94 protein-coding genes (2 of these 94 cut by a window edge) are annotated in these 115,343 nt (G+C 67.8%); 47 read left to right on the top strand and 47 right to left on the bottom strand.

Annotated elements, in window-relative coordinates:
- On the top strand, positions 1 to 234 hold the final stretch of the coding sequence (locus IBJ82_RS00725) for an MBL fold metallo-hydrolase (RefSeq protein ID WP_370585083.1). The gene continues 864 nt to the left of window position 1, outside the view; 234 of the gene's 1,098 nt are visible here — the last part of the coding sequence; the start codon falls outside the window, past its left edge; the stop codon is at positions 232 to 234.
- Positions 235 to 252: 18 nt separating this feature from the next.
- On the opposite strand, the gene IBJ82_RS00720 is transcribed toward IBJ82_RS00725, so the two are convergent.
- Both IBJ82_RS00720 and IBJ82_RS00715 read right to left on the bottom strand, forming a co-directional pair.
- Positions 253 to 1,827 carry a GMC family oxidoreductase gene (locus IBJ82_RS00720; protein WP_194824045.1) on the bottom strand — a complete coding sequence of 525 codons (1,575 nt, stop codon included), beginning with the start codon at positions 1,825 to 1,827 and terminating at the stop codon, positions 253 to 255.
- A 23-nt stretch (positions 1,828 to 1,850) separates the two neighbouring features.
- Positions 1,851 to 3,566 carry an aldehyde dehydrogenase family protein gene (locus IBJ82_RS00715; protein WP_194824044.1) on the bottom strand — a complete coding sequence of 572 codons (1,716 nt, stop codon included), beginning with the start codon at positions 3,564 to 3,566 and terminating at the stop codon, positions 1,851 to 1,853.
- 289 nt (positions 3,567 to 3,855) lie between these two features.
- Here IBJ82_RS00715 and IBJ82_RS00710 point away from each other — a divergent pair, with 289 nt between their 5' ends.
- From IBJ82_RS00710 to IBJ82_RS00685, 6 genes are all read left to right on the top strand, one after another.
- On the top strand, positions 3,856 to 5,046 hold the full coding sequence (locus tag IBJ82_RS00710; protein ID WP_194824043.1) for a PucR family transcriptional regulator: 1,191 nt from the start codon (positions 3,856 to 3,858) through the stop codon (positions 5,044 to 5,046).
- Between the two features lie 93 nt (positions 5,047 to 5,139).
- Positions 5,140 to 5,721, top strand: coding sequence for a dihydrofolate reductase family protein (locus IBJ82_RS00705; RefSeq protein WP_194824042.1), 582 nt, complete (start codon positions 5,140 to 5,142; stop codon positions 5,719 to 5,721).
- 45 nt (positions 5,722 to 5,766) lie between these two features.
- A complete protein-coding gene (locus IBJ82_RS00700) occupies positions 5,767 to 6,252 on the top strand; it encodes an Lrp/AsnC family transcriptional regulator (protein WP_194824041.1) in 486 nt (161 codons plus the stop codon).
- 156 nt (positions 6,253 to 6,408) lie between these two features.
- Positions 6,409 to 9,879, top strand: coding sequence for an indolepyruvate ferredoxin oxidoreductase family protein (locus tag IBJ82_RS00695; RefSeq protein WP_194824040.1), 3,471 nt, complete (start codon positions 6,409 to 6,411; stop codon positions 9,877 to 9,879).
- A gap of 95 nt (positions 9,880 to 9,974) precedes the next feature.
- Positions 9,975 to 11,054 carry a Glu/Leu/Phe/Val dehydrogenase gene (locus IBJ82_RS00690; protein ID WP_194824039.1) on the top strand — a complete coding sequence of 360 codons (1,080 nt, stop codon included), beginning with the start codon at positions 9,975 to 9,977 and terminating at the stop codon, positions 11,052 to 11,054.
- Positions 11,054 to 12,547 carry an APC family permease gene (locus IBJ82_RS00685; RefSeq protein WP_194824038.1) on the top strand — a complete coding sequence of 498 codons (1,494 nt, stop codon included), beginning with the start codon at positions 11,054 to 11,056 and terminating at the stop codon, positions 12,545 to 12,547. The genes IBJ82_RS00690 and IBJ82_RS00685 overlap by 1 nt, the downstream gene beginning before the upstream one ends.
- 78 nt (positions 12,548 to 12,625) lie before the next feature.
- Here IBJ82_RS00685 and IBJ82_RS00680 read toward each other — a convergent pair whose 3' ends face one another.
- The gene (locus tag IBJ82_RS00680) at positions 12,626 to 13,306 is read right to left on the bottom strand and encodes a TetR/AcrR family transcriptional regulator (RefSeq protein WP_194824037.1); all 681 of its coding nucleotides are present in this window, start codon (positions 13,304 to 13,306) and stop codon (positions 12,626 to 12,628) included.
- 85 nt (positions 13,307 to 13,391) lie between these two features.
- On the opposite strand from IBJ82_RS00680, the gene IBJ82_RS00675 reads away from it, so the two are divergent.
- Entirely contained in the window at positions 13,392 to 14,204 is an 813-nt protein-coding gene (locus IBJ82_RS00675) for a thioesterase family protein (RefSeq protein ID WP_370585082.1), read from the top strand.
- Positions 14,205 to 14,213: 9 nt separating this feature from the next.
- Here IBJ82_RS00675 and IBJ82_RS00670 read toward each other — a convergent pair whose 3' ends face one another.
- Both IBJ82_RS00670 and IBJ82_RS00665 read right to left on the bottom strand, forming a co-directional pair.
- Entirely contained in the window at positions 14,214 to 14,954 is a 741-nt protein-coding gene (locus IBJ82_RS00670) for a helix-turn-helix domain-containing protein (protein WP_194824035.1), read from the bottom strand.
- Positions 14,951 to 16,444, bottom strand: coding sequence for an APC family permease (locus IBJ82_RS00665; RefSeq protein ID WP_194824034.1), 1,494 nt, complete (start codon positions 16,442 to 16,444; stop codon positions 14,951 to 14,953). The genes IBJ82_RS00670 and IBJ82_RS00665 overlap by 4 nt, the downstream gene beginning before the upstream one ends.
- 236 nt (positions 16,445 to 16,680) lie before the next feature.
- On the opposite strand from IBJ82_RS00665, the gene IBJ82_RS00660 reads away from it, so the two are divergent.
- The 3 genes from IBJ82_RS00660 to IBJ82_RS00650 all read left to right on the top strand — a co-directional run bounded on the left by IBJ82_RS00660 (position 16,681) and on the right by IBJ82_RS00650 (position 19,917).
- Positions 16,681 to 18,246, top strand: a complete 1,566-nt coding sequence (locus IBJ82_RS00660) for an FAD-dependent oxidoreductase (protein WP_194825088.1) — start codon at positions 16,681 to 16,683, stop codon at positions 18,244 to 18,246.
- Positions 18,247 to 18,275: 29 nt separating this feature from the next.
- On the top strand, positions 18,276 to 18,920 hold the full coding sequence (locus tag IBJ82_RS00655; RefSeq protein ID WP_194824033.1) for a Rid family hydrolase: 645 nt from the start codon (positions 18,276 to 18,278) through the stop codon (positions 18,918 to 18,920).
- 145 nt (positions 18,921 to 19,065) lie between these two features.
- Entirely contained in the window at positions 19,066 to 19,917 is an 852-nt protein-coding gene (locus IBJ82_RS00650; protein ID WP_194824032.1) for a 3-hydroxybutyryl-CoA dehydrogenase, read from the top strand.
- Between the two features lie 54 nt (positions 19,918 to 19,971).
- Here the strand turns inward: IBJ82_RS00650 and IBJ82_RS00645 are convergent, their stop codons facing one another.
- The 4 genes from IBJ82_RS00645 to IBJ82_RS00630 form a co-directional block, all read right to left on the bottom strand.
- A complete protein-coding gene (locus tag IBJ82_RS00645) occupies positions 19,972 to 26,124 on the bottom strand; it encodes a non-ribosomal peptide synthetase (RefSeq protein ID WP_194824031.1) in 6,153 nt (2,050 codons plus the stop codon).
- Between the two features lie 379 nt (positions 26,125 to 26,503).
- A complete protein-coding gene (locus IBJ82_RS00640) occupies positions 26,504 to 27,415 on the bottom strand; it encodes a 1-acyl-sn-glycerol-3-phosphate acyltransferase (protein WP_228536379.1) in 912 nt (303 codons plus the stop codon).
- Positions 27,416 to 27,461: 46 nt separating this feature from the next.
- A complete protein-coding gene (locus tag IBJ82_RS00635) occupies positions 27,462 to 28,280 on the bottom strand; it encodes a GNAT family N-acetyltransferase (RefSeq protein ID WP_194824029.1) in 819 nt (272 codons plus the stop codon).
- A gap of 96 nt (positions 28,281 to 28,376) precedes the next feature.
- Positions 28,377 to 29,675 (bottom strand): amidohydrolase, encoded by a 1,299-nt coding sequence (locus tag IBJ82_RS00630; RefSeq protein WP_370585081.1) that lies wholly within the window; start codon positions 29,673 to 29,675, stop codon positions 28,377 to 28,379.
- Between the two features lie 136 nt (positions 29,676 to 29,811).
- Here IBJ82_RS00630 and IBJ82_RS00625 point away from each other — a divergent pair, with 136 nt between their 5' ends.
- The 5 genes from IBJ82_RS00625 to IBJ82_RS00610 all read left to right on the top strand — a co-directional run bounded on the left by IBJ82_RS00625 (position 29,812) and on the right by IBJ82_RS00610 (position 36,176).
- Positions 29,812 to 30,906 carry an Lrp/AsnC family transcriptional regulator gene (locus IBJ82_RS00625; RefSeq protein ID WP_194824028.1) on the top strand — a complete coding sequence of 365 codons (1,095 nt, stop codon included), beginning with the start codon at positions 29,812 to 29,814 and terminating at the stop codon, positions 30,904 to 30,906.
- A gap of 203 nt (positions 30,907 to 31,109) precedes the next feature.
- Positions 31,110 to 32,642 carry an ABC transporter substrate-binding protein gene (locus tag IBJ82_RS34420; RefSeq protein WP_228536378.1) on the top strand — a complete coding sequence of 511 codons (1,533 nt, stop codon included), beginning with the start codon at positions 31,110 to 31,112 and terminating at the stop codon, positions 32,640 to 32,642.
- Positions 32,639 to 33,580 (top strand): ABC transporter permease, encoded by a 942-nt coding sequence (locus IBJ82_RS00620; protein WP_370585080.1) that lies wholly within the window; start codon positions 32,639 to 32,641, stop codon positions 33,578 to 33,580. The genes IBJ82_RS34420 and IBJ82_RS00620 overlap by 4 nt, the downstream gene beginning before the upstream one ends.
- Positions 33,577 to 35,409, top strand: a complete 1,833-nt coding sequence (locus IBJ82_RS00615) for a dipeptide/oligopeptide/nickel ABC transporter permease/ATP-binding protein (RefSeq protein ID WP_194824026.1) — start codon at positions 33,577 to 33,579, stop codon at positions 35,407 to 35,409. The genes IBJ82_RS00620 and IBJ82_RS00615 overlap by 4 nt, the downstream gene beginning before the upstream one ends.
- Positions 35,406 to 36,176 carry an ABC transporter ATP-binding protein gene (locus IBJ82_RS00610; RefSeq protein WP_194824025.1) on the top strand — a complete coding sequence of 257 codons (771 nt, stop codon included), beginning with the start codon at positions 35,406 to 35,408 and terminating at the stop codon, positions 36,174 to 36,176. Before IBJ82_RS00615 ends, IBJ82_RS00610 begins: the two co-directional genes overlap by 4 nt.
- 105 nt (positions 36,177 to 36,281) lie before the next feature.
- Here the strand turns inward: IBJ82_RS00610 and IBJ82_RS00605 are convergent, their stop codons facing one another.
- Complete coding sequence (locus IBJ82_RS00605; protein ID WP_228536377.1) at positions 36,282 to 37,583, bottom strand: NAD(P)/FAD-dependent oxidoreductase; 1,302 nt, start codon at positions 37,581 to 37,583, stop codon at positions 36,282 to 36,284.
- Positions 37,584 to 37,728: 145 nt separating this feature from the next.
- On the opposite strand from IBJ82_RS00605, the gene IBJ82_RS00600 reads away from it, so the two are divergent.
- Positions 37,729 to 38,583: a LysR family transcriptional regulator gene (locus tag IBJ82_RS00600; protein ID WP_194824024.1), complete on the top strand. Its 855-nt coding sequence runs from the start codon at positions 37,729 to 37,731 to the stop codon at positions 38,581 to 38,583.
- 24 nt (positions 38,584 to 38,607) lie between these two features.
- Here the strand turns inward: IBJ82_RS00600 and IBJ82_RS00595 are convergent, their stop codons facing one another.
- The 6 genes from IBJ82_RS00595 to IBJ82_RS00570 all read right to left on the bottom strand — a co-directional run bounded on the left by IBJ82_RS00595 (position 38,608) and on the right by IBJ82_RS00570 (position 44,463).
- Positions 38,608 to 39,594 (bottom strand): aminoglycoside phosphotransferase family protein, encoded by a 987-nt coding sequence (locus IBJ82_RS00595; protein ID WP_228536376.1) that lies wholly within the window; start codon positions 39,592 to 39,594, stop codon positions 38,608 to 38,610.
- Between the two features lie 38 nt (positions 39,595 to 39,632).
- Positions 39,633 to 41,207, bottom strand: a complete 1,575-nt coding sequence (locus tag IBJ82_RS34415; protein ID WP_370585079.1) for a serine/threonine-protein kinase — start codon at positions 41,205 to 41,207, stop codon at positions 39,633 to 39,635.
- 361 nt (positions 41,208 to 41,568) lie between these two features.
- Entirely contained in the window at positions 41,569 to 41,799 is a 231-nt protein-coding gene (locus tag IBJ82_RS00585; protein ID WP_194824023.1) for a hypothetical protein, read from the bottom strand.
- Positions 41,800 to 41,932: 133 nt separating this feature from the next.
- Complete coding sequence (locus IBJ82_RS00580) at positions 41,933 to 42,583, bottom strand: Uma2 family endonuclease (RefSeq protein WP_228536375.1); 651 nt, start codon at positions 42,581 to 42,583, stop codon at positions 41,933 to 41,935.
- A gap of 100 nt (positions 42,584 to 42,683) precedes the next feature.
- Positions 42,684 to 43,640, bottom strand: a complete 957-nt coding sequence (locus IBJ82_RS00575; RefSeq protein ID WP_194824022.1) for an electron transfer flavoprotein subunit alpha/FixB family protein — start codon at positions 43,638 to 43,640, stop codon at positions 42,684 to 42,686.
- Between the two features lie 37 nt (positions 43,641 to 43,677).
- Entirely contained in the window at positions 43,678 to 44,463 is a 786-nt protein-coding gene (locus tag IBJ82_RS00570) for an electron transfer flavoprotein subunit beta/FixA family protein (RefSeq protein ID WP_194824021.1), read from the bottom strand.
- A 187-nt stretch (positions 44,464 to 44,650) separates the two neighbouring features.
- Between IBJ82_RS00570 and IBJ82_RS00565 the strand changes: the two genes are divergently transcribed.
- The 4 genes from IBJ82_RS00565 (at position 44,651) to IBJ82_RS00550 (ending at position 50,370) form a co-directional block, all read left to right on the top strand.
- On the top strand, positions 44,651 to 45,454 hold the full coding sequence (locus IBJ82_RS00565) for a bifunctional 2-polyprenyl-6-hydroxyphenol methylase/3-demethylubiquinol 3-O-methyltransferase UbiG (RefSeq protein ID WP_194824020.1): 804 nt from the start codon (positions 44,651 to 44,653) through the stop codon (positions 45,452 to 45,454).
- A complete protein-coding gene (locus tag IBJ82_RS00560) occupies positions 45,451 to 46,995 on the top strand; it encodes a glycoside hydrolase family 57 protein (RefSeq protein ID WP_194824019.1) in 1,545 nt (514 codons plus the stop codon). Before IBJ82_RS00565 ends, IBJ82_RS00560 begins: the two co-directional genes overlap by 4 nt.
- Positions 46,992 to 48,245 (top strand): glycosyltransferase family 4 protein, encoded by a 1,254-nt coding sequence (locus IBJ82_RS00555; RefSeq protein WP_194824018.1) that lies wholly within the window; start codon positions 46,992 to 46,994, stop codon positions 48,243 to 48,245. Before IBJ82_RS00560 ends, IBJ82_RS00555 begins: the two co-directional genes overlap by 4 nt.
- A gap of 175 nt (positions 48,246 to 48,420) precedes the next feature.
- Entirely contained in the window at positions 48,421 to 50,370 is a 1,950-nt protein-coding gene (locus IBJ82_RS00550) for a TerD family protein (protein WP_194824017.1), read from the top strand.
- 38 nt (positions 50,371 to 50,408) lie between these two features.
- On the opposite strand, the gene IBJ82_RS00545 is transcribed toward IBJ82_RS00550, so the two are convergent.
- Positions 50,409 to 51,719, bottom strand: a complete 1,311-nt coding sequence (locus IBJ82_RS00545) for a putative glycoside hydrolase (RefSeq protein WP_370585078.1) — start codon at positions 51,717 to 51,719, stop codon at positions 50,409 to 50,411.
- Between the two features lie 184 nt (positions 51,720 to 51,903).
- On the opposite strand from IBJ82_RS00545, the gene IBJ82_RS00540 reads away from it, so the two are divergent.
- Complete coding sequence (locus IBJ82_RS00540) at positions 51,904 to 52,896, top strand: polysaccharide deacetylase family protein (RefSeq protein WP_228536374.1); 993 nt, start codon at positions 51,904 to 51,906, stop codon at positions 52,894 to 52,896.
- Positions 52,897 to 52,907: 11 nt separating this feature from the next.
- On the opposite strand, the gene IBJ82_RS00535 is transcribed toward IBJ82_RS00540, so the two are convergent.
- A complete protein-coding gene (locus IBJ82_RS00535; protein ID WP_194824015.1) occupies positions 52,908 to 54,200 on the bottom strand; it encodes a PQQ-binding-like beta-propeller repeat protein in 1,293 nt (430 codons plus the stop codon).
- A 120-nt stretch (positions 54,201 to 54,320) separates the two neighbouring features.
- Here IBJ82_RS00535 and IBJ82_RS00530 point away from each other — a divergent pair, with 120 nt between their 5' ends.
- Both IBJ82_RS00530 and IBJ82_RS00525 read left to right on the top strand, forming a co-directional pair.
- Complete coding sequence (locus tag IBJ82_RS00530; protein ID WP_194824014.1) at positions 54,321 to 55,067, top strand: acyltransferase; 747 nt, start codon at positions 54,321 to 54,323, stop codon at positions 55,065 to 55,067.
- A gap of 65 nt (positions 55,068 to 55,132) precedes the next feature.
- Positions 55,133 to 55,669 (top strand): DUF1697 domain-containing protein, encoded by a 537-nt coding sequence (locus IBJ82_RS00525; RefSeq protein WP_194824013.1) that lies wholly within the window; start codon positions 55,133 to 55,135, stop codon positions 55,667 to 55,669.
- Here IBJ82_RS00525 and IBJ82_RS00520 read toward each other — a convergent pair whose 3' ends face one another.
- The 11 genes from IBJ82_RS00520 to ctaD all read right to left on the bottom strand — a co-directional run bounded on the left by IBJ82_RS00520 (position 55,670) and on the right by ctaD (position 65,504).
- Positions 55,670 to 55,876 carry a hypothetical protein gene (locus IBJ82_RS00520; protein ID WP_194824012.1) on the bottom strand — a complete coding sequence of 69 codons (207 nt, stop codon included), beginning with the start codon at positions 55,874 to 55,876 and terminating at the stop codon, positions 55,670 to 55,672. It lies immediately after the preceding gene.
- A gap of 67 nt (positions 55,877 to 55,943) precedes the next feature.
- A complete protein-coding gene (locus IBJ82_RS00515) occupies positions 55,944 to 57,122 on the bottom strand; it encodes a class I SAM-dependent methyltransferase (RefSeq protein ID WP_194824011.1) in 1,179 nt (392 codons plus the stop codon).
- Positions 57,123 to 58,100, bottom strand: a complete 978-nt coding sequence (locus tag IBJ82_RS00510; protein ID WP_194824010.1) for a class I SAM-dependent methyltransferase — start codon at positions 58,098 to 58,100, stop codon at positions 57,123 to 57,125.
- A gap of 107 nt (positions 58,101 to 58,207) precedes the next feature.
- Positions 58,208 to 58,984 (bottom strand): enoyl-CoA hydratase-related protein, encoded by a 777-nt coding sequence (locus IBJ82_RS00505; protein ID WP_194824009.1) that lies wholly within the window; start codon positions 58,982 to 58,984, stop codon positions 58,208 to 58,210.
- Positions 58,985 to 58,994: 10 nt separating this feature from the next.
- On the bottom strand, positions 58,995 to 59,801 hold the full coding sequence (locus tag IBJ82_RS00500) for an NUDIX domain-containing protein (protein ID WP_194824008.1): 807 nt from the start codon (positions 59,799 to 59,801) through the stop codon (positions 58,995 to 58,997).
- 135 nt (positions 59,802 to 59,936) lie between these two features.
- Positions 59,937 to 60,773 carry an ABC transporter ATP-binding protein gene (locus tag IBJ82_RS00495; RefSeq protein WP_056812283.1) on the bottom strand — a complete coding sequence of 279 codons (837 nt, stop codon included), beginning with the start codon at positions 60,771 to 60,773 and terminating at the stop codon, positions 59,937 to 59,939.
- Positions 60,774 to 60,791: 18 nt separating this feature from the next.
- Positions 60,792 to 60,950 (bottom strand): hypothetical protein, encoded by a 159-nt coding sequence (locus tag IBJ82_RS00490; protein WP_194824007.1) that lies wholly within the window; start codon positions 60,948 to 60,950, stop codon positions 60,792 to 60,794.
- A gap of 140 nt (positions 60,951 to 61,090) precedes the next feature.
- The gene (locus IBJ82_RS00485; protein ID WP_194824006.1) at positions 61,091 to 61,873 is read right to left on the bottom strand and encodes an aminoacyl-tRNA hydrolase; all 783 of its coding nucleotides are present in this window, start codon (positions 61,871 to 61,873) and stop codon (positions 61,091 to 61,093) included.
- A 72-nt stretch (positions 61,874 to 61,945) separates the two neighbouring features.
- Positions 61,946 to 62,371, bottom strand: coding sequence for a protease inhibitor I42 family protein (locus tag IBJ82_RS00480; protein ID WP_194824005.1), 426 nt, complete (start codon positions 62,369 to 62,371; stop codon positions 61,946 to 61,948).
- 79 nt (positions 62,372 to 62,450) lie between these two features.
- Positions 62,451 to 63,680 (bottom strand): phosphoserine phosphatase SerB, encoded by a 1,230-nt coding sequence (gene serB / locus IBJ82_RS00475; RefSeq protein WP_194825083.1) that lies wholly within the window; start codon positions 63,678 to 63,680, stop codon positions 62,451 to 62,453.
- An 81-nt stretch (positions 63,681 to 63,761) separates the two neighbouring features.
- Positions 63,762 to 65,504 carry a cytochrome c oxidase subunit I gene (ctaD, locus tag IBJ82_RS00470; RefSeq protein WP_194824004.1) on the bottom strand — a complete coding sequence of 581 codons (1,743 nt, stop codon included), beginning with the start codon at positions 65,502 to 65,504 and terminating at the stop codon, positions 63,762 to 63,764.
- A gap of 298 nt (positions 65,505 to 65,802) precedes the next feature.
- Here ctaD and IBJ82_RS00465 point away from each other — a divergent pair, with 298 nt between their 5' ends.
- The 9 genes from IBJ82_RS00465 (at position 65,803) to IBJ82_RS00425 (ending at position 86,255) form a co-directional block, all read left to right on the top strand.
- On the top strand, positions 65,803 to 66,606 hold the full coding sequence (locus IBJ82_RS00465) for a VOC family protein (protein WP_194824003.1): 804 nt from the start codon (positions 65,803 to 65,805) through the stop codon (positions 66,604 to 66,606).
- A gap of 145 nt (positions 66,607 to 66,751) precedes the next feature.
- Entirely contained in the window at positions 66,752 to 67,162 is a 411-nt protein-coding gene (locus tag IBJ82_RS00460; RefSeq protein ID WP_194824002.1) for an AMP-binding protein, read from the top strand.
- Positions 67,163 to 67,305: 143 nt separating this feature from the next.
- Positions 67,306 to 80,526: a non-ribosomal peptide synthetase gene (locus tag IBJ82_RS00455; protein ID WP_194824001.1), complete on the top strand. Its 13,221-nt coding sequence runs from the start codon at positions 67,306 to 67,308 to the stop codon at positions 80,524 to 80,526.
- Positions 80,523 to 81,533 (top strand): ATP-binding cassette domain-containing protein, encoded by a 1,011-nt coding sequence (locus IBJ82_RS00450; RefSeq protein ID WP_194824000.1) that lies wholly within the window; start codon positions 80,523 to 80,525, stop codon positions 81,531 to 81,533. Before IBJ82_RS00455 ends, IBJ82_RS00450 begins: the two co-directional genes overlap by 4 nt.
- Positions 81,530 to 82,348, top strand: a complete 819-nt coding sequence (locus tag IBJ82_RS00445) for an ABC transporter permease (RefSeq protein ID WP_194823999.1) — start codon at positions 81,530 to 81,532, stop codon at positions 82,346 to 82,348. Before IBJ82_RS00450 ends, IBJ82_RS00445 begins: the two co-directional genes overlap by 4 nt.
- A complete protein-coding gene (locus tag IBJ82_RS00440; protein ID WP_194823998.1) occupies positions 82,348 to 83,136 on the top strand; it encodes an ABC transporter permease in 789 nt (262 codons plus the stop codon). Before IBJ82_RS00445 ends, IBJ82_RS00440 begins: the two co-directional genes overlap by 1 nt.
- A 56-nt stretch (positions 83,137 to 83,192) precedes the next feature.
- Positions 83,193 to 84,278: an ABC transporter substrate-binding protein gene (locus IBJ82_RS00435; RefSeq protein ID WP_056812308.1), complete on the top strand. Its 1,086-nt coding sequence runs from the start codon at positions 83,193 to 83,195 to the stop codon at positions 84,276 to 84,278.
- An 89-nt stretch (positions 84,279 to 84,367) separates the two neighbouring features.
- Positions 84,368 to 85,258, top strand: coding sequence for a dioxygenase (locus tag IBJ82_RS00430; RefSeq protein ID WP_194823997.1), 891 nt, complete (start codon positions 84,368 to 84,370; stop codon positions 85,256 to 85,258).
- Positions 85,259 to 85,403: 145 nt separating this feature from the next.
- Positions 85,404 to 86,255 carry an alpha/beta fold hydrolase gene (locus tag IBJ82_RS00425; protein WP_194823996.1) on the top strand — a complete coding sequence of 284 codons (852 nt, stop codon included), beginning with the start codon at positions 85,404 to 85,406 and terminating at the stop codon, positions 86,253 to 86,255.
- Between the two features lie 83 nt (positions 86,256 to 86,338).
- Here IBJ82_RS00425 and IBJ82_RS00420 read toward each other — a convergent pair whose 3' ends face one another.
- Positions 86,339 to 87,016, bottom strand: coding sequence for a TetR/AcrR family transcriptional regulator (locus tag IBJ82_RS00420; protein ID WP_194823995.1), 678 nt, complete (start codon positions 87,014 to 87,016; stop codon positions 86,339 to 86,341).
- Positions 87,017 to 87,111: 95 nt separating this feature from the next.
- Between IBJ82_RS00420 and IBJ82_RS00415 the strand changes: the two genes are divergently transcribed.
- The gene (locus IBJ82_RS00415) at positions 87,112 to 88,404 is read left to right on the top strand and encodes a lipase family protein (protein WP_194823994.1); all 1,293 of its coding nucleotides are present in this window, start codon (positions 87,112 to 87,114) and stop codon (positions 88,402 to 88,404) included.
- 123 nt (positions 88,405 to 88,527) lie between these two features.
- Entirely contained in the window at positions 88,528 to 89,952 is a 1,425-nt protein-coding gene (locus IBJ82_RS00410; protein WP_370585077.1) for an AMP-binding protein, read from the top strand.
- A 92-nt stretch (positions 89,953 to 90,044) separates the two neighbouring features.
- On the opposite strand, the gene IBJ82_RS00405 is transcribed toward IBJ82_RS00410, so the two are convergent.
- Complete coding sequence (locus tag IBJ82_RS00405) at positions 90,045 to 91,202, bottom strand: epoxide hydrolase family protein (RefSeq protein WP_194823993.1); 1,158 nt, start codon at positions 91,200 to 91,202, stop codon at positions 90,045 to 90,047.
- 63 nt (positions 91,203 to 91,265) lie between these two features.
- Between IBJ82_RS00405 and IBJ82_RS00400 the strand changes: the two genes are divergently transcribed.
- Positions 91,266 to 92,222: a YafY family protein gene (locus IBJ82_RS00400; RefSeq protein ID WP_194823992.1), complete on the top strand. Its 957-nt coding sequence runs from the start codon at positions 91,266 to 91,268 to the stop codon at positions 92,220 to 92,222.
- Positions 92,223 to 92,269: 47 nt separating this feature from the next.
- On the opposite strand, the gene nrdF is transcribed toward IBJ82_RS00400, so the two are convergent.
- Complete coding sequence (gene nrdF / locus IBJ82_RS00395) at positions 92,270 to 93,232, bottom strand: class 1b ribonucleoside-diphosphate reductase subunit beta (protein WP_194823991.1); 963 nt, start codon at positions 93,230 to 93,232, stop codon at positions 92,270 to 92,272.
- Positions 93,233 to 93,612: 380 nt separating this feature from the next.
- Here nrdF and IBJ82_RS00390 point away from each other — a divergent pair, with 380 nt between their 5' ends.
- The 3 genes from IBJ82_RS00390 to IBJ82_RS00380 all read left to right on the top strand — a co-directional run bounded on the left by IBJ82_RS00390 (position 93,613) and on the right by IBJ82_RS00380 (position 96,419).
- Entirely contained in the window at positions 93,613 to 94,359 is a 747-nt protein-coding gene (locus IBJ82_RS00390; RefSeq protein ID WP_194823990.1) for a hypothetical protein, read from the top strand.
- Between the two features lie 20 nt (positions 94,360 to 94,379).
- Positions 94,380 to 95,324, top strand: a complete 945-nt coding sequence (locus tag IBJ82_RS00385; RefSeq protein ID WP_194823989.1) for a hypothetical protein — start codon at positions 94,380 to 94,382, stop codon at positions 95,322 to 95,324.
- Positions 95,325 to 95,438: 114 nt separating this feature from the next.
- Complete coding sequence (locus IBJ82_RS00380; protein ID WP_194823988.1) at positions 95,439 to 96,419, top strand: peptidase; 981 nt, start codon at positions 95,439 to 95,441, stop codon at positions 96,417 to 96,419.
- On the opposite strand, the gene mgtE is transcribed toward IBJ82_RS00380, so the two are convergent.
- Both mgtE and IBJ82_RS00370 read right to left on the bottom strand, forming a co-directional pair.
- Complete coding sequence (gene mgtE / locus IBJ82_RS00375) at positions 96,416 to 97,864, bottom strand: magnesium transporter (protein ID WP_228536371.1); 1,449 nt, start codon at positions 97,862 to 97,864, stop codon at positions 96,416 to 96,418. The genes IBJ82_RS00380 and mgtE overlap by 4 nt on opposite strands.
- 358 nt (positions 97,865 to 98,222) lie before the next feature.
- Positions 98,223 to 98,798: a TetR/AcrR family transcriptional regulator gene (locus IBJ82_RS00370; RefSeq protein WP_194823987.1), complete on the bottom strand. Its 576-nt coding sequence runs from the start codon at positions 98,796 to 98,798 to the stop codon at positions 98,223 to 98,225.
- A gap of 80 nt (positions 98,799 to 98,878) precedes the next feature.
- Between IBJ82_RS00370 and IBJ82_RS00365 the strand changes: the two genes are divergently transcribed.
- Positions 98,879 to 99,565 (top strand): DUF899 family protein, encoded by a 687-nt coding sequence (locus IBJ82_RS00365; protein ID WP_194823986.1) that lies wholly within the window; start codon positions 98,879 to 98,881, stop codon positions 99,563 to 99,565.
- Here the strand turns inward: IBJ82_RS00365 and IBJ82_RS00360 are convergent.
- Positions 99,544 to 100,071, bottom strand: coding sequence for a hypothetical protein (locus IBJ82_RS00360; RefSeq protein WP_194823985.1), 528 nt, complete (start codon positions 100,069 to 100,071; stop codon positions 99,544 to 99,546). The two genes, IBJ82_RS00365 and IBJ82_RS00360, sit on opposite strands and share 22 nt — an antisense overlap.
- Positions 100,072 to 100,254: 183 nt before the next feature.
- Between IBJ82_RS00360 and IBJ82_RS00355 the strand changes: the two genes are divergently transcribed.
- Positions 100,255 to 101,247, top strand: coding sequence for an LLM class F420-dependent oxidoreductase (locus IBJ82_RS00355; protein WP_194823984.1), 993 nt, complete (start codon positions 100,255 to 100,257; stop codon positions 101,245 to 101,247).
- A 33-nt stretch (positions 101,248 to 101,280) separates the two neighbouring features.
- Here the strand turns inward: IBJ82_RS00355 and IBJ82_RS00350 are convergent, their stop codons facing one another.
- The 3 genes from IBJ82_RS00350 to pnuC all read right to left on the bottom strand — a co-directional run bounded on the left by IBJ82_RS00350 (position 101,281) and on the right by pnuC (position 103,650).
- A complete protein-coding gene (locus tag IBJ82_RS00350; protein WP_194823983.1) occupies positions 101,281 to 101,775 on the bottom strand; it encodes a DUF3558 domain-containing protein in 495 nt (164 codons plus the stop codon).
- Positions 101,776 to 101,923: 148 nt separating this feature from the next.
- A complete protein-coding gene (locus tag IBJ82_RS00345; RefSeq protein ID WP_194823982.1) occupies positions 101,924 to 102,988 on the bottom strand; it encodes an AAA family ATPase in 1,065 nt (354 codons plus the stop codon).
- Positions 102,985 to 103,650 carry a nicotinamide riboside transporter PnuC gene (pnuC, locus tag IBJ82_RS00340; RefSeq protein ID WP_370585075.1) on the bottom strand — a complete coding sequence of 222 codons (666 nt, stop codon included), beginning with the start codon at positions 103,648 to 103,650 and terminating at the stop codon, positions 102,985 to 102,987. The genes IBJ82_RS00345 and pnuC overlap by 4 nt, the downstream gene beginning before the upstream one ends.
- A gap of 104 nt (positions 103,651 to 103,754) precedes the next feature.
- Between pnuC and IBJ82_RS00335 the strand changes: the two genes are divergently transcribed.
- Positions 103,755 to 104,201: a hypothetical protein gene (locus IBJ82_RS00335; protein WP_194823981.1), complete on the top strand. Its 447-nt coding sequence runs from the start codon at positions 103,755 to 103,757 to the stop codon at positions 104,199 to 104,201.
- Between the two features lie 50 nt (positions 104,202 to 104,251).
- Here the strand turns inward: IBJ82_RS00335 and nrdE are convergent, their stop codons facing one another.
- From nrdE to IBJ82_RS00315, 4 genes are all read right to left on the bottom strand, one after another.
- Positions 104,252 to 106,381: a class 1b ribonucleoside-diphosphate reductase subunit alpha gene (gene nrdE / locus IBJ82_RS00330; protein ID WP_194825080.1), complete on the bottom strand. Its 2,130-nt coding sequence runs from the start codon at positions 106,379 to 106,381 to the stop codon at positions 104,252 to 104,254.
- Positions 106,382 to 106,392: 11 nt separating this feature from the next.
- Positions 106,393 to 106,854, bottom strand: coding sequence for a class Ib ribonucleoside-diphosphate reductase assembly flavoprotein NrdI (gene nrdI, locus IBJ82_RS00325; RefSeq protein WP_056815784.1), 462 nt, complete (start codon positions 106,852 to 106,854; stop codon positions 106,393 to 106,395).
- A gap of 42 nt (positions 106,855 to 106,896) precedes the next feature.
- Complete coding sequence (gene nrdH, locus IBJ82_RS00320) at positions 106,897 to 107,130, bottom strand: glutaredoxin-like protein NrdH (RefSeq protein WP_194823980.1); 234 nt, start codon at positions 107,128 to 107,130, stop codon at positions 106,897 to 106,899.
- A 389-nt stretch (positions 107,131 to 107,519) separates the two neighbouring features.
- Positions 107,520 to 108,089, bottom strand: a complete 570-nt coding sequence (locus IBJ82_RS00315; protein ID WP_194823979.1) for an NAD(P)H-dependent oxidoreductase — start codon at positions 108,087 to 108,089, stop codon at positions 107,520 to 107,522.
- Between the two features lie 96 nt (positions 108,090 to 108,185).
- Between IBJ82_RS00315 and IBJ82_RS00310 the strand changes: the two genes are divergently transcribed.
- Together IBJ82_RS00310 and nadE are read left to right on the top strand one after the other, a co-directional pair.
- Entirely contained in the window at positions 108,186 to 108,833 is a 648-nt protein-coding gene (locus IBJ82_RS00310; RefSeq protein WP_370585074.1) for a TetR/AcrR family transcriptional regulator, read from the top strand.
- Between the two features lie 6 nt (positions 108,834 to 108,839).
- Positions 108,840 to 109,664 carry an ammonia-dependent NAD(+) synthetase gene (nadE, locus tag IBJ82_RS00305; protein WP_056812371.1) on the top strand — a complete coding sequence of 275 codons (825 nt, stop codon included), beginning with the start codon at positions 108,840 to 108,842 and terminating at the stop codon, positions 109,662 to 109,664.
- 28 nt (positions 109,665 to 109,692) lie between these two features.
- On the opposite strand, the gene IBJ82_RS00300 is transcribed toward nadE, so the two are convergent.
- The 3 genes from IBJ82_RS00300 to moaA are packed head-to-tail and all read right to left on the bottom strand — an operon-like array spanning position 109,693 to position 111,355.
- Positions 109,693 to 110,055: an iron chaperone gene (locus IBJ82_RS00300; protein ID WP_194823977.1), complete on the bottom strand. Its 363-nt coding sequence runs from the start codon at positions 110,053 to 110,055 to the stop codon at positions 109,693 to 109,695.
- Between the two features lie 6 nt (positions 110,056 to 110,061).
- Complete coding sequence (locus tag IBJ82_RS00295; RefSeq protein WP_062983935.1) at positions 110,062 to 110,304, bottom strand: MoaD/ThiS family protein; 243 nt, start codon at positions 110,302 to 110,304, stop codon at positions 110,062 to 110,064.
- On the bottom strand, positions 110,297 to 111,355 hold the full coding sequence (moaA, locus tag IBJ82_RS00290; RefSeq protein WP_194823976.1) for a GTP 3',8-cyclase MoaA: 1,059 nt from the start codon (positions 111,353 to 111,355) through the stop codon (positions 110,297 to 110,299). The genes IBJ82_RS00295 and moaA overlap by 8 nt, the downstream gene beginning before the upstream one ends.
- A 142-nt stretch (positions 111,356 to 111,497) precedes the next feature.
- Between moaA and glp the strand changes: the two genes are divergently transcribed.
- Genes glp through IBJ82_RS00275 form a run of 3 tightly spaced genes read left to right on the top strand, consistent with a single transcriptional unit; the run spans position 111,498 to position 114,206 of the window.
- Complete coding sequence (glp, locus tag IBJ82_RS00285; RefSeq protein WP_194823975.1) at positions 111,498 to 112,703, top strand: gephyrin-like molybdotransferase Glp; 1,206 nt, start codon at positions 111,498 to 111,500, stop codon at positions 112,701 to 112,703.
- Positions 112,700 to 113,782: a bifunctional molybdenum cofactor biosynthesis protein MoaC/MoaB gene (moaCB, locus tag IBJ82_RS00280; RefSeq protein ID WP_194823974.1), complete on the top strand. Its 1,083-nt coding sequence runs from the start codon at positions 112,700 to 112,702 to the stop codon at positions 113,780 to 113,782. Before glp ends, moaCB begins: the two co-directional genes overlap by 4 nt.
- Positions 113,775 to 114,206, top strand: a complete 432-nt coding sequence (locus tag IBJ82_RS00275; RefSeq protein WP_194823973.1) for a molybdenum cofactor biosynthesis protein MoaE — start codon at positions 113,775 to 113,777, stop codon at positions 114,204 to 114,206. The genes moaCB and IBJ82_RS00275 overlap by 8 nt, the downstream gene beginning before the upstream one ends.
- Before the next feature lie 3 nt (positions 114,207 to 114,209).
- On the opposite strand, the gene IBJ82_RS00270 is transcribed toward IBJ82_RS00275, so the two are convergent.
- Both IBJ82_RS00270 and IBJ82_RS35245 read right to left on the bottom strand, forming a co-directional pair.
- Positions 114,210 to 115,241, bottom strand: coding sequence for a GTP-binding protein (locus tag IBJ82_RS00270; RefSeq protein ID WP_194823972.1), 1,032 nt, complete (start codon positions 115,239 to 115,241; stop codon positions 114,210 to 114,212).
- Between the two features lie 77 nt (positions 115,242 to 115,318).
- Positions 115,319 to 115,343, bottom strand: the 3' end of a protein-coding gene (locus tag IBJ82_RS35245) for an N-acetylmuramoyl-L-alanine amidase (protein ID WP_194823971.1). 1,541 nt of this gene lie beyond the right edge of the window; the window shows 25 of its 1,566 coding nt (coding positions 1,542-1,566); its start codon lies off the right edge, out of view — the gene reads right to left on this strand; it ends in the stop codon at positions 115,319 to 115,321.

Genomic DNA, 115,343 nt, shown 5'->3' with positions numbered 1-115,343 from the left:
CCGCTCAACGGTTTACGCGATGTGCGCCAGTACATCGAGGCGATCAGACCGGCGATGTTCGTGCCCAGCCATCACGACAACTGGCTTCCCGGCTTCACCGCGCGTGGTGACACCTATCTGCACACCTTGCGCGGCGAACTGGAACGCATTCCCGCGCAGGGGCGCCCGACCTTGCGTTTCCTCTCCGATCCCGGCGACTACCTTCGACCGGACGCCCTGACGTTCACCCTCTGAGCGACGGCTGCGGCGGTTTCAGCGGATTAGATCGGCTGCCTTCTCACCGATGACCACCGAGGGGGCGTGGGTGTGGCCGCGAATGATGGTCGGCATCACCGAGGCGTCGGCCACGCGCAGACCATCGAGGCCGCGGACCTTCAGCTCGGGGGTGACGACGCTGGCGGCGTCGGTACCCATCCGACAAGTGCTGGTGGGGTGGTAAAGAGTTTGAGAGTGCCACGTCAGGGCCTCCTCGAGGGTTTCCGCGAGCGTCGGCTGCTCGCGTCTGGGCCGGAGGATTCCGCCGATTCGGGAGCCGAGTGGCTCGGCGGTCACGATGCGGTGGGCGATCCGCAGACCGGCGAGCAGCGCGGCGCGGTCGGCGCCGTCGGGGTCGGACAGGTACCTGGGGTCGATAAGCGCCTTGGCCATCGGGTCGGCGGAGGCCAGGGTCACCGTGCCGCGGCTGCGCGGCTGGAGCAGGATCGGACCCACCGCGATGCCGTGGCCGGGCGCGACGCCGATCCCTTCGTCGTAGAACGGTGCGGGCCCGAAGATGATCTCGAGATCCGGCAGTTCGAGTTCGGGCCTGCTGCGCACGAAGCCGTACGCCTCACCGACATTGGACGTGAGCATGCCCTGACGCCGGACGAGATAGTTGAGCAGCTCCAACGGCTTCTCCGCGGCGAACAGCGTGTCGGACTCGACGGCGAAGCCGAGCATCGAGATCAGGTGATCGGTGAGGTTGCGGCCGACCTCTGGCAGGTGGTGCACCATCGGAATGCCATGGCGACCGAGCTGTTCTCGATCACCGACACCGGAGAGCTGCAGCAGCTGCGGGCTGTTGATCGCCCCACCACACAACACCACCTCCTTACCGGCGCGCACGATCTGGGTGACGCCGTCCTTGCGGTATTCGACGCCGACAGCCCGGGTGCCCTCGAACAGGATCCGCGTCGCCTGCGCGCCGGTGAGCACCGTCAGATTCGAACGCTTGCGCGCCGGCTTCAGGTAGGCGTCCGCGGTGCTCCAGCGGGCGCCGCGCTTCTGGCTCACCATGGTTTGCGTGAAACCTTCCGGCTGCGGCAGATTCGCGCGCTCGCGCTTGAAACCGGCGTGCTCGGCCGCTGCGAGGAAGTCGTCGGTCCACTGGCGCGCGCTGCGCTGGTGCGAGATCCGCAGCGGTCCGGAGCGACCCTCGTCGGGTTCGGCGGCGTCCTCGACGGACTCGATGCGCCGGAAGTACTCGACCACGTTCGCGAACGACCAGTCCGGCCCGGCGGCGCGCGCCCACTCGTCGTAGTCGGCCGCGAAACCGCGAACCCACATCATCGCGTTCATCGACGAGGACCCACCGAGCATCTTGCCGCGCGGCCAGAAGATCTGGCGGTCGGCGAGTTCGGACTGCGGGGTGGTCAGGTAGTTCCAGTCGAGGTCGGTCTGGAACAGCTTGGAGAACGCCGCCGGAATGTGGACGGCCTGATTCTTGTCCTCGGGACCGGCTTCCAGGGCGATGACGCTGGTGGCCGAGCGCTCGCTGAGCCGTGCGGCGAGCACCGCGCCCGAGGAACCGGTGCCGACGACGACGTAGTCGGCGATGCTGTTGTTCATCTGATTCTCCAAGGAAGTCGGGCTCAGCCGCGCAGGGCGGAAGCGAAGATCTGGGGCAGGCGCAGCCAGCCGGGGTCGGCGCCGAACCCGGCGAGCAGCCTGCCCGTGCTCGCGGCGGTCTTGTTGCCCACGAACCACGGCGGCTTCGGTGAGATCGCGAGTTCGCCGCGCAGCAGCGACCGCGGCGCCGGACGGAACGGGCCGCGCACGACGGTGCGTTCCACCCGGTCGATCAGCCACGCGTTGTGGACGACGCCGATGCCGCTCTGCACGTCGTCGACGGTGTGGCCGGGGAACGCGCCCCACGACGCGGTCGGCGTCAGGTAGCCGACGCCGGTCCACGCGTTGATCGCCACCGTGCCGTAGCGCAGGTCCTCGATCATCTCGTCGAAGGCCGTACCGAGCTCGGAGATCGTGGCGGGCGCGGCGATCACGTTGACGCCGAGCGTGCCGACGAATGCCTCGTTCGCGGCGCGGGCCGCCGACATGGCGAATCTCGCGCCGATACCGGGCAATTCGACCACGCCGAGCACCGGCGCGAAGTATTCCTCGGCCAGCAGCGGCTCGACCGCGGACGGCGCGACCCCGGTGACCAGCAGCCGCTCACCGCTCGGTCCGAGCCGCTCGGCCCCGGGATAGGACTCGAAGGCCCGCGCCACGCGATCGTCGCTGCCCGGGTAGTACGCGCGGCGGGCGGGCGCCTTCGCGAGCGCGGCGCGCAGCGCGGCGAGGAATTGGTCCTTCTGCGCCCAGTCGGCGGAGATGATCAGGGCCTGGGCGGCGACGCAGTTGTAGCCGCCGTTGTGCAGTCGCTGGGTGGCGACGTGCTCGGCCTGGTAGCCGATGTCGGCCGCGCTCCATTCGCCCGGCAGCACGATCGTCGGTGACACGCCGCCGAGCTCGCTGGTGACCGGCTTGGTGAGCTTCGGTGTGCCCGCCAGCCTCCGCTCGGCCGCCTCGGCATCGGTGCCCCAGACGATCGCGTCGTGGGTGCGCGCGCTGCCGGTCATGTGCACGTGGTCGACGAGGTCGTTGTCGATCAGGTAGCCGCCCACCTCGGCACCGCCGGTGAGCAGCCGCACCGCGCCGAGCTCGATCAGCGGGGCCAGGATCTTGGTGAACACCGGCAGCATCGGATCGGTGATCGGGTTGAGCTTGAGCGCGACGACCCGGTTGTGCGCGATGAGCTCGTAGAGGACGTCCAGCGGCGCGATCGAGGTGATGTTGCCCGCGCCGAGCACCGCGCCGATCCCCTGTGTTCGGGTCGGATCCAATTGGGCCAGGCCGGCATTCGCTTTCGCGGCGGCACTGCTGACGCCGCGCTGCAACCACACCTCGGCGCTGAATCCGTTGAGCAGCAGCGCGTCGAACGGGCTCGCGGGCAGCACATCGACGGTGACCCGGTCGCCCGCGCTACCGAAAGAGGCGTTGTGGAGCGGACTTTCGCCGCGGCCAAGGACGTCGAGCGTCTTCGCCAGCGCGCCCAGTCCGGCGGCCATCACATACGGTCCCGAAATCCATTCCTCACCGACCAACGGAGAGGAGGCGTCGAGTCCCTTGATGCCGACGGCCGCGTCGACCCACTCCTGACCGTGCCGCCCGGTGAGCTCACGCACCCGATCCAGCAGGGCGCGCCGGTCGGGCAGCGAGGTGGCCGCCCACTTCTTCTCGCCTTCGACGAGTTCGGACAACGCGACATCAACCGCGGCACGGTCGGACTCTGCCTTCTTGGTGACCACTGACGATCCTCCACAACTGTTCGGTACGGTCCACGGCGCAGCGGACGGGATGCATCGATTCTCCCGCCGCGGACCCGGCTCGCACCATGTGCGCCCGTTGCGGATCGACCCCCACCTCAGTTGTGCGCGGGCACAACGACGACGTGATGTGGCTCATGTCGAGGTCCGCACAGTCTGACCATCGATCCCGATTACAAGCGGTGTCGACCACACTCGACGATTCACATGATGTGCCCGTGCACAAATCTATGGTGGCGTGAATCATGTCGTGTCACCTAGCATCGAGGGGGTGACCGCACCACCGCCGACCACCGCCGCGCCGACCCTCGAGCCGGCCGAACTGCTGCTCGACTCGGTCGAGCAGCTGGCCGAGGAGTTGGTGGGTCGCATCGCCGCCGCGGACCGTTCCTACGCCGATCCGGGACTGCTCACGGCCGAGGAACTCCAGCAGGCATGCCTGGACAACCTCACGGCGATGATCACCGCCCTGTCCGGAGCCGAGCCGACGCGGCTGCACGCCGCGCGGGCGGTCGGCCGGCTCAAGGCCGAGCGTGGGGTCCCGATCGCCGCGTTGCTGCACGCCTTCCGACTCGGCGGCCGATTGCTCTGGGAGGAACTCACAGCCCGGTCCACCGGTCCGGGAGATCCGCGCCTGCACGACCTCGCCACCACACTGTGGGAACTGATCGACACGTTCTCCGACGCGGCGGTCGAGGCCTATCGCGAGACCGAGATCATGCTCGCGCATGTCGACGCGCAATCCCAGAACCGTTTGGTCCGTACGCTTTTCGACGACCACTCCGACAATCCCGCGCACACCCTGACCGCGCTGCGCACATTGGGCCTGTCCGAGAACGGCACGTTCGCAGTCGTGTCGATCGAGACCACCGACCCCGGCGCCACCCTCCCCGCCAGCCTGGTCGGTGCGTTGCGAGATCTCGGCGCCAGATCCGTGTGGGATTCGCAGATCGACTCCCACACCGGGCTGCTGTCCTCGGCGACGCCCGCGGCGGTCGAACGGGCCGCCGTCGCGCTGGCCGAGCTCGTCGACGGGCGGATCGGCCTCAGTGCGGCCTTCACCAGCCCGACCGCCATTCCCGGCGCATTGACCGAAGCGCGCCTCGCCGCCCGCAGCGCCCGACCCGGCGCGCACACCGTCGTCCGGTTCGGGAGCGAGCCCGTGGCCCACCTGCTCGTCACGGTGCCCGAGGCGAGTCGGCGGGCCACGACCCAGATCCTCGGGCCCGTGCTTCGACTGCCCGCACCCGAACGCGACGATCTGATCGGGGCCCTCGACGCCTGGTATCAATGCCGCGGATCGACCGCCGCCGCCGCCGAACAGCTGCACTGTCACCGCAATACGGTGCGCTACCGCCTGCGCAAGATTCGCGACCTCACCGGGCGCGACACCGCCGACCCGGTGCAGTCGGCGGAGCTGCATCTGGCACTGCAAGCGGTCACCCTCCTCGGGCCGTCGTAACCCGATCGGGCGGGGAACGCGGCATCGGGCGATGAGTTTTCTCGGGTGAGCTCGTCTGCATCGATACAACCCACAGACGATCAGGAGAACCCGATGGCGACCACGTATACCTTCGATGTCTTTTCCAGCCTCGACGGCTTCGGCAGCTACAGCGGCAATGGTGACTGGGGTGGGTACTGGGGCAAGCAAGGCCCCGAATTGCTCGACCACCGCCTCGCCCAGTTCGAGGTGGAGCAGCGAATGATCTTCGGGCCCAACACCTATCGGGCGTTCGCGAGCATGCTCGCTTCGGGCGACGTGGACGAGGTTCGCGACCCCTGGGTCACCCGGATGCGCGATCTCCCGGCGACGGTGGTGTCGAACACCCTCGAGGGGCCGCTCGACTGGCCGGACGGAACCATCGCGCGCGGTGACGCGGTCGATGCCGTCGCCCGGCTCAAGGAGGAGTCCGCGGTGCCGTTGCGCTCCCACGGCAGTTTGTCGATGAACCGGGCGCTGATGGCCGCGGGGCTCGTCGACCGAGTCCAGGTGACGCTGTTCCCGGTGATCACCGGACAGACCGGTGACGACCCGATTTTCCGAGGCGCGGCCGACTTCGACCTCGAACTGCTCGAGCATCGCACGCTCGACGGCGACATCCAGGAACTCGTCTACCGGCCGACCCTGCACGGCTGAGTCCGGTGTGCGGTTCGCCGGTTCGTGGCATGTCAGAATGCGCCCATGACCATCAAGTTCGACGCACTCGATGCCGCGTTGCTGGCCGAACTGGCCCGTGATCCGCGGGCGCCGATCCTCGAGCTGGCGCAACGGCTCGGGGTCGCCCGCAATACCGTGCAGGCGCGGATGCGTCGGCTCGAAGCGTCTGGCGCCGTGCGGGGATATCCGCCCGATATCGATGTGCAGGCGATCGGGTTCGCGGTGCACGCGTTCCTCGGCATCGAACTCGACCAGAACAAGATGGATCCGATCATCGAGACGCTGCGCGGGTTCCCGCACGTGCTCGAGGTGCACGCCACCACCGGCCGCGCCGACCTGCTCGTCCGCATCGCGGCGCAATCCCAGCAGGACCTGCTGGAGATCATCCAGCGGGTCCACGCCATCGAGGGCGTGAAACACACCGAGACGATGCTCGCGCTGGCCACCCCGATCGGGTATCGGAGCCTGCCGCTGGTCGAACATCTGACGAACACCCGCGATGTGACGTAGCTCTCGCGACTCGAGCAGATTGACGCATTCGAGTCAGTGGCGTAGATCACTTTTGAGCAGTCTGATCAACTTTTCGGACGACTGTTGACATAGATCACCCATCACCGGCACATTTCGCTGCACCGATAGCAAGTTCCTTCGCGCAGTGAGGTGATCATGACCAGCGTCGTCTGTTCCACCGCCCGACCGCTGGCCGACCCGGCCGCACCCTACGACCTCGCCGATCGCTACCGCTCCGGCGCGGGCCCGGTGCTGCTGACCGGGGTCCAGGCCATCGCCCGACTGATGGTGGAACAGCACGTGCGCGATATCCGCGCCGGTCGCCGCGTCGCCACGTTCGTCTCCGGCTACCAGGGCAGCCCGCTGGGCGGGGTGGACAAGATGCTGCTCGGCATGCCGGAGGTGCTCACCGAGCACGACATCACCTTCGTCCCCGGATTCAACGAGGAGCTGGCGGCCACCTCGGTCTGGGGTAGCCAGGCCGAGCTGCCCGCCGGACGGCCGACCCACGACGGCGTGGTCGGCGTTTGGTACGGCAAGGGCCCCGGCGTCGACCGCGCGACCGATGCCATCCGGCACGCCAACATGTACGGCGTGAACCCACGCGGCGGCGTGCTGCTGCTGGTGGGCGACGATCCGGCCTCGAAGTCGTCGACCGTGCCCGCGGTGAGCGAACGCTCGCTGGCCGCCATGGGCGTGCCGGTGCTGTTCCCGCGCAATGCCGAGGAGATCATCACCCTGGGTATGCAGGGCATCGCGCTGTCGCGGGCGTCGGGCTGCGTGGTGGCGTTGAAGATCGTCGCCGATGTCGCCGACGGCGCCTGGACGGTCGACGCGGGCGTGGCCGATCTGCCCGTGACAGTGCCCGAAGTGCATTGGGAGGGAAAGCCTTTCGTCTACCGGCAGCGGCCGATGGCGGCGCCGACAGACAGCGTGCTCGCCGAGGCGGACCTGTACGGACCGCGCTGGGCGACGGTGCACGCCTACGGCGCGGCCAACGCTCTCGACGTGATCGAGGTGGACCCAGCCGAGGCGAAGGTGGGGATCGCGGCCACCGGCACCACCTTCGACGCCGTCCGCCAGGCACTGCTGGATCTGGGTGTCGACGACGCCACCCTGCACCAGGCCGGAATCCGGTTGCTGCGCATCGGCATGCCGTATCCGCTCGGCTCGGCCGCGCTCACCGAGTTCGCCCGCGGGCTGGAGCAACTGATCGTCGTCGAGGACAAGACCGCGTTCGTCGAAGCCCAGGTCCGCGAGATCCTCTACGGCACTCCGGACGCGCCGCGTGTGCTCGGCAAGCAGGACGAGCGCGGCGCGCGACTGATGCCGGTGGACGGCGAACTCACCGCGGGACGTCTGCTCGCCCCGCTGCGCCGGGTGCTGCGCGGGCGGGTCGAGCTGAAAAGGGCGGCGCCACCGGCACTTCCGCTCGAAGTCCTCTCCGCCAAGCGGACCCCCTACTTCTGCAGCGGGTGCCCGCACAACCGCTCCACCGCCATACCCGACGGCTCGATCGGCGGCGGCGGCATCGGCTGCCACACGCTGGTCACCATGTCCGGGCGCACCGACAGCGCGGTCACCGGGCTGACCCAGATGGGCGGTGAGGGCAGCCAGTGGATCGGGCAGGCGCCGTTCACCGACGTACCGCATCTGTTCCAGAACATCGGCGACGGCACCTTCTTCCATTCCGGTCAGCTGGCCGTGCAGGCGTGCGTGGCGGCCAAGGTGAACATCACCTACAAGCTGCTCTGGAACGAGGTCGTCGCGATGACCGGCGCCCAGGACGTGGAAGGCGGGATCACCGTCGCGCAGCTCACCCACAAGCTCACCACCGAGGGCGTCGGACAGATCATCATCTGCGCCGACGAGCCGAAGCGCCACCACAAGCGGGCACTGGCCAAGGGCACACTGCTGTGGCATCGCGACCGGCTCGACGAGGCCCAGCGGATGCTGCGCGAGATCGAGGGCGTCACCGTGCTGATCTACGACCAGCACTGCGCCGCCGATGCCCGCAGGCAGCGCAAACGCGGAACGCTGCCGGTCCGCAACACCAGGGTGGTGATCAACGAGGCCGTCTGTGAGGGCTGCGGCGACTGCGGCGCCAAGTCGAACTGCCTGTCCGTGCAGCCGGTCGAGACGGAATTCGGGCGCAAGACCCGCATCGATCAGACCTCGTGCAACACCGATTACAGCTGCCTGGACGGCGATTGCCCGTCGTTCGTGACGGTGGAAGTGGTGCCGGACAAGCGCAAGGCGCAGCGTCGCGAGACCGCGGAGCCGCCGGTAGTGGCCGATCCCGGCACGGGCGCGCCGACCCGTACGCAGAACGTGCTGATCGCCGGCATCGGCGGCACCGGCATCGTGACGGTGAACCAGGTGCTGGCCACCGCCGCCCTGCGCGCCGGATACGAGGTGGAGAGCCTGGACCAGATCGGCCTGAGCCAGAAGGCCGGTCCCGTGCTGTCGCACCTGCGGTTCTCCGCGACGGAATTGGAGCCTGCCAACCGGCTCACCCCGGGCAGCGCGGACTGTCTGCTCGCCGTCGACCTGCTCACCGCCACTGATCCGAAATACCTCCAGTACGGCGATGCGGCGAGCACCACGGCCGTGGCCTCGACGAGCCAGACCCCGACCGGCGACATGGTCTTCGACAAGTCGGTGGCCTACCCCGCGACGGAAACGCTGCTGGAACGCCTTGCCACGGTGACGAATTCGATCACTCACTTCGACGCGCTCGCGGCGGCGCTGACCCTGTTCGGGAACACCGCGGCGGCGAACTTCCTGATCGTCGGCGCGGCGGTGCAGACCGGCGGGCTGCGACTGCCCGTCGCGGCGATCGAGGAAGCCATCGGGATCAACGGTGTCGCGGTGGATGCCACGATCGCGGCGTTCCGGTGGGGGCGCGTGGCCGTCGCGGATCCGGCGGCGTTCGCTGCGGCAGTCGACCAGAAGCGCGCACGGCGAACTCCGGTAGTTCCCGCGGAACTCCTGGCACACACCAACTTCGACGGCGAAGTGCGTCGGCTCGTGGAACTGCGGGCGGCTCAGCTGATCGGCTACCAGAACACCGCAGTGGCCAAGCGCTACATCGAGACCGTCGAACTCGCCTGGTCTGCGGACCGGACCATCGGCGAGCGCACCGAGTTCAGCGAGGCGGTGGCACGTGGGCTGTACAAGTTCACCGCCTACAAGGACGAATACGAAGTGGCCCGACTGCTCGTCGATCCGGAGTTCCTCGACGAGGTGCAGGCGCAGGTGCCGGGCGGCGAGAAGCTCACCTACAAGCTGCATCCGCCGATGCTGCGCGCAATGGGCCGCAGCAAGAAGATCGGGCTCCGGCCGAAATCGCATGTCGCGCTGAAGGTTCTGGCCAAGGTCAGGTTCCTACGCGGTACGAAGCTCGATCCCTTCGGCTACGCCCACGTCCGCAAGGTCGAGCGGGAACTGCTGGCCCATTACACCGACATGGTGCGCCGACTGGCTGACGACCTGACCGCCGAGAACTACGACAGGGCCACCGCGGCCGCCGCGCTGACCGATCTGGTGCGCGGCTACGAGGACATCAAACTCGGCAACGTCGAGCTGTACCGCGCCGGACTGCGCGAGCTCGGCATCGAGTACTGACCGAAACGTCACACCGCCGCACACCCGCGGCATCACCAACACCGCCGTACCCGGGCACGACCCGTGGTGCGCGGAAACCGGAAAGGAAATCGACAGTGACCGTTGTGCACACCGAGGCAGGAGTCTTCGGCCGATCGCACGAGTTGAGCGCCCGCGCCCACGAGCAGGTCGTGTTCTGCGAGGACGACAGGTCCGGGCTGAAGGCGATCATCGCCATCCACTCGACCGCGCTCGGCCCCGCCCTCGGCGGTACCCGCTTCTACCCCTACGCCGACGAATCCGCCGCTTTGCAGGACGTCCTGCGACTGTCGTGGGGCATGACCTACAAGGCCGCGGCGGCGGGGGTGGATCTCGGTGGCGGCAAGGCGGTGATCATCGGCGATCCGGCCACCATGAAGAGCGAGGAACTGCTCGCCGCCTACGGACGCTTCGTCGAAACCCTCGGCGGGCGCTACATCACCGCCGGTGACGTAGGCACCAACACAGACGATCTGGACGTCATCGGCAGGCACACCCGCCATGTCACCGGCCGCAGCGTCGCCGCGGGGGGCAGCGGTGACAGCGCTCGACTGACCGCACTCGGCGTGTTCCACGCGATGCGATCCGGTGCCGAATTCGTGTGGGGCGCACCGACGCTGGCCGGTCGTACGGTCGGCGTCGAGGGCGTCGGCAAGGTCGGCCGCGAGCTCACCGCGCTGCTGCTCGCCGACGGCGCCGAGGTCTGCGTGACCGATGTGAACGAGGCGGCGCTGGCCCGCATCACCGACGAACTGCCTGCCGTGCGGCTGCTGTCGGCGGTGTCCACCGCACCGGTCGACGTGTACGCACCGTGCGCCATGGGCGCCACGCTCACCGCGGCCGGCGCCGCGACGATCGAGGCGAAGCTGATCTGCGGCGCGGCCAACAACCAACTCGCCACCCCCGAGGTCGAGCAGGCGCTCACCGAGCGCGGCATCATCTGGGTGCCCGATTTCGTCGCCAATGCCGGTGGCCTCATCCAGGTTGCCGGTGAACTGCGTGCCGCCGCGCCTGCCGAGGTCGAAGCCGAGGTCGCCGACATCTACCCGCGCTGCCGCGAGATCATCGCCGCCGCGGTCACCGAGGGCATCGGGACCGGCGCCGCCGCCAACCGATTCGCCGAGCGCCGTCTCGATGCCATTCCGAGGTCGCTCTGATGATGTCGAAGAGCGGACTGTTCCGCACCAAGTCCGTCGAACAGTCGATCCGCGACACCGACGATCCGGATGCCAAGCTGCGGAAGGATCTGACGGCCAAGGACCTGACGATCTTCGGTGTCGCGGTGGTGATCGGCGCGGGTATCTTCACCCTCACCGCACGCACCGCGGGCACGGTGGCGGGGCCCGCGGTGTCGCTGGCCTTCGTCTTCGCCGCGATCGCCTGCGGGCTCACGGCCCTGTGCTACGCGGAGTTCGCCTCGACCGTGCCGGTGGCGGGCAGCGCGTACACCTTCGCCTACGCCACCTTCGGTGAGGTGATCGCCTGGATCATCGGCTGGGATCTGATCCTGGAGTTCGCGCTGGCGGTATCGGTGGTCGCCAAGGGCTGGTCGCAATACCTGGGCGAAGTGCTCGGGTCGTCGGCGCCGGTGATCCACCTCGGATCGGTGACCTTCGACTGGGGCGCGGTGCTGATCATCGCGGTGGTCGGCGTGCTGCTGGCGACCGGGACCAAGTTGTCGTCGCGGGTCTCGGCCATCGCCGTCGCGATCAAACTGGGTGTGATCGCGCTGGTGCTGGTCGTCGGCGCGACGTACTTCAAGCCGTCGAACCTGACGCCCTACATCCCGCCCGCGCAACCGTCGGAGAAGGCCGAGGGTATGCATCAGTCGCTGTTCGCCTTCCTCACCGGATCCGGTGGCACCAGCTACGGCTGGTACGGACTGCTCGCCGCGGCCAGCCTGGTGTTCTTCGCCTTCATCGGCTTCGATGTGGTCGCCACCACCGCCGAGGAGACGCGCAACCCACAGCGCGACGTCCCGCGCGGCATCCTGGCCTCGCTGGCGATCGTGACGGTGCTCTACATCGCGGTCTCGGTGGTCCTCACCGGCATGGTGTCCTACACCGAACTCGCCGACGGCAACGCCACGCTCGCCACCGCCTTCGCCATCCAGGGCGCGACCTGGGTGAAGAACATCATCGCCATCGGCGCGCTGGCCGGGCTGTCGACCGTGGTGATGGTGATGTTCCTGGGCCAGACCCGGGTGCTGTTCGCCATGGCCCGCGACGGTCTGCTGCCCCGAGGTCTGGCCAAGACCGGTAAGAAGGGCACACCGGTTCGGCTGACCGTGCTCGTCGGCGTGGTCTGCGCGCTGCTGGCCGGATTCGTCGAGTTCGGCACGCTGGAGGAAATGGTCAATATCGGCACGCTGGTCGCGTTCGTGATGGTGTCGATCGGGGTGCTGGTGCTGCGCCGGACCCGTCCGGACCTACCGCGCGGATTCCGCGTCCCGTTCGTACCGGTGGTTCCCATCCTGGGCGCCCTGGCCTGCCTGTGGCTGATGGTCAACCTCTCGATCGAGACCTGGCTGCGCTTCGTGATCTGGATGGCACTCGGTGTCATCGTCTACTTCGCGTACGGTCGCAGGCACTCGATCCTCGGTCGCGGACAACCAGAACCCGCGGAGCCGGAGTTGACGCCGGTCAGATAACCGAAACCCACTGCACGCTCACCGGGGTCGGCGCTCCCACCGGATCGCCGACCCCCGAGTGTTCCGGAAACCGTTCGGTCAGAACGCGTTCCGGGCATCGATGTCGACCCGTCCGACCCGAGGGCTGATCGATTCGCGGCCCGCGATCGACGCGACATCACCGACGGTTGTCGCGACCGTGGTGCACCGCACCAGCATCTCGGGGATGCTCACCTCATCGATATGGCGTTGGTACCAGCTCACCAGTGCCGACAAAATGCCCAGCCACACGTCGGCGAGGATCTCGCGGTCGGTCGGATCCACCGGGCCCCGAGGACCGAGCAACGCCAAGGTTCCGTCCATCGCGAGTGCGCGGATCGACGCGCGATAGGTCAGCGCTGCCCGCCCGCCGGCCGTGGTCTCCAGCACCGTCGTGTCATGGAGCAGTTCCCAGTCGTATCGCCGGTCACGCAGTGATTCGAAGATGCATCGGAGGGTGTCGGAAGCCATGTATTCGGCCGGACTGGTGGCGAGCACTCCGGTGATCGCGGTGACCAGCACCTCACCAGCCTCTTGCACGCACCGCAGATGCAAGGCGTCCTTGCTGCCGAACAAGCTCAGGATCAACGCCTTGGAAATGTCGGTCTCCGCGGCGACAGCCTCCAACGACGTTCGCCGATATCCGTCGGTGCCGAAACGGAGCGTGGCCGCGGCCAGTATTCGTCGCTCCCGTTCCTGACGGGGCACCCCTTTGGTCCCCGAGCCGGTTGCCTGACGCACCGGCACAGCTTACAGTCGAGCCATTAATATGACCGTGTGGTCACATCGGTGGCGAGAACAAGAATTGATCGAAAGGCGCAACCCGGTGACGTATACGGTGCAACCGCAATCCAGCTATTTCGAACGGGTCGGTGCGCACAGCTTCGTACCGACGGTTCACGCGAGAGGGGCCTGGGCCGTCGATGAGCAGCACTTCAGCCCGCTCGGCGGGCTGCTGGTCCACGAGATCGAACGAGTGCGAGCCGACCAAGGACGAGCCGAGCTACTGATCAGCCGCTTGAGCTTCGATATCCTCGGCCGAAACACGTTCGAGCAGTTCGAAATTCACGTCGAGACCATCCGGCCGGGTCGAACGATCGAACTCGTCGAGGCGACGGTCACCATCGCGGGCCGTGCCACCGTGTCGGCGCGCGCCTGGCTGATGACGGCCCAGGACACCTGCGCCGTCGCGGGCGGAGAGCCGGACCGACTTCCCGCGCCGGAATCGCTGTCGCCGTGGCCGCTCAGTTCCGTGTGGCCCGGCGGATATGTCGCTTCACTCGAGACTCGGCCGGTCGGGATCCCCCAGCCCGGACGGACCACGGCGTGGCTGTCCACACCGCTCGATCTGGTCGCGGGCGAAAAGACCAGCGCCCTGGCATCGTATGTAGCCCTGGTCGACACGGCCAACGGCATCGCGGTCCGCCAAGAACCCACCAAATGGATGTTCCCCAACCTGGACCTGACCATTCACCTCTACCGTCAACCCGAGGCGGGGTGGACGGGCCTCGACACCAACGTCACCTTCGGCCACACCGGCCAAGGCATCACGAGCACCGTCTTGCACGACATCCGCGGTCCCGTGGGGCGTGCCGAGCAGATCCTCACCGTTCGACCACACCCTGACAACGAGAAGTAGCCCCCGATGTCACAGCGTCAGCTGGTCGGCGGCGGACGTGAGCAGGTCGATGAGGTCGCGGTCGTGCACAGGCAGGCGGCCGGTCTTGCCGATCGCGGCCAGGGCGCCGGTGATAGTGCCGTCGGCGGTGCGAATCGGGACGGCGACGGCGCTGCGGCCGAGGCGGCATTCGTTCACCTCGATGGCGACAGCGTCTGCGGCGACTCGGCGTAGATCCGCAGCGAGGTCCGCGGCATCGGTGATGGTGAAGGTGGTGACCTTGCGCAGGGTCGCCTCGGCAGCGAATTCGGGGTGCCGCACCATCAGTATCTTGCCGATCGCGGAGGCGTGCGGAAAGGCGACCAGCACCTTCTCACCACTCAGCTCGTGGTCAGGGTCCTTGTCGATCATCCTGATCCGACCGCCGACGAAGGAGGCGAGATGGATGCCGAAGCGCAGCTGGGCGCGCAGTTCACCGAGGACCCGGTGATTGCCCGGGGCAGGCTCGGGACCGGCCGACCCGGCGAGTTCGCGGGTACGGCGGCCGAGGGCGAAGCCGGACAGGTCCTCGATACGCACCAGGTAGCCGTCGGCGACAAGGAGATTCAGGAGGCGGTACGCGGTCGCGGGGGCGATGCCGGTCTGCGCGGCGATGTCTTTCGCGGTGGCCCCCGAGCCGAGTTGCGCCACCGCTTCGAGTAGGGCGAGGGCCTTCTGGACAGCCCTCGGCTCGTGCCCGGTCGGGCCGTCGCGGCGGGTCGTCGTCGTCACTGTTCGCCGCGGTCCGCCCCTACCAGGGCCATCGCGCCACGGGCGTTGACGGCGAACACCCCGGCGCCGGGCAGCACATCAGCGGATTCGGGACTGTCGAAAACGCCCATGGCCGTGAGGGTTCGGGGATGGGCGTCCCGGAGATATCGATACCAGGCGGCACCGACCAACAGCACCGCGAGCACCGTCGCGGGCGCGACCAGCACACCGTCGCTCGCATCCGACACCGTCAGACAGAGCAGCACCGCGGCGAGCACGCCGCTGCCGACCCACCCGGCGAAACGGTCGACCAGGCTCAGCTCGCGAATACGGCCGAGGAACAGCACAGCGCCCACCGCGACCAGGATGTAGGACAGCGCGAGCGCCGTGCGCAGGACGGTCTTGACCGCGGCGGGCACACCGTCGAGCGCGACGAAGCCCGAACCGACCGTCGCGACGATTCCGACGATCACCACCAACGCCACGTGCGGGGTCCGCATTCGCGTACCGACCCGGCTGAAAAGGCGCGGCAGCACACCCTCCACGCTCATCGAATACACCAATCGCGACGCCGCGTTCGACGAGGCCATCGACGATCCGAGCCACGAGCACGTCAGCGCCGCGTCGAGCAGGATCACCACGAGCAGACTCGACCCACTCGCCGTCCCGTGCAGATACGCGTTGACCACCGCTCCCGCATGTCCGGACCAGGCCGCCCACGAGGCGAAGATGAACAGTGCCCCGCACAGCACCGGGGTGAGCATGACGGTGCGGGTAACGGTGACCAGTGGACGCCGCGTTTCCGGTGCGAAGAAGGTGGCGCTCTCGAAGCCCGCGAGCGCGAACAGCGCCGACATCGTGATCGCCAGCACCGCGGGAACATTCGGTGCGGTCGGCGTGATCGCGACGGCGGGCCCCGATACCAGCATGAGGCCGATGATGAAGGCCAGCGAACATGCCTCGACCGCCAGAATCGCGATCGCGGCGAACCGCACGCCACGCACGAGCACCGCCCCGACCAGCACCGCGATGCCGAGGTAGACGGCCCCGATCTGCCAGCCGCGCACCGTGATTCCCAGTTGCGCCGCCAACGCGAGCGCGGTCTGCGACCCGTGATACATCGTCAAAGACGCACTGCCCAGATACTTCACGAGCATTCCGACACCACACGTCAGCGCCGCACGCGGTCCCGCACCATGGCTGACGAAGGTATACAGGCCGCCCGCCGCGGACAGACGCCGGGTGAACTGTGCGACGCAGAACGCGATCAGGGTGACGACCAGCGTGGCCACGATGATCGTCACCACCCCGGGCAGCAGCGTGTCGTGGGTGAGCATGGTGACCGGCAACAGCACCATCGATGCGGCGGGCGCGGTGGTGGCCACCGACTGACCGAGCAGCGCCACCCCGGACAGTTGTCTGCGCCCGAGCGCGCGCAACGGCGACACGGCAGGACGCTCGGGTTCTCCCGCCGCGAACGACCGCGCGACCGCGTCGGCCAATGCCGTCACCACACACCTCCCAGTTTGTCGGTGCGGGCGAGATTAACCAGAGCTGGTTTCGGGGGTATTGCGGGCGCGAGTCATCCGATGGACACCGAGCGAGAAAATGCCGACGCCGATCTCACTCACCGATCGGTGAACGTTTTCCACGGCGTAGCGGCACCGACCCACCCTCGACGGACGCTGTCGCAGAACGGATATCGCGGCGGACGGAGCTTCCCATGGCAGTCACCAGAAGATCATTCATGCACAGTCTCGGCATCACCGGTGGTGCCGGTCTCGCCTACGGCGCGATGTCGACCCTCGGCCTCGCGCCCGCGGCGGCGCAGGTGTCGTTCCGCTCGCCCGCCATGGGCGACCTCATCGGCAAGGCCGACGGTGGCGCGAAGGTGGCGATCCTCGGCGGCGGGCCCTCGGGGTTGTGCGCGGCCTACGAGCTGGGCAAAGCCGGCTACGACGTGACCGTGCTCGAAGCCAGGAAGCGAGCGGGCGGGCGGGTGTGGTCGGTGCGCAACGGCACCACCGAAACCGATCTCAACGGCGAGACCCAGAGTTGCACCTTCGCCGAAGGGCACTACTTCAACCTGGGTGCCACGCGGATCCCACAGAGCCACATCACCCTCGACTACTGTCGCGAACTCGGTGTCGAGATCCAGCCGTTCGGCAATCAGAACGCCAACACCCTCGTGAACTACCAGAGCGGCACCTCGATCTCCGGTCAGTCGGTGCAATACCGCGCAGCCAAGGCCGATATGTACGGCTACATGTCCGAGCTGCTGCAAAAGGCGGCGTCGCGTGGCGCACTCGACGACGTGCTCTCCGGCGCCGACAAGGAGGCGCTGTCGTCGTTCCTGCGCGATTTCGGTGACCTCTCCAGTGACGGCCGCTACCTCGGTTCGACCCGGCGCGGCTTCACCTCCGAACCCGGTGCGGGCCTGAACTTCGGCGAACAGCCGACGCCGTTCCCCTTGTCGGACACGATCCGCAGCGGCCTCGGCCGCAATTTCAGCTTCGAATTCGGCTACGACCAGGCCATGATGATGATGACCCCGGTCGGCGGCATGGACCGCATCTACACCGCCTTCCAGCGCGAAATCGGTAAGGAGCGCATCCATTTCGGCGCCGAGGTGTCGGCGATGAAGAACACCCCCGACGGTGTGCGGATCGAATACACCCAGGACGGCACGAACAAGTCCCTCGATGCCGACTACTGCATCTGCACGCTGCCGCCCAATCTCGTCGGTCGCCTCGCCAACAACCTGCCCGCCGACGTGCTCACCGCGCTGAAGACCGCGATCCCGGTGTCCTCCGGCAAGCTCGGCATCGAATACTCGCGCCGCTGGTGGGAGCTCGACGACCGGATCTACGGCGGCTCGAGCAATACCGACAAAGACATCGCGCAGATCATGTTCCCGTACGACCACTACAACGGCGACCGTGGCGTGGTGGTCGGCTACTACAACACCGGCAAACGTCATCAGGCCTTCGAATCGCTCACCCACCGGCAACGTCTGGCGAAGGCCGTCGACGAGGGCGCGGCGATTCACGGCGACAAGTACCGCCGCGACATCACCTCGTCGTTCTCCGGCAGCTGGCGGCGTACCAAGTACTCCGAGGGCGCGTGGGTCGGCTGGGCGGGCAGCAATTCCCACGGCGGTGAGGCCACCGCCGAGTACACCAAACTCCTCGCCCCCGTGGAGCGCATCTACTTCGCCGGCGACCACCTGTCCAACGCGATCGCCTGGCAGCACGGCGCCTTCACCTCCGCCCGCGATGTGGTGACCGCGCTGCACGCCCGCGTCGCCGCCTGAATTTCTCACCCCGACAAGGAGTATCGACCATGAAGACGACGATCACCCTGGCCGTGACGACCCTCGCGGCGCTCGCCCTCACCTCCTGTTCCGCCGACCCGGTCGAATCGAAGCCGACCGGTGCGCCGAGTACGTCGGTTCTCGAAGCGGGACAGGCGAATCCGATGATCGCCCAGGGGGTGACGATCGCCGCCGACGCCGCCGTCTACAAGACCAGCGGCCTCGGCCCCACCGCGACCAACAAGGCGGCCCCCACCGGCAGCCCCGAATCCTTCATCGACACCGTGCAATTCGCGAACGCGAAGCTGCCCGCCGGCGTCACCGTGACCGAAGCGCAGGGCATGTCGGTGCTTGCCAGAATTCAGGAGAATCTCGAAGCACAGGGCCTGACCCTGGACAACGTGATCACCATGCGTGTGTTCCTCGACAACGCCCCCGGCACCGACCGCGCCGACTATGCCGGCTGGAACCGCGCCTACCGTCAATTCTTCGCCAATACGAATCTCACCACCGGCGACACCGAGCTGGTCCCCCTCGGCATCGCGGCACCGGCCGCACCCCTGGTCCGCAACGCGGCACGGCCGAGCCGCTTCGCCCTGGAAGTAGCGAGTCTGCCGGTGGCGGGGTGGTTGGTCGAAGTCGAAGTCGACGCGGTGTACCCGGCGGGTAAGTGAGTCGGCGCTCCTGACGAATTCCCTGGTCAGGGTCGCGTCCGGCTCGTGCGATAGCTCACGTTCCGGCAGCCTGTGGCACTGAGTGCCAGCCCGGGTGAAATAATCCCCGGGACAGCCAGGGCAATGCGATGTTGGGAGTTCGGCAATGGAGTTGATCGGTGTAATCGGCGGCGGCACGATGGGTGCGGGTATCGCGGAGGTGTGCGCCAAGGCGGGCAGCTCGGTGCTCGTGCTCGAGACGAAGCCGGAGTTCGCCGAGGCGGCGCAGAACCGGATCGCCACCTCGATCGCCCGCGGCGTCGCCAAGGGCAAGATCACCCAGGACGAGGCCGACGCCGTGCTCGCGCGGGTGCGCGTCACCCTGGACATGGACGAGTTCGCCGATCGCGACCTGGTGATCGAGGCGGCGCCGGAGATCGAGGCGCTCAAGTACGAGATCTTCGGCAAGCTGGACAAGATCGTCAAGCCCGAGGGCATCCTGGCCACCAACACCTCCTCGATCCCCGTGATCAAGGTGGCGGGCGCGACCGAGCGGCCCGAGCGGGTCGTCGGTGTGCACTTCTTCAACCCCGTGCCGGTGATGCCGCTGGTCGAGATCATCTCGACCCTGGTGACCGCACCGAAAGCGGCCGCGGCCGTCACCGACTACGTGAAGAACACCCTCGGCAAGATGGCCGTGCAGGCCGGTGACCGCTCCGGGTTCATCGTCAACGCGCTGCTCATCCCCTACCTCTGTTCCGCGATTCGGATGCTCGAGTCGGGCTACGCCACCGCCGAGGACATCGACGCGGCGATGAAGGGCGGCTGTGGCTACCCGATGGGTCCGCTGACGCTGCTCGACACCGTCGGCCTCGACATCGCCCTCGCGGCGTCGGAGTCGCTGTACGCGGAGTTCGCCGAGCCGCACTACGCGCCGCCGGCACTGCTGCGCCGGATGGTGGACGCGGGCCGACTCGGCCGCAAGACCGGGCGTGGGTTCTACGACTACGCGAAGTGATGCGCTGTCCCGCAGGAGCTCGTGCTCCTGCGGGACGCCTCAGATGTCCTGGATTCAGGCCCGCGCCAGGTTCTCGGCATCGGGCGCCGGGAAGAAGCCGATGTCGATGTAGTGGTCGAAGTAGCGGGCGATGACCTCGGCGTCGACCGCGGGGAACTCGATCGGCAGGCCGCGGAAGGGCTCGACCGGGGCCGATTCCACCTCACTCAGCACCGCCACCGGGTTCGCCTTGGCGAGGGCGGCCGCGTAGTTGCCGCTCAGCGCGGAAGCCCGAGCCAGGATGGGGTCCGCGTCCGGGCGTTCGGCGGCGGTGGAGAGCTGAAGGCCGAATTCCATCGGGTCGATGAAGTCGAAACGGTAACCGCGGCTGCGGATTTCCTCGTAGACGACCTGCAGCGGCACCTGCGCACCAGCGGCCCGGAAGATATTGCCGATGGCCGCCGCCTGGCGGGATCGGCTGACGATCCCCGCCGCGACATGGTCGACCGGGGCCATCTCGATGGCGATCGCACGCACATCGACAGCCACCCCGAGCACCAGCATGGACCGCAACATCGTCCACCAGGCGTCTTCGGACGGGGCCACGCCCGTGCGGGAGTCGCCGGTGATCAGGCCGGGGCGGTAGACGGCGATGGGAACGCCACGCTCGATCGCGGTGTGCACGAGCTGCTCGGCGACCCACTTGGTCATCGCGTAACCGGGCAGACCGGCGGGCACACCGTTGGCCTGCGGTACCCCCGCCAGCACCGACAGGGTCGACACATAGTGGATCGGCTTGACCCGGGTGGTGGTGGCCAGGCGCAACACCTCGGTGGTGCCGCCGACATTGGCCGCCCGCATCCGCGCATACGGTTCGAGGTGGTTCACCAGCGCGCCGTTGTGATAGATCGCGTCGGCCCGTGCGGCGAGTTCGGCGAAGCGCAGCGGGTCCATGCCGAGGTTCGGTTGCGCGAGATCGCCTGGGACACCGACGATTCGGTCGACGTAGGGCGTCAGGTCGATGCGGTACTTCGCGGCGGTCGAGACGATGCGGTCCACCGCGCCCGCGTCGTCGGTGGCGCGGACCAGGCAGTGGATGGTCGCGGAGGTCTGATCCAGGAGTTCACGCAGGAGGAAACTGCCGAGGAATCCGGTGGCGCCGGTGAGCAGCAGGGTGGCCGGTTCGCCGACTCGCTGCGGTGCGCAGCCGGTGAGGTCGATCGACGGGTCGAGGATCGCGTCGACGGCCGGATCGGGCCCGGCGGCCGAGGCCGAGGACTCGTCGCGCAGGGCCAGCGCCAGATCGCTGACCAGCGGATAGCTGAACAGCAGGCGCAGCGGCACCTCGATGCCCAGTTGCTCGGCGAGGGTGGCGCGCACCCGGATCGCCGCGAGTGAGGTGCCACCGAGCACGAAGAAGTCGTCGTCGCGACCGACCCGTTCGAGGTCGAGAACCTCGGCGATCGCCGTCGCGACGATCTGCTCGTCGGCGGTGGCCGGTGCCTGGTATTCGCGGATCTCCACGGCGGGCGCGGGCAGTGCCTTGCGATCGAGCTTGCCGGTCGCACCGAGCGGGAACTCGTCGAGCACCAGCAGGCGGTGCGGAATCATGTACGGGGGCAACAGGGTTCGGATGGTCGCCAGCACCTCGGCGGTGTTCACCGCACCATCCAGGGGTGTCACGTAGCCGACCAGCTGCTCGTGGTGCACCGCCACCGCCGCACCCGCCACCGCCGGATGTGTGCGCAGCGCCGCCTCGATCTCACCGGGTTCGATGCGCAGGCCGTGCAGTTTGAGCTGAACGTCGGTGCGGCCCAGGTAGGTCAGGTCACCGGAGGGCAGTCTGCGCACCAGATCGCCGGTGCGGTACATGCGTTCGCCGAGGGGACCGTACGGGTCGGCGACGAATCGTTCCATCGTCTTGTCGGGGCTGCCGAGGTAGCCGCGGGCCAGTTGCGCACCGGCCAGATACAGCTCTCCGGGCGTGCCGACAGGGACAGGCCGCAGTCGCGCGTCGAGCACGTAGGCGCGGGAGTTCCAGTGCGGCAACCCGATCGGGACGATGCCATCGCCCACCTCGGTCACGTCGGCGCCGGTGATCGACACGGTGGCCTCGGTGGGGCCGTACAGGTTGTGCAGACGGCCCGCGGTGACAGCGGTGAAGCGTTCGATGGTGGCGTTCGGCAGTGCCTCACCGCCGACCCATACCGCGCGCACCGACCGCAGGGTGCCGCTAGGTGCGGAATCCAGGAGCATCTGGAGCACCGAGGGCACGATGGTGGTGCCGGTAACGCGGTGGCGAGCAATGAGTTCGGCGAGATAGGCCGGATCGGTCAGTCCCTGCGAGGCGGCCACGATCATGTGCGCGCCCGCGCGCAACGGGGTGGCGAAACCGATCATCGAGGCGTCGAAAGTGAACGGAATCGACTGCAGGACAGTGTCGGACTCCCCCACGCCGTATTCGCCGACCATGAACGCGGCCTGGTTGACGATCGCCGAATGCGGTACGCCGACGCCCTTCGGCTTGCCCGTCGAGCCGGACGTGAAGATCACATACGCCAGGTCGAGGGTGTGCAGCGGGCGCAGGCGGTCGGCATCGGTCAGCCAGGTGTCCGAGAAGGCCGACAGCGCGACCCGGTCCACCGACACGACCGGCAGGCCATCGGCTTCGATCGCGTCGGCGGTGGTGGTCAGCAGGCACACCGGCTGCGCGGCGGCGAGGATATCGGCGCGTCGTTCGGCGGGTGAATCGGGATCGAGCGGCACGTAGGCGCCGCCGGCCGCGAAGACCGCGTACATGGCCACGACGAGCTCGATCGACGGCCGAATCGCCACGCCCACAGTGCTTCCGGGGCCGACGCCGTCGGCGACGAGCAGCCGGGCCAGTTGGTTGACGCGCCGGGCCAGCTCGCCGTAGCTCAGCGTCACCTCGCCGAAGGTGACCGCGGGCGCGTCCGGACGATGCTGTGCACGGGTCCGGAATTCGTCGAGCAACGTCGAGTCCGCGACGGGCCGGAGTTCGCCCGAGGGCTCGGTCAGCTCGGCGGCCGTCAGCAGCGGCAGGTCGCCGACGGGCCGGTGCGGAGCGGCGACGGCCGCGGCGAGCAGCCCGGCCAGGCGGGTGCCGAGCGTCTCCATCGTCGAGGCGTCGAACAGGTCGGTGGCGTAGCGCCAGGAGCAGCGCAGACCGGCGGGCCCATCGCTGTCCTCGAGCGGAACGACGGTGAGCTGCAGGTCCACCGGCGCGGCCTCCTCGCCCAGATCGACCGCCGACACCGTCAACTCGGGCAGCTCGAGGCGGGTGGCGCCGAAGTTCTGGAACGACAGCGCCACCTGGTACAGCGGGTGATGGGCCTGGGTGCGCGGCGGATCCAGTTCGGCGACAAGCCGTTCGAAGGGCACATCGGCGTGGGCGAAGGCGGCCAGATCGATATCGCGGACCCGATCGAGCAGCGCCGCAAAGGATTCGGCGGCGTCGATGCGGGTGCGCAGGACGACGGTGTTGACGAACATGCCGACGAGATCGTCGAGCTCGGGTTCACCACGGCCCGCGACGGGAGCACCGACGGTGACGTCCTCGGTACCGGCGACCCGCGCCAGCAACACCGACAGCGCGGCACGCACCACCATGAACAGCGAGGCGTTGTGTTCGCGCGCAAGGGTTTCCAGTGCGGTGTGCACCTGCGCGGAAACGGCGAAGTCCTGTGCGGCACCGCGGGTGCCCGCGACCGGTGGACGCGGCCGGTCGGTGGGCAGCTCGAGCAGAGCAGGGGCACCGGCGAGGGCGGTACGCCAGAACCCGAGCTGCGCGGCCAGCAGTGAGCTGGAATCGTCTGCCGCGCCGAGCATTTCCTGCTGCCAGAGCGTGTAGTCGGCGTACTGCACAGGCAGCGGCTCCCAGCCCGGCGCGACGCCGCCGGCACGGGCGGCATAGGCGGTCATCAGATCGCGCGTCAGCGGGCCGAGTGAGAAGCCGTCGGTGGCGATGTGGTGCACCACGACCGCCAGCACGTGGTCGGTCGCGGAGAGCTGGAACACGGCCGCGCGCACGGGAACTCGATGGCACACATCGAACCCGCCGAAGGTCAGCCGGGCCAGTTCGCTCGGCAGGTCGGATTCCGCGATCGGGTCGACCACCACGTCGAGACCGGCCTGCGCCAGGGGCAGCACCTGCTGGAAGCCCGCGCCCTCGTGCTCGGGGTACACCGTGCGCAGCACCTCGTGCCGTTCGAGCACGTCGTCGAGCGCGGCGGTGAGCGCGCCGGTGTCGAGTCGGCCGGACAGGCGCAGCGCGACCGGGATGTTGTAGGCGCTGGATTCGGGATCCAGTCGCGCCAGGAACCACATGCGCTGCTGGGCGAGCGACAGCGGGACGTGCACACCACGTTCACGCCGGGTCAGCGGCACGCGCACGGACGATTCACCGACCAGCGCGTCGAGCGCGGTCGCCAGCTCCGCCACCGTGCCGTGTTCGAAAACGGTGCGGGCAGGCACTCGCACACCGACCGCGGCACCGAGGCGACCCGCCAGCTGGGTGGCGAGCAGTGAATTGCCACCGAGGGCGAAGAAATCGTCGCCGCGCCCGATCGGGTCCGCGCCGAGCAGCTCGGCGAAGACCGCCGCCACCGTGAGTTCGGTGGCGCCGCGCGGCGCGACGAACTCGCGCGCGACGAGTTCCGGCGCGGGCAGTGCCCGGTGATCGAGCTTGCCGACCGGCGTCAGCGGAACCTCGTCGAGCACCACGATCGCGGCGGGCACCGCGTGCTGGGGCAGGTGCTGCTCGGCCAGCCTGGTCAGCGCCGCCGTGTCGATGGTGGCGCCCGCGGCCGCGACGAGATAGGAGACGAGCGCGCTCTCACCGCTGGGCAGCGTTCGGATGAGGGTCGCCGAGAAGCGCACCGTGTCGTCGGCGGCGAACAGCGCGTCGATCTCGCCGAGTTCGATGCGGAAGCCTCGCAGTTTCACCTGCGCGTCGGTGCGGCCGAGGAATTTCAGGCCGACCCCGCCGGGCACCGGAACCCATTGCACCAGGTCACCGGTGCGATAGAGCCTGCCGCGACCGAGCGGGTCGGCCACGAAACGGCTCGCGGTGAGCCCAGCCCGGTCGTGATAGCCGCGGGCCAGACCTTCGCCCGCGAGGTAGAGCTCACCGGGCACACGGTCCGGAACCGGACGCAATCGGCCGTCGAGGACCAGTGCCGTCATTCCCGGGATCGTGTCGCCCATGGTGATCACGTCGTCGGCGGTCAGTCGATCACTCATCGCGCAGACGATGGTGGTCTCGGTCGGGCCGTACACATTGAAGAACGCGCGGCCGGGCGCCCACTGGGCGATCAATTCGGGCGGATAGGCCTCACCGCCGACGGCGAGTGCGGTCAGCTCCGGCAGGGCCGCCGCGTCGAGCCCGGCCAGGGCCGCGGGGGTGATGAAGGCGTGGGTCACGCGCTCGGCGCGCAGGAGTTCGGTCAGTTCGTCGCCGCCGTAGACATCGGGCGGCGCGATCACCATCGTCGCGCTCGCCCCGATGGCCAGGAGCATCTCCAGCATGCTGGCGTCGAAGCTGGGCGAGGCGAAGTGCAGGGTGCGTGAGTCGCCGGTGATACCGAAGCGGCGGACCTGCTCGGCGCACAGCCCGGCCAGGCCGGTGTGGGTCACCGCGACGCCCTTAGGCACGCCGGTCGAGCCGGAGGTGTAGATGATGTAGGCGAGATCGTCCGGGGAGAGCCTGCGCAGGCGTTCGTCCGCGCTCACGGGTTGGTCCGACATCGCGGCCGACTCGGCGTGGAACTCGTCGGAATCGAGGGAAAGCCACTGGATTCCCGCGTCGAGACGCGCCGCGTCCGCCGCCTTGGCCAACCCGAACCCGGCACCGGAATCAGCGAGCATGTGGGCGACTCGTTCGGCCGGGTAACGCGGATCGACCGGCACGAAGGTGGCCCCGGTCTTGGCCGCCGCCCACACCGCGACCACGGACTCGATCGAGCGGGTCAGCGCGAGAACGAAGCGGTCACCGGGCCCGAGGCCGCGCGCGATCAGCACCCTGGCCAGGCGCGAGGACCACTGGTCGAGTTCGGTGTAGGTGAGGGTTTGCCCGTCGAACCGCAGCGCGGGCGCTTCGGGGGCGCGCTCGACGGCGGCCAGCAGCAGCCGCGGCAGCGTGGACGACACCGGTGCACGGCGAACTCGGCGCGTGGCTCGTCGGCGGACGCCAGGAGCTTGCTCAGTCACCGGAAACGCTTCCCTTCACCATGGATCAACCATGCGATCGCACATCTCTAACGTCGCCTGGACTTTCGGCTACACGGGGGTATCGGAAAAATCCTGCGTGACGGTACCGCAAATATCTCATCAATTTTGTTGTGGTGGCAATTTGGTCGTTTCAACTCACAAAACCCAGGGTATAGCCGACTGGACAGTTTGTTACACAGCTCATACGCAGGTCATACGCAGGGCGAATGATCTTCGAGCGGACACGAGATTTTCACATTCCGCCGAAGCGCCGCCTCACCATGGACCTGCATATCCGTGACGATTCGTTCGCCACGAACGACAAAACCGGAGACCGCGCACGCGGCCTCCGGCAGTCGATGAATGCGACCGGAAATGGTTACCAGGCAGTAGCCCTTACCGGTCGGCGAACCTGCTCCTGCTCCGCCATCGAGGGGTCCTGCACGCGGGTGTTGCCCGCTTCGATCCACTGGGTGTCGGCCACACCGTGGCGAGAACGGTCGGTGCCGCGCACCGCCGTCTCGCAGCGCCGGGCCAGGTCCCGGCGGTCGAGTCCGGGATACTCGAGCGGCTCGAGCACGATCTCGACGACCATGCCCTTGCTGCGCAGCACTCGCTTCGCGGAATCGGCGAACGTATCGCTGCCCACGAAACCCGGTACGGTGCAGGGCATTCCGTCGCTGTTCAGGTAGCGCAGACGCACCGGCTGAACCGGGGTGGTGGTGTCGACGGCGGCCTGGAACATGGCGGGCCGCATCGAACCGTAGGCCCGGCCGCACCACGTCGTGCCCTCGGGGAACACCACGATCCGGTTACCGGAGACCAGCCGATCGGCCACCTGCGCGACCACGCCGGGCAGCTCACGCAGACGTGCCCGCTCGATCGGGATGACGCGGGTGAGCTTGGCCAGTTTGCCCAGCAGCGGCCATTCGACCATGTCGGCGCGGGCAACGAAGCTGACCGGCTGTACCGCGGCCAGCGCCACCACATCCGCCCAGCCGATGTGCCCGGCCACGATCATCACCGCGGTGCCGGTATCGGCAAAGCCCTCTGGCGAGGCTTGCTCGGGCGAACGGTTGTCGATGATGCGCAACCGCATTCCGAGGCAACTCAGCGCCGCCCTGGCGTAGCGACGCTGCACCTGTTCGCGGCGCGACTTGGGGGTGGCCACGGTCAACACCGGGAAGCTGAGCACCAGCCCGGCGATTCCGGCCAGGCGGGCGAACATCCTGGCGGTGCCGACCTCGTCGATCGGCTCGATGCAGCCGGACCCACAGGGGCTCGACGGCATCCACGAATGAGAGTGAGTTGCGAGCGGCGCGTCGAACACCATGGTTTTACTTCCCGTCGAAATTGGCGGCCGCGCTCTGCAGCCGCTCCAGATACCGGGTGTTGATGGTTTCCATGCCGAGCAGCGCGACGAAGTCGGCGACGGCGAAATCGGGATCGTGTGCCGGTTCGCCGCAGATCTCGGCGCCCAGGCGTAAGTAGCCGCGCAACAGCGGCGGCATCTTGGGACGACTCGGCGGAGTCATCTGGTCGAGCGAGAGTCCGTCGACGACCACCGGGTTGTACGGGTGCACGCGACGCTCGGGGTCGCAGGCGTGGCGGCCGAGCAGTTGGTCGCGCACGCCGCGCACGTTCACCCCGGCCGGATCGGTGGGCGAATCCTGCATCGGCACCGACACGCAGCCCATCACCCAGTCGTAGCCGGTGAGCTGGATGTAGTGCAGGATGCCCGCCCACATGAGGGTGAGCACCGAGCCGTTGCGGTGATCGGGCACCACACAGGCCCGGCCCATCTCCACGATCCGGTTGCCCGTGGGATCGAGCTGGGTCAGATCGAACTCGGTGGCGGTGTAGTACCCACCCGCCGCGTCGACCTTGTCCGGCGGCAGCATGCGGTAGCAGCCGACGAACTGTTCGGAGAACTCGTCCCGAACCAGCAGGTGGTCACAGTGCTCATCGAACTTGTCGGCATCGAGGCCGGCGCTGTTCTCCGGCATCTGGAACCCTGGTTCGGAGGCGAACACCTGGTAGCGCAGTCGCTGCGCGGCTTCCCGGTGCTCGGCATCAGACGCGACGACCAAGGAGTACCGAGATTTCCCCACCCCGGAGTCCGGCGCCGGGGCGGTCAACACGGACGAAATTGTCATACTGCTGATGAAGCCAGCCCGACCTGGCATCGGAGCGACACCTCAGTGTCGTGTCGATGCCAGGTTGGTGAACGAGATGGGGGTCACACCGGTCGTTCATTTCACCGCCGCGAAACGTTCGCCGATACCCAGTTCCGCCCGTACCGCAGTGCCCATCGCAGTGATCGCGGCGGGCAGTGTGACCGCGGGATCGGGAGCGAATCGCGACGAGTGATTGGCCGGGAAATGCGCCGGCAGGGTGCCTTCTGCCAGCATATACGCGGCATCTTCCGGACTGAATCGGTCGGCGCCGAAGCCGCCGATGTTCCAGAACACCGACGGACAGCCTGCCGCGGTGCCGAGGAGCCCGAAATCCTCGCTACCGGCGAGGGGATTGCGTAGCGGAAGCACGGCCAGCCCGGTCGAGGCGAGTTCGGCCATTACCCGCTCGGTGGCGCCCGGAGTGTTCACCGTCATCGGGAAGGGGTGGTAGAACTCGACCTCCGGCTCGATGGGGGCACTGAACGCGACAGCCTCGGCCGCGACGACCCGCCGGATCGCATCCATCATCTGCTCGCGAGAACGCTCGGAGAACGTGCGCAGAGTGAGCAGGAGTTCGGCGGTCTCGGCGATGATGTTCGGCCGCGTGCCCACGTGCAACGACCCCGCGGTGAGCACCGGGCTGGATCCGAGGGCTGCCTGTCGTGCGACCAGACTCTCCAAACGCAGCACCAGTGACGCGGCCATCGTCAGCGGATTCACGGCCAAGTGTGGGCTCGACCCGTGTCCGCCCTTGCCGGTGAGCCGCACCCGGACCGAATCCGACGCCGCCATCACGATGTCGCTGCGGGTGACGACGAGTCCCGCGGGCATCGGCCCGACGTGCTGGCCCAAACAGATGTCCGGACGCGGAAAGCGTTCGAGCAGACCGTCGTTCAGCATGCCGGCGGCGCCCGCGCCGGTTTCTTCCGCGGGCTGGAAGATCGCGACGACGGTCCCGGTCATGGTGTCGTCGGCGGCCAGTTCCGCACAGACGCCGAGCAATGCGGTGACGTGCACATCGTGTCCGCAGGCGTGCATGACCCCCGAGATGGTCGAGGCATAGTCGACGCCCGAGTCCTCCTGGACCGGCAGTGCGTCCATATCGGCACGCATCCAGACGACCGGGCCCGGCCCGCCCCGCAACACCCCGACCACGCCGGTGCCGCCGACTCGTTCGGTGACCTCCCAGCCGGGTAGCGCACGCAGCTGCTCGGCCACCAGGCTCGCGGTCGCGAATTCCACGCCCGACAGTTCCGGATGGGCGTGCAACTGCCGGTACAGCTGCTGCCATCGGTCCTCGGTAGGCGCTGCGGCGATCGAGTGACCGAGACCGGCGAGCAGGGATGGGGTGGGTGGCGTGCTGATGTTGTTCACGAAAGTGGTGTCCTTCGGATCTGTGGCGGTCGACGGCCGGGTGGTCGCTCGATGTGCGCGGCGGGCAACATCAAGGTGCCGACCGAGTCGCCAGGCCGATACGATTCGCCGGAACTCGCCACCGAAAGGTTCAACGATGCAGAATTCCGCCACCCTGGACGAACTCGACTACCAATTGGTGGCGGCACTGCAGGTGGCACCGCGGGCGCAGTGGCAGCAGATCGGGCGCGCGCTCGGCATCGACGGCTCCACCGCCGCACGCCGCTGGACGCGCCTGCAGAGCGCGGGGCTGGCCTGGCTCACCTGCTACCCGATCAGTATCGACGGCGTATCACCGTTACTCGCCATCATCGAAATCGACTGCGCGCCAGGACGATTACACGAGGTCTCGGCCGAACTCGCGCACGATGCGAATCTGGTGACCGTCGAACTCACCACGGGCGCGCGCGACCTCATGATCACCGCGGTGTTCTTCGACCACGCGTCCTTGGCCCGCTACATCACCTTCCGGCTCGGCACGCTCGACGGCGTGGTCACCACCCGCTCCCAGGTGGTGACCACCTCGTTCACCGAGGGCAGTCGCTGGCGACTCGATCGAGCCCGGATGGCCCACACCTCGTTACTCGCCCCGCCGCGCCGACGCGCACCCGGCTACGGCTCGATCCGTGCCGAGGACATCCCGCTCGTCACCGAACTCAGTCGCGACTGCCGCCAATCGGTCACCACGCTGGCCGAGCGCACCGAGATGAGCCCGACCACCGTGCGCAGGCGGATGGCGCGGCTCGAGCACGACAATGCCATCGCCTATCGCTGCGAGGTGGCCCGTTTCGTCTCCGGTTGGCCGCTCAGCGTCACCTTCTGGGCCGCCGCGCCACTCTCGCGCGTCCCGGAGATCGGCAACGCCGTCGCGGCGATGCGCGAGACCCGCATGTGCTACTCGCTGACCGGTCCACGCAACCTGATCTTCAATGTCTGGCTGCGCACGATGGCCGACATGCCCGCGTTCGAGGCGCGTCTCACCGACGCCATGCCGGAACTGACCATCGCTGATCGTTCGATGGCATTGTGGCCGTTGAAGATCGGCGCCACACTGCTCGACCCGGGCGGACGCTACCTGCGCCACATCCCGATCGGGCGCTGGGAAGACAGTGCGGCCTCTAGCGCCGAAGATGCCCTCGTCGATATTCTGCGCAGACGTTCCGCTTCGGTCGGCACCGCTGTCGCACAATAGAATTCGACGCACCATCGGTCGCACGGCGCCAGTCGGGCCCCAGCCGCGGTCCGAACCCGCCCCATGGCGAATATCCGCAGCATGTGGACTCCGAATGCCGATTCTCGGCACACCAAGGTTCGCTACGGCTGATAGTTGCGATAGACCGGGGCGCGGCAGCGGCACTGATTCCTTGATGTCACCTCACGCATCAAGGAGTTCGCATGAAACGTCCCCTCTTCGCCGCAGCGTGTGTCGCGGCGGTCGCGACGCTCGCCGCGTGCACGACATCACAGACCGGCTCGGCGGCATCCGACGCGACCGTGCGCCTGGCCCTGACCTCGGATCTGGGTAGCTTCGATCCCGCGCGGGCGGCCGGCTCCTCCGACTACGCCTTCGATCGCCTGCTCTACTCGACGCTGGTCGGCCTCGACGACAAGAACGTCGTCGTCCCACGCCTGGCCGCCAGCTGGGACGTCACCGCGACGCAGGCAACCTTCACCCTGAACAAGGGCCTGACCTGCTCCGACGGCGCCCCGCTCACCGCAGGCCAGATCGCGGCCTCACTGGACTACTTCCGCAAGACCGCCCCGGGCGCGGCGTACACGTTCGGCGCGGCCAACGCCGGAGACAAGACCACCATCACCGGCGACGACATCGCGGGCACCGTCTCGGTGCGCATGGCCACCCCGTGGTCGGAGCTGCTCCCCTCGCTGGGCCTGGTCAACGCGGGCATCATCTGCAAGCCCGGTCTGGACGACCCCACCGGCCTTGCGACCGGCTCGGTGCCGGGCGCGGGCACCGGTCCCTACGTCTTGACCGCGAGCGAACGCGGCTCCCGCTACACCGCGTCCCTGCGCGAGGGATTCGACGCGTTTCCCGCTTTCGCCGCCGACCGGTCCGGTCGCTCGCCCGCCACGATCGAGATCGGCATCGTCAAGAGTGAATCGGCCGCGGCCAATCTCCTGCAGACCGGTCAGCTCGACTTCGCCGGTTTCACCGGTCCCGACGGCTCCCGGCTGGAGCAAGGTTTCGACACCGCGACCGCGCCGATGGTCCGTAACTTCCTGTTCTTCAACCAGCGCGCGGGCAAGCCCGGTGCCGACGCGGAATTCCGCAAAGCCGTGGCGCGAGCCATGGACGCCAAGGCCTACGACAAGGTTCTCGGCGGCTCGGGAACGCTGCTGAAGAGCTATGTCGACAGCACCGCCAACGTCTGCGCCAACACCGACGACGCCCTGCTGACCCAGCACGACCTCGCCTCCGCCACCCGAGTCCTGACGGGCAAAAAGATCACGGTCACGGGCACCAACGCGATCGCCGACGGTGCGGGCAACACCTATGTCGCCGAGGCACTGCGCGCGGCCGGCGCCGAGGTGAAGCTGGTCAATGTCGACAACAACACCTGGGCGTCGTCGGTGTTGCCCGGCGGTGACTGGGACATCAATGTGATGGCTTCGCTGTCGACCACGCTGCTCACCGCGTCGAATCTGCTCACCGGTGCCGAACCGCCCCAGGGGCGCAACTACGGCGCGACGCACAACAACGCCTTCGACCAGGGTCTGCGCGCGGCCGTCGTCACCACCGACCAGACGGCCAAATGCACCGCCTGGCAGCAGGGGCAGGCGGGTCTGCTCAGCGCCGTCGACATCGTGCCGTTGTCTACGCTGAACGTGCGCTACGTGTTCAGCGAGGGCGTGCGGGCGCACATCCCCAACGGTCAGATCGACCTCAGCACCCTGCGGATCGGCTCGTGACAGGGTGGCTCGGCTTCGCGCTGCGCCGCGCGGCCGGACTCCTAGCAGTGGCGGTCGTGCTCGTAGTGGTCACCTTCGGCATGATCCAGCTCATCCCCGGTGACCCGGCCGAATCACTGGCCGGTCAGAACGCGACCGAGGCCGACATCGCCCGGATCCGGACCGAACTCGGGCTCGACCGCCCCGTGCTCACCCGCTTCTTCGACTATGTGTCGGGCCTGCCGCAGGGTGACCTCGGTCGTTCGTTCCAGACTCGGGAGGCGGTCTCGGACGTGATCGCGGCGCGGCTGCCCTTCACCGCGCAGCTGGCCGTGTTCTCGCTGGTCCTGGTCCTGGCGATCGCGCTGCCTCTCGGCATCGCGGTCGCCGCGCGGCACAGTCGACGCACCGACGGGGCCTTCACCCTGTCCACCGGATTGCTCGGTGCCGTACCGGAATACGTGGTCGGCACCGCGCTGGTGGTCGTCTTCGCGATCACGCTCGGGGTGCTGCCCGCGGGCGGCGCGCAGACCACCCAATCGTTGATCCTGCCCGTGCTGGCCATCAGCCTGCCCAGCATGTGCGTGATGGCACGGGTGGTGCGGCGCGAAGCCGGAACAGTGCTGGCTCAGGACTACATCCGCACCGCACGCGGCAGGCGGCTGCCCCCGCTGCGGCTGTACACCCGCCACGTGCTCCCCAATCTGCTCACCGCCGTCATGACCCTGAGCGGTCTGGTGCTCGCGTCGATGCTGGGTGGCACGGTGATCGTGGAAACAGTGTTCGCGTGGCCGGGGATCGGGCAGCGGGTGGTCGACGCGCTCCTGGTGCGCGACTACCCGGTGATTCAGGGCTGTGTGTTGGTCCTCGGTCTGCTGGCCGCGGTTCTCAACCTGCTGGTCGATATCGCGCTGGCGATCCTCGATCCGCGCTCGTCACTGGCCGGAGGTAACCGATGAAGACTCGTCCCCATCCCTCCCTTGTGGTCGGTGCGATCGGTTTCGCCGCCGTCGTACTCGTCGCCCTGATCGCGCCGCCACTGCTCGGCGACACCGCCGCCGCCATGTCATCGACCGTGCGGGCGGGGATCAGTGCCGAGCACTGGCTCGGCACCGATTCGCTCGGGCGTGATGTCTGGGCACGCACCCTGGTCGCGGCCCGGCTCACCCTGGTGCTGACCACCGTGGCGACAGCGCTGGCGGCGGCACTCGGTATCGCGATCGGCACCGCGGTCTGGGTGTCCGGGCCGCGGGTCCGCGAAATCGGACTGCGGATCATCGACATCATGGTCACCGCGCCGACGTTGATCATGGCGCTCGTGGTGGCGACCATTCTCGGCGCGGGACCGACAGCCTCGGTGATCGCCATCGTGCTCGGTGGTTCACCGTCGTTCGCGCGGCTCACCGCCAACCTCGCCGGATCGATCGCCGGCCGCGACTTCGTCTCTGCCGCAAAGCTACTCGGTGTCTCACCGGGGAGGGTGATGAGCAGGCACTTGCTACCGAATATCGCCGGGCCGCTGCTGGTGCTGCTGTCCTCCGCGTACGCGCAGGTACTGGTCGCCCTCTCGGGGCTGTCGTTCCTCGGTCTCGGTGTGCAGAACCCCCAATACGACTGGGGCTCGATGCTCAACGGTGGCCTGCGTTCGCTCTACACCACCCCGTCGGAGGCGCTCGGGCCCGCTGTCGCCATCACGGTGACGGGCGTGTTCGCCTCGCTCATCGGTGACGGTTTGGCCGCCACTCTCGATCCGCGCGAACGCGCGGAGCAACGGCGTGTGACGGCGGTTCCCAAACCGATCGCCCCACAGGCTCCCTCGCCCGATGCGTTGTTGACGATGACCGATCTCAGCATCGAGTTGGACAACGGCGTGCGTCTGGTCGATTCGGTTTCGCTACAGGTGGCGCCGGGTGAAATCGTCGGTCTCGTCGGCGAATCCGGCTCGGGCAAGTCACTCACGGCGATGGCGGTGGCGCGACTGCTGCCCGACGAACTGAGCATCAGGGCGGCCTGTCTCGATCTGGACGGACTCGACCTGACCGCCGCCGACAGTGATCCGGTGCGGTTGGCGACGGCGATCGGCATCGTCTACCAGGATCCGTCGGCGTCGTTCAATCCGGCGCAGCGCATCGGTAGTCAGCTCATCGAAGTGCTTCGCGTACACCGCAAGACGAGCCGCCGCGTTGCCATGGCTGCGGCGGCCGACGCGTTGCGGCGAGTGCATGTGCGCGAACCCGAGACCGTGCTCGGCCAGTACCCCCATCAGCTCTCGGGTGGGATGCGTCAGCGGGCGATGATCGCCGCGGCCGTGTTGCCCGATCCGCGGCTCATCATCGCCGACGAGGCGACCACGGCGCTGGATGTGACGGTGCAGGCGGAAGTGCTCGACCTGTTGCGCGAGATCAACGACCGTGGCACCGGCATGCTGTTCATCTCCCACGACATCGGCGTGGTCGGCACGCTGTGCCATCGCGTGGTCGTGATGTATGCGGGTCGCGTCGTCGAGGAGTTGACCGCCGAGGAACTGCGGGCCGGGCGGGCTCAGCATCCGTACACCCAGGCCTTGTTGGCGGCCAGCCCCACTCTCGACGGCAGCACGTCCAGCGGTAGGTTGGCGACCATTCCGGGTCGCCCGCCCGCCCCCGCGGACAGGCCGGCAGGTTGCGCGTTCGCGCCACGATGCCCGCTCGCGGTGCCACGGTGCGAAGCCGAGCTACCGCCCCGGATCGACGGTGTCGCCTGCCATGTCGTCAATTCCCTACTCGCACAGGAGGTTCCGGCGCGATGAGCGGTGGACTCGAAATCGTCGGACTCACTGTCTCGTACGGCTCCGCCCGGCGCGCGGTCACCGTGGTCGACAACGTGACACTTCGGGTGCCGACCGGCGAAACCCTGGGCTTGGTCGGCGAATCGGGGTCGGGCAAATCGACCATCGCCAAGGCGGTGGTCGGACTGTTGGCACCGAGTGCCGGACAGATCACCCTCGATGGGCAGTCGCTCACCGGGCAGCCGTCACGTCAGTTGCGGCGACGTGTGCAGTTGATTTCCCAGGATCCCTACGCCTCGCTGAACCCGCGCATGACCATCGGTGCCGCCATCGCCGAAGCCATCGATCCGGCCCGCGCCAACCCGCGCAGACACACCGAGGCTATCGGGCGCTGGCTGGAAACAGTGTCGCTCGATCCCGCTGTCGCCCAGCGCTATCCGCACGAATTCTCCGGCGGCCAGCGTCAGCGGATCGCGGTGGCGCGTGCCCTGGCGGTGGAGCCGGAGGTGATCATCGCCGACGAGATCACCTCCGCGCTGGATTGCTCGGTGCAGGCCGAGGTCCTCAATCTGTTGCTCGATCTGCGTGAACGTCTCGGATTGACGATGCTGTTCATCTCGCACGACCTGGCGGTGGTGCGGCATGTCAGTGATGCGGTGGCGGTGCTGCGCCACGGCAAGGTCGTCGAATCCGGCTCCTGCGCACAGATCTACGGGAATCCGGCACAGGCCTATACCCAGAAATTGCTCGCCAGCGTGCCCACGTTCGCGACGATCGCACCCGCTTGAGCCTCGCTGATTCGTCTACCCGACCCGGACCGCATCCCCGCAACAGCAACAACGACCCGTCACTATGGTGACGGGTCGTTGTTGTTTCGGTCAGGATCGGAGCGGTCAGACTGCGACGTGCTCGCGAGCTTCGGCCTTGTTCTCACGCACAGTGTCCGGTTCGGCGTCGATCTTCGCCTCGGTCACATCATCGAAACCGGGTCGCGCGGTCCCGATGAACGCGACCAGCCACCCCGCCACCGCCGCGAAGCGGTTGCGGAAGCCGACCAGGTACATCAGGTGCACGGCCAACCACATCGCCCAGGCGATGGTGCCCTTGAACGTGACGCGCTCGTTGAGTTTCACCACCGCGCTGAAGCGGCTGATCACGGCCATGCTGCCCTTGTCCCAGTAGACGAAGGGCGTGCCCGCGTCCTTCTTGCGACGGATGATGTCGGCGGCGTGGCGGCCTTCCTGCATGGCGACCGGCGACTGGCCGGGGTAGCCGTTGAGCGAGGTCATGTCGCCGATGGCGTAGATGTCGGCGTGGCCGCCGACGGTGAGGTCGGGGTTGATCAGGATGCGGCCCGCGCGGTCGGTCTCGGCGCCGGTGGCCTCGGCCAGCAGGGTCGCGAAGCCGCCGACCTGCACGCCCGCCGACCACACCACGGTCTCGGCGGCGATCCGGCGCTCCATGCCCTCCTTGTCCTTGACCGTCACCTTGCCCTCGTCGATATCGGTGACGAAGGTGCCGAGCAGCACCTCGACGCCACTGTCGGTGAGCGAGCGCTTCGCGTATTCCGAGAGCCCTCCACCGAAGGGCGGCAGCACCGCATCCGCACCCTCGACCAGAGTTACCGAAACCTGCTGGTGGAAGTGCCTTTTCGCGAGTTCCTTGATCTGGCCCGCCACCTCGACGCCGGTCGCGCCCGCACCGACCACCACGAAGCTGAGCAGCCGGTGCCTGGTCACCTCGTCGGCGTTCTCGGCCAGGGCGAACACGTGGGCGATCTGGTCGCGCAGGCGCTGAGCGTCGTCGATGGTCTTGAGCGAGTAAGTCTTCTCGGCGAAGTCGTCGCGGCCGAAGTAGCTCTGGCTGGCGCCGGTGGCGGCGATCAGCGAGGCGTAGGCGATCTGCCGGGGGCCGTCGGCGGTCTCGTAGGTGAGGACCGCGTTGTCGGCGTCGATGCCGGTGACCTTGCCGAGGCGGACGTCGATCTCGGGGTGGCGGCGCAGTACGTTCTTGATCGGCGGCGCGATCTCCTCGGGCGCGAGCACGCCGGTCGCCACCTGATAGAGCAGCGGCTGGAACAGGTGCTCGGGCGTGCTCGAGATCAGCACGACACCGATTCGTGACTTGGCCAGTTGCTTGGCTGCGGCCAGGCCTCCGAAGCCCGAGCCGACGATGACGACATCTGTGTGTTCCATGATCACTCGCTCCAAGATCGCGTTCCAGATCGGTAATAAATCCTTTCCTATGAGTAAACGCGATGCGGAACGAAGATGTTTCCACTGCCTGGGCGCATAATGGAGATGACTCTTATCTGTATAACTAATCAATGGGAGGTACCTGGTGGAACTTCGACAGTTGGCCTACTTCGTGGCCGTCTGCGAGGAGCTCAGTTTCAGCCGCGCGGCCAACCGCTGCTTCATCTCCCAGTCCGCGATCAGCCATCAGATCGCGAGACTGGAACGTGACCTCGGCGCACAACTGTTCGAGCGCACCACCCGCGCCGTGGTCCCCACCGACGCGACCCTGCGACTGCTGCCGCTGGCCAAGCAGATGCTGAGTCTGGAATCGGCGATCCGTGCTGCTGTGCGCACCACCGGACCGCGCATTCGCCTGGCCGCGAACATGTCTTTCGCCGCGCCGTCGCTGTCGGCGATCGCCACCGCGCGGGCCGCGCACCCCGACGCCGAGATCGAGTACGTGATCAAACCGTTCCGTCAGCGGATCACGGCGGTGTCCGATGGTGACTGCGATCTGGCGCTGATCCGCGGCAGTGTCGACCAGCCCGGTCTCGCGGTGGAACAGCTGTGGGTCGAGGACCTGGTGATCGCCATCTCGAGCAATCATCCACTGGCCGAACGCGGCGCGGTCACCCTCGCCGATCTGAGCCCCTATCCCCTGCTGCTCCCACCCGAGCAGGAACAGGTGTTGTTGCACACACTGATCCGCTCGGCCTTCGCCGACCTCCCGACCGGCCCCACCTTCGGCCCTCCGATCCCACCCGACCACACCGCCACGATGGAACTGCTCAACCGACCCGAATCCTGGACGATCCTCTACGAGGGACCCACGAAGGGTTTGCTCACCCTCGACCTCACCGACCACCGCCTGCGCATCCCGGTGTCGGCTGTCCTGCGCGAGGAGGCCCGGGAGAATCCGATCGTGCAAACCCTGCTGGATGCTCTGCACCGACAGTGAGCGAACCCGCGTGTTGTCGGCCGTTCAGGTCCGGTCGCCGGATCGCCACGGCTCGCCTGCGAGCGCCGTCGCGACCGCCAGGTGCAGCGGCAACGTTTCGTCGTCACCGTCCTCGACCGACCAGACGATCTCCTCGATAGCGCGCAGGAAGGCCCAGCCGCCCGCGCGGTCGACCGGGACGTCGAGGTGCCGCGCGGTGGCGACGACGACGGAACCCGCGTGCTCGGGGGTCGGGCTGGACTGAACCTGGATCATGATCAGGAAACCCGCGTCGAAGGCAGCTTCGCCGAGACAGGGTTTCGGATCGATCAGGAGCCACGGTTCGCGTTCGGCGGCAACGATATTGCCGAGGTGGGTGTCCCGATTGACGATCAGCAGTTCGTCGGTCGGCTCACTCAATTCGGCACACCAGTGCGCTATCCGCTCTCTCAGCAGCGATGAGATGTGTTCGGCCAGTGCGGGTTCCGGATCGGCCAGGCGCGCGCGGAGACCGGCCACGATATCGGCGGCCATGGGGAGTTCCGGAAAGCCGATGGGAACCGCGGTCGGGGGACGACGCAGGCGGCGATAGAGCCCGCAGGCGAACGCGACCTTGTCGGCGTTCTCCGGTCGACCCTCGAGGCTCGGGAACCCCGGCTGCGTGAGCAATTCCGTTCCCGGACGGGCCCATTCGAGCAGCAGCGCACCACTGTCCGGATCGAAATCGAGCAGCCGGACCGCACCGTCGCCGTCATAGCTGTGCAGGGCGGTGGCCTCGGCGAGGTTCTCCTCGTCGACCATCGGCACCTTCAACACCACCCACGCGCCGTCCTCACGCCGCGCGGCCGCCACGTAGGCATGGGTTCCACCGCCGAACGGCGCGGAGAACTCCGTCAGCCCCCACTCAGCGGCCAGGTCCGCCACGACACCGGGCAACTCGTCGATCCATCGTGCCCCGGCAGCCCCGAACACCGCGCGAACCGTGTCCTCGACCGAGGACGGCAACACCACCGGCATACGCCCCAATGACATCAACCCACCCTACTGACCACCGCGCACGCCGCTCCCCGTCATCGCCAGCGACTTTCGCGCACCGCCTTGCGATAACGGATCCAGCGCCCGGTCGACGATGACGCAGCGAAGCCGACCAACGCCGCCGCGAGGACGAACACCGCGGCGGCGGCCGCGGTCGCGGCATAGACCTCGCCGATTGCGGACCCGATGACCCCGAAGAGGGCGAAGAGCCCGACGAGCACCGCCGAGATGATCGACATGACACGACCGGCGGTGCGCGCGCAGAGCAGCAGGACGGCACCACTTCCGGTGAACGCGACAACGACCGTGAGAATCGCGATCGCCATGAAGGATCCGCTCGGATCCTTGCCCTTGTCGATCTCCTCGAGCGTCTCGGTGATGCCGTAGATAAGGAAGGCGGCGATCGACAGACTGAACAGCAGTGTCACGATGCCGACGAAGAACGCGGTGGCTTTCGACGGCTCCGGGCCGCCGACCGGCGCCTGGTACCACTGATTGCCCGCTGCCATCGGGTACATCCGCGGATCACCCACCGGCGCACCGTATTCCGCACGCGCCCAGCCCGGTTGCAGGTGCCCACCGGAGCCCTGCGCCTGCGGGCTGTGTTGCTGCACCTGCGCACCGGGGCCATGCGCCGAGAGGGCGGGCTGCTGCGGATGTCCGCCCGAGCCGTGCCACTGTTGGGCGGGATCGGTCCACGGTCGCTGCGCGTGTTCATCGGATCCTGGGACCTGTTGCGCGGGGTCGGTCCAGGGCTGACGCACGGTCGCGACATGCCTGCCCTCGAGGGCATCCCGGATCGCATCGGTGAATTCCGTTGCGCTGCCGAACCGCTCGTCACGCCGCTTGGCCATCGCGCGGGCGATGACGCCGTCGACCGCGGGTGGCAGATCGGTGCGGACCGCGGTGAGTCGCGGCACCGGGTGCGACAGATGTCCCGCGACCACCTGGCCGGGGTTGGTCGCGGTGTAGGGCGGATGCCCGGCGTACATCGCGAACAGGGTGCAGGCCAGCGAGTACTGGTCGCTGCGGTGGTCGACGACCTCGCCGGAGAGTTGTTCGGGTGAGGCGTAGGCGAGGGTGGCGGTGAAGGTGCCGGTGGCCGTGAGCTGGGTATCGGCGGTGGCGACCCGGGCGATACCGAAATCGGTGAGTACCGCGCGGATCTCCCGGCCGTGTTCGGCGTCGGCGATCAGGATGTTGCCCGGCTTGACGTCACGGTGCAGCACTCCGTGCCGGTTCGCGTAATCGAGTGCCGATGCCGTCTCGCCGATCAGGCGCGCGGTGACCCCCGGCTCGTGCGCACGCGCATCCCAGGTCGCGGCATCGGTTCCGCGAATGAACTGCATCGCGATCCACAGATACCCCTCGTCGCGCCCACGGTCGTACACCCCCACGATGCTCGGATGATCCAGCTGCGCAACAACATCGGCCTCCCGCTCGAACCGCCGCTGCAATTCCTGATCGGCAGAGAACGCCCGATTCAACAATTTCAGCGCGACACTGCGCGGCAACCGAGGATGCTCGGCCAGATAAACCGTCCCCATCCCCCCTCGCCCGAGCACCCGTTCCAAGCGATATCCAGCGAAGCCCGCCCCCGAATCCAACACACCATGCACGCTACCGGCCTCGGACGAGGCCCACCGAAGTACCTACATCTGTGACGATCTCCCCAGACCGCGCCAACTACAGGGATCGCGACCCACGTCGGGCCAAGCACTTCGGCGGCAGAACTCAACGGCTGGATCTACGCAATAGCCGCTGCCGAGGTCGCTCCCGATTCCGCAGAGCAGGAACGACAGCAAGCGCGCCATGAACAGCCCGAGCACTCCACCCACCTGTACGGCATCGATCACCGCACTGCCGGTGCATCCCCGCTCCGCGCCACACCGCCCGCCATGGGCCGCGCGTTTCCGCCGAAACCCGAAGACAGTCGGTCACTTCCCGCCGCTGCGGGTCGCTGTCGCGATGCTAGCCCGTACACCGCGGCGCGCCGCTCAGCGAGGGCAGCAGCGTACACCGGAGGATTAACGCGAGGTTGGCATCGATCGTGTCGAAGCTGGTGCTCCCGATGGCGGCGGATCCAGTTCCGAGCGAGCCCGATACAACCCGGGCTTCCGCTGGCGACTGGGCCGACGCGATCTCGGCACCGACGGTCGATGACATAGCCGCCAGCACACCCACGATCATCAGACGCTTCATGAAACTCCTCCGCGACTTTGGCAGAGTCGATCGACGCTGCTCGATACCGAGAATCTAAAACAAATATGATTCAGATACTGCGGATCGCCTGACCCGAACTCGGGGCACGCAGATCGGCGGGCGGGAGCCGCTGTCAGAAAGCCAGCGCAGCCCAGGGGATTTCGATCGAGAAGGGGTATGGGAAGGAGATACCCGCGCCGGATACGGGGACCCACTCGCCCGCCAGTAGATAGTTCGCGTTGCGGAGCGGGCGTACGCCGGGTGGGAGTTCGGCGTGACCGACCTCGAGGATGTATACGCGAAGGGCTCCGATACCGGTCAGATCCGGCGTCAGGTCGACTTCCCAATACGACGGGATTCCAGCACCCGCGTAGCGAGACTTCTTGGCTTCCATTTCGCCAGGTGTGTTGGACGGTGACAGCACCTCACCCACCAGCACGGTGTCGGAGGCGCGCACGTCGGCGCCCGGCGGCAGACAGCGATGCACGAGGAAGTCAGGAGTGACGAAATCAGATTTCCCTGTGTGCCCGAAGAAGACGTTCGTCTCGATGTTTCCCCGCCAGCATCGTTCGGGATGCACGGATCTATCGGCGCCCGCACAACGCCTGAGCTCCTGCGCTAGTACCAGCAAAGCCAGCTGGTGCTCGCCCGGTGCGCGTCGGAGCCACACGACTCGCCCATCCCACAACTCGATCCGGTCGGCGATCTCCTCGGGCAGCCGCTCCAAGTCTTCCCACGTCATGAATTCGGGCAGGTCAGGACGCTCGACATCGGGCAGGGACATAGCGCCATGATAGTCGGAGAAACGGCAACGGCCCGCGAAACCGTTCTGCGCGGACGCAGGAACAGGTGTCGCGGGCCGGGGTCGACTCAACCGGTGGCGATCAGCCCTTGTGGGACTTGACGGCCTCGGTCAGCTGCGGGGAGACGTTGAACAGGTCGCCCACGATGCCGTAGTCGGCGATCTCGAAGATGGGTGCTTCCTCGTCCTTGTTGACAGCGACGATGGTCTTCGAGGTCTGCATGCCGGCGCGGTGCTGGATGGCGCCGGAGATGCCGAGTGCGATGTAGAGCTGGGGGGAGACCGTCTTGCCGGTCTGACCCACCTGGAACTGACCCGGGTAGTAGCCCGAGTCGACGGCCGCACGCGAGGCGCCGACAGCGGCACCCAGCGAGTCGGCCAGCGCCTCGACGACCGAGAAGTTCTCGGCGGAACCGACGCCGCGGCCACCGGAGACAACGATGTTCGCCTCGGCGAGATCGGGGCGGTCGCCACCGACGATCGGGTCACGCGAGACGACCTTCACGACGCCGTCTTCCTGTGCCGGAACCTCGACGACGACCTGCTCGCCCGCGCCGGCCTGCGGAGCCGACTCGATGGCGCCCGGACGGATCGAGATCACCGGCACGTCGCCGGTGGCCTTGGCCTCCACGGTGAACGCGCCACCGAAGATGGAGTGCACGGCAGTGCCGTCGGCGTTGACGCCGATGACGTCGACGAGCAGACCGGAGCCGATGCGCGCGGCAAGGCGGCCCGACACCTCCTTGCCCTCGGCGGAAGCGGCGACCAGCACGGCGGCGGGCGCGGCGGAATCGACCAGGCCGGCCAGGACGTCGACCTTCGGGGTGACCAGGAAGCCCTCGATATCGTCGGACTCGGCGACATAGATCTTCTCGGCGCCACCGGCGGCCAGCGCGGCGGCCAGCTTGTCGGCGGTACCGGCGGGGCCGGTCACGACGGCAGCGGGCTCGCCCAGCGCACGGGCGGCGGTGAGCAGTTCGGTGCTGACCTTCTTCACGGCACCGTCGGCGTGCTCGATGAGCACAAGTACTTCAGCCATTAGTTCTTTCTCCTTAGAAGTCTCGGACGGCGCCGGATCAGATGATCTTCTGACCGATGAGGTAGGACGCGATCTTGTTGCCGCCCTCGCCCTCGTCCGCGATCTTCTCGCCCGCGGTGCGAGCCGGCTTCGGGGTGGCACCGGTGACCTTGGTGCCCGCGTTGGCGACACCGACGGTCTCCGGGTCGACGCCCAGGTCGGCCAGGGTGAAGACCAGAACTTCCTTCTTCTTCGCGGCCATGATGCCCTTGAAGGAGGGGAAGCGGGGCTCGTTGATCTTCTCGGTGACCGAGACGATCGCAGGCAGGGACGCCTCGAGCTTGAAGACACCCTCGTCGGTCTCCCGCTCGCCGGTGATCTTGTCGCCGTCGACGGTGAGCTTGCGCAGGTGCGTCAGCTGCGGGATGCCGATGTACTCCGCGATGATCGCGGGCACGGCACCTGCGCGGCCGTCGGTGGCCTCGTTACCGGCGATGACCAACTCGACGCCCTCGACCTGGCCGAGAGCGGCGGCCAGCACGTAGGCGGTCTGCACGGCGTCGGAGCCGTGGATGGCCGGGTCGTTGATGTGGATGGCCTTGTCGGCGCCCATGGACAGCGCCTTGCGGATGGCCTCGTTGGCGCGGTCGGGTCCGGCGGCCAGCACAGTGACCTCACCGCCCTGGGCCTCCTTGATCAACAGCGCTTCCTCGACGGCGCGCTCGTTGATCTCGTCGAGGACCGCGTCGGCGGCTTCGCGATCGAGGGTGTAGTCACCATCGGTCAGCTTGCGCTCGGACCAGGTGTCGGGGACCTGCTTGATGAGTACGACGATGTTCGGCATCGGTCTTCGTCGACCTCCTTCTGGGGACACGTGAGTGGTGGGGCCGCACGAGCTCAGCCGTACGTCCGTGTGAGATATCTAGCTCAGATCGGAACACTACCCTACGCTAAGTTACCCGTGGGTAACCTATCCGCGCAAGAGGTCCCTGACTCCTGCGTGAACCGGCGGTACCAGTAACCTCGGACCAATGAGCGAGGCTGTGATCCCTGCCGCACCCGTGGCCGCAACACATGAACCACTGCCGTTGACCGGCGAGCGGACGGTGCCCGGCATCGCCGAGGAGAACTACTGGTTCCGTCGGCACGAGATCGCCTACGCCCGGCTGCTCGACCGCTGCACCGACAAGATCGTGCTCGAGGCGGGCTCGGGCGAGGGCTACGGCGCCGACATGATCGCGGGCGTGGCCCAGCGTGTCACCGGTCTGGACTACGACGAGAGTGCCGTCGCGCACGTCCGCGCGCGCTACCCGCGCGTGGAGATGATCCAGGGCAACCTGGCCGCGCTGCCCCTCGACGACGAATCCGTCGACGTCGTGGTGAATTTCCAAGTCATCGAACACCTCTGGGACCAGGGACAGTTCCTGCGCGAATGCCTGCGCGTGCTGCGCCCCGGCGGCGTGCTGCTGATCAGCACCCCGAATCGGATCACCTTCTCCCCCGGTCGCGACACCCCGCTCAACCCGTTTCACACCCGCGAACTCAGCGCCGCCGAGCTGACCGAACTGCTCGTCGAGGCCGGGTTCACCGTCTCCGAGATGCTGGGCGTGCACCACGGCGCGAGCCTGAAAGCCCTGGACGCCAAGCACGGTGGGTCGTTCATCGACGCCCAGATCGAGCGAGCGCTGGCCGGTGAGCCGTGGCCCGCCGACCTCACCGCCGACGTCGCCGCTGTCACCATCGACGATTTCGACCTGCGTGAAGGCGATATCGACGCCAGCCTCGATCTGGTCGCGATCGCCGAAAAGGCAGAGGCCGGGCAGGCAAGAAATTGACCGATTCCCGCTCCGCCGTGCCGGGCCAGTTCACGCTGGTCCTGCACTCCCACTTGCCCTGGCTCGCCCATCACGGGCGCTGGCCGGTCGGCGAGGAATGGCTCTACCAGTCCTGGGCCGCGTCCTATCTGCCGCTGGTTCGGGCACTGAAAAACCTTGCCGCCGAAGGGCGTTCGCACCTGCTCAGCCTCGGCATCACGCCGGTACTCGCCGCGCAGCTCGACGATCCGCACTGCCTCGCGGGCATGCACCACTGGCTGGGCAACTGGCAGTTGCGTGCCGACGAGGCGTCGATGTCGGGCAACGTGGCGCTGGGTCGTCACGAACATCGGCTCGCCGCGACAGCTCTGGCCGATTTCGAACAGAACTGGAAGCACGGCGGTTCGCCGGTGTGGCGTTCGCTGATCGACGCCGACGCGATCGAACTGCTCGGTGGACCCCTCGCGCACCCGTTCCAGCCGCTGCTCGACCCTCGCCTACGCCAGTTCCAGCTCACCGAGGGCCTGGCCGACGCGCGACTGCGCTGGGGCACCACGCCGACGGGCATCTGGGCACCGGAATGCGGCTACACCCCCGGCATGGAACGCGGTTACGACGCCGCGGGCATCACCCACTTCATGGTCGACGGTCCGTCGCTGCGCGGTGACACCTCGCTCGGCAGGCCGGTGCGCGATTCCGAGGTCCTCGCCTTCGGGCGCGACCTGGCCGTGAGCTACCGGGTCTGGTCGCCGAAACAGGGCTACCCCGGCCAGAGCGCCTACCGCGATTTCCATCACTACGACCACGCGACCGGGCTCAAACCCTCACGCGTCACCGGCAAGACCGTCGACGGTCCTGACAAGGCCCCTTACGATCCCGAGCTGGCGGCCGAAGCGGTCACCCGCGACGTCGCCGACTTCGTCGAGACCGTCCGCGCGCGGCTGATCGAGGAGTCCGCGCGGATCGGCAGGCCCGCCCTCGTGGTGGCCGCGTTCGACACCGAACTGTTCGGGCACTGGTGGCACGAGGGGCCGCAGTGGCTGGAGCAGGTCCTGCGCGCGCTGCCCCAAGCGGGCGTGAAGGTGGGCACCCTCGCCGACGCCCGCGAGAACGGCTTCGTCGGCGAACCCGTGCAGCTCAACGACTCCTCGTGGGGTTCCGGTAAGGACTGGCGGGTGTGGGCGGGCGACCAGGTGGCCGACCTCGTCGAGCTCAACGCCGACATCGTTCGCCTGGCACTGGACACCCTCGACAAGGTGCGTCGTGCCGGGTCCCTGCGCGACCCGGTCGCCGATCAGTTGCTGCGCGAGGCGATTCTCACCGTGTCCAGCGACTGGGCGTTCATGGTCAGCAAGGACTCCGCCGCCGGGTACGCCCGCGATCGGGCGCACGAACACGCGCACGCCGTCCGCGAGCTCGCCGAGGCGATCGGCGCCGGACAGTTCGCCAAAGCGACCCGTCTCGCGGCAGGATGGGCGATGGCCGACGGATTCTTCCCTGGTCTGGACGCGCGGCGGTTGCCGACCGCTGTCCCGTCGGCCGCCGTTGAAGGATCCGCATGAAGATTTTGATGGTGTCGTGGGAGTACCCGCCGGTTGTGGTCGGTGGGCTCGGTCGGCATGTGCATCACCTGGCCGTCGAGCTGGCCGCGGCCGGTCACGAGGTCGTCGTCCTGGCACGCCGGCCGACGGGCACCGACTCGGTCACCCACCCCACGCACTCCTACATCGCCGACGGCGTGCTCGTCGTCGCGGTGGCCGAGGACCCGCCGTGTTTCGACTTCGGCGAGGACATGCTCGCCTGGACGCTGGCGATGGGGCACGCGATGGTGCGTGCCGGGGTGGCACTGGGCAAGCCCGGTGTGGGCGAGGGCTGGATGCCCGATGTGGTGCACGCGCACGACTGGCTCGTCGCGCACCCGTCGATCACGCTCGCCGAGTACTACGACGTGCCGCTCGTTTCGACGATCCACGCCACCGAGGCCGGGCGGCACAGCGGCTGGGTATCGGGCCGGGTCAACAAGCAGGTCCACTCGGTCGAGTGGTGGCTGACCAACGAATCCGATCAGCTCATCACCTGCTCGACCTCCATGCAGGACGAGGTCGAGCGCCTCTACGGTCCCGAGCTTCCCCCGATCACGGTGATCCGCAACGGTATCGACGTCGGCTCGTGGACCTTCCGTCCCCGCGCGCCACGCTCCGGTCCGCCGCGACTGCTCTACGTCGGCCGCCTCGAGTACGAGAAGGGCGTGCAGGACGCGATCGCCGCGCTCCCCCGCATCCGCCGCGCCCACCCCGGCACCACCCTCACCATCGCCGGCATCGGCACCCAGTTCGAGTGGCTGCGTGAACGCGCCCGCGTGCACCGCGTCGCCCGCGCCGTCCACTTCGTCGGCAGCCTCGGCCACGAAGAACTCCTGGGCTGGCTGCACGGCGCCGACGCCATCGTCCTGCCCAGCCGCTACGAACCCTTCGGCATCGTCGCCCTCGAAGCCGCCGCCGCGGGCGTCCCGCTGATCGCCTCCACCGCGGGCGGCCTCGGCGAAGCCGTGATCGACGGCGTCACCGGCGCCTCCTTCGCCCCCGCCGACATCGACGGCCTGGTAGACGCCACCCGCGCCGTCCTCGACGACCCGGCCACCGCCCAGGCCCGCGCCCGCACGGCCCGCGAACGCCTCACCGCCGACTTCGCCTGGGACGTAGTAGCCGCCGAAACCGCCCAGGTCTACTCCGCCGCCAAACGCCGAGTCCGCACCTCCCTCGGCCGCCCCGACATCGTGGAACGCCCACTCCCGGAACGAGATCCGAAGTAGACCCTCTTACCATTCACCAGACGCTTCAAACGTGATCTGTGTAACACAGTAGGTTTCACCGCCGACAACCCTCGGCACGCACGGAATCGCGGTGTGCGGCAAGGGGGGTCAGCGAGTGGGTCGGCTGCATCAGCCTTGCGACTGACTGCCGACCATCGAAGGGTGAACCGCCACTGTGACGTCTCCGCTGCTGTCCAAGGGCCAGAACATTCCGCTTCCCGAGGATGTCGACCGCATCGACATCGTGATCGGCTGGCCGGAACCCGAGCTCGAGGTCGACGCCTCCGCGCTGCTACTCGGCGCCGATCGGCGCGTGGGATCCGATGCTGATTTCGTCTTCTACAACCAGACCGAATCATCCGACGGCTCAGTGCGTTTCCTCGGGACGAGCGCGACCGAGGAAGGAAAACAGGCCAGGATCTCGATCGAGCTGTCGGCGGTTCCCGCACACGTACACACCATCGCGCTGGCGGGCAGCGTCGGCGAGGGCACCTTCGGGGCGCTGGGCAAACTCGCGTTCCACGTCATGGATCCCGCCGGGCACTCGCTGGCCGAATATCTCACCGCCGACGCGGATACAGAGTCGGCGTTCGTGTTCGGCGAGGTATATCGACGGGAGGGCAGCTGGAAGGTGCGCGCCGTCGGGCAGGGATGGGATTCGGGATTGTGCGGGCTCGCCACCGATTTCGGTGTCGCGGTCGAGAACCCCGAACCTGCGGCCGTCGAGACAGCGGAGCCGGAAGTCATTGCTCCCGAGTCGCGGGCGGTTCAGGCACCGCCTCGTGGCGTGGTGACCACCAGGCGCGTGGTGCGCAAAACCAAACCGATCGAATTCCGGCAGGCCGAATCCGACGCCTGGCAACCCGCTCGCTTGTTCTCGGTCATCGGGGTGGGAGCGGGTGAGGAACAGGAGCGGCGCACCACCTCCGCGCTCATCGCCACCATGCAGGCCGTACGGCCTTTCGCCCGCGCTATCTGTGCCCGGATGGGCGCGCCCGCAGGAGCTTTCGAGGGCTATTTCGAAGTGCAATACGAAGCGGGCGACACCAAGGTCATCCCGGATGCGGTGCTGAAGGTGAGTCGCGGCGCCAAGCAGTGGACCGGTCTGCTGGAAGTGAAGACGGGCAACGGCAAGCTTCGGCGTGATCAGTTGGAGAGTTACCTCGATGTCGCGCGGCGGAAGAAGTACGACGCCGTGGTCAGCCTGTCCAACGACATCCCCGCCGGGCCGGGCGAACTGCCTGTCCAAGTGGACCGCCGCAAGCTGACGAAGGTCGCACTGCGCCATCTGTCGTGGGCCGAGGTGGCCCACGAGGCGCGCATGCTCGCCACCCACGGTGGCATCGACGACGCACTGCAAGCGTGGATTCTCGCCGAGTTCCTGCGCTTCCTCGACCATCCCCGTTCGGGCGCAGCCGAGTTCGTCGACATGGGCAGGCACTGGGTCACCGTCCGTGATGCCGTCACCCAGGGCACCCTGCGGGCGGGGGACGCGAAAGCTCTGACGGTCGCCGACACGTGGGTATCGCTGGGCAGGCACCTCGCGTTGCGACTCACGGCCGAGCTCGGCGTCGAGGTCAAGCATGTTCTCGCCCGCAAGTTCCAGTCCGATCCGGCGGCGCGCGCCGCCGCCGTCGCCGAGCGGCTGGCCACCGACGGCTCGTTCGAAGCTGTCCTACGCATCCCCGAAACCGCCGGTGACCTCACCGTCATCGCTGATGTGCGGACCAACAAGGTCCGCTGCCGCACCACTATCGCCGCACCCGACGAAGGCACCCAGGCTCGGCGCGTGTCCTGGCTGACCAAGCAGCTCACCGACGCATCGGGCCGCGTCCAGGTCGAAGCCGTCTTCGCCGAACGTGGCAACGAAACCTGCGAATTCCTCGACACCGTCCGCACCACCCCCAAGTCACTCATCGACGGCCGCACCAGCCCGATCGTCTCGTTCACCCTCGAACAGACCTTTCCGATGGGCAGCAAGCGCTCCGGCACCGCAGCCAGCTTCATCGCCAGCGTCACCACGGCCACCGATGCCTTCTACGGATCGGTGGTACAGCCTCTGCGCGAGTGGGTTCCCGCGGCCCCCAAACAGGCCGACGTCACTGCGACGGAGCCGATCGAGTAGTTCGACGACCGCTCAGCGGATTTGCGATCCTGGGCCGTTCACCTGTGGGGCGGCTCAGGGAGGGTGGAGGCGAGGCCGCCGCCGTGGTAGCGGGTGGCGGCGTTCCAGAGGAAGAAGCTGTCGATGCCCGCGTCTCGGGTGGCGTCGATCTGGGCTCGGAGTTCGGCGTCGCCGTAGGTGACGCCGAGGCTGAAGTCTTGGAGCCAGGGGGCTATTTTCGCGCCGGTGCCCGCGGTGGCCGCTCGGAAGTCTTGCAGTGAGCGGAAGACGATGTCGTAGGGCTGGGCGTTCGGGTTCGCGACGCCGTACTCGCCGGGGCCCCAATGCGAGGGGTAGATCATGGGTGCCACGAAGTCGACGCTGCGCGACATCAGGGGGATGTCCTGGGCGATCTCGTCGGGGCGGGTGGAGGCGATTCCGTAGACCGCGGCGCTCAGGTGTGCGCCCGCCAGGTGCACCGGATAGCGGCTCTCGGCGAGGAAGTCCGCGACCGCGGTGGCGGGCGTGGTGGCGAGTCCGGCGAAATTCATGCTGGTCAGGCTGCCGTCCGGGCGGCGGACGTAGTCGTACATGATGCCGTCGAAGCCGAGCTGTGCGGCTTCCACCGCGAGAGCGATGTTGTATTGCCGTACTTCGGGATTGGCGAAATTGGTGAAGGCGACCGGGCCGTAGTGGCTGGAATAGGGCTGACCGGACGGATTCTGGACGACCCAGTCGGGCCGTCCGTTGTGCCAGGCCCAGCTCGCGAGAGTCGGATCACGGAAGGCGACGATGCGGCCGACCACCTGTAGACCCATGTCGTGCAATTGCCGGAGGGCGGCCGGGGCATCGTAAATCGCTGCGGTGGCGCCCGATTCGCCGGCCAGCGGCACCTGGGAGGCGTAGCCGACCACGCCGTCCTCGTCTTTGATATCGAGCTGCACGGTATCGATACGGCCTTCGCGGGCGAGGTCGAGGACAGCTTCGCGCAGGCCCTCATGCGACCAGGCGTGCGCGGTGACGTGCACCGCGCGCATCCTCGGCAGCGTGCTCTGCGTAACCAGGGTGCTCGCGGCCTGATTGCCCTGGGCGTCCACCGCGACGACCTCGAAAGCCGGGGCCCATCGCACCGAGAGCTCGAATGTCCCGTCGGCGGCGGGGACCACCGAATCCGGTCCGATGGATATACGCACCGCGTCGACGGCGGTGCCGCGCACCACGACCGGCGCGCGATAGGAGCTCACGGGCTCGGGCGGCGCCATCCGGAGCGTCGGCGGCACGGTGTCCGCGGACGGCAACTCGGCCGATCTACTCAGTGCGAATCCGGCCACCAGAGAGACGACCAGCGCCGCGAGGCCGACACCGATCACGGGGGCCATCCATCGCCGTCGATCGGCCGATCGGAGCTGCAATCCCAACGTCAACACCGCCTTCCAAAAACATTGACGCGCCAACTATTTCGCAGTTCCGACATGGTGTACTCGGTATCGATAGATCGACTGTAATCCGTCGCCGCGGCGTAATATCGCATTGATGATGGGCGGTTCGAACACAATGTTGTGGCTCGCGTCGGCGGTAACGCTGGCCGCCGCACTCACGGCCTGTGCCGCGGTGGACAACGAAGCGGTGTCGGCGGGTCAACCGGCCGCGCCGGTGACGACAGCGAAACCCGCACCACCGAATCCGGCCGAGATCGCCGCCAACGAACTCGGATTCGTTCCGGTGCTGATGTATCACCAGATCGCACCGAACCCGGCAGGCGAATACGACCAGACCCCGGCGGAGTTCCGCGACGAACTGGAACGGCTGTACCGCGAGAACTATCGCCCGGTGACCGCCGCGCAATACATCGCAGGCGACCTCGACCTGCCCGCCGGTACGCACCCGGTGGTGCTCACCTTCGACGATTCCACCAGCAGCCAAGTCAGTTTCACCGACTCCGGCGCGGTGGCACCGGACAGTGCCGCAGGCATCCTCGCCGAATTCGGCGCCCGCTACCCGGACTTCCGGCCGGTGGCCACCTTCTACGTCAACAACGACCCCTTCGGCGCCGACCCGCGCGCGCTGCCGTGGCTGATCGCCAACGGCCACGAAATAGGCGCGCACACCGCCGATCACGCTAATCTCGCGAGCCTGGACGCCGACAATGTACAACGCGAACTCGTGCAGAACGTGCGCGCGGTGACCACGGCCGCTCCGGGCGTCACCGTGCGCACCATGGCGCTCCCGCTCGGCGTCTTTCCCCGCGATCACGCACTGGCCACCGCGGGCACCTGGGACGGCACCCCCTACCGCTTCGACGCCGTGATGCTGGTGGGCTCCAACCCCGCCCCGGCCCCGTTCGGCGCGGTCGACCCCGGCGCGGTGCCGCGCATCCGATCGGGCCGGGGTGCGGTCCCGTTCGATTCGGTCTATTGGCTGGACTGGCTCGCCGCGAACCCGGACCAGCGCTACACCGCCGACGGCGACCCCGCGCGCATCTCCTTCACCCGGCAGCGCGCGACGGAACTCGACGTGCGCTGGCAGGACCGAGCCAACCCGTACTGAGATGAACCCGGTCAGGCGTCCGGTGTGAAGGCGAAGATCTCGCCGAGGCGGGTGGCGACGACGACTTCGCCTTCGGGGCCGATGGAGGTACCCGTGGTGGTGCCGGTGGCCGCCGGAAGTGGGTCGGAGTCGACGGTGTTGCCGGTGGCGGTGTCGAAGGTGATGAGATTCAGACCCGCGCCGATGGCGGCGACGGTGTAGCCGATGTCGCCCGCGGTCTGCGCCGGGGTGCCGCGGAGGGTGAGGTCCTTGCGCTCCCAGACGATCTCGGCTTTGTCACCGTTGTCGCGCAGTGCGGTCAGGTAACCGTCGTCGCCCGCCGGGATGATCAGATCGCCTGCGACGGAGATGCCACCGCGGGGCGCCCACGGCAGGGGCTGAACCCAGCGGGTGGCGCCGTCGGCGGTGTCGAGGGCGATCAGGCGCTTGCTGTTGTCGCCGATGTAGACGGTGTCGCCGTCGGCGGACAGGGTCGGGCTGGTCGCGCTGCCACCGGTGAGGATCTCGGCGCTCCACTCCTGGGTCACGGTGCCGTCGCCGTAGCGCAGCGCGCGCAGGGCGGCGGCCTGCTTGCCCGGCTCCCAGACGGTGACGAAGAAACGGCCGGTCGACGGGTCGACGGCGGTGGTATTCGCGACGGCACAGCGGGGGCCGCCGACCTGGCAGTCGTCGAGGCCGTCGCCGGAGGCGGGGCGGGTGAGGCCGGGGTATTTCAGGAAGTCGGGTTCGCCGAGCAACTGCACCGTCGGCACCTCGCGACCGCCGGTCTGACGGCTGAGCACGTCGACCTGGCCGGACTGGGTCACCGTCAGCAGCTTGCCGTCGCCGGTGAACTGGATGGCCACCGGGACGCCCGCGACGGGGGTGCGCCACCGCGGCTGGCCGAGGTAGTTGAACGAATTCACCGCGCCGTCGTCACCGACGTAGACATTGCTGACCCCGTCGAGCACCGTCGGGGCTTCGATCGTCGACGGTCCGAGCGGGTTGCAGAAGCGTTTGCGGCCGGTGAGCATCTGGAAGGAGAAGATCGCGCAGTTGCCGGTGCTCGTGGTGACGAACATCTGGCCGTCGGCGCCGATCGTCAACGGCTGGGCGATCGGGCCACCCACCGGACGTGACCAGCTCAGCGACACCGAGTCCGCACCCGACACCGGACTGCTGCTCGCATTGCCGCCGTCGTGATGCGTTGCGGGCCAACCCTTTCCGGCACCGACGGTGATGTCGTCCACATCCGTACCGCACCCGGCCAGCGCCACCACACCGGCGGCAGCGAGCGAGGCAACGACGCGAGTCCGAGTTCGCACCTGCTGATCTCCCTGTGTAATGGGGTATGGCACGGTAAGTGTGCCCTGCGAAAGTACTCTGTGTACCCGACGACCGAATCCCCGGGGCAGGCCCGGCGGATCATGACGGGAGAGTAGTTCGTGACGAGCATGTGGGGCGCGCCGCTGAGCGCGCGCTGGCGTGGATCACGCCGCCGCGATCCGCAGCAGGCCCGATTTCTGACCAGGGATTCGCTGCGCTGGGTGCTCGCCAACCGCGCCTACACGCCCTGGTACCTGGTGCGTTATTACCGCCTTGCCAAGTTCCGCCTGGCCAACCCGCATATCGTGCTGCGCGGAATGGTCTTCCTCGGCCGCAATGTGGAGATCCACGCGACCCCGGACTTCGCGCGCATGGAGATCGGCCGCTGGGTGCACATCGGCGACGGCAACGCCCTGCGCTGCCACGAGGGCTCGCTGCGCATCGGCGATAAGGTGGTGTTCGGCAAGGACAACGTCGTCAACACCTACCTCGACATCGAGATCGGTGAGTCGACCCTGGTCGCCGACTGGTGCTACATCTGCGACTTCGACCATCGCATGGACGACATCAACATGCCCATCAAGGACCAGGGCATCGTGAAGAGCCCCGTGCGCATCGGTCCCGACACCTGGATCGCGGCCAAGGTGACCGTCCTGCGCGATACCAGGGTGGGGCGAGGGTGTGTGCTCGGCGCGCACGCGGTGGTGCGTGGGGACGTCCCCGACTTCAGCATCGCCGTCGGCGCTCCCGCCAAGGTCGTGAAGAACCGCAAGGTCGCCTGGGATGCGAGCGCCGAGGAGCGCGAGGCCTTCATGGCTGCGCTGGCCGATATCGAGCGCAAGAAGAACGCCGCGACCAAGACCTAAGCATTTCGCGGACACGGGCGCCGGAAGCGAAGTGTCTGTCGGTGGGGGTCGGTACGGTCAGCACCGTGGAGAGTTATGCGGCGTTGCTGCGGGGGATCATGCCGACCAACCCGAACATGCGCAACGAGAAATTGCGCGGGGTGTTCGAGGGGCTGGGCTTCGAGAAGGTCGCCTCGGTGCTGACGAGCGGCAATGTCGTCTTCCGCACCGCTGACGACCCCGCCGACCTGGAAGACCGCATTCAGCAGGCACTCAACGCCGAACTCGGTATCCCCGGCGGCACCATCATCCGCAGCCATCCCGAACTGCGCGCGCTCCTCGACCGCGACCCCTTCGAGGGCCTCACTCACGAACGCGGCTCCTACCTCACCGTCACCTTCTTCAAAGCGAAAATGCGCGAAGCCGACACCAAAGCCTTCGACGACGCATTCACCCGCGTGATCGGTTACGACCGCAAAGCCCGCGCCTTCCTCACCGTCATCGACAACAGCACCGGCAAGACCCCCGACTTCATGGCCCGCCTCGAGAAGACCTACGGCAAGGACATCACCACCCGCACCTGGCTCACGGTGCAGCGGGTAGTGAAGAAGATGGAAGCCTGATCAGTCGGCGAAGGCGAGCCCACGAGCTGTCAGTTCCGCACCGAGGATGCGGATGGATTTCGGCCCGACGCCGTGGATGGCGAGCAGGTGTTTCGCACTGACCTGGGTGAGCTGTGCGTAGCTGGTATAGCCGTGCGCGGCCAGCTCTCGCGTCGCTACCTTGCCGATCCCCCGGGGGAATTCTGTCTCGGCCACCGCATCCGCCATCGTGCGCACCTTTCGTGTCCGGCTGTCTCTGACGACAGACTAGGCGCGGGCACCGACACGTGAGCTGTCAGCGGGTGGGCGCGACTGCTCGGCAGAGGAAGACGACGCCGGCGCGGCCGATTCGGGTGATCACCAGGGTGTACGGCGTCGAGCCCCGCTGCTTGAGCTTCTTGCGCAGGGCATCGGGGTCGACGTCCACGCCGCGGATGAGGATTTCCAGGGAACCGCAATCTCGGCGGGCGAGTTCCTGCCGCAGGGTCTTCTCACGGAGTTCGAAGCGGCCTTCGATACGAAAGCCGCGCATGCCCGTGGGGACCGTGTCGCCGGTGAGGTAGGCGATCTGTGGGTCGAGTTGCCAGAGGCCGTGTTTCGCGGCGTAGTGGCGAACCAGGCCGGCGCGGACGACAGCACCGTCGGGGTCGATGATCCACTCGCCGGGAGCCCGATCGGGGATGTCGTCGGGGGCGGCATCGGTGAGAGTTGTCGCGCCGCCACGGGAGTCCAGGACGGTGGCGCGGCGGGTGACGCCGGGCTCGGTGAGGCCAGGTGACCAGAGGCAGGCTTCGCGCACGGCGCCGTCGAGGGAGACGACCTCCACTTCGCCTTCCCAGCCGAGGCGGTCGAAATCCAGACCGGGGGCGGACTTCACCGCGATATCGCGGCCCGCGTACGCGGCGAGCAGATCCGGCAGCGGGGGTTGGAGCTTCGCGGGATCGTAGGTACGGCGACCGTCTGCTCGACGAGCCGGATCGGCGATGATCACGGTGTCACGAGTAGTCGGGACGAGGGCATCGGCCTTGGCCAACACGATGTTTCGACCGACGGCGCCGAGATTATGGGCGGCCATCGCCAAGCGGACATCGTCGAGATCGCTGCCGACCACCGCCGGACAGAGCGCCGCCAGCTCGGACAGTTCCGCACCGATCGAGCAGGTCACGTCGTGGACCGCGCGACCGGCCAATCGAGCGGCCCGATGCCGGGCCACCAGCGCGGGTGTCGCCTGTTGCAGCGAGTCGTCGGTGAACAACCACTCGCCCGCCGCGGGCAGCTTCACCACGGCCTTGCGACGCAATCGCACGGTCTCGATCAGCGCGGGCGCCGAGTCATCGTGCGAACGACGCACCTGCTCGATATCGCGCAGGTGCGTCGCGGGGGTCAGCTCCAGCCGGTCGACCTCGGCGAGCGCGGCACGGCCTGCCGCACTGCCGAGATAGGCGACGTCGTCGCGGCCGAAGCGGTAGCCCACCTACTTCTGCGCCGCGTCCGGCTTCACGCCGGTGATCATCGCGTTGTAGAAGAACTCGCGCGGCACGACCTTGCGCAGCACGTTCTCGTCCAGCCAGCTCAGGCCGAGCCACGCGCGGTACTGCGCCAGGCGGTACGGCATGGTCAGCTTCTCGTCGGGGACGGCGGCCTCGAAGGTGCGCACCGGCCAGCCCCACAGGGCGGCGGCGAGTTCCTCGGTGGTGGCCTTCACATCGACGGCACCCGCGGACTTCGCCTTCTTCTCGAGATCGCTCGGGTCGAAGGTGTGCAGGTCGACGACGGCCTCGAGCGCGGCGGCGCGGGAGGACTCGTCCAGCTCGGTCTGCGGACGACGCCAGCCGGACAGGAACGGCAGCTTGGTGATCTCGGTGGTCACCTTCCAGGTGGCCTGGCCGAGGCGACGGGCGTAGATGTTGCCGATGGTGGTCGGCTCACCGGCGAACACGAAGCGTCCGCCCGGCTTGAGCACGCGCAGGCACTCCTTGAGCGCCAGCTCCACGTCGGGGATGTGGTGCAGCACGGCGTGGCCGCAGACCAGATCGAAGGTGTCGTCGTCGTACGGGATGGTCTCGGCGTCGGCGACGCGGCCGTCGACATCCAGACCGAGGTGCTCGGCGTTGCGCAGCGCGACCTTGACCATGCCGGGCGAGAGGTCGGTGACCGAACCGCTCTTGGCGACACCGCCCTGCATCAGGTTGAGGAGGAAGAATCCGGTGCCACAGCCCAGCTCGAGCGCGCGCTCGTACGGCAGTGGAGCCGGACCGACGGCGAGGTCGAACCGGCCGCGCGCATACGCGATACAGCGTTCGTCATAGGAGATCGACCACTTGTCGTCGTAGGTCTCCGCTTCCCAGTCGTGGTACAGGACCTGGGCGAGTTTGGTGTCTTTGCGCGCTGCTTCGACCTGGGCCGCGGTGGCGTGGGGGTTCGGCGCCGGGTCGTCGGGATGGACCGTCATAGAGGCCAGCCTAATATGTGTGTCTCGGCACGCCGCTGCTGGGACGAGGGACGGCCGTTTCACTCGTCCGGTCGGCGCGGAACGGGTAGTAACTTATCGGTGGGTTGCTACTTTCCGGTGAAGGTAGCGCTGTTCGGACCGTCGGCCGCGAACGTGCGGGTGCCGAGGCGGGCGTCGTCGGTGTCGAACAGGGCAGACCACTCGGTGACGGCGGTGGAGTGGCCGTGCGGCCCGGATTCGAAGACCGCCTTGGCGGCAGCGAGAGCGCGCGGGGCGGCGGTGACGAACTGGGCGGCCCAGGCGCGGGCGGCGGTGAGAACGTCGTCGGGGGCCACGACCTCGTCGACCAGCCCGAGCTTCGCGGCTTCCTCGGCGTCGACGAAACGGCCGGTGTAGACGATGTCCTTGGCGCGGCTGGCGCCGATGAGCAGGGAGAGTCTGCGGATGCCGGAGAGCGGGATCAGGCCGGCTTTGATCTGCGGAAGACCCAGTTTCACGTTGTCGCCGATGATCCGGTGGTCGGCGCCGAGCGCGAGTTCGAGGCCGGCGCCGAGGCAGTAGCCGGTGATCGCGGCGACCGTCGGCTGCGGAACCCGCGAGAGACAACCGAGCGCGGCCTGGAGATCGGCGGCCATGGCAGCGGCCTGACCGGCGTCGAGTGCGGCCAGCTCCGACATCTCGTCGCCCGCGCTGAACACCCGCTCGTCGCCGTAGACGATCAGGGCAGAGACCCCCGGATGCTGGGCCACCGTGGCGGCCGCGGCCGCCACCTCACGGGCCAGCTGGGCGTCGACGAGGTTCAGGGGCGGACGATCGATGCGCAGCAGCGCGACGCCACGGGTGGTCGGCTCGGCGGGCAGCTCGAGGGTCACGAATTCGGCCATGGGCCACAACCTACCGGCCGCCGAGTGCACCCAACTGCGGCAGATCGTCGAAATACCGTTCGCTGTCGGGGAAGTCCGACAGGGGACGACCGCCCGCTCCCGGCGAGTACTTCGGCATGATCGGCTCGATGACACGGTCGGCGGCCAGCACGGCCGCGGTGTCGGCGAACCCGCACAGCGCGTCGAGCTGCGACCACGTCGGTGGCATCAGCACGTGTTCGCCCTCGCGCCAGCTCGCCAGAGCGTCCTGCGGGGTCCGCCAGATCACCTGGGATGCCTCGGAGGTGGCGCCGTCGGCGATCTGGCCCTGCGGGAGCACCGCGACGAAGAAGCGGGTGTCGTAGCGGCGGGGTTCGGCCTCGGGAGTGATCCAGTTCGACCACGGGCGCAGCAGATCGGCGCGCAACACCAAGCCCTCGCTCGCGAGGAAATCGGCGAGCGACAGTTCGCGGCGCTCGAGCTTGCCCCGCGCCTCGCGATAGCGCGCCGAGTCGTCGACGACAGTGTCCGCGGTCGGACCGGCGAGCAGCACGCCGCATTCCTCGAACGTTTCCCGCACGGCTGCGGCGACGAGTGCCTGCGCGCTCTGTTCTTCGGTGGCGAAACGCTTCGCCCACCAGGCCGGTTCGGGGCCCGTCCAGGCGATATCGGCTATCCCGTCGGCAGCGTCGACACCACCGCCGGGGAACACTGTCACCCCCGCGGCGAACGCCATCGCCTTGACCCGACGCTGCAGGAACACCTCGATACCGGCCTCGCCGTCCCGCACCAGCATCACGGTCGACGCATCCCGCGCGGGGACCCCGGACTCACTCATACCGTTCCTCTCCACCACCGAACCGACTGCTCGGCTGCCGACACCGCGGCCTCCCGGCCGCAATCGGCTACCTCCTGCGAACGCAGCCGACCTCTCAGCACCCTAACGCCTGCTTGGTCGACGGCGCGTCAGCGGTCAGTTCCGGCGCCGATGCCCGCCCGAACGGCGAGCCCGCCGCGCGAACCACCGACCGTCGATCCGGTCGAGGGCGATCGACTGGCTGAAGGCTCTGCTCAGATTCTCGGCGGTCACCACGTCGCCCAAGAGCCCTTGGCCGACCACCTCGCCCTCCTTGAGGAGCAGCGCATGGGTGAAGCCGGGCGGGATCTCCTCGACGTGATGGGTCACCAACACCATCGCGGGCGCGTCGGGGTCGGCGGCGAGATCGCCGAGGCGCTCGACGAGTTCCTCACGCCCACCCAGGTCGAGGCCCGCGGCCGGTTCGTCGAGCAGCAGCAGTTCCGGATCGGTCATCAGCGCGCGGGCAATCAGCACCCGCTTGCGTTCACCTTCGGACAGAGTGCCGTAGGTGCGGTCGGAAAGATGTTCGGCGCCCAGGGTTTCCAGCATGTCGACGGCACGTTCGGTATCGATGTCCTCGTAGCGCTCGCGCCAGCGGCCGAGCACCGCGTAGCCGGCCGAGACCACGAGGTCGCTGACCTTCTCGTCCACCGGGATCCGGCTGGCCACCGCCGCCGAGGACAACCCGATGCGCGGTCGCAATTCGCTGACGTCGACGCGACCGAGCGTCTCCCCCAACAGATTCGCGTTACCGGAGGTCGGGTGGAGTTCGGCGGCGGCCATTCTCAACAGCGAGGTCTTGCCCGCGCCGTTCGGGCCGAGCACCACCCAGCGTTCGTCGAGCTCTACTTGCCAAGAGACAGGGCCGACCAGGGTTCGGCCCGAGCGGCGGATGGTCACGTCGGAGAAGTCGATGAGCAAATCGGGATCGGGTTGCGACACGCGCTCCATCTTGGCCCACGCGGGCTCTCAGCGCAGCGACCGGCCCGTACGAGATTCGTCGATCCTGGTCGCCGACGGGTCATTCGCGTTGCGAAGTTCGCTACGCAACATCCGCGCGACGACAAAAGAGACAGGCACCGACAGCGCGACCCAGACGATCAGGATCACCACAATTGTCGTCATCATCGCGGAACCTCCCTGTACCTCGACGTGCCTGGCTGTCCGTTACGTATACCCCCGGGACACCGGCGCCACACCGCGTTGTCGCGGCGAGTCGCGAAAACAGCGACGTAACTGCCGGATTCGCCTCATTCCTATCGATGCGATCACTCCCGCGGCGGCACCGCGATCACCGTCATCGAGCCCGGCGCCACCTCGGTGAAACCGGCGTCGCGCACCGCCACCGCACGACCCGCCGCCACCTCGGCCACCAAGCCCGCCCACTGCTGTTCGTCCGCGTCGCGCACAGCGCACCGGAACCCGCGCCCTGCCCACGCGGCCGCCGCGTCCACCGACAGCGCGCCCGCCAGCAACATGCTCGCATGCCCGACCTGCGCGGCCGCCTTGCCCACCGACATCTCCAACGCCGCGTTCACCCACAGCACCGGCACCGTCGGATCCACCGGGCCCGGCTCGTCATGGTCGAGATCGGTTCCGCCGATCTGGAGTCTGCGGACGCGCTGATCGATCTCCCCGACCGGGCCGGGGACGAACGCACGAGCCTGCGCGCCGTCCACATCGACAGTCACCCCGTCGACGTCGCCCGCGGCCGCCCACTGGGCGCCACGCGCGCGCCGGGCGACCTTCCTGATCCGCGACCGCTTCCACGCGAGATACCGCGGCTCCCACTCCCCACCGGGCCCCGACCGTGGGTCGAGGCACACCGCGACGGCCGCGGCGGCGGCGGCTTCCAGCAGTGCGCTGCGGGCGGGCGGATCGATCTTGGGAATGTGCAACACCATCTGCATCGCCTGCACCATCGCCGGGTCGTCGGGGTCGCCGGTGCCACCGTAGCCCTGCGCCAATTCCGCGTGCCGAGCGGCGAATTCGGCCGCCTCGTCGCGGACCGGGGCCTCGGCCTGCTCCTCGGTTTCCAACCCATTACCCATGCCACAACACCCGTTCGATCGACACCAGTCCGCGCGCCAGCCTAATCGCGCGGGCGCGTGGCCTCACCGTGTTCAGCTCACCCGGACATCCACCATGAAGGTCTGCTCGGGGCCGATCGATGGTTCGCTGGACGGCCCGTACGTGAACTGCAGCGCGGTCACACCCCGCTGGATCGCCCGGAACGGCCACACCGTGGCGTTGCCCTCACTGGTCGGCCCACCGTCGGCGATCAGGATGCCCTTCTCGGCATTGATCATGCCCCACTCGCCGGTCGACGCGGGATCCCGCGGCAGACGCACCAGCAGGCGCTGGCCCACCGTGGCCACGACCGTGCTGCCGTTGGCGGTCAGCTCGATCGTCAGCGGATCGACCGCGGACTGCGGAACGGCGGTCGGCTGGAGGGTGACGTCATAGGGTTCGGTCTCGTCGCCACCACATCCGGCGGTCAATCCGCCGAGACCCGCCAGGGCGACCAGGACGAGAAATGACCTGCGCACAACAACCTCCCGGTGACGAGCGGTGACGACGTGCCTGTGCGGTCACTCTACGTCGGTGAGGTCGCGATTCCGCGTGACGCTACCGGCCGAGCAGTGGAACCCGTCGTACGCCACCGTCACGCGCGTCGGCCGCTTCCACCTCGTCGCGGGTGACGCCGAGGATGAACAGCACCGCGTCCAGGTACGGATGCGACAGCGCCGTATCAGCCACCTCGCGCAGCGCGGGCTTGGCGTTGAAGGCCACGCCGAGCCCGGCCGCGTTGAGCATGTCGATGTCGTTGGCGCCGTCACCGACCGCGACGGTCTGCTCCATCGGCACCCCCGCCTCGGCGGCGAACTTGCGCAGCGCGGTCGCCTTGAACGCCCGGTCGACGATCTCGCCGACGACCCGCCCAGTGAGCTTGCCGTCGATGATCTCCAGGGTGTTGGCCTGCACGAAATCGAGTTCCAGCTCGTGCGCGAGCGGCTCGATCACCTGCCGGAAGCCACCGGAGACCACGCCGCAGCGGAAGCCGAGCCTGCGCAGGGTGCGAATCGTGGTGCGCGCGCCCGGGGTGAGCTCGATCCGGTCGGCGACCTCCTCGATCACCGACTCGTCGAGACCCTCGAGGGTGGCCACTCGCTGACGCAGCGATTCGGCGAAGTCGAGCTCGCCGCGCATCGCGGCCTCGGTGACCTCGCGGACCTGGTCCTCCACGCCGGCGTGCGCGGCCAGCATCTCGATCACTTCGCCCGTGATCAGGGTGGAGTCGACGTCGAACACGATGAGGCGCTTGGCCCGGCGGGCCAACCCCGCCCGTTCCACCGCGATGTCGACCCGTTCGGCGACCGCGACCTCGGCCAGTGCGGTGCGCAGCCGCGCGTCGCCTTCGTCGCTGGTGTCGGTCGCGGTGACCATCAGTTCCATCCCGGTCACCGGGTAGTCGGCGATGCCACGGATGGAGTCGATATTGGCGCCGCCGGTGGCCAGTTCCCGCGAGATCGCGCTGAAGGCCTTCGCGGTGACCGGGGCGCCGAGCACCACGACCGCGTGGGTCGGCATCGGCGGCTTGCCGATCTGCGCGTCCACGGACACGTCGACCTGCATGCCGACGGTGTTCATCGCCTCTTCGAGTTCGTCCTGCAACGCCTCGGGGTCGTTGGGGCACGACACCAGCACCCCGAGGGTGAGCCGTCCCCTGATGACCACCTGCTCCACGTCCAGCAAGCTCACCCGGTGCCGGGACAACGTCGCCAGCAGCACCGAGGTGACGCCAGGTCGGTCGGGGCCGGTGACGGTCACGAGAACTGTGGTGTCGGCCAAGTCGATCTGCTCCGTTCGATTACCCACAAAAAGAGTGTGCACCCGCTGGTCACCCAGCAGGTGCACACCCTGTCGTTCGGTGGTGTCCTACTTCTTCGCGAGCGCGCCTTCGGACACGTGCGTGCTGTGCTTACCCGAGCCCCAGCCCACGTGCGCCTCGGCCTTCATACGGTCGACCATGTGCGGGTAGTGCAGTTCGAACGCGGGACGCTCGGACCGGATCCGCGGCAGCTCGTAGAAGTTGTGGCGCGGCGGCGGGCAGGTGGTGGCCCACTCGAGGGAGTTGCCGTAGCCCCACGGGTCGTCGACCGTGACGACCTCGCCGTAGCGGTAGCTCTTGAAGACGTTCCAGATGAACGGCAGCATCGACGAGCCCAGGATGAACGCACCGATCGTGGAGATCGTGTTCAGCGTGGTGAAACCGTCGGACGGCAGGTAGTCGGCGTAGCGACGCGGCATGCCCTCGGCGCCCAGCCAGTGCTGGACCAGGAAGGTGGTGTGGAAGCCGACGAAGGTGGTCCAGAAGTGCCACTTGCCCAGACGCTCGTCCATCATGCGACCGGTGATCTTCGGGAACCAGAAGTAGATACCCGCGAAGGTCGCGAACACGATGGTGCCGAAGAGCACGTAGTGGAAGTGCGCGACGACGAAGTACGAGTCGGTGACGTGGAAGTCCAGCGGCGGCGAGGCCAGGATGACGCCCGACAGACCACCGAAGAGGAAGGTCACCAGGAAGCCGATCGACCACAGCATCGGTGTCTCGAACGTCAACTGACCGCGCCACATGGTGCCGATCCAGTTGAAGAACTTCACACCGGTCGGGACCGCGATGAGGAAGGTCATGAAGGAGAAGTACGGCAGCAGCACCGCGCCGGTGGCGTACATGTGGTGCGCCCACACCGCGATCGACAGCGCCGCGATACCCAGCGTCGCGTAGACCAGCGTGGTGTAACCGAAGATCGGCTTACGGCTGAACACCGGGAAGATCTCCGACACGATGCCGAAGAACGGCAGCGCGATGATGTAGACCTCGGGGTGGCCGAAGAACCAGAACAGGTGCTGGTAGAGCAGGATGCCGCCGGTGGCCGGGTCGTAGATGTGACCACCCAGGTGGCGGTCGTAGGCCAGACCGAACAGCGCCGCGGTGAGCAGCGGGAACGCGAGCAGCACCAGCACGGAGGTGACCGCGATGTTCCAGGTGAAGATCGGCATGCGGAACATGGTCATACCGGGTGCGCGCAGGCAGACCACGGTGGTGAGCATGTTGACGCCACCGAGGATGGTGCCCAGACCCGAGACGGCCAGACCCAGGATCCACAGGTCGGTGCCGACACCGGGCGAGTGCAGGATGTCGGTCAGCGGCACGTAGGCCGTCCAGCCGAAGTCCGCCGCGCCGCCGGGGGTCACGAAGCCCGCGGTCGCCATCGAGGCGCCGAACAGGTACAGCCAGTAGCTGAACGCGTTCAGTCGCGGGAAGGCGACGTCGGGAGCGCCGATCTGCAGCGGCAGGACGATGTTGGCGAAGCCGAACACGATCGCCGTCGCGTAGAACAGCAGCATGATCGTGCCGTGCATGGTGAACAGCTGGTTGAACTGTTCGGGCGAGAGGAACTGCAGACCCGGACGTGCGAGCTCACCACGCATGAGCAGCGCCATGAGGCCGCCGATCATGAAGAAGCTGATCGCCGTCACCAAGTACATGGTGCCGAGCACCTTGGGGTCGGTGGTGGTGACCGCCTTGTAGAGGAACGAGCCCTTCGGCCCGGTCCGGGCCGGATACGGTCGAGTCGCTTCCAACTGAGGGACTGGCCTGGGCTCTACCGCAGTCACTGATCCTCCTGAAGATGCCTGTACGTCACTCGCAGCGTCGGCCGCGCCTGAAAGGACGGACAGCAGCAGACATGCGTTGGAGTGAATCGTAAACCGTGCTGCCGCAGCATTCCGCGCGGGTCCTACTCTGTGTCGTATTCGGCGCGCCGTAGTTCGCGATCCCGATCTTCCTCCGCAGGTCGCGTGGGTGCAATGGTTGTCGGCGATGACTTTTCGGCGGTCGGCGCGTCATGATCGATGCCGACACACGAACGTGCCAGCGTCTCTATCGCGCTCCCCCTTCAGCCGAGGAGAAGTCATGTCGTTGACCCCGAAACCCGGTGATCCCACCTGGGTCGATCTCTACACCACCGATCTCGACCGCGCGATCGCCTTCTACAGCGAACTGTTCGGTTGGACCGCCGATCGCGGCGGCGAGGAATTCGGCGGCTACACAACCTTGCGCAAGGACGGTCGGGCGGTGGCGGGTGCGATGGGCCGCCACGACGATCCCGGCGACCCGTATCCCGACCGCTGGACCGTCTATCTGAACTCCCCCGATGCGCTGGCGACGACGGCGAAGACGAGCGCGGCGGGCGGCAATGTGATCGTCGAGCCGATGGCGGTCGCCGATCTCGGATCGATGGCGGTGCTCGCCGATGTCGGCGGCATCGGTGTCGGGGTCTGGCAGGCCGACACCTTCGCCGGCTTCGAAGCGGTCGGCATCGTCGCCGACGGCACCTGGACCGACCACGTCGGCGTCCCGTCCTGGTTCGAGCTGATGACCCGCGCCTACGACGAGTCCCTGGTCTTCTACCGCGACGTCTTCGGCTGGCGCGACACCCTGACGATCGCCGACACCGCGGACTTCCGCTACACCACCATTCACGCCGTCCCGCCCATGGGCGGCGGCGTCCTCGACGCGGGCGGCCACCTCGCCGAGGGCATCCCCGGCTCGTGGACGGTCTATTTCGGCGCCGACGACGTCGACAAGTCCGCCGAACAAGCGGTGGCCCTCGGCGGCACCGTCGCCTTCGCACCCATGAACACCCCCTACGGCCGCCTCGCCGGCCTGATCGACCCCACCGGCGCGCATTTCAGCATCGGCGGAAACGCCCGCTGACCGAGGTTCGACCCCCTAGGGGTGGTAATCGATCCCCCTTGGAGTCGGCGCACCAACGCTGGGGTTGCTGTCGGGTTCCCCTCTCGAGGACGAGATTAGAGGTGTAGCAAAAAACACCCGCCGACAAGCCTTCAAGGGGAATCCGATGAGCACCGTGGTCACCGCACCCGCCGACAACGTCATCCAGATGCGTCGCCGTTCCGACGCGCCGATCGTCGCGGGGCAGCTCGCCGACGCCGATCTGGATCGTTGGGCGAACCGCCTGGCCCGCGTGCTGCTCGGTCGCGGTGCCGAGGCGGGCGACCGGATCGCCGTCGCGGTCGATCCCCGGATCGAGGCGGTCGTCGCCGAGGCCGCGGTGCGCAAGATCGGTGCGATCCCGGTGTCGCCGACCAACGGTGCCGCGACCGGTTTCGGGATCACCACCAAGGCGAATCGGGCCCAGTTCGCCGACAACGGCAACTGGCTGGTGCTCGACGATCGCTCGACCCTGCAGCGCTATCTGGTCAGTTCCGACGCGCCGCTGGCGGCCACCGAACTGGCCGCAGTCTCCTGAACCCATTCCGATGTGGTCCGCGCTGGTTCAGAATGAACATAGAGCGCAGTACGCAACGGCGAGTACTACCACCCAGGTAGCTACGCGACGGTCGGGACACATCGTGAACACCGAGCTCGAGACATGAGAACGCAGGTTCGCTCATGATCGCACCAGAAGGCCCTTTTCCGCTGTCCGCCGCCCAGCGCGGCATCTGGTTCGCCCAGCACATCGCGGGCGATACGCCCATCTCCATCGCCCAATACGTCGAACTGGCCGGCGAGATCGACCACACGCTGCTCACCGAGGCGGTCCGGCAGACCGGCCGTGAGTTCGGCACCGGCTACCTGCGACTGGTCGACGTCGACGGCCAGCCGCATCAGATCGTCGACCTGTCCCTCGACGACGAGATCGCCCGAGTGGATCTGCGCGACCGTCCCGACCCGGAAGCCGCCGCGCACACCTGGATGCGGGCCGAGTACACCGCACCCCTGAACGTGATGCGCGACCGATTGGTCCGCCTCGCCATGCTGCGGGTCGCCGAGGACCGCTGGTTCTGGTACGCGCGCATGCACCACATCGTGTTGGACGGGATGGGCGCGCTCGCTCTCGTCCAGCGCACCGGCGAGCTCTACAACGCCGCCTTCGACGGCCGCGAGCCGCCACCGACCAAGGCCGAGCCGTTGCAGAAGATCGTCGAGGCCGATCTGGCCTACCGGACCTCGACCCGCTTCGCGACCGACCGCGAGTACTGGCGCGATCACCTGGCCGAACTGGCCGATCCGGTCACCCTCGCCGGCCGTGACGCCGAGGTCGACGGCCACCCCAACCGGGTCTCGGGCGCCCTGCCCGCGGAGACGACCGCCCTGCTGGATTCCGTTGCCGCCTCGGTGAACTCGGGCGTCGCGCCCACGGTGGTCGCCGCGTTCGGCGCCTATCTCGCCGCGATGACCGGCGCGCCGGAGGTGGTCTTGAGCCTGCCGGTGTCCGCGCGGACCTCGGCGACCCTGCGCCGTTCGGGCGGCATGCTCGCCAATGTCGTCCCGCTGCGGGTCACCCTCGATCCCACGACGACCGTCGGCGCGGTGATCCTGGCTGTCCAGGCCGAACTGACCGGCGCGTTGCGACGTCAGCGCTATCGCCAGGAAGACATCGTCCGTGATCTCGGCTGGGCGATGGACGAGGCGACGTCGTTCGGTCCTGCCGTGAATCTGATGATGGTGGACACCAGGATCGCGCTCGGCCCGGTGGTCGGACGGCTCAATGTGCTCACCTCGGGCCTGATCGACGACCTGTTCGTCAACCTGTACCCCGGTGTGGGCGGCGAGAGCACCCACATCGATCTCCAAGGCAACGGAAACCTCTACAGCGACGCCGAGCTGGCGGCTCACCACGATCGCTTCCTGATGTTCCTGCACCGGTTCCTCGTCGCCGGCCCCGATGCCCCACTGTCGACGGTGCCGGTCCTCTCGGCCGCCGAGCAGGCGGCCTCGGTGCCCGCGTATGGTCCGGCCGGGGTCGAGCCGAAGACCCTGCCCGAGATCCTCGCCGCGGGCGCCGCGATCGATCCGGACGCGGCGGCCCTTCGCTGGGGTACCGACGACACACTGAGCTACCGCGAGGTCGACGACTACACGAATCGGCTGGCCCGCCTGCTGATCGCCGCGGGCGCAGGCCCCGAACACGGTGTCGCACTGTCTATTCCACGCTCCGCGGAATCGGTGCTCGCCACGATCGCGGTGGCCAAGACGGGCGCGCCGTTCGTCCCGATCGATCCGACCTATCCCGATGACCGGATCGAGCACATGATCGACGACAGCGGCGTCGTCACCGGCTTGACTGTCACCCGGGTACGTAAGTCCTTGCCCGACAAGGTCGATTGGCTCGCCCTCGACGCCGAAACCACTGTCGCGAACCTCGCCGCACAGGACGCCGCACCGATCACCGATGCCGAGCGAACCGCCGCGATCGGGCTCGATCAGGTCGCCTACATCATCTACACCTCCGGGTCGACCGGACTGCCCAAGGGCGTCCTGGTCTCCCACCGCGGCCTGGCGAATCTCGCCGCGAGTTCGGGGGCCGGATTCGGCGTCGACGCCGACTCGGTCGTCGCCCACGCGGTGTCGCCGAGCTTCGATATCTCCGTCGAGGAGATCCTGGTGACCCTGGCCGCCGGTGCCACCCTCGCGGTGGTTCCGCCGTCGGCGTACGCGGGTGAGGACATGGCGCAGGTGTTGCGCACGCATCGCGTCACCCATCTCAATGTCACCCCGGCCGTGGTCGGTTCCCTCGACCCGGCGACCCTGCCCGATCTGCGCACGATCGTCGTCGGCGGCGACGCCTGTCCGCCGGAGCTGGTGTCGAAATGGGCCGGGCGCGCGCTGATCAACGGCTACGGACCCACCGAAACCACCGTCACCACCACCCTGACCGAACCGCTGGTCCCCGGCGCCCCGGTGACGATCGGCAGTCTCGTGCGCGGCGTGTCGGGCCTGGTGCTCGACTCCTGGCTGCGACCGGTCCCCGCGGGCACCGTGGGCGAGCTGTACCTCGCCGGGCCGGGCGTCGCGCGTGGCTACCACCGGCGCAGCGGCTTGACCGCGAGCCGGTTCGTCGCGAATCCGCACGCGCCCGGCGAGCGGATGTATCGCACCGGCGATCTGGTGCGGTGGACCGACCGCGACACACGATTCACCCTGGAGTACCAGGGCCGCAGCGACTTCCAGGTGAAGGTGCGCGGCTACCGGATCGAGCTGGGCGAGATCGATGCCGCGTTGCAGCGGCTTCCCGAGATCGATTTCGCGATCACCCTCGGCGTCGAGACCGCCACCGGCGCGACCGCGCTCGTCTCCTACGTCACGACCGAGCCGGGCACCGAGGTCCATCCCGAAGCGGTGAAAGCCGCTGTCGGTGAACGTCTTCCGGCCTACATGGTGCCCGCCGTGGTGATGGTTCTCGACGAGGTTCCGCTCACCCCACTCGGCAAGGTGGACCGAAAGGCTTTGCCCGCACCGGATTTCAGTGCCCGCACCGTCACGAGCCGCGCGCCGTCCACGCCGCGCGAGCAAACTCTGGCAGCCCTGTTCGCCGAAGTGCTCGGACTCGACACCGTCGGGGTCGACGAGAGCTTCTTCGCCCTCGGTGGCGACAGCATCGTTTCCATCCAGCTGGTCTCGCGCGCGAAGGCCGCCGGTATCTCGTTCAGCGCCCGCGATGTCTTCGAACGCAAGACGGTCGCCGCACTGGCCGCGGTCGCGGACGACACCGAGGTCGTCGTGGTGGACGAACTGCCCGGTGGCGGTGTCGGTGCGGTGGAGCTCACCCCGATCGTGCACGCGATGGTCGAGCACGGCGATACCTGGGGTCGCTACGGACAGGCCGTGCTCATCGGGCTGCCCGCCGACTTCGACCGCCCGCGGCTCGCCGCGGCGCTACAGGTCCTGCTCGAACACCACGATCTGCTCCGTTCGTCGCTGCGCCGAACCCCGGACGGCTGGGAATGGCTTGTCGCCGAACGTGGTTCGGTCGACGCCGCGACGTTGATCGACGTGGTCCGAGCCGACACCGACGACGCGGTCGACCGCGCCCTACAGGATGCCGCGGATCGCCTCGATCCCACCGCCGGCGCCGTTGCCCGGTTCGTCATGATCGAACGCGCCGACGCCGACCCGCTGTGCTGGCTGGTCCTGCACCACCTGGTCACCGATGGCGTCTCGTGGCGAATCCTGCTGCCGGACTTGGCCACCGCGGCCTTCGGCGGCGCACTCGACCCCGTCGGCACCTCCTTCCGCCGCTGGGCGCACGGCCAGGTCGAGAACGCCACCTCGCGACTCGACGAACTGCCGAACTGGCAGCGAATCCTGGCCACACCCGATCCGTCCTTCGCCACGGACTCGCCGCCTGCCACCTTCGATCCGGCCGTCGACGTGGTCACCACCATGGCGCAATGGCAGACAACGGTGCCCGCCGACCTCGCGCACACCGTTCTGCACGCGGTACCCGAGCAATTCCATTGCGGCGCGGACGAAGTACTCCTCGCGGCGCTCGTCATGGCCGTGTGCCGGTGGCGCGAACGCACCGGCGCCCTGCTGACGCTGGAGGGCCACGGCCGCAGTGAATCCCTGCTGCCCGGCGCCGATGTCGCACGCACCGTCGGCTGGTTCACCAGCGTGTATCCGGTCGCGCTCGACCTGACCGAGATCGATCTCGGCGACGCGTTCGCCGGTGGACGCGCGGCGGGTTCGGCGATCAAGGCGACCAAGGAGCAACTGCGGTCGGTCCCTGATCGCGGTGTCGGCTTCGGCCTGCTGCGCTATCTGGACGACGAGACCGCCGCGGCGCTGGCGGACGCGCCGACACCGCAGCTGAGCTTCAACTATCTCGGCAGGGCGGTGACCGGCAGCGATCCCTGGGTACCGCAACGCTTCGCCGCGACCAACGACGACCGCGCTCCGCTGGCCGCTGTCGTCGATATCAACGCGGTGCTCACCGATGCCGGCTTGGAAGTCACCTGGGCCTACGCGAGCAGGCTGCTCGACGAGGCCGAGGTGCGCGAGTTGGCCGAGCTGTGGTCGCAGGCCCTGCGCGCGCTGGTGACCCACGCCGAATCCGGCGACGCGGGTGGCCGCACCCCCTCGGACTTCGAGCTCGTCACAATCGATCAACCACAGATCGAACGCTGGGAGCACTCCTACCCGAAACTCACCGATGTCTGGCCGCTCTCGCCGCTGCAGTACGGCCTGCTCTTCCACGCGCTCTACGACTCCGACACCGCCGACGGTTACACGGTCCAATCGCTGCTCACCCTGGCGGGCACGGTCGACGCCACCCGGCTGCGCGGCGCGGCACAGGCGCTGATCGATCGGCACGAGAATCTGCGCGTGGCCTTCGTCGAGACCGACGACGGCCCCCGCCAACTGGTCCTGTCCGCGGCCGAGATCCGCTGGCACGACATCGATCTCACCGAGATCGCCGACGACGAGCAGCGAGCGCGCGAACTCGACCGGGTGATCGAACTCGACGCGCTGACCCGCTTCGACCTGACCGGTCCCCCGCTGCTGCGCTTCACGCTGATCAGGACCGCCCCGGAGAACTTCCGGCTCGTCATGACCAATCACCATCTCGTGCTCGACGGTTGGTCGACACCGCTGCTGGTTCGGGAACTGCTCACCCTGTACGTCACCGCGGGCGACGCGTCGATGTTGCCGCCCGCCCGGTCCTACCGCGAATTCCTGTCCTGGCTCGAAGAACAGGACGCCCAAGCCTCGCTCGACGCGTGGAAACAGGCCCTGTCCGGGATCGACACACCGACCCGAGCCGTCCCCACGCTCGCCGGGATCGAGTCGACCGAGACCGGGATGCTCTCGCACGATCTGTCCGCGGCCACGGTCGCGGTGCTCGAGTCCGCTGCCAGGGAAGCGGGCGCGACCGTGAACACCCTGGTCCAGGCCGGTTGGTCGATGCTGCTGGCCATGCTCACCGGCCGCACCGATGTGGTGTTCGGCGCCACGGTGTCCGGTCGGCCGCCGGAGCTGCCCGGTGTCGAGGACATGGTCGGGCTGTTCATCAATACCGTGCCCGTGCGGGTGACGCTGGATCCGTCGGAGAAGGTTTCCGACCTGCTCGCCCGCGTGCAGGCCGAACAGGCGCGGCTCATGGACCATCAGCACGTCGGCCTCGCCGCCATCCACCGCGCCGTCGGTCTGGCCGAATTGTTCGACACCCTCACCGTTTTCGAGTCCTACCCCATTGATCGCGAGGCGTTGTCCCAAGCCCTGGATATCGCGGGCATGCGAGTGCTCGACATCGAGGGCACCGACGCGACGCCGTACCCGTTGAACCTCATGGTGATTCCGCTGCGCGGCGAGGCCGGCGCGGGCGATGCCCTGCGCATCACGGTGAAGTTCATGGCCGATCAGCTGGAACACACTGCGGCACAGACACTCCTGGACCGCTTCATCCGACTCCTCGCGCAACTCGCCGAGAACCCGCATGCGATGGTGTCGCAGCTGCGGAACTGCAGCGATGCCGAAACGGCCGCACTCGCACCGGTTCACGGCCCACCGCCGCTGCCGATGCGCACACTGGCCGACGTCCTCACGGCGGGCGCGCGCATCGATCCCGAGGCGATCGCGGTCAGCGCGGGTGAGCTGCGGATGAGCTACGGCGAACTCGACGCCTGGTCCAATCGGTTCGCCCGGGTGCTGCTCCGTCGCGGGATCGGCCCCGAGGTGTTCGTGGTACTCGCGCTGACCCGGTCGCTGGAATCGGTGGTGGCCGTGTGGGCGCTGGCCAAGACCGGTGCGGCTTTCGTTCCGCTGGATCCGAGCTACCCGGTGGAGCGGATCGAGCACATGCTCACCGATTCGAAGGCCCCGATCGGCGTCACAGTGACGGCCACCGGCGACGACCTGCCAGGGTCCATCGACTGGCTGCTGCTCGACGACCTGAACACCATGCGCCGCGCCATGCTGGTCTCCGACGCGCCGATCACCGATGACGAACGCGGCGGCCCTGTCGATATCGACCACACCGCCTACCTGATCTACACCTCCGGTTCCACCGGAAAGCCCAAGGCGGTGTTGCTCAGCCACCGCGGTATCGCGAATCTCGTCACCGCCCAGCGGGAGACCTTGGCACTCGACCCGTCGGCTAGCGCGTTGCAGGTCGCCTCCCCCAGTTTCGACGCCTCCGTCTTCGAAATGCTGACCGCGCACGCGGCAGGTGGACGCCTGGTCGTGTCGCCGCCGGAGGTCTACGGCGGCACCGAACTAGAGACGCTGCTGCGCACCGAGCGGGTCACCCACGCGGTGATCACCCCGTCGGCGCTGGCAACGATGGAGCCCACCGATCTCACCGATCTGCGGGTGCTGTCGGTGGCAGGCGAGGCGGCCACCCCCGAGCTCATCGAGAAGTGGGCCGCGGGCAGGCGGATGGTGAACCTGTACGGCCCCACCGAGTTCAGCATCTGGGCGACCGGCCCCGCCGAGTTGGTCGCGGGCGAGCCGGTGACCATCGGCGGACCGATTCGCGGTGCGGCGCTGGTAGTGCTGGACAGCTGGTTGCGGCCGGTGCCGATCGGCATCGCGGGCGAGCTGTATCTGGCCGGTCCCGCGCTGGCGCGTGGCTACTTCAACCGGTTCGAGATGACCGCGAGCCGGTTCGTCGCCAACCCCTTCGGCAGCGCCGGGGAACGCATGTACCGGACCGGTGACATGGTGCGCTGGGTCACGGGCGAGAACGCCGCGCTCACCCTGGAATACTTGGGCCGCAGCGACTTCCAGGTCAAGATTCGCGGCCTGCGGATCGAACTCGGGGAGATCGACGCGGTGCTCTCGCGCGTCGACGAGGTGGACTACGCGGTGACGATCGGGCGCGAAGGACCGGCGGGCGCCACCGTGCTCGTGTCCTACGTGCTTCCTGTGCCGAATGTCGAACTCGACACCGAGCGACTGCGCGCACAGGTGGCGGCGGAACTGCCCGGGTACATGGTGCCCGCCTATGTCGTTGTGCTGGAAGACATCCTGCTCACACCTGTCGGCAAGCTGGACCGCAAAGCCCTTCCGATACCGGACTTCTCGGTGACGCAGCAGTCCTATCTCGCGCCGCGCACGCCGATCGAACAGGCTGTCGCCGAGGTGTTCGCGGAGGTCCTCGGCAGCGAGCGGGTGAGCGTCGACCAGTCCTTCTTCGAGCTGGGCGGCAACTCGCTGAGCGCGACAAAGGTGGTGGCCCGGGTCAATTCGGCACTCGGGTCCAGCATCGCCCTGCGTGATCTGTTCGACGCACCGAGCGTTGCCCAGTTGTCCTCGCGGGTCGTCCCGGCCGCCGAAGGCAGCGCGGGTCGCCCGGCCCTCGCCCCGCGTCCGCGGCCCGACCGCATCCCGCTGTCCCCCGCGCAGCAGCGCATGTGGGTGCTCAACCAGCTCGACCCGGAGTCGTCGGCCTACAACATCGCGATCGCCCTTCGCCTCACCGGATCCCTGGACGTGGAGGCCATGCGCCGCGCACTCGCCGACGTGGTCGAACGCCAGGAAAGTCTGCGCACGCGCTACCCCGCCGACGACGAAGGCCCACGCCAGGTCGTCGTCGGCATCGACGGTTCCACCCCCGCGATGCCATTGATCGGTACCGAAGACGGTGCGCCACTGCGGGATCGGATCAACGAACTGGCGGGAACCGGATTCGATCTCACCCGTGAGCCCCCGTTGCGGGTAGGCCTGTACCGCCTCGACGCTGCGAACTCCGCCAGCTCTACCAACGGCTCCCCCGCCGCCGAGCAGCATGTCGTCGTCCTCGTGGTGCACCACATCAGCGCGGACGGCGCGTCGATGGCGCCGTTGGCGGCCGACCTGGTGGCCGCGTACTCGGCGCGGGTGTCGGGCGCGGCACCCAGCCGACCTCCACTCGCCGTGCAGTACGCCGACTTCGCCCTGTGGCATCGCGAACTGCTCGGCACCGGCACGGAAGCAGACTCTGTCGCCGCACAGCAGATCCAGTATTGGCGTGAGAACCTCGCCGACGCCCCGGATGCCCTGGAACTGCCCAGCGATCGCCCCCGCCCCGCGGTGCAGTCGATGCGCAGCGACGATATCGACTTCACCGTCGACGAACAGACCCATCGCGCGTTGATCGACTTCGCCGCCGCGAACAACGTCAGCGTGTTCATGGTGGTCCACGCCGCACTCGCGGTCCTGCTGGCCCGACTCGGCGGCACCGGCGATGTCGTCATCGGCACCCCGATCGCGGGTCGCGGCGAAGCCGCCCTCGACGACCTCGTCGGCATGTTCGTGAACACCCTTGCCCTGCGCACGCCGGTCGACCCCGGCACCGGCTTCCGGCAGCTGCTGGCGACGGTTCGCTCCACCGACCTCGACGCCTTCGCCCACGCCGACCTGCCGTTCGAGCAGCTCGTCGGGGCGCTCGACCCCACCCGATCGACCGCCCACCACCCGCTGTTCCAGGTATCGCTGTCGCTGCAGAACTTCATCGAGCCGGTGCTCGAACTGCCCGGACTCCGCTTCGAAGTCGAGGACTTCGACCGCCGCTCCTCGGCCTTCGACCTCACCCTCGACCTGCGCGAACGGTTCGGCGAAACAGGCCCCGCAGGCATCGACGGCGTCCTGACCTACGCAACGGACCTGTTCGACGCGAGCACGGTCACCGCGTTCGCGACCCGATGGCGGCAGGTCCTGTCCACCGTCCTCGCCGATATCGACATCCGCCTCACCGATATCGACATCCTCGCCGAAGCCGAACGCGCGGAGCTGATTCCGGTCCGCGGTCCCGCCACCGCGGGAACGACCACCTTGGCCGAGCTCCTCACCACAACCGCCACCACCTTCCCCGACCGGCCCGCGCTGGTCACCGACACCACCGCGCGGATATCCGGCACGACCACCTACCGCGCGTTGCACGCGCGGTCGAACCAGCTGGCCAGGCTGCTGATCGAGGCGGGGGCCCATACCGAAACCGTGGTAGCGCTGGGCCTGCCCCGCTGCGCCGAACTGCACACCGGCATCTGGGCAGCGGCGAAGGTGGGCGCTGCCTTCCTGCCGGTCGACCCGAAGCATCCGGCGGACCGTATCGACCACATGCTCACCGATTCCGGCGCCCAGGTCGGGATCACCCTCGCCGAGTACCGACCACAGCTCTCCGACGCCACCCGCTGGTTGATCCTCGACGACGCCGAGTTCGCCGCGCGCCTGGACGCCACCGAGGACGCCGACCTCACCGCCGAGGAACTGCCGGTCCCGATCAGGGTCGAGAACCCGGCCTGGATGATCTACACCTCCGGCTCCACCGGCACCCCCAAGGGCGTCACCGTCACCCATCGCGGCCTGGCCGACCTGGTCGCCTCCCAGCGCGCCGACCTCACCCTCGACGAACACGCCCGGGTATTGCAGGTCGCCTCACCGAGTTTCGACGCGTCGATCTTCGAGGCGCTCATGGCTTTCGGCGGCGGCGGGGCCTCGGTGATCGCCCCACCGGAGGTCTTCGGCGGCGCACCGCTGGCGGAACTGATCGCCGCCGAGTCGGTCACCCACATGGTGATCACGCCGTCGGCACTGGCCACCATCGATCCCGCCGAGGTGTCGAGCCTTCGGGTCCTCGCGGTCGCGGGTGAGGCGGTCGGCCCCGATCTGGTCGCCCGCTGGTGCGGCGGCGCAGGCGGGCGCACGATGGTCAACCTGTACGGCCCGACCGAATACACCATCTGGGCAACAGGATCCGAGCCGCTGTCGGCCACCGAACCGGTCACCATCGGCGCTCCTGTTCGCGGTGCGGCGGTACTGGTCCTCGACGACCGACTGCGCCCCGTACCGGTCGGCGTCGCGGGCGAGCTGTACCTCACGGGCACCGCCCTCGCGCGGTGCTACCACGCCCGGCCGAGCCTGACCGCGGCGCGATTCGTCGCCGACCCGTTCGGCGGCTCCGGTGAACTCCTGTATCGCACAGGCGATCTGGTGCGGTGGATGCGCACGCCCGCCGGATTGGCACTGGAATACCTCGGTCGCACCGACTTCCAGGTAAAGGTACGCGGCCAACGCATCGAACTCGGCGAGATCGACGCGGTGCTCGGCGCCATCGACGGCGTCGATCTCGCTGTGACACTGGGCGTTCCAGGTCCGACCGGTTCCACCGCCCTCGCCGCCTACCTGGTGCGGATGCCCGACGCCGAGCTCGATATCGCGCACATCCGTGCCACGGCGGCCGACGCCCTGCCCGCCTATATGCTCCCCGCCGCCTTTGTGGTCCTGGACGAGATCCCCATCAACGCGGTCGGCAAGCTCGATCGAAAAGCACTGCCGGAACCGGTGTTCGTCACCGACGACACCGCGTACCGCGCACCGGAGACACCGACCGAACTGGTGCTGGCCGAGGTCTTCGCCGAACTGCTCGGCCGCGCGCAGGTCGGCATCGACGACTCCTTCTTTGCCCTCGGCGGCGACAGCATCCTCGCCATCCAGCTGGTCACCCAGGCGAAGCTGCGCGGGGTCCACTGCACACCGCTGCAGGTGTTCGAACATCGCACGGTCGCGGCGCTGGGCGCGGCCGTCGATGCCGCCGAGACGTTCGAGGCACTCGAGGAACTGCCCGGCGGCGGTATCGGCGACCTGCCACTCACCCCGATCGTCCGATACATGATCGAACGCGGCGGCGATTTCGACCGGTTCGCCCAAACCGCGGTCTTGGAACTGCCGGTCGGCATCGACCGCGCGCAACTCGTCACCACCCTTACCGCCGCGATCGACCGACACGACATGCTGCGAGCACGCCTGTGGGCAGACGATGACGGGTGGCGGCTGCGCGTGGCCGACCCCGGCTCGGTCGACGTCGACGCACTCGTGCACCGCACGGCCTTCGACGCCACCGACTCGATCGACCTGCGCGAATACGCGCAGACCGAACTCGACTCCGCGATGAACCGCCTGAATCCCGCCGACGGTGTCGTACTCCAATTCGTCTGGCTCGATCCAGTCGGCGACGCCGGTACGCACACCCGGCCCGGACGCCTGATCGTCGTCGCACACCACCTCGCGATCGACAGCGTGTCCTGGCGAATTCTGGTGCAGGACTTGATCGCCGCCTGGGCCCAGGTGGCAGCGGGCACCACCCCGGCGCTGCCCGAGATCGGCACCTCGATGCGGCGCTGGTCGCATGCGCTGACCGAGCAGGCCCATTCCGAGGGGCGGCTGGCCGAACTCGAGTACTGGCAACGGGTGGTGAACGGCCCCGACCCGCTGCTCGGCGCCCGCCACCTCGATCCGGCCACCGATCAGGGGCAGACGGTCCGCCGCCTCGATATCGAGGTCGACGAGAACACCACCACAGCGCTGCTCACCACCCTGCCCCGCCTGTTCCACGGCAGCGTCACCGACGCGCTGTTCGCCACCCTGGCTCTGGCGCTGGTGCGATGGCGTGCGCGCAGAGGCGTGGACGAGCCCTCGGCGCTGCTGCGCCTGGAAGGCCATGGCAGGCAGGAGGAAGTCGTGCCCGGCGCCGACCTGTCACGGACCATCGGCTGGTTCACGAACCTGTACCCGGTGCGGCTCGATCTCGCCGACATCGACGTCGAGGACGCCCTGTCCGGCGGACCCGCCATGGGCACGGCCATCCGCCGAGCCAAGCACGACCTCGCCGCGGTTCCGGACAAGGGCATCGGATTCGGGCTGCTGCGCTATCTGAATCCCGAAACAGCCGAACAACTCCCGACGCGACTGCCCGGTCAGATCTGCGTGAACTATCTCGGCAGGCACACCTCGGTCGACACACCCGCCGGCCTGGAGGGCTTGGGCTGGCTACCCACCGACGCGCTCGGCGATCTCGAGGCGGCCGAGCATCCAGAGGTACCGATCATGTCGGCGATCGATATCAACGCGATGGTGGTCGGCGACCGCCTCCAGGCCGACTTCGGTTACGCGGCTCAACTTTTGGCCCGCGAAGATGTCGCCGAACTCGCGAGTCTGTGGGTCGAGGCACTCGACGCGGCAGCACATTTCGCCGAAACCCCCGCTGCCCAGGCCGCTTCGGCCGACGAAGCCGCCGCCATGACCGCGCACACGGCGGCGGTCGCGGAACCGGGCCCGACCGGTCTCGGCCTCGATGTGCTGCTTCCGATCCGCCCCGACGGGGATCGACCCGCACTGTTCTGCGTCCACTCCTCCTCCGGAATGTCGTGGAGCTACCTGGGATTGGCCGAACAGCTACGGCCGGGGCGACCGATCTACGGCCTCCAGGCCCCCGATCTCAGCGGTCGCGAACCGTCGGCACGCTCGATCGAGGAATTCGCCCAGCGCTACGTCCGCGAGATCCGCGCGGTGCAGCCGAGCGGCCCCTATCACCTGCTCGGCTGGTCGTTCGGCGGTCTCATCGCCCAGGCGATGGCGGTGCAACTGTCCGCCGCGGGCGAGCAGGTGGGAGTCGTCGCACTCCTGGACACCGACACCGCCGATATCGACGGCGACACCATCGAGCGATTGTCGGCGGGCGCGTTCATCAACAGCTTCGGCGCCATCTTCGGCATCGACGACGTCCCCGCCGACTCGAGCGCCGAGGAGGCGGCCGAGCTCATCACCGCCCGACTCGGCGGGGTCGAACTCGTCGACGCCGCGACGATCGAGCGAATGGCGGGCTCCTACAACGCCTCCGCAGGCACGCGGACCGGATATCAGCGGCCGATCTACCACGGTGACGTCGTCTATTTCAGCGCCACGGTGGACCCCGCCGAATGGATGGGGCCCGACGGTTGGCGGCCCTACGTCACCGGCGACATCACCAACCACGACGTCGATGTGACCCACGACGAACTGACCAATCCCTATGCACTGTCGGTCATCTCGCCACTACTCGACGACCACTTGGAAGCAGGAGACCGGATATGAGCGTCGAACACACTCTCGTGCAGAGCAACCCGCGCACCGGCGGTGTCGTGGTCGAAGGGATCGAGAAGTCCTTCGGCGACGTCCACGCCCTACGCGGTGTCGATTTCGAGGCCGCCCCCGGTGAGGTGCTCGGCATCCTCGGTCCCAACGGCGCGGGCAAGACGACCATGGTGAACATCCTGTCCACCCTCGTCACCCCCGATCGCGGCCGGGCGGTGGTGGCCGGACACGATGTCGTCGACGACCCGGCCGCGGTACGCAAACGCATCATGCTGACCGGGCAGTACGCCGCGCTCGACGACATGCTCAGCGGCTACGAGAACCTGGTCATGTTCGGCAGGCTGATGGGGCTGCGCAAACCGGCGGCGCAGGCCAGAGCCAGAGAACTGCTCGGCGAATTCGACCTGGAGAAGGCCGCGAACCGGCGCGTCGGCACCTATTCCGGCGGCATGCGCCGCCGCATCGACATCGCCTGCGGGCTGGTGGTGCGGCCCGATGTCGTCTTCCTCGACGAGCCGACCACCGGACTCGACCCCCGCAGCAGGCAGGGCGTCTGGGACCTGGTGCGCGGCTTCAAGACCGCGGGTATCACCACCCTGCTCACCACCCAGTATCTGGAGGAAGCCGATGCGCTCAGCGATCAGATCATCGTGATCGATCACGGCGTGGTGATCGCCTCCGGCACCGCGGACGAGCTGAAACATCGCACCGGCGGCAGCTACTGCGAGATCGTGCCGCTGGATCTGGAAGGGTTGCCGACCATCGTCGCCGCGCTCGGCTCGCTGCTTCCCGCCGAGAACCTGGCCGCGCTCACTCCTGAATCGGACCGCATCACCATCCCCGCGCCCGACGGTGCCAAAACACTCGCCGAGGCACTGCGCCGACTCGACAACGCCTCGGTCGAACTCGTCGACATCGCCCTGCGCAGGCCCTCGCTCGACGATGTGTTCCTGCAGCTCACCGGTCACCTGGCCTCGAACGAGGACGAATCGAAGGCCACGGCATGACCGCCGCCACCTGGAACACCTCCGCGCGCGCGACACCGGAGACGGTGCAGCAGTGGTGGGTCCTGAGCACCCGACTGATCGTGCCCTCGATCAAATCCGGCGAGTTCCTCGCCTCGGTACTCGCCCCCGCGGCCTTCACGGCCAGCTTCTACATCCCGCTGAAAACTGTGATGACGTTCTCCGGCAACGGTTTCAGCAGCTACGCCCAGTACATGATGCCGCTGGTGATCCTGCAGGCCGCCGCGTTCACCGCCATCTCGGCGGCGTTCCGTTCGGCCACCGATTCCGTGGCCGGCCTCAACCGCCGCTTCGGCGCGATGCCGCTGCGCCCGCTGGTTCCGGTCGCGGCGCGAATGTCGGCCAACCTGTTCCGGCTGCTCATCTCGTTGGCCGCGGGGATCGCCGCGGGCTATGTGATCGGTTTCCGGTTCCGACTCGACGCCATGCACACTCTCGGATATCTGGCGTTCTCGGTCCTCATCGGACTCGCGTTCACCCTCGGCGCGGATGTGATCGGCACGCTGTCCAAGAGCCCCGAAGCCACCTCGCAGGCGCTGCTGCTACCCCCGTTGATCTTCGGCATGCTCTCGACCGGTCTCGCCCCGGCCAGCCAGTTCCCGGAGTGGATCCAGTGGTTTGTCCGCAATCAACCGGTCTCCCAGTTCGCGATCGTGTTGCGCGCGCTAGCCGGTGACACCTTGGGCAACGCCGGGACGGTGACCTGGTCGCTGGTGACCCCGTCGCTGCTCTGGCTTGCCGCGATGCTGGCGATCTGCACGCCGGTAGCCATCCGGCTGAGTTCCAGGAGGGCCTGATGGCAGAACAACTCGAGACCTCGGCGGTGTCGCTGCTGCGGCACACGTTGATCCAGACCGAACGGCTGCTGGTGCGCTGGGCACGCAACCCGGTCACGCTGCTGGAGACCCTGTTCATCCCGTGCCTGCTGCTGCTGATGCTCGACATCGTGGTGGGCGGTCAGATCCAGAAGTTCACCGGCGACGATGCCCTCTACGGCTCGGTGCCGATGGTCGCCCTGGTCGGCGCGCTGTCCGGGGCCGTCGCCAGTGGCGTGCTGCTCGGCCGGGAACGCGACGCCGGCCTGCTGGCCAAATTCTGGGTGCTGCCCGTGCATCGCGCCTCCGGCCTGATCTCGCGCATCCTCGCCGAGGGCTGCCGCATCCTGCTCGGCACCGTGACGGTGCTGATCGTCGGCTACCTGCTCGGCTTCCGTTTCCACCACGGTCCACTGGCCGCCTTGGTATTCCTGGCGATCCCCGTGGTGTTCGGACTCGCCTTCGCCACCATGGTCACCGCCGTCGCCGTCTACAGCGCGAAGGCCTCACTGGTCGAGGGCATCACGATCCTCGCCTCGCTGATGATGTTCTTCAGCACCGGATTCGTGCCGCTCGTCGCCTTCCCGACCTGGATTCAGCCGGTGGTCGCCAACCAGCCGATGTCGGTCGCCGTCGACGCCATGCGCGGCCTGTCCGACACCGGTCCCATCGCCCGACCGCTACTGCTCACCCTCGCTTGGTCCGGCGCCGCCCTCCTGTTGTTCGCCGTGCCCGCGGCCATCGGCTTCCGGCGCGCGAGCCGCCGGTAGTTCGGCCCGCGAACCCGCGGCACTCGCACCCGGAGCAACGCAGTACCCTCGTGCGCATGCCGGTGAGCGCCCGAGACCGCACCCGATTGAGTCGCACCGCCGAGGCTGTCCGCTCGCGCGGTGTCGTCGCGGCTGCCGCGTTGCTGTGTGCCGCACTGCTCGCCACGGGTTGCGCGGACAAGCACGACGACGCGAGCACGATCATCCGCACCACCACCAATATCGCGGGTGCGGGGGTGGTCGGCACCGATCGCGACACCGCGACCGCGTGCCCGTTGCCGAGCGCACCCGATGCGGGCTCCGGCGCGACCCGCACGGTCACCCACACCGCCGGGGTATCGCAGGTTCCCGCCGACCCGAAGCGCATCGTCGTCCTCACCACCTCGGCACTCGACGCGGCCTGCGCGCTGGGCCTGTGGGAGCGGGTCGCGGGCGCGGTCACCCTCGACGGCGATCGTTCGCAGCCGATGTACCTGGGCTACGGCGTGGTGAAGGTGCCGAGCGTCGGCCCGATCGGTCAGCCCGATCCGGCACGGATCGCCGAACTGAAGCCCGACCTGATCCTCGGCGACGTCGCCCCGGCCGCCGGCGGTTACGAGGCGCTGAGCAAGATCGCCCCCACCGTCCTGATCGGCGCCGGCGGTAGCTGGCAGTCCGATTTCGCCGCCTACTCCGCGGGCATGAACCGCGACGACGCCGCCGACACCGCCCTGCGGAACTACCTCACCGAGGCCCACGACCTCGGCCCCGCACTGAACGCGACCCAGTCCCAGGCCTCGGTGCTGCGCTTCACCGCCGACGCCACCCAGGTCCAGGGCTCGGAAACCTTTGCCGCCCAAGTCCTTTCCGATGTCGGGGTGCAACGACCGACCGCCCAGCGCGGCCGGTCCTTCGACATCACCGAAGCCGACCTCGCCACCAAGGCCGAAGGCGACGTCATCTACGTGATGTTCGACGGCCCCGACGGCGAGGAGCACGGCGAACAGGTCCTGCGCTCGACTCCCTTCGAGGAACTCAGCGCCTCCACCGACAAGCGCGTCTTCGCGGTGGACAACAACGTCTGGCACACGACAGGTCTCACCGCGGCCCGCGCGGTCCTCACCGACCTCCGCAACAGCCTCAACGGCTACGTCACCGATTGACTCCCAGCTAACTCCCAGCGTGTTCGCAGTCGCGGCGCAGTCCACGTACCTAGCGTGGTCGACGACACGACAGCGGCGAAGGAGCAGCGATGGGTGAGCACGATCTGGGACTCGGGCACGATCTCCGAGTGATGTCACGTCGGCGGGCGTTGAGTTTTCTCGGCGTCGCCGGGGTTGCGGCAGCGGCGGCGGGCTGCGCGACCTCGACCGACAGCACTGGCTCGAGCTCGGCCGAGTCCACCACCTCCGCGTCGGCGGAGACTCCCGCGGCGGCGCCGCAGGAAACAGCGGGCCCCTATCCCGGTGACGGTTCCAACGGACCCAATGTCCTGATCGAATCCGGCGTGGTCCGCTCCGACATCACCACCAGCTTCGGCGCGTATTCCGGTACCGCCCAGGGTGTTCCGATGACGCTCACCCTGAACCTGCGCGACCTCGTGAAGAACGCGGCAGGCACCGGAATGGCGGTGTACGTGTGGCATTGCGACCGCGAGGGCCGCTATTCCCTCTACACCGAGGGCGCCACCGAACAGAACTACCTGCGCGGCGTCCAAGTCGCCGACGACAACGGCACCGTACGGTTCACCTCAATCTTCCCCGCCTGCTATGCCGGCCGCTGGCCCCACATCCACTTCGAGGTCTACGACTCCCTTTCCACCGCGGTCGCAGGCGACAACGCCCGTCTCACCTCCCAGATCGCCCTCCCCCAGAACGCGTGCACCGCGGTCTTCGACGCCGACCCCGCCTACGTGAACAGCACCCGCAACCTGTCCGGCGTCACCCTGTCCTCCGATGGCGTCTTCGGCGACGGCTGGGACGCCGAACTGGCCACCGTCACCGGCACACCCACCACCACCATGTCCGTCTCACTCACCGTCGGCGTAGCGGCGAAATCCCAGAACACCCAGTCCGACAACGGTGCTCCACCCTCGGGCGGAGCACCGGGTGGCCCACCTCCCGGCGGCCCCGCACCACGCTGAAGAGCCCGCGGGCCGCGAAACCACATTTCCTCGGTGCGCAGTGTCCAGTCGGCGGGATTCACGCCGCCCCGCACTGCGGTCGAACTACCCTGAGACGACTGCCATACCTCTGGGGGAACGTCGGAGGTAGCCGACGACTGAGTAAGTGAGTTCGATCATGCATGTGCACCGCGAGCGCACCGATATCCATTTCACCGATACCGGCGCGGGTCAGCCGGTTGTGCTTTCCCACGGGTTCCTGATGGACGGAACCATGTTCGATCGAACCCGAGAAACGTTTGTGGAGAACGGATTTCGGGTCATCACCGTCGACGCCCGCAGTTTCGGCCACACCGAGGCCGACGTCACGAAGCCCTTCACCTATTGGGATCTCGCCGACGATATAGCCGCCGTCCTCGACCACCTCACCATCGCGGGCCCGGTCACTCTGGGCGGCATGAGCCAGGGCGGCTACACCGCCCTCCGCTTCGCGCTGCGCTACCCGAATCGCACCCGAGCCCTGATCCTTGCCTCGACTACCGCCGCGGCCGATACCCCGGAGCAATCCGCTCGATACCGCTCCATGGCCAGCGCTTGGACTGATCCCCGCGTCCCCCTGGAGCCGCAAGCCCGCGGACTCGCTCCGCTCCTCATCGGCGGCACCACCGACGATCAGGAACACTGGATCCACCGCTGGCTCAGCGATCCACACCGCGTACGCACCGCCGCGGCATGGGAAACACTCGCGACCCGTGACGAGATCACCCACCGACTCGCTGAAATACGCTGCCCAGCATTGGTTTTGCGTGGACACGCGGATCAGGCCGGGGGCACCGCAGACGATGCGTCAACGTTGGCCGAACTCCTTCCCGGCGCGGCAGGCTTCTCCTCGGTGATCGCCGGAACGAGCGCCGGCCACGGCATCTGGTGGACCCACCCCCAACCGGTCGCCCGGTGCGCCCTCTCATTCCTCCACAGCCTGAATGCTGCGAACCAATCGAGAACGTCAGCTCGATGAACGCAGCCGCGGCCCTCCCGAATCCTGTCGATCCACCGCTCGGTATTGCCGAGGAGTCGTGGCTTGCCCTCAGGACTGCACCCTCAGCGCCCCGAACGGTCCGCGGCGGCAGCCAATCCCAGGTGCACGATTTCGATGAAAGCCGTGAGATCTCTGATCAGCACGTCGATGTCACCTGCCGCACCGGCGTCGGTGTGGAGCCAGTCGGCGACCGTTTCGAACAGGCCGCCGATCGCGGAGACGGCCAGCGCGTGCAGGTCGACGCCGATACCTTCGGGGGGAACGAATCCGTATTCGCGCCACAGGGTTTCGAGGAACTGGGCGGCCCAGCGGCGGTTGGCTCGGCGCTGCTGTTCGACTTTTGCCGAAATGCCGCTGGCCTCACCGAAAGTCACCCTCGCCACGCGGGGGTCGTCGACCATCGAGTGGGCGAAGGCGCCGATGACGGCGGCGACCACGTCGTCGCGGGCGCCCGAGGAGGCCGACAGCGCGTCGGCGACCCTGTCCTGTGAACGTTCGCTCTGCTGCTGCAGCAGCGCCAGGTAGCAGTCTTCTTTGCTGTCGAAGAGCTCGTAGAAGGCCTTGTTGCCGACGAAGGCGGTCTGGCAGATCTGCTCGATCGCGGTGTTGACGTAACCGTCGGCGGCGATCAGGTCGAAGGCGGCGGCCAGGATCTGTTCACGCCTGCGCGCACGGCGCTGCTCGGCGTCCAGGCCCTGGATGCGCCGGGAGCGGACTTGGCTCTTGTCGGTCGACGTCACGCAGCTCAGCCTACAGATTGCCACATATAAACAAGAACTCTTGTTCTTAACAAGGCACCGTGCTGTAATCAGGAGCACCTATCGAAGGAGATGCCATGCAGCGCAGCACGGCCACCTGCCGGTCGCCCCGGCTCCCACGGCTCGGCGCCCGAGCCCTGCCTCTGCTCGCGATAACAGCGCTGGTGGCAGCGGGGCCCGCGGGCGCCGAGGATTTCGAACTGCCCCCACTGCCGAACGAGGCGCAGGTGTATCCGGCGGTCGTGCCGATCCCCACACCGCAGCACGACCCCTGGTACGCCGATCCGGCCGATCTCACCGGCTACGCCAACGGCGAGGTGATCCGCAGCCGGGTCGTGCAGACCCATGTGCTCGGCATCCCGGCCCCGGTACACACCACGCAACTGCTGCTGCGCACCTCCGACGTGCACGACAACCCGATCGCGACCGCGACCACCGTGCTGGTACCGGGCATCCCGTGGCTGGGCCCCGGTGCGCGCCCGCTGATTTCGTATCAGGAGGCGATCGACAGCCTCGGCCAGCAGTGCAATCCGTCCTACACCCTGCGCGCGGGAATCCAGAAGGAGGTGGCCATCATGGCCCAGTTCCTTTCCGCGGGCGCCGCGGTGGTGACCACCGATTTCGACGGTAAAGAAGACACGATCATGTCGCCCAGCGAGGGCCGGATGGTGCTCGACGGCATCCGCGCGGCCAAGCGCGGCGGGCTCGGGCTCGAGGCCGCACCGGTGGGGTTGTGGGGCTATTCCGGTGGCGGCAATGCGTCCGCGTCGGCTGCCGAGCAACGCCGCCACTACGCTCCCGAACTCGAGATCAAGGGCAGCGTGCAGGGCGGCATCCCGGGCGACAAAGTCGCGATCGCACCGTTCGCGATCTCGGGCCAACAGCCGCAGGCCAACTTCACCGGCTGGCTGGCTGTGCTCGGACTGGCCCGCGAATACCCCGAGTTCGAGCGACAACTGCAGCAGTACCTGACTCCGGAAGGCCGCCGGGTGGCCGATGACCTGCGGGAACGCTGTCTCTACACCTCCGTGGCAACCACCCTGCTCCGCCCGATGGCGCAGTATCTGACCGACCCCGACGCCGCACTGGCCGCCGCGCTACCCGCCCTGTCGGCCGCGAGTTTCGGCGCACCGGAGAACACCCCCGATATCCCGCTGCTGATGTGGCATTCGACCACCGACCAGCTGTTGCCCGCCGAACTGGCGATCGACAAGATCGCCGCCGACTACTGCGCGCGCGGCGTGAACATGCGGATGATCCGAGTGCCGTTCTCGGAGCACATCAGCGCCGAGATCGTCCCCGAACTGGGCACTGTCGCCTGGTTGCTCGCGGTCGCCGCGGGCGCCGACCCGGGGCCGCGAGTATGTTGAGCGCCGCCACGACCTCGATACGCCAGGTCCGCGCCTTGGCGAGGGCCGGGATCATCGATCCGCGAAACCCCGCACAGATCCTGCGCACCGCCCGCACCATGCGCGCGTTCGGCCCGATCGCCGGTGGGATCCGATCCTCGGCACGGCGCACACCCGACCGAATCGCGCTGGTCTGCGGGGACGCAGCGGATCACCTACCGCGAGCTGGACCAACGCACCGACGCGCTCGCCGCCACCTGGCACGCCGACGGCCTCGGCGCGGACGACACGGTCGGCGTACTCTGCCCCGATGGGGTGCGACTCGTCGAATGCATGGCTGCCACAGCGAAACTCGGCGCTCGGCTGGTGTTGCTCAATACCGGATTCGGTGCGGCACAGCTGCGTGACGTACTGGAACGCGAAGGCGTCAGGGCCCTCGTGCTCGACCCAGCCCTGTCCGCGATCGCCGAAAATCTCCCGGCGCGGATCCGACTGCTGGACAACACGATTCGCCCCACCGCAGCACCGCTACGTCCGCCCGCACAGCAGGGCGGCTTCGTCCTGCTCACCGGCGGGACGACGGGCACACCAAAGGGCGCACCGCGACGAGTGGAATCGCCCTTGGCCGCAGCGCAATTCGTGGACCGCGTGCCCTTGCGACGCGGGCAGACAGTGCTGCTGTGCGCACCGCTGTTCCACGGCACCGCGCTGTCCCAGTTCATCCTCTCGCTGAATCTGGGATCGACGATCGTGCTGCACGGCCGGTTCGACGCCGCCCGCGCGCTCGTTCAGATCGCCGAGCATCGCGCCGACATGGTCGTGCTGGTGCCCACCATGCTGCGTCGCATCCTCGATCTGGACCCAGAAGTGTTGTCCGCCAACGACACCAGCTCCCTACGGATCGTGTTCACCGCCGGGGCGGCGTTGCCCTCGTCGTTGGGCACCAGGGCGATCGAGACCTTCGGCCCGGTCATCTACAACTTCTACGGTTGCACCGAAACCGGCACAGCCACCATCGCCACCCCACAGGACTGGATCGCCGCCCCCGGCACCGTCGGCAAAGCACCGGTCGGGATCATCGTCGCGCTCTACGACACCGACGGCACCCGGATCAGCGAGCCCGGCGCGGTCGGCACCGTCTATGTGGGCAACACCATCGCCTTCGACGGCTACTCCGGCGGCGGGTCCAAGCAGATCCGTGGCGGCTTGATGAGCACCGGCGATCTCGGTCACTTCGATTCCGGCGGAAGGCTTTTCATCGACGGGCGCGATGACGACATGATCGTCTCCGGTGGGGAGAACGTCTTCCCCGGCGAGATCGAGGACCTGCTCTACCGGCACCCGTCGATCACCGAAGCGGCCGTGATCGGTGTGCCCGACGAGGAATTCGGCCAGCGGCTCGCCGCGTTCGTTGTCGCCGCAGGCGAGCTGGACGCCGACAACGTCCGCACCTACGTGAAAACCCACCTCGCCCGTTTCAAAGCCCCACGCGATGTGTTGTTCGTCGACGAACTACCACGCACCCCGACCGGCAAGATCGACCGCCGCGGCCTGGCCGCGCTGGGCTGACCGAACTCGGCGGCGCCGACGAGGGGTCGGCGCCGCCCACTCCGCCGAGAAGCCGCGCCGACCCGTCGCTGCGGGCGCCCTGGGATCGCTGACTAGCGCAGTCCGCGGAAGAACGCGCGGATGTCGTCGACCAGCAGGTCCGGCGCTTCCATCGCCGCGAAGTGGCCACCGCGGTCGAACTCCGACCAGTGCACGATGTCGGTGTCCGCGTCGGCGAAGCGCCGGATCGCGATGTCCTCGGCGAAGACCGCGACGCCGGTGGGCGTGGTGAGCGGTGTGGTCTCCCAGGAGCGGACGTGGGTGGCCTCGTAGTACAGCGCGGCCGACGAACCCGCGGTGCCGGTGAGCCAGTAGAGCATCACGTTGGTCAGGAGTCGATCCCGATCCACGGCGTCCTCCGGCAGGCCGGCGGCAGGGAACGTCCACTCCTTGAACTTCTCCACGATCCACGCGAGCTGGCCGATCGGGGAATCGTGCAGGCCGTAGGCCACGGTCTGCGGGCGTGACGCCTGAATCTGGAAGTAGCCGTTGCCCTCGCTCTTGAACCGCGCGAGGCGATCGAGCCGGGCCAGCTCGGAGGCGGTCATCGTCGCCTTCTCCTCGTCGGAGACCGGACCGAACGGGATGAACCCGAAGGTCGCGGCGTTGATGTGCACGCCGATCACCTTGTCACCACCCGCGCGTCCCACTTCGGGCGTGACGAACGCACCCCAGTCACCGCCCTGCGCACCGTAGCTGTCGTAGCCGAGCCTGCTCATCAACTCGACCCACGCCTTGCCGATGCGGGCCGGATTCCAGCCCTCCTCGGTGACCGGTCCGGAGAAGCCGAAGCCGGGCAACGACGGGATCACCAGGTGGAAGGCGTCGGCCGGATCGCCGCCGTAGGCCGCGGGGTCGGTGAGCGGGCCGATCACATCGAGGAATTCGACGACCGAACCCGGCCAGCCGTGCGTCAGGATCAGCGGCGTGGCATCGGGATTCGCCGATCGTACGTGCAGGAAGTGGATGCGCTGGCCGTCGATCTCGGTGGTGAACTGCGCGAACTTGTTCAGCTCCGCCTCGGCAGCGCGCCAGTCGTAGGAGGTCCGCCAGTATTCGGCCAACTCGCGCAGATACGCGAGCGGCACACCGCGACTCCACTCGGCGCCCGGCTGCTCGGCGGGCCAGCGGGCGTCGGTCAGCCGGGCCTGGAGGTAGTCCAGTTCGGACTGCGGGATCTCGATCTGGAACGGGGTGATCTCGTTGCTCATAAGAACAACACTATGAGCACAAGCGGACACCTTCTGTCCTATAGAACTGGCAGAGTCGAATTCGTGAAAGAAACTTCGGCGCGGCTACTTCGGCTGCTCGCACTGCTGCAAACCCGGCGCGAGTGGTCCGGCGACGAGCTCGCCGCGCGCCTGGATGTCAGCACTCGCACGGTGCGCCGCGATGTCGACAAACTGCGCGCGCTGGACTACCCGGTGCGCGCGGTGAAGGGCATCGACGGCGGCTATCACCTCGAGGCGGGCGCGCGGTTGCCGCCGTTGCAGCTCGACGACGAGGAGGCCGTCGCTATGGCGATCGCCCTGCGCACTGCCTCGATCAGCGGGGTGAGCGGCATCGGCGAGACCGCGCTCAGCGCGCTGGTCAAACTCGAGCAGGTGCTGCCTGCCCGATTGCGGCATCGCGTGCACGCCATGCAGGTCTCGACCGTCCAGACCCCCGGCCGGTCCCGCGTCGATGTCGATCCGGCGGTGTTGTCCGCCATCGCGGCCGCGTGCCGCGACCGTCAACGCCTGCGCTTCGACTATCGCAGCGGTGGCCGCGAATCCCGGCGCGAGACCGAACCGCACGAACTCGTCACCTGGGGCCCGCGCTGGTATCTCGTCGCCTGGGATATCGACCGCGACGACTGGCGCACTTTCCGCGTGGACCGGATGCAGCCCAAAATTCCGGTGGGCCCACGCTTTTCGCCGCGCGAGATCCCCGGTGGCGACGCCGCGGCGCACGTGGCGAAAGGTGTCGCCCAGCTGTGGCCCTACCGCGCCGTTGTGCGACTACACGTGCCCGCCGACTCCGAACTGGCCCGCTCCGCGGCCACCTACGGCACCGTCGAACCGATCGACGCCGACACCTGCCGCCTGGAGATCGGCGCCGACAACCCGCGCGGCCTGACCTTCCTGCTCGGCGCCCTGGACACCGATTTCGAGATCGAACACGGCCCCGAACTGGTCGAGCACCTGCGCCTGATCGCCGCGCGATTCACCCGCGCGACCACCCCGGAATAGCAGAACGGCGGCGGAAAACGCTCCGCCGCCGTTCTGGTCGAGTTCGCTCAGAACTCCCAGTCCGCGTCCTCGGTGTTGATCGCCTTGCCGATGACGTAGCTTGAGCCAGAGCCGGAGAAGAAGTCGTGGTTCTCGTCGGCGTTGGGCGACAGGGCCGACAGGATGGCCGGGTTCACCTCGCACTCATCCTTCGGGAACAGGCCCTCGTAGCCGAGGTTCATCAGCGCCTTGTTGGCGTTGTAGCGCAGGAACTTCTTGACGTCCTCGGTGAGGCCGACCTCGTCGTAGAGGTCCTGGGTGTAGTCGACCTCGTTGTCGTAGAGCTCGAAGAGCAGCTCGAAGGTGTAGTTCTTCAGCTCGTCGCGCTCGGCCTGGGAGACCAGCTCCAGGCCCTTCTGGTACTTGTAGCCGATGTAGTACCCGTGCACGGCCTCGTCGCGAATGATCAGGCGGATCATGTCGGCGGTGTTGGTGAGCTTGGCCCGCGAGGACCAGTGCATCGGCAGGTAGAAGCCGGAGTAGAACAGGAAGCTCTCCAGCAGCGTGGAGGCGACCTTGCGCTTGAGGGGGTCGTCACCGTTGTAGTAGCCGAGGACGATCTCGGCCTTGCGCTGCAGGTTGCGGTTCTCCTCCGACCAGCGGAACGCTTCGTCGATCTCCTTGGTGGAGCAAAGGGTGGAGAAGATCGAGCTGTAGCTCTTGGCGTGCACCGACTCCATGAACGCGATGTTGGTGTACACCGCCTGCTCGTGCGGGGTGATCGCGTCGGGGATCAGCGAGACCGCGCCGACGGTGCCCTGGATGGTGTCGAGCAGCGTCAGGCCGGTGAAGACCCGCATGGTGAGCTGCTTCTCGTCAGGGGTGAGGGTGTTCCAGGACGGGATGTCGTTGGACACCGGGACCTTCTCGGGCAACCAGAAGTTGCCGGTCAGCCGATCCCAGACCTCGGCATCCTTCTCATCGGGCACCCGATTCCAATTGATGGCCGACGCCCGATCGATGAGCTTCATTCCGCCTCCACACCTTTCCGCCAGACCTGTTGACCCGCACCCGCCGCCGTGCGCGAAGCCCTTCACCCACGAACACTACTCGTAGTGGGTGACAACCTCGGGGAGCACTACAGCTTGTGTTGCGGCGCGCAGAACTCGACCCGACCGGCCGAACACCCACACCACACACGCGGCCCCCATTGTGCGGCACGATCGCGATCTCACCACCATCGCATCGCCAGTGATTCGCCACATGTGTGCCGACTCCCACTTCGCCGGTGAGCGCCGCCACTGCCCGGCACGCCCGGGCCCGGTGCGGGTGCGGGGCGCCAATTCCGGCACACTGGCATTCGAAGCGGGTCTGTAGGAGCGGGAGCTGTCTCGCGCGAGGGGGATTTCCGATGCGATTGCGTCAACTGGTGGTCGTCACCGCCGCCGTCATGCTCGGACTGACGGCCTGCCAGGCAGATCCGCCCCAGACCAAGCGGGTTGTCGAGCCCGCGCCGACCACGACATTGCCACCGGTCGACGCGTCGTATTGGTCGACCGTCCCGCAGACCGACGAGCAGCGGGCCGCGGTGTCGGCGCGTGCGCGACTGATCGACGTGTGCGCGCTCGTTCCCCGCGCGGAACTCGTCGTTCTCGGCGAGGTTCGCAACGTCGACAACGACGAAACCGATTCCTGCCGAGTCGAATTGGGCCCGAAGGGCAGCGTCGAGAAGCTGAGCTGGGCGTCGATGGTCGTCTTCGGTGATGCCCCGCAACCGGGGGCGACCGTGCAGCAACTCGGCGACGTGGCGTTGTCGGTGCTGCCCGATGACCAGGGAACCGGTACGACGGAGAAATCCTGCACGTTCGGCGTGCCGGTGCTGACATCGTGCGGGTTCACCTACCGCGGCGACGATGTCGTCGTCAGCTTCGAGAACCGTGAGAGTCCGACGCTCAGCAAGACCACCGAGCAGATGCCGGACGGCCGTACTGCCCACGTAGTCGACGGCACGAGCTACACCGTGGTGGTCGGCCCCGAATTCGCAGTCGAGACCGGCTATTTCGGCCTGTCCGCACCGGCGGTCAATGTCTTCGCCGACACTCCTGACGTCGCAGAAGATGTGATGCGGCACGTTCTCACACTCTTTCCCGCCACCTGAACCGGACAAGGAGAACCCCTGTGCGACAGCTCATCCTGCTCTCCGCCGCAGTGCTGACGATGGTCGCCTGCGGGAGCGAACCCGCACCGGACTCCATGCCCAAGGGTGGCTTCTGGTCCACCGCAGCGGTTTCCGATCAGGAGAAGATCGCGACACTGCGCAAGGTCAGGGCGATCGATGTGTGCGCCTTGCTCCCCCGCGCGGCACTGGGCACCCTCGGCACCGTGCGCGATATCGAGAACGTGCATCCGAATCAGTGCCGACTCAGCATCGCCGTACCCGGTCATCTCACCGGCATCGACGCGACCTGGAGCACCGGGGTGATGTTCGAGGGTGAGCCGAGCATGGACGGGCCGGTCGACGAGGAGTCCATGGGGGACGTGCGGGTGCTGTTCAACGACGAGCCCGCTGCATCGGCTGATCCACAGGTGCGCGGGGCTTGCCAGGCATGGGCGCGGTTCGTGGCGGGGGCCGATCTGTCGTTCAGCGTGCGGGCGCCACAGGACGCTTGCACGTCGGCGAGGACGCTGGTGCGGATCGCGTTGACCGAGTGGCGCAAGGAGCCCGCGCAGGGTTCCTCGCCGGATTCGGACCGGGCGGTGGTCACCGGGGCCGATCCGTGCGCGGTCGCGCCGCTGCTCGGTGTCCGGGTGCCGGTGGCCGATCAGGGTGTCACCACGTGCAAGGTGAGCGTCGACGGTCGCGATGCGATCGTCACCTACGACTACAACGAGGAACGCTCGATCATCGACGACACTCCGGCCTTCACGGTGGGCGCTCGCCAGGTGTACCGATTCGACACGGCCCAGGCCGACATGGCGTCGCTGTCGGCCGTCGTCGGCCCCGGCCTCGCGCCAGGGCCGACCGACGCGCTGCTCGGTCGGCGCGTGCCGACCGTGTCGGTCACGGCCCATTCGTCGATCGCGGAGAAGGTCATGCGCGAAACCCTGCCGCTGGTGCGCTGACGACAACGTTCTGAGAACGACCCGGCACGATGTTTGCGCGAGGGTTGCCGTCGCGGGCAGACTCGATGGTCGGGCGCGAGTCCGGGCCCGGATCTGTCGAGGACAGGGGTACCGATGTATCGCAGGATGGCGCTGGCCGCTGCCGCGTTGCTCGTGTGCGCCGCATGCGGGAGTGACGACGCGGGCAAACCCCCCGACTACGGCGAACTGCCGCCGCCGCCCGCACCGGTGATTCCCGCCCAGCCCCCCGAGTTCTGGTCGAAGGTCCCCCAGGATCCGAACCAGCGCGCCGAGGTAGCCCAGGCGACCCGCCAGGTCGACGTCTGCGCGCTGCTACCGCGCGACGTCCTGGCAAAGCTCGGCGAGGTCAAGAGCGTGACCGTCGGATTGGATTCGTGCCGGGCCGTTCTCGGCAGCGACAAGGCCGGCGAGGGCTCGACGCTGACCTGGCACGCCACCCTGCTGAGCAGTGTGTCCACGAGCGGCCGAGGCTTCATGAGGCAGATCGGCGATGCGACCGTCCGCACGGTTCCCGATCGCGAGACCGGCGAACCACGCGCCTGCGGGGCGACCGCCCAGTTCCCGTCCAGCGCGGCCTTCTACCTCGGCCTTTCCACCCCGGGCAAGAACCCCTGCGTCGTCGCCGACGAACTGATGCCCGGCATGATCGACCGCTGGCGGCAATCGCCGCCACAGGGCACCTCCCCCGACACCACACCGACCGTGCTGCTCGGCGCCGATCCCTGCACGGTCCGAGGCAAACTGGCCGGCGCCGTTCCCGACGACGAACAGCGACTCACCCAGTGCCTGTTCAACTATCGCGGCGAGAAGATCACCGTGAGCTACGAGTACCGCGTGCCCGAATATCTGGCCGCCAACAGCACCGAGGACCGTATCGACGGCCGCACGGTGCACCGCTCGGTCTCGGTGTACGACAGCTCGATCCCGATCTACACCGCGGCTGTGGGCCCGGAACTGCCCGCCGAATCCACCGCGTTCGGCAGGCGTATTCCGGTTGTCGAGGTGGTCGCCGCCACCGACGACGTCGCCAAGGACGTCATGGCACAGGCGCTCACACTCTTCCCTCAGCGCTAGATTCCCAGCACCAGTTTCGCGGTGGTGAAGTAGATGATCAGCCCGGTCGCATCGACCAGCGTGGTCACCATCGGCGCCGACACGACCGCGGGGTCGATACGGAACTTCTTGGCCAGCAACGGCATCGTGCCACCGATGGTCGCCGCCCAGCCGCAGATGACCACCAGGGTGATGGCCACGACGATGGCGATCTTCGGCCCGACGAACACCGTGCCGATCAGCAGGCCCGCGGCGGCCAGCATGGTGCCGAGCACCAGCCCGACCCGGCATTCGCGCCAGATCACCTTGAACAGATCCGAGACGCGCACCTCGCCGACCGCCAGCGCGCGCACGCACGCCGTCGCCGCTTGCGCACCGGCATTGCCGCCCGCACCGATCAGCAGCGGAATGAACAGCGCCAGACTCGCGGCCTGTTCGAGGGTCGAGGCGAACATGTCGGTGACACTCACGGTCAGCGTGGCCGCGAACAGCAGCAGCGTCAGCCACAGCGCCCGGTAGCGCGCCAGCTGGAACACCTTGGCGGCCATGTAGTGGCCTTCCCACGGCGCCGAACCGGCCTGCTTGGCGACGTCCTCACTGTCGGCGGCCTCCAACACCTCCATCGCGTCGTCGATGGTGAGCAGCCCGACCACTCGATCCTCACTGTCGACGACCACCAGGTTGATGAGGTTGGTGGAACTCATCAGCCGGGCGGCCTTCTCCGCGGCATCGGTGGCCCGCACGAACGGCGGCTCGGTGACGACGAGTTCGGACACCATCGCATCCGGGGAGTGCAGCACCAGCTCGCGCAGTTCGACGATGCCGGTGAGACGACGGCCGCGATCGACCACGGGCAGCGTGTACACCGTTTCGGCGTTGCCGCCCTTGGCGCGCACACAGCCCAGCGCCTGCGCGACGGTCAGATTGTCCGGCAGCGCAACGACTTCCGGCGTCATGTACAGCCCGACCGAGCCCTCGGGGTAGCCGAGCAGCGTGGCCGTCATCCGGCGCTCGCGCGGGCTCAGCCCGGCGAGCACCTTCTTGGCGACCTTGGCGGGTGCTTCGTGCAGCATGCGGGCGCGGTCGTCGGGGTCCATCGCCTCGACGAGATCGCGAAAGCTCTTCTCGCGCAGTCCCTGCAGGATCTGCTGCTGGTCGACCGGCTCGAGCTCTTCGAACACACTGAGCGCGCGCTCCTTGTCGAGCAACCGGAACACGACACCGGCCTGTACGGCGTCCATGCGCGCCAGCGCGTCGGCGATGACGTGCGGCGGACGGTTGTCGAGCCAGTCGAGGCCGCTACAGACCCGGTGGGTCTCGACGATGTCGCGCACCGACTCGGACAGGATTTCGAGCGCCTCGGTGACCGCATGATCTTCAACGCCCATGCGGCGCGGCGAAATCACCTCGGGCACAACGGTTTCGGTGGGTACATGACGGGCAGTAACGAGATCGACATTCGACATGATCGAGTCCTCTGGCGTTGACAGCGCACACGCCTGCGGCACAGCTACAGGATGTGCGAGAAGTGGAACGAGTGACGGTGGTTCACACCGCGGGGCGTCCACCGCCGAGGCCGACACGCACAGACCGGACCGAACAGGTCAGGATGTGTGGTGCAAGGACGAAGGGGCGACGCCGCGCGGCCTTCGACTGGGAGGTTCGTTGCACATCGCAACCCCACCTCCTCGCAGTCGCCGCGGGTGATCTCTCCGCGAATCGCTTGGAGCACCCACACGGGCACACCCTTCCGCCCATGAGAATACATGCGGGCCCCACTTGTTTCACCTTGAGCTTGCGTACCACTGGTCACAGTGACACCGATCACACCGCCGGCGGCAGCCCCGCGATGACGGTGTCGACGGCCTGTTCGGCGAGCGGCCACAGCTCGGCGCGGTCCAGGTGCCGCAACGGCCCGCGCAACGCCAGTTCCGCGAATCCGTGCACGGTGGACCAGCAGCTCCAGGTCGCACCGGGGCGCGCCACGGGGGCGAGGTCACCGACGTGCACCATCATGTCGAGCGAGTCGGCGAGGGCGAGGTAGGCGGGCGAGTCGACCACCGACTCCGGCGAGATGTCACCGGCGCCGAAGAACGCGACCGCGAACCAGCCCGGCTCGAGTAGCGCGAAGCCGATATAGCCGAGCCCGACCGCGCGCAGGCTCGCACGCGGCGCCGTCCGGCTACGGTCCATGCCCTCGGCCATCCTGGACTCGATCGCGGCCGATACCGCGCGCAGCAGCGCTTGCCGGTCGGGAAAGTGCCGGTAGGCGGCATTCGGTGTGACGCCGACCCGGCGGGTGACTTCGCGGATCGTCAGCGCGTCGGGGCCGCCGGATCGGGTGAGCTCCAGTCCGGCCTCGATTAATGCCGCCGCGAGGTCACCGTGGTGATAGGCCAACCCTTGAACTCCCTTTCGATGAAGTATACGGTGTGAACATATCAAATGTGCACGCCGTACACATTGAAGGGTGGCCCACCATGACCGCACTGCCCACGATCGTCGATCACGACGCCTGGCAGGCCGAACTCGATCAGCTCAGGATTCGGGAGAAGGCCGCCACGCGCGAACTCGACGCCGTCGCCGCCCAGCGCCGCCGCATGCCCGCCGTCCGGCTGCCCGACTACACACTGAAAGCCGAAGACGGCAGCGATGTTTCACTCGCCGAGGTCTTCGACGGACACTCCCAGCTGATCACCTATCACCACATGTGGACACCGGGCAACACCTGGCAGTGCCCCGGCTGCACCGGCCTCACCGCGCAGTACGCACGACTGGATTTCCTCGGCGGCTACGACGCGCGATTCGTCATCGTGACCCAGGGGCCGATGGACGAGGTACTCACCTACAAGAAGCGCGTCGGCAACGCGATGACCTGGTATTCGACCGCCGACAGCCAATTCGGCGCCGACATGGGCGCCGGCCCCGGCGCGGAATTCGCCGTGAACACCTTCCTGCGCGACGGCGACACCGTCTACCGCAGCTGGCACACCGACGGCCGCGGCACCGAACAACTCGCCTACAGCTTCGGTCTCATCGACGCACTCCCCTACGGCCGCCAGGAGGAATGGCAGGACAGCCCCGAAGGCTGGCCGCAGTCGCCCACCTACAGCCGCTGGCCGAGCAGCAAGGACATCGCCGCCTCCTACGGCGACCCGAGCGCCTGACCTGCGAGATCCGCGCCGACCGCACGTTCGACCGCGGGCCAGTCGGGCGTGTGGGTCACCCAGTCCGGGACCGGCCCGGTCTGCGCGCCGAACAGGTACCGCCGGGGCACCAGATCGCGCAGGATCTCGTGCACGTCGAGCCGGTCGTCGATCATGTGCGTGATGCCGAGTTCGGCGCAGTGCGGGGCCTTTTCGGCGCGAGTTCTGCAGAAGCGCAAGTGTTCTCGGGGTATTCCGGTGCGGGCGGCGAAGTCGTGATGGTCGAGCCATTGCCGGGTACGTTGCTCGATCCGCGGACCGCACTTCGAGATCACCCAGACGTTGCCGTCGAAGCGCGTGACCAGCCGATCGAGCACTTCGAACGCGTCACGACTCGGCGGAGTACTCATCGCTTCGTCGAAGCCGCCCGAGAGGAATACGGTGTCCGCGGCGCCCGGTGTGAGCGCGGCCCCCTGGATCACTCGGCCGAAGTCGACGCCGAGGCGGGGTGGGGAAATATTGTTCATACAGCTGCCAGCATGCCCGGGTTCGCCCCGCGTGCCAAGCGAATTTCGGCGCATAACGGCCGGTCCAGGGTTCAGCGCGGTGCGCGCACAATAGTTGCCTGAGCGCGCAGAAGTGGAACAGTGGATCTCGACAGCCGCGGCGTGTGACGCCGCTCGAGTTCTACTCAATCCAGGAGAAAACCTGTGCGCTTCGGCATCTTCGTTCCCCAGGGCTGGCGGCTGGATCTGGTCGGTATCGAACCGGCCGACCAGTGGTCGGTGATGCGCGAGCTGGCCCAGCGGTTCGACGCGGGCACCGACTGGGAGTCGATCTGGGTCTACGACCACTTCCACACCACGCCCGTTCCCACCGACGAGGCCACCCATGAGGCGTGGTCGTTGATGGCGGCGTTCGCGGCCACCACGTCGCGCGTGCGGCTGGGGCAGATGTGTACTGCCATGAGCTACCGCAACCCCGCCTACCTCGCCAAGGTGGCCGCGACCGTCGACCTCATCTCGGGCGGCCGGGTGGAGATGGGCATCGGCGGCGGCTGGTACGAACACGAGTGGCGCGCTTACGGTTACGGCTTCCCGACCGCCGGTGAGCGTCTCGGTCGCCTCGACGAGGGTGTGCAGATCTTCCGCCAGGCGTGGCAGACCGGCCGGGCAACGTTGAACGGCAAGTACTACCAGGTCGATGACGCCATCGTGCACCCACGCCCGTTGCAGGAGAACGGGATTCCGATCTGGATCGCCGGTGGCGGCGAGAAGAAGACCCTGCGCATCGCCGCGAAATACGCCGACTACACCAACTTCAGCGGCGACCCCGACGAGTTCGCCCGCAAGTCCGACATCCTGCGCCAGCACTGCGAAGAGGTCGGCACCGAATTCTCCGCCATCACCCGCAGCTCGAACTTCAACGCCATCGTCGGCACCACCGAATCCGAAGTGCAGGAACGACTCTCGACGATCGTCGATCGCTTTACCCCCTTCCTCGGCGCTGATGCGGCCGAAGCCCGTGTGCACGAACAGTTCGCGACCAGCGCGGCCGTCGGCACCCCGGAGCAGATCGTCGAACGTCTCACGAAGGTCAAGGATCTCGGCCTCGCCTACACCATCGTCAACTTCCCCGAGGCCGCCTACGACACGTCCGGCATCGAACTCTTCGAACGCGAGGTGATCCCCGCATTGGCGTAACGGTCGACCCGGTGACCCGACTTCGGCGCTGGTTCAGGCGGGAAAGTTCGGCACGATCGATTCGCCCATCTGCCGCAAAGTCGCGCAGGCGTCGGCGCTCTGGTGGGCGGGGTTGTTCACTACGACCATGCGGATTACGCCCTGGTCCGCGGAGAAGAAGACGTCGCAGGAGCCGGGAGTGGGAGCGCCACCGAGGCGACGGCCGACGCGGCCCGCGACTGTGTAGTCGGCGAAAGCTGTTTCGCCCGATTCCGATTCGAATTCCTCGAGGGTTCGCGAGGTGGAGAACACTCGCAGGTAGGCCGTGCCGCCGGTCCACTCGCAGGTCTGCCAACCTCCGGACACGGCGCCTGCGGCGACCTTCGTCGCAGGGTCGACACCGGCCTTTTGTAGAGCGTCCGCGGTTACTCCGGTGCACGGCTCGAACAACGCTTTCGTTGCCGACGACTCCTGCCCCTCGCTCGAACATCCGACGAGCGCCGCCAACGCCAATCCCCCGGTCGTTACCGCCATGAGCGCGCGCTTCATCCGTTCCCTCTCACCGTGCATCGCAAAACGCGGCCACGTTAACAAGGTTCGCGGCCTCCCCGAGCCGTCGTTCGACAAGCCTGGGCCGATCACCACAACCCCGCACACCACGCTGTGACGAACTCGCACGATGCGCTTGGTCTGCGTACTAGGTGCACGCCCGTTCACCGGCGGCGCGCTCCGGCAACGGGTCCGCGATGTCCCAGCCTTCGGCCAGCAGCGCCTCGACAGCGGCCACGGCGGTGGCGAGACGCTGTTCGGGTGAACCGGTCAGCATCGTGAATCGCCGTCCGGTGCGGGTGAGTTCGGCGCGGAAACGCTCGGTCATCCACGGCCGCAGGTGCTCGCCGTCGCGCAGACCGTCGTCTTCGAACGCGACGCCGACATGGTCGGTGAGCAGCCACAGGTGCTGGCGGTGCTCGGCGACGATGCCGGGATGGGCGTAGCCGAGATAGCGCTCGTGCCAGATGGTCGTGGCGAAGGCATCGGTATCGCACACGAGTACCGGGCCGGTTTCCCGGGCCGCGAAATCCTCGCTCGCTTGCTGGTGCGCGGCGATCAGCGGGAATTCCGGCGAGGTGAACTCGATGTCGGACCAGTGCCCGCCCGGACCGAGGGCGGCCAGCTTTCGTTCGCTGTATTCGCGGCCGTACTCGGGGACGTAGCGGGCGCCGTAGTGCGCGGCGAGCGCCTGCGCGACGGTCGTGGTTCCCGTCGATTCCGCACCGAGCACCACCACCCGCTTCGTCATCGCGGCGCGGACCGGCGGGGACAGGAAATCCCAGTGCGCGAGAGGATTTCGGCGGATCTCGGTCGCCGAGATCGGGTGGCGCAGTCGCCTCGGGTCGACGCAGATCGCGTCGGCGCCGAAGCGTCGGCCCAGCTCGTCGCCGTAGGCCTCCGAGGTGAAGACCGCATCCACGGGGTCGGGGACGGCGGCGAAGAACACCGCCATGTGCGCGTCCCAGATGGCGGGGTCGGTGATGTCCATCGGCACATCGTCAACGGCACCGACGACGGAAATCTCTGGATCAGCATGCATTTCGCGCATCCAGGCCACACGATCGGCGAGGGGGATCGACTCCACCGACGAGGCGCAGACCAGCACGGTCAGCCGGTCACAGCGGGCGGCGGCGGTGCGAACCAGGTGATGATGACCCGCGTGCGGCGGATAGAACTTGCCGAGAACCAGCCCGTGCCCGTACCGCGTCATGCCGCGACCGCCACCGGGGCCTCGACCACATCACGGCGCCAAGCGATCAACCCCCGAACGCACAGCGCGAGGAATCCGAGGTACAGCAGCGCCGTCAGGAACAGCCCCTTATAGGCGTACAGCGGGATGTAGACGATGTCGGCCGCGATCCACAACCACCACGACTCCAGCCGTTTACGGCACTGCCCATAGGTCGCCATCAGCGACAGCGCGGTGGTGAGCGCGTCCCAGAACGGCACGGTGGACTCGGTGGCCGTGTCGAGCAGCACGGTGATCGCGGCGGTACCGAGCACCCCGCACACCGCGAGCCACAGCCATTCGACCCGCGTCGTCCGACGCACCGGCAGCGGCTCCGTGCGCGAGGACCCGTGCACCCACGTCCACCACCCGTACCCGGCCAGCGCGATGAACACCACCTGCAACCCCGCGTCGGCGAAAAGCCCGGCCTGAGTGAACAACAGAATGAAGAACACATTGTTGGCGATGCCGATCGGCCAGTTCGCAATGTGCTGGCGAGCGACCAACCACACGCACAGCGCCCCACTGCCGAACCCGAGCACCTCGGTCCAACTCACCGCCGTCCCGAGCAACGTGAACAACGGCTGCTGCAGTGCGGCAACCAGATCCAGCACGTTCATCTCCCCACCCTCACTATTGGTCATATTGACCATAATTGATGTGAGGCCCCGCCGCAAGAGACCCGGTGATCAGGTCGACAAGGTCGACAGCGGGTGCTTGTTAAGCGGTGTCGACCACGCTGAGCCCTATGAGCAACGCAGCACCGCCCCGGCACGCGACGAGGAACAGCGGATACACCCGCGGCGCCGACGCGCAACCGCCGCGCATCGCTCCCGAGACCCGCCGGCGCCCGACGGACGAATTCCCGCTCACCGGAAGCACTTCCAGCGGCGACGAGACCGGCGTGATACCCGCGTTCCTCATCGATATGGCGCTGCACGCCGCGATCGGCGCCACCGCCTGGTACATCGCGTCCGGCACGACGGCCGTTCTGTACGGCATCCTCGCCTGGCTCGGCGTGTCCTTCCTACACCGCACGATCGTCCAACGGCTCACCCGGACGACGATCGGCAAGTGCTCGTACGGACTCCGACTGCGGTACGCCGACGGCACCTACCCGTCGACCTGGCAGCTGATCGGCCAGTGGTTCCGTGGCGGCTGGTCCTGCTTCGACCTCTTCGACAGTGCCCCCTGACGCGAAAAGGGCGGCCCCCCAGGGAGACCGCCCTTTATCGTCAGCTCAGCTCACAACATGCACGACACGCAACCCTCGACTTCAGTCCCCTCGAGGGCCATCTGACGCAGGCGGATGTAGTAGAGCGTCTTGATGCCCTTGCGCCACGCGTAGATCTGCGCCTTGTTCAGGTCGCGGGTACTGGCGGTGTCCTTGAAGAACAGCGTCAGCGACAGGCCCTGGTCCACGTGCTGGGTGGCCGCGGCGTAGGTGTCGATGATCTTCTCGTAGCCGATTTCGTAAGCGTCGTCGTAGTACTCGAGATTGTCGTTGTCCAGGTAAGGGGCCGGGTAGTAGACGCGGCCGATCTTGCCTTCCTTGCGGATCTCGATCTTCGACGCCACCGGGTGGATCGAGCTGGTGGAGTGGTTGATGTAGGAGATCGAACCCGTCGGCGGCACGGCCTGCAGGTTCTGGTTGTAGATGCCGTATTCCTGCACCGAGGCCTTCAGCAGACGCCAGTCGTCCTGGGTGGGGATGCGCACGCCGGCCTCGGCGAACATCTGCGCCACCTTGTCGGTCTTGGGCACCCATGCCTGCTCGGTGTACTTGTCGAAGTACTCGCCGCTGGCGTACTTGGAGTCGGCGAACCCACCGAACGAGGAGCCGCGCTCCTTGGCGATCAGGTTCGAGGACCGGATCGCGTGGTAGACCACGGTATAGAAGTAGATGTTGGTGAAATCCACACCTTCTTCGGAGCCGTAGTGGACCCGCTCACGTGCCAGGTATCCGTGCAGGTTCATCTGACCGAGGCCGATGGCGTGGGACTCGTTGTTGCCCTGCTCGATCGAGGGCACCGAGAAGATGTGGGTCTGATCCGAGACAGCGGTGAGCGCGCGGATCGAGGTCTCGATGGTCTGACCGAAGTCGGGCGAGTCCATCGCCTTGGCGATGTTGAGCGAACCGAGGTTGCACGAAATGTCCTTGCCCACCTTGGAATAGGACAGATCGTCGTTGAATTCCGAGGGGGTGGAGACCTGCAGGATCTCCGAGCACAGGTTCGAGTGGGTGATCTTGCCCTTGATCGGGTTGGCCCGGTTCACCGTGTCCTCGAACATGATGTAGGGGTAGCCCGACTCGAACTGCAGCTCGGCGATGGTCTGGAAGAACTCGCGCGCCTTGATCTTCGACTTGCGGATGCGCTTGTCGTCGACCATCTCGTAATACTTCTCGGTGACGTTCACATCGGCGAACGGCACGCCGTAGATGCGCTCGACGTCGTACGGCGAGAACAGGTACATGTCCTCGTTCTTCTTCGCCAGCTCGAAGGTGATGTCGGGGATCACCACACCCAGCGACAGCGTCTTGATGCGGATCTTCTCGTCGGCGTTCTCGCGCTTGGTGTCGAGGAAGCGGTAGATGTCGGGGTGGTGCGCGTGCAGGTACACCGCGCCCGCGCCCTGACGCGCACCCAACTGGTTGGCGTAGGAAAACGAGTCCTCGAGCAGCTTCATGATCGGGATGACACCCGAGCTCTGGTTCTCGATCTTCTTGATCGGGGCGCCGTGCTCACGAATGTTGCTCAGTAGCAGGGCGACACCGCCGCCGCGCTTGGACAGCTGCAGCGCGGAGTTGATGGAGCGCCCGATCGACTCCATGTTGTCCTCGATGCGCAGCAGGAAGCAGGACACGGGCTCGCCGCGCTGCTTCTTGCCGGAATTGAGGAAGGTGGGGGTGGCGGGCTGGAAGCGGCCGTCGATGATCTCGTCGACCAGGTTGCTCGCGAGCACCTCGTCACCGGCGGCCAGCGTCAGCGCGACCATGCAGACGCGATCCTCGAACCGCTCCAGGTAACGCTTACCGTCGAAGGTCTTGAGCGTGTACGAGGTGTAGTACTTGAACGCGCCGAGGAAGGTCGGGAACCGGAACTTCTTGGCGTAGGCCTGCTGGAACAGCTGCTTGACGAAGGGGCGACCGTACTGGTCGAGCACCTCGGTCTCGTAGTAGTTCTCCTTGACCAGGTAATCCAGCTTCTCGTCCAGGTTGTGGAAGAAGACCGTGTTCTGGTTCACGTGCTGGAGGAAGTACTGGTTCGCGGCCTCTCGATCCTTGTCGAACTGGATCTCACCGTTGGGGCCGTACAGGTTCAACATCGCGTTGAGGGCGTGGTAGTCGAGCACCTCGCCCGCCTCGCCGCGCACCGCCGACTGCTCTAGGCGTGCTGACTTGCCTGCCGGTGCTGTGGTTGCTGTTGCCAAAACAATCCCAATCCCTCTCGGACGCGCGCGACGTCCTCAGCGGTTCCCATGAGTTCGAAGCGATACAGATACGGCACCCCGCATTTTTGCGAGATGATGTCTCCTGCAACGCAATAGGTATCGCCGAAGTTCGTGTTGCCGGCCGCGATCACCCCGCGCAGCAGCGCGCGGTTGTGTGGGTCGTTGAGGAACTTGGCGACTTGCCGCGGAACGAGGTCCTTGTCGGGACGCTGTCCACCCATGACGTGCCGACCACCACCATAGGTCGGGGTGATCAGCACGTAGGGTTCGTCGATCCGCGGCGGATCAGATGATGTGTGCAGTGGAAGTCGAGTAGCCGGGAGACCGAGCTTCTCGACGAAACGATGGGTGTTCTCCGAGGCGCTGGAGAAGTAGACCAGCCCGCCCGGAGACATCTGCTCGGGCACGGCGCCTCCTTACCGGCGAACCGGCGCGAACTACGCAGCCACGACGGCGAGCGACTTGATGCGGTCGGGACGGAAGCCCGACCAGTGATCCTCACCCGCGACGACGACCGGCGCCTGCAGGTAGCCCAGTGCCATGACGAAGTCACGCGCCTCGTCGTTCTCCGAGATGTCGATGACGTCGTAGTCCACCCCGACCTTGTCGAGCGCCTTGTAGGTGGCGTTGCACTGCACGCAAGCGGGCTTGGTGTACACGGTGATGGTCATGATGGAAGTCCCTCTCTCCTATGCCTGATCCACAGCCTGTGATCCGTATGCAATGCACGAACGGGTGATGCTGCGCAAACTCCTGGATCTAGCGAAGAAAGCCCTGCTCGCAACCCCTTCCCTTGGGCCCGATCAGTGGTGGCTCCACACCGTCTTCCAGTACGACAGACACTACACCTAGTGTCCGACAGATGGGAACAACACAAGGTGTTGCGAGTCGCACGGATGTAATTCCCACGCGGTAAGTCCCAGGACGGGCCACCGGCCAGCAGGGAAAACAGTGGTTCAGATCACGATTTCATCTACCGGCGAGTCTTCAGCAAACCTGTCGTGGACAGCCGAAGGGCGTCGCATCCGTGACGGATGCGACGCCCTGCCGAACGCTCAGCTTACGCCGAAATCAAGGTGCCGTTCACCGCGGCGACCAACTGATGGACAGTCGCGCCGAGCTGGGTCAGCGCCTCGGCGTCCTCGGCCGGATGAGTCTGCGCGAAACGCTTGCCGATGGTCGCGAACTGCGCGTGCGCCGACTCGACGACGACGCCGCCCGCCACGCCGACGGACTTGACGGTGTCGCCGTGCGCCCACGCCGCGGCGTTCGGGCTGATCGACGCGCTCACCACGGCGACCGGCTTACCCTTGATCGCGCCGGCGCCGTACGGACGCGAGGCCCAGTCGATGGCGTTCTTCAGCACGGCGGGCAGGGTGCCGTTGTATTCGGGAGTGACCAACAGGACGGCGTCGGCAGCGGCGACGGCGGCACGCAGCGCCGCGGCCTGCGCGGGCACCGCGTCGGGCACATCGAGGTCTTCGTTGTAGAACGGGATCTCGCCGAGACCCTCGTAGATGGCGATATCGACGTCGGCGGGCGCGGTCTGCACGGCAGCCTCGGCCAGGCGGCGATTGATGGAGCCCGCGCGCAGGCTTCCGACGAGAGTAAGGATGCGGGTCTCGCTCATAGCGACTCCTGGTGTACTCAGTGGAATGATCCAAGTTTCATCCGACATTAACCGGACCTCGGTCCGATTACTTCCCGCGGAGGACGTGTGAGCGGCGTGAGCTATGGCACACCCAGGTCCGACGAGCCGCCCCTGCTGGGGATCGGACAGCCGCTGCCCGGCAGCGCGGAACCCGTCGAACGTGCCGATGCGGCGCGCAATCGCGCGCTGCTGCTCGACGCGGCTCAACAGTTGGTGCGCGAGCACGGCGTCGACGGTCTGACGATGGATGCCCTGGCCAAGCGCGCTGGAGTCGGCAAGGGCACGGTCTTTCGCCGATTCGGCAATCGCACCGGGCTGATGCTGGCGCTGTTGGATCACTCCGAGCAGAAGTTCCAGGCCGCGTTCATGTTCGGTCCGGCGCCGCTCGGCCCCGAGGCGAACCCGGTCGAGCGGCTGATCGCGTTCGGGCGGACTCGGCTGCTCGATATCGAGGTCGAGGGCGATCTCCACCGGGCCGCCGAGGAGAACGGACGCTTCGGCGGCGGGCCGTACGCCCTGCACAAGGCGCACGTCACCCTGCTGCTGCGCGAGGCGGGGGTCGACGGTGAAGTCCCGCTGATCGCCGACTCACTGCTGTCCACGCTGTCGGCGGCGCTGACCATCCACCAGGTCGAGGTGCTGGGTTACTCGCGCGAGCAGATCGGCGACAACTGGGAATGGCTGGTTCGCCGGGTCATTTCCCCTGCCCCACAAGTAGAGTGAGACGGCATGGGGACACTGCGTGAACAGATCATTGCCGAACTGGGTGTACAGCCCGAGATCGAGCCGAAGCAGGAGGTCCGGCAGCGCGTCGACTTCCTGAAGGACTACCTGGCCACCACCCCGGCCAAGGGGTTCGCCCTCGGGATCAGCGGCGGGCAGGACAGCGCGCTGGCCGGTCGGTTGTGCCAGCTCGCCGTCGAGGAGCTGCGGGCCGAGGGCGTCGAGGCGAAATTCCTGGCGGTGCGGCTGCCCTACGGCATGCAGGCCGACGAGCACGACGCGCAGATCGCGTTGAACTTCGTCGACCCCGATCGCACGGTCGTGGTGAACATCCGCCCCAGCGCCGACGCCGTGGGCATCGAGGTCGCGGGCGCGCTGGATCACGAGCGGTTGCGCGACTTCGTGCGCGGCAACATCAAGGCGCGCGAGCGGATGGTCGCCCAGTACGCCCTCGCGGGCCAGGAAAGCCTGCTGGTGGTCGGCACCGATCACGCGGCCGAAGCGGTCACCGGATTCTTCACCAAGTTCGGCGACGGCGGTGTCGACCTGACTCCCCTCACCGGTCTCACCAAGCGTCAGGGCGCGGCCCTGCTGCAGGAACTCGGCGCCCCGTCGAGCATCTGGTCCAAGGTCCCCACCGCCGACCTCGAGGACGACCGTCCCGCCCTCGCCGACGAAGACGCACTCGGCCTGCGCTACGCCGAGATCGACGACTACCTCGAGGGTAAGGACGTCACACCCGAGGTGGCCACGCGCGTGGAGTCGATCTTCACCAACACCCGCCACAAGCGCACCGTCCCGGTCACCCCGCTCGACACCTGGTGGCGCTAGCCGTTGCGCCGAACCGGAACCCACTAGATCAACAGATCGCCGCACCCTCACCGGTTGCGGTGGCGCGCAACAGGTCTCGAACGAGCTCGTAGTCCGGTTCTTTGCGGAAGCGCAGGCATCCCTTGCCCATGTCCTGGCTCGCGAGGCGGTCGGCAAAGGCCGCACGCACGTCGGAGCGAAGCAGGTAGAACGAGATGTACTGCTTCTGGCCGGCGAAGGCGACCTCGCCGATGCCGTCGCGCTCGTAGGCGGGCATGCCGTAGGACATCACCTCGCTGAAGCCGGTCAGCTCCGCCAGGCACAGCTCACGCAGCCTGGTCAGTGCCTCGCGCCGGTCGGCGGGGAGTTCGGCGAGGTAGGTCGCCACATCGGGGGCCTTGCTCTGGACCATGTGCGACTAGCCCCCGGCGAACGGGGGCAGTACGTCGACGCGGTCGCGGAGCATGGCCGACGGGTCGCGCGTGAGTTCGTCACCGATGAGGAAGGCACAGACGCCGACCAGGCCGTCGACGTCGGAACCGTAGGTGGCGGCGAGGGTGGCCCGTAGGTCGGCGACGGTGGCGCCGTCGGGTAGATCGAGGGATTCGGTGTTCTTGCCGACCGCGTCGGCGATGGCGGCGAAATAGCGGACCTCAACCACCGATGGCTCCCATCGTGCGTTCCGGGGGGACGAAACCGGCGGCGTCGATACCGTGACCGGCCCATTTCTGCCACATCGCGCCACGCCACAGCTCGGCGACCTCGTCGTCGTCGGCGCCTGCCCGCAGCACGGACCGCACGTCGAACTCCTGGTCGCTGAACAGGCACGAGCGCAGCATGCCGTCGGCGGTGAGCCGGGTGCGATCGCAGCTGTCGCAGAACTTGCGGGTGACCGTGGCGATGATGCCGACGGTCGCCGGTCCGCCGTCGACCAGCCATTTCTCGGCCGGAGCCGAGGGGTCGGCGCGGACGGTGGGAGTCAGGGTGAAGCGCTCGCCGAGGACGTCGAGGAGGTCGGCGGCGGTCACCATGTGATCGCGAGCCCACTCGTGGTCGGCGTCGAGGGGCATTTCCTCGATGAAGCGCAGCTCGCACTGTTCGGCCAGGCACCATGCGAGCAGGTCGGCCGCGCCCGCCAGATTCTGGCGCATCAGCACGGCGTTGACCTTCACCGGCGCCATGCCCGCGTCGCGCGCGGCCCGGATGCCGTTGAGGACCGACTCCAGGCGGTCGCGGCGGGTGAGGCGGGTGAAATCTTCCCGGTCGACGGTGTCGAGGGAGACATTGACCCTGGTCAGGCCAGCTGCGGCGAGCTTGTGGATGCGGTGTTCGAGGCCGACACCGTTGGTGGTCATGGCCAGCGGGGTGCCGGGCACCGCCGCGTGACAGCCCGCGATGATCTGTTCCAGCTCGCGACGCATCAGCGGTTCGCCGCCGGTGAACCGCACCTCCCGCACACCCAGCTCGCGCACGGCCAGCGACACCAGCCGCACGATCTCGTCGGCGGTGAGCAGTTCCTGGCGCGGAATCGGCGGCAGGCCCTCCTCCGGCATGCAATAGGTGCAGCGCAGCGAGCATTTCTCGGTGATGGACACGCGCAGGTCGCGGGCGATCCGGCCGAAGCGATCGACGAGGAACGGCGTCTCGGGCCTGCCGTCGAGAGACGGCCGCTCCGATCGCACGGCGGGTATCCCCATCTCGACCAGCGTCATCTCTACAGTATGACCCGTAAGGCCCGTCACATTCCCTGCGCCGGGCCGATTCTTCGCGAACTCGTCAGCTCACCACAGGCGACCCCCCACCGTGAGCAACGCGACCCCGACCGGCCCCGACGGCGGAGATTAAGCTGGCAGCATGACTCCCCGGCCCGCTACCGCGTCGGCACGCAGCGTCGACGAGTACCGCGACACCGTCGCCGCGCTGCTGGCCCACCTCGCCGACCGCCCCGACGAACAGGTGGCGGTGCCCGACGCGCTCGGCCGCACGCTGTCGGCCGATGTGGTGTCGCCGATCGACCTGCCGGTGTTCCGCAACTCGGCGATGGACGGATACGCGGTGCGCGCGTCCGATGTGGCCGTCACGCCGGTCACGCTGCCCGTTGTCGGCGTGGTGGCGGCGGGTAAGCCGGGCACCGACGCGCTGCCCGTCGGCTCGGCCGTGAAGGTGATGACCGGTGCGCCCATGCCGCCCGGCGCCGATTGTGTGGTGCCGGTCGAGGATGTGCAGGCCGGTGACGGCCGGATCGTGGTCGAACGTGGACGCGGGCGCGGCGAATTCGTGCGCGAAGCCGGCACCGATGTGCGGACCGGTGAGCTCGTGGCGCGGGTCGGCACGGTGCTCGCCCCCCGGCATATAGCGGCACTGGCCGCCGTGGGCCTGCCGGCCGTGCCGGTGCTGAGTCGATTACGTGCGGTCTGCATCACGACCGGTGACGAACTCCAGCCCGCGGGCAGCGTGTTGGCGCCGGGACAGATCTACAACTCGAACGGCATCGCGCTGGCCGCGGCACTGCGGGCCGACGGTGTCGAGGTGGTCGAGGTCGCGCACAGCACCGACGACCCCGCGGTCTTCACCTCGGTGCTGAACGCCGCGACCGCCGCCGCCGACGTGGTCTTCACCTCCGGTGGCGTGTCCAAGGGCGACTTCGAGGTCGTCAAGGATGTGCTGGGTCCGCTCGGCGGGACCTTCGGCTCGGTCGCGGTGCAACCCGGCGGACCCCAGGGCTACACGGTGGTCGACGATGTCCCCGTGCTCAGTTTCCCCGGCAATCCGGTGAGCACGATGGTGTCGTACGCGGTCTTCGCGCGCCCCGCCGTGCGCGCGCTGGCCGGACTGCCGGAACTCGTGAGCGGCGAAACAACCCTGCGCACGCCGCTGCGCTCCCCTGCCGGTCGTCGCCAATACCTGCGCGGCCTGTTGACCGAGGACGGGGTCGAAGTGATCTCGGGGCCCGGCTCGCATCTCATCGCGGCGATGGCCTGGGCCGATGTGCTCGTCGATGTTCCCGCCGAGGTCACCTCGCTGGCCGCCGGTGTCCCTGTGCGAATCTTGTCGCTATGAGCGAGTTGTCCCACGTCGACCGCGAGGGTCGCGCGCGCATGGTCGATGTCAGCGCGAAAGCCGACACCACCCGGATCGCTGTCGCCGCAGGCGAATTGCAGACCACCGCCGAGGTGATCGCGTTGGTGCGGGCCGAGGGCATGCCGAAGGCCGACGTGTTGTCGACTGCGCGGTTGGCCGGAATCGCCGGTGCGAAAAAGACTTCCGAGTTGATCCCGCTGTGTCATCAGCTGGCGCTGTCGTCGGTGAAGGTGGAGTTCGGGTTCACCGAGACGACCATCACCGTCGAGGCGACCGCCAAGACGAAGGGTCCGACCGGCGTCGAGATGGAAGCGCTGACGGCTGTGGCCGTCGCGGGGCTCACCTTGCACGACATGGTGAAGGCGGTGGATCCCGCCGCGGTGATGAATGGCATCCGGCTGGTCACCAAAGAGGGTGGAAAGCACGGGCATTGGGTGCGGCCGGAGAGTCGGTCCGACACCGGCGCGCCGGCGCTCGACCGGTTGGCGCAGCTGAACACGGGTGCCGGTGTCGAGCCCACGTCGCCGACGCACACCGAAGCTCCGAACGGTGTTGCGACGGAATCAGCTGACGCCCAGACCTTTTCACGAACAGCCGTTGTGGTCGTCGCGTCTACCGGCACCGCGGCGGGAACCCGCACCGACACCACTGGTCCCGTCATCGTTGATTGGCTGACCGCACAAGGGTTTTCGGTACGTGGGCCGCTGGTCTACGCCGATGCCGAGATCGCCGCCGGGCTGGCCGACGCACTGAGCGCGACGCCCGCGCTGGTGGTGACCACCGGTGGCACCGGCGCCTCCCCCACCGATGCGACGCCCGAGGCCACCCGCGCCGTGCTCGATCGTGAACTGCCGGGTGTCGCCGATGCGATCCGGCAGCGTGGGACCGCGAAGTTCCCCCTGGCCGCACTGAGTCGCGGCGTCGCCGGGCTGGCCGGTCGCACCGTTGTCGTGAACCTGCCCGGTTCGCCCGGCGGGGTGAAGGACGGGATCGCGGTGCTGGAACCGCTGTTGGATCATCTGCTCGCGCAAGTAGCCGGAGGCGGCAACCATGAGTGACTTCGGTGCGGTTCGGCTGGCGACCATCAGCGATCAGGACCTCGATGCCCTCACCATCGAAAAGGCTGTCGACGGACCGGAATTCGGCGCTGTGGTGGTGTTCACCGGCAAGGTGCGCAACCACGACGGTGGGCAGGCGGTGACGTCGCTGGAGTACTCCGCGCACCCCCAGGCCGAGCGCTTCCTCCACGCGATCTGCGCGGAAGTGGCACAGGCGAGCGGACTTCCGGTCGCGGCGACACATCGGATCGGACCGCTCACGATCGGCGGGTTGGCGATCGTCGTGGCGGTGGCCGCGCCGCATCGGGCCGAGGCGTTCACAGTGTGCGCCGAGCTCGTCGACCGGATCAAGCACGAGGTGCCGATCTGGAAGCGGCAATTGTTCGCCGACGGGCTCTCGGAGTGGGTCAACGCCTGCGGCTGACGGTCACTGCACGGTGTACCGCCACACGCCGAGCATCTCCTGCTCATCCAAGAGTGTCTCACCGTCGAAGACGGTGTCGTGCAAGCGTTTCAGCGCACCGTCCGCGTCGAGTCCGGCGCCGATCAGCACCAGGTTCGAGACGCGCTGCTCGCCGCGCGCCCAGCTGCCCGGGGTGAAGACCACGTGTCTGCCGACCAAGTGAACTTCGAACTTACGTCGCTCGCCCGCCACCGCGAACGTCACACATCCCTTGGCGCGGAACAGACCTGGCGGCGGATCCTCCAGAAAGCCCACCAGCGCACGGGGATTCAAGGCGCGTTCGCTCGTGAACGACACCGAGACGTAGTCATCGTGGAGGTGCCGGTGGTCGGGATCATCGTGGTCGTGCTCGTGGAGCAGTGTGTCGAAACTCAGCTGCTCGGCCACCTTCGGCTGATCGGGCACCCGATCGTCGAACAGCAGGCCCGGATCGATACGGCCGTGCGTCGTCGCGTAGACCGGCACCTGCCCGACCCAATCGGCCACCTGTGCGCGGAGACCGGCCAGCGCCTCGGCTCCGACGCGGTCCGCCTTGTTCACCAGCACCAGATCCGCCATCCGCAGATGGGTCACCAGCTCCGGATGCTGCGCGCTGGTGGCGGCGAACTGCTCGGCGTCGACCACCTCGACCAATCCGCCGTAGGCGATGCGCGGGTTCGGGTTGGCGATCACCATCCGGATCAGGTTGCGCGGCTCGGCCAGTCCGCTCGCCTCCACCACGATCACATCCACCGCACTGCGCGGTTGCGCCAGCTGAGCGAACAGATCGTCGAGTTCGGATACGTCCACCGCGCAGCACACGCACCCGTTGCCGAGCGACACCATCGCGTCGACCTGCCCCGCCACCAGCATCGCGTCGATGTTCACCGCCCCGAAATCGTTGACCACCACCCCGATCCGGGTTCCTCGATTGTTGCGCAGCAGGTAGTTGAGCAGGGTCGTCTTCCCCGAACCGAGAAACCCAGCAACGATCACGACAGGAATCACCGCACCCATGGTGCCACCTGCCCGCGGCCACACAGCACGCCGCCCACCCCTGGGTCAGGAGTGGGCGGCGTGGGTGCCGTGCAACGTCAGGACGGGCCGAAAACCAGGCCG

The sequence above is a fragment of the Nocardia sp. XZ_19_231 genome (assembly GCF_015355705.1).
Classification (GTDB): Bacteria; Actinomycetota; Actinomycetes; order Mycobacteriales; family Mycobacteriaceae; genus Nocardia; species Nocardia salmonicida.
This window is presented reverse-complemented; position numbering and strand designations above follow the sequence as displayed.

Excerpts from the sequence above, each read along its gene's own strand:
- IBJ82_RS00720 (WP_194824045.1), bottom strand. The coding sequence starts at position 1,827 with ATGAACAACAGCATCGCCGACTACGTCGTCGTCGGCACCGGTTCCTCG.
- IBJ82_RS00705 (WP_194824042.1), top strand. The coding sequence starts at position 5,140 with ATGGCGACCACGTATACCTTCGATGTCTTTTCCAGCCTCGACGGCTTC.
- IBJ82_RS00700 (WP_194824041.1), top strand. The coding sequence starts at position 5,767 with ATGACCATCAAGTTCGACGCACTCGATGCCGCGTTGCTGGCCGAACTG.
- IBJ82_RS00695 (WP_194824040.1), top strand. The coding sequence starts at position 6,409 with ATGACCAGCGTCGTCTGTTCCACCGCCCGACCGCTGGCCGACCCGGCC.
- IBJ82_RS00685 (WP_194824038.1), top strand. The coding sequence starts at position 11,054 with ATGATGTCGAAGAGCGGACTGTTCCGCACCAAGTCCGTCGAACAGTCG.
- IBJ82_RS00660 (WP_194825088.1), top strand. The coding sequence starts at position 16,681 with ATGCACAGTCTCGGCATCACCGGTGGTGCCGGTCTCGCCTACGGCGCG.
- IBJ82_RS00655 (WP_194824033.1), top strand. The coding sequence starts at position 18,276 with ATGAAGACGACGATCACCCTGGCCGTGACGACCCTCGCGGCGCTCGCC.
- IBJ82_RS00650 (WP_194824032.1), top strand. The coding sequence starts at position 19,066 with ATGGAGTTGATCGGTGTAATCGGCGGCGGCACGATGGGTGCGGGTATC.
- IBJ82_RS00640 (WP_228536379.1), bottom strand. The coding sequence starts at position 27,415 with ATGCCGTCGAGCCCCTGTGGGTCCGGCTGCATCGAGCCGATCGACGAG.
- IBJ82_RS00635 (WP_194824029.1), bottom strand. The coding sequence starts at position 28,280 with ATGACAATTTCGTCCGTGTTGACCGCCCCGGCGCCGGACTCCGGGGTG.
- IBJ82_RS00625 (WP_194824028.1), top strand. The coding sequence starts at position 29,812 with ATGCAGAATTCCGCCACCCTGGACGAACTCGACTACCAATTGGTGGCG.
- IBJ82_RS34420 (WP_228536378.1), top strand. The coding sequence starts at position 31,110 with ATGAAACGTCCCCTCTTCGCCGCAGCGTGTGTCGCGGCGGTCGCGACG.
- IBJ82_RS00615 (WP_194824026.1), top strand. The coding sequence starts at position 33,577 with ATGAAGACTCGTCCCCATCCCTCCCTTGTGGTCGGTGCGATCGGTTTC.
- IBJ82_RS00610 (WP_194824025.1), top strand. The coding sequence starts at position 35,406 with ATGAGCGGTGGACTCGAAATCGTCGGACTCACTGTCTCGTACGGCTCC.
- IBJ82_RS00605 (WP_228536377.1), bottom strand. The coding sequence starts at position 37,583 with ATGGAACACACAGATGTCGTCATCGTCGGCTCGGGCTTCGGAGGCCTG.
- IBJ82_RS00595 (WP_228536376.1), bottom strand. The coding sequence starts at position 39,594 with ATGTCATTGGGGCGTATGCCGGTGGTGTTGCCGTCCTCGGTCGAGGAC.
- IBJ82_RS00585 (WP_194824023.1), bottom strand. The coding sequence starts at position 41,799 with ATGAAGCGTCTGATGATCGTGGGTGTGCTGGCGGCTATGTCATCGACC.
- IBJ82_RS00580 (WP_228536375.1), bottom strand. The coding sequence starts at position 42,583 with ATGTCCCTGCCCGATGTCGAGCGTCCTGACCTGCCCGAATTCATGACG.
- IBJ82_RS00575 (WP_194824022.1), bottom strand. The coding sequence starts at position 43,640 with ATGGCTGAAGTACTTGTGCTCATCGAGCACGCCGACGGTGCCGTGAAG.
- IBJ82_RS00570 (WP_194824021.1), bottom strand. The coding sequence starts at position 44,463 with ATGCCGAACATCGTCGTACTCATCAAGCAGGTCCCCGACACCTGGTCC.
- IBJ82_RS00565 (WP_194824020.1), top strand. The coding sequence starts at position 44,651 with ATGAGCGAGGCTGTGATCCCTGCCGCACCCGTGGCCGCAACACATGAA.
- IBJ82_RS00555 (WP_194824018.1), top strand. The coding sequence starts at position 46,992 with ATGAAGATTTTGATGGTGTCGTGGGAGTACCCGCCGGTTGTGGTCGGT.
- IBJ82_RS00540 (WP_228536374.1), top strand. The coding sequence starts at position 51,904 with ATGTTGTGGCTCGCGTCGGCGGTAACGCTGGCCGCCGCACTCACGGCC.
- IBJ82_RS00520 (WP_194824012.1), bottom strand. The coding sequence starts at position 55,876 with ATGGCGGATGCGGTGGCCGAGACAGAATTCCCCCGGGGGATCGGCAAG.
- IBJ82_RS00510 (WP_194824010.1), bottom strand. The coding sequence starts at position 58,100 with ATGACGGTCCATCCCGACGACCCGGCGCCGAACCCCCACGCCACCGCG.
- IBJ82_RS00505 (WP_194824009.1), bottom strand. The coding sequence starts at position 58,984 with ATGGCCGAATTCGTGACCCTCGAGCTGCCCGCCGAGCCGACCACCCGT.
- IBJ82_RS00500 (WP_194824008.1), bottom strand. The coding sequence starts at position 59,801 with ATGAGTGAGTCCGGGGTCCCCGCGCGGGATGCGTCGACCGTGATGCTG.
- IBJ82_RS00495 (WP_056812283.1), bottom strand. The coding sequence starts at position 60,773 with ATGGAGCGCGTGTCGCAACCCGATCCCGATTTGCTCATCGACTTCTCC.
- IBJ82_RS00490 (WP_194824007.1), bottom strand. The coding sequence starts at position 60,950 with ATGATGACGACAATTGTGGTGATCCTGATCGTCTGGGTCGCGCTGTCG.
- IBJ82_RS00485 (WP_194824006.1), bottom strand. The coding sequence starts at position 61,873 with ATGGGTAATGGGTTGGAAACCGAGGAGCAGGCCGAGGCCCCGGTCCGC.
- IBJ82_RS00465 (WP_194824003.1), top strand. The coding sequence starts at position 65,803 with ATGTCGTTGACCCCGAAACCCGGTGATCCCACCTGGGTCGATCTCTAC.
- IBJ82_RS00460 (WP_194824002.1), top strand. The coding sequence starts at position 66,752 with ATGAGCACCGTGGTCACCGCACCCGCCGACAACGTCATCCAGATGCGT.
- IBJ82_RS00455 (WP_194824001.1), top strand. The coding sequence starts at position 67,306 with ATGATCGCACCAGAAGGCCCTTTTCCGCTGTCCGCCGCCCAGCGCGGC.
- IBJ82_RS00450 (WP_194824000.1), top strand. The coding sequence starts at position 80,523 with ATGAGCGTCGAACACACTCTCGTGCAGAGCAACCCGCGCACCGGCGGT.
- IBJ82_RS00445 (WP_194823999.1), top strand. The coding sequence starts at position 81,530 with ATGACCGCCGCCACCTGGAACACCTCCGCGCGCGCGACACCGGAGACG.
- IBJ82_RS00440 (WP_194823998.1), top strand. The coding sequence starts at position 82,348 with ATGGCAGAACAACTCGAGACCTCGGCGGTGTCGCTGCTGCGGCACACG.
- IBJ82_RS00435 (WP_056812308.1), top strand. The coding sequence starts at position 83,193 with ATGCCGGTGAGCGCCCGAGACCGCACCCGATTGAGTCGCACCGCCGAG.
- IBJ82_RS00430 (WP_194823997.1), top strand. The coding sequence starts at position 84,368 with ATGGGTGAGCACGATCTGGGACTCGGGCACGATCTCCGAGTGATGTCA.
- IBJ82_RS00415 (WP_194823994.1), top strand. The coding sequence starts at position 87,112 with ATGCAGCGCAGCACGGCCACCTGCCGGTCGCCCCGGCTCCCACGGCTC.
- IBJ82_RS00405 (WP_194823993.1), bottom strand. The coding sequence starts at position 91,202 with ATGAGCAACGAGATCACCCCGTTCCAGATCGAGATCCCGCAGTCCGAA.
- nrdF (WP_194823991.1), bottom strand. The coding sequence starts at position 93,232 with ATGAAGCTCATCGATCGGGCGTCGGCCATCAATTGGAATCGGGTGCCC.
- IBJ82_RS00390 (WP_194823990.1), top strand. The coding sequence starts at position 93,613 with ATGCGATTGCGTCAACTGGTGGTCGTCACCGCCGCCGTCATGCTCGGA.
- IBJ82_RS00380 (WP_194823988.1), top strand. The coding sequence starts at position 95,439 with ATGTATCGCAGGATGGCGCTGGCCGCTGCCGCGTTGCTCGTGTGCGCC.
- mgtE (WP_228536371.1), bottom strand. The coding sequence starts at position 97,864 with ATGTCGAATGTCGATCTCGTTACTGCCCGTCATGTACCCACCGAAACC.
- IBJ82_RS00365 (WP_194823986.1), top strand. The coding sequence starts at position 98,879 with ATGACCGCACTGCCCACGATCGTCGATCACGACGCCTGGCAGGCCGAA.
- IBJ82_RS00360 (WP_194823985.1), bottom strand. The coding sequence starts at position 100,071 with ATGAACAATATTTCCCCACCCCGCCTCGGCGTCGACTTCGGCCGAGTG.
- IBJ82_RS00350 (WP_194823983.1), bottom strand. The coding sequence starts at position 101,775 with ATGAAGCGCGCGCTCATGGCGGTAACGACCGGGGGATTGGCGTTGGCG.
- IBJ82_RS00345 (WP_194823982.1), bottom strand. The coding sequence starts at position 102,988 with ATGACGCGGTACGGGCACGGGCTGGTTCTCGGCAAGTTCTATCCGCCG.
- pnuC (WP_370585075.1), bottom strand. The coding sequence starts at position 103,650 with ATGACCAATAGTGAGGGTGGGGAGATGAACGTGCTGGATCTGGTTGCC.
- IBJ82_RS00335 (WP_194823981.1), top strand. The coding sequence starts at position 103,755 with ATGAGCAACGCAGCACCGCCCCGGCACGCGACGAGGAACAGCGGATAC.
- nrdI (WP_056815784.1), bottom strand. The coding sequence starts at position 106,854 with ATGTCTCCGGGCGGGCTGGTCTACTTCTCCAGCGCCTCGGAGAACACC.
- nrdH (WP_194823980.1), bottom strand. The coding sequence starts at position 107,130 with ATGACCATCACCGTGTACACCAAGCCCGCTTGCGTGCAGTGCAACGCC.
- IBJ82_RS00315 (WP_194823979.1), bottom strand. The coding sequence starts at position 108,089 with ATGAGCGAGACCCGCATCCTTACTCTCGTCGGAAGCCTGCGCGCGGGC.
- nadE (WP_056812371.1), top strand. The coding sequence starts at position 108,840 with ATGGGGACACTGCGTGAACAGATCATTGCCGAACTGGGTGTACAGCCC.
- IBJ82_RS00300 (WP_194823977.1), bottom strand. The coding sequence starts at position 110,055 with ATGGTCCAGAGCAAGGCCCCCGATGTGGCGACCTACCTCGCCGAACTC.
- moaA (WP_194823976.1), bottom strand. The coding sequence starts at position 111,355 with ATGACGCTGGTCGAGATGGGGATACCCGCCGTGCGATCGGAGCGGCCG.
- glp (WP_194823975.1), top strand. The coding sequence starts at position 111,498 with ATGACTCCCCGGCCCGCTACCGCGTCGGCACGCAGCGTCGACGAGTAC.
- moaCB (WP_194823974.1), top strand. The coding sequence starts at position 112,700 with ATGAGCGAGTTGTCCCACGTCGACCGCGAGGGTCGCGCGCGCATGGTC.
- IBJ82_RS00275 (WP_194823973.1), top strand. The coding sequence starts at position 113,775 with ATGAGTGACTTCGGTGCGGTTCGGCTGGCGACCATCAGCGATCAGGAC.
- IBJ82_RS00270 (WP_194823972.1), bottom strand. The coding sequence starts at position 115,241 with ATGGGTGCGGTGATTCCTGTCGTGATCGTTGCTGGGTTTCTCGGTTCG.